Annotated in this window: 97 protein-coding genes and 2 pseudogenes (1 of these 99 running past the window's edge); 43 read left to right on the top strand and 56 right to left on the bottom strand. The window is 69.4% G+C overall.

Annotation, left to right across the window (positions count from 1 at the left end):
* The 3 genes from ACIHAX_RS02660 to ACIHAX_RS02650 all read right to left on the bottom strand — a co-directional run.
* Window positions 1-762 carry the 5' portion of an AAA family ATPase gene (locus ACIHAX_RS02660; RefSeq protein WP_397275447.1) on the bottom strand. Its footprint begins 123 nt before the window's first position, so 762 of the gene's 885 nt are visible here — the first part of the coding sequence; its start codon is at window positions 760-762; its stop codon lies off the left edge, out of view.
* A gap of 31 nt (window positions 763-793) precedes the next feature.
* The gene (locus ACIHAX_RS02655; protein WP_397275722.1) at window positions 794-1,768 is read right to left on the bottom strand and encodes an acyl-CoA thioesterase; all 975 of its coding nucleotides are present in this window, start codon (window positions 1,766-1,768) and stop codon (window positions 794-796) included.
* A gap of 249 nt (window positions 1,769-2,017) precedes the next feature.
* Complete coding sequence (locus ACIHAX_RS02650; protein WP_397275445.1) at window positions 2,018-2,482, bottom strand: nitroreductase family deazaflavin-dependent oxidoreductase; 465 nt, start codon at window positions 2,480-2,482, stop codon at window positions 2,018-2,020.
* 97 nt (window positions 2,483-2,579) lie between these two features.
* Between ACIHAX_RS02650 and ACIHAX_RS02645 the strand changes: the two genes are divergently transcribed.
* Complete coding sequence (locus tag ACIHAX_RS02645) at window positions 2,580-3,194, top strand: TetR/AcrR family transcriptional regulator (RefSeq protein ID WP_397275443.1); 615 nt, start codon at window positions 2,580-2,582, stop codon at window positions 3,192-3,194.
* Between the two features lie 248 nt (window positions 3,195-3,442).
* Complete coding sequence (locus tag ACIHAX_RS02640; protein WP_364429228.1) at window positions 3,443-3,853, top strand: hypothetical protein; 411 nt, start codon at window positions 3,443-3,445, stop codon at window positions 3,851-3,853.
* Window positions 3,854-3,925: 72 nt separating this feature from the next.
* Here ACIHAX_RS02640 and ilvC read toward each other — a convergent pair whose 3' ends face one another.
* The 3 genes from ilvC to ACIHAX_RS02625 form a co-directional block, all read right to left on the bottom strand.
* The gene (gene ilvC, locus ACIHAX_RS02635) at window positions 3,926-4,927 is read right to left on the bottom strand and encodes a ketol-acid reductoisomerase (protein ID WP_174372187.1); all 1,002 of its coding nucleotides are present in this window, start codon (window positions 4,925-4,927) and stop codon (window positions 3,926-3,928) included.
* Between the two features lie 226 nt (window positions 4,928-5,153).
* Window positions 5,154-5,657 (bottom strand): acetolactate synthase small subunit, encoded by a 504-nt coding sequence (gene ilvN, locus ACIHAX_RS02630; protein WP_039799659.1) that lies wholly within the window; start codon window positions 5,655-5,657, stop codon window positions 5,154-5,156.
* Complete coding sequence (locus tag ACIHAX_RS02625) at window positions 5,654-7,588, bottom strand: acetolactate synthase large subunit (RefSeq protein WP_364429231.1); 1,935 nt, start codon at window positions 7,586-7,588, stop codon at window positions 5,654-5,656. The genes ilvN and ACIHAX_RS02625 overlap by 4 nt, the downstream gene beginning before the upstream one ends.
* A gap of 426 nt (window positions 7,589-8,014) precedes the next feature.
* On the opposite strand from ACIHAX_RS02625, the gene ACIHAX_RS02620 reads away from it, so the two are divergent.
* On the top strand, window positions 8,015-8,524 hold the full coding sequence (locus tag ACIHAX_RS02620) for a PH domain-containing protein (RefSeq protein ID WP_355080632.1): 510 nt from the start codon (window positions 8,015-8,017) through the stop codon (window positions 8,522-8,524).
* 336 nt (window positions 8,525-8,860) lie between these two features.
* A complete protein-coding gene (gene ilvD, locus ACIHAX_RS02615) occupies window positions 8,861-10,702 on the top strand; it encodes a dihydroxy-acid dehydratase (RefSeq protein ID WP_397275440.1) in 1,842 nt (613 codons plus the stop codon).
* Window positions 10,703-10,911: 209 nt separating this feature from the next.
* Here the strand turns inward: ilvD and ACIHAX_RS02610 are convergent, their stop codons facing one another.
* The gene (locus ACIHAX_RS02610; RefSeq protein ID WP_355080636.1) at window positions 10,912-11,793 is read right to left on the bottom strand and encodes a DoxX family protein; all 882 of its coding nucleotides are present in this window, start codon (window positions 11,791-11,793) and stop codon (window positions 10,912-10,914) included.
* A 119-nt stretch (window positions 11,794-11,912) separates the two neighbouring features.
* Here ACIHAX_RS02610 and ACIHAX_RS02605 point away from each other — a divergent pair, with 119 nt between their 5' ends.
* The gene (locus ACIHAX_RS02605) at window positions 11,913-13,019 is read left to right on the top strand and encodes a PQQ-dependent sugar dehydrogenase (RefSeq protein WP_356961177.1); all 1,107 of its coding nucleotides are present in this window, start codon (window positions 11,913-11,915) and stop codon (window positions 13,017-13,019) included.
* 546 nt (window positions 13,020-13,565) lie between these two features.
* Here the strand turns inward: ACIHAX_RS02605 and ACIHAX_RS02600 are convergent.
* Window positions 13,566-14,453, bottom strand: a complete 888-nt coding sequence (locus ACIHAX_RS02600) for a LysR substrate-binding domain-containing protein (RefSeq protein WP_364429239.1) — start codon at window positions 14,451-14,453, stop codon at window positions 13,566-13,568.
* A 148-nt stretch (window positions 14,454-14,601) separates the two neighbouring features.
* Here ACIHAX_RS02600 and ACIHAX_RS02595 point away from each other — a divergent pair, with 148 nt between their 5' ends.
* Genes ACIHAX_RS02595 through ACIHAX_RS02585 form a run of 3 tightly spaced genes read left to right on the top strand, consistent with a single transcriptional unit; the run spans window position 14,602 to window position 17,127 of the window.
* The gene (locus ACIHAX_RS02595; RefSeq protein ID WP_397275720.1) at window positions 14,602-15,474 is read left to right on the top strand and encodes an EamA family transporter; all 873 of its coding nucleotides are present in this window, start codon (window positions 14,602-14,604) and stop codon (window positions 15,472-15,474) included.
* Window positions 15,471-16,130, top strand: a complete 660-nt coding sequence (locus ACIHAX_RS02590) for an NAD(P)-dependent oxidoreductase (RefSeq protein ID WP_397275438.1) — start codon at window positions 15,471-15,473, stop codon at window positions 16,128-16,130. Before ACIHAX_RS02595 ends, ACIHAX_RS02590 begins: the two co-directional genes overlap by 4 nt.
* Window positions 16,131-16,185: 55 nt before the next feature.
* On the top strand, window positions 16,186-17,127 hold the full coding sequence (locus tag ACIHAX_RS02585) for an SMP-30/gluconolactonase/LRE family protein (protein WP_397275435.1): 942 nt from the start codon (window positions 16,186-16,188) through the stop codon (window positions 17,125-17,127).
* On the opposite strand, the gene gatB is transcribed toward ACIHAX_RS02585, so the two are convergent.
* The 6 genes from gatB to ACIHAX_RS02555 all read right to left on the bottom strand — a co-directional run bounded on the left by gatB (window position 17,124) and on the right by ACIHAX_RS02555 (window position 22,812).
* Window positions 17,124-18,629, bottom strand: coding sequence for an Asp-tRNA(Asn)/Glu-tRNA(Gln) amidotransferase subunit GatB (gene gatB, locus ACIHAX_RS02580; RefSeq protein ID WP_355078825.1), 1,506 nt, complete (start codon window positions 18,627-18,629; stop codon window positions 17,124-17,126). The two genes, ACIHAX_RS02585 and gatB, sit on opposite strands and share 4 nt — an antisense overlap.
* 64 nt (window positions 18,630-18,693) lie before the next feature.
* On the bottom strand, window positions 18,694-20,070 hold the full coding sequence (locus ACIHAX_RS02575) for an alpha/beta hydrolase family protein (protein WP_397275433.1): 1,377 nt from the start codon (window positions 20,068-20,070) through the stop codon (window positions 18,694-18,696).
* A gap of 37 nt (window positions 20,071-20,107) precedes the next feature.
* Entirely contained in the window at window positions 20,108-20,551 is a 444-nt protein-coding gene (locus tag ACIHAX_RS02570) for a hypothetical protein (RefSeq protein ID WP_355078823.1), read from the bottom strand.
* A gap of 68 nt (window positions 20,552-20,619) precedes the next feature.
* Window positions 20,620-20,796, bottom strand: a complete 177-nt coding sequence (locus ACIHAX_RS02565) for a hypothetical protein (protein ID WP_397275431.1) — start codon at window positions 20,794-20,796, stop codon at window positions 20,620-20,622.
* A gap of 11 nt (window positions 20,797-20,807) precedes the next feature.
* Window positions 20,808-21,842, bottom strand: coding sequence for an ATP-dependent 6-phosphofructokinase (locus ACIHAX_RS02560; RefSeq protein ID WP_355078821.1), 1,035 nt, complete (start codon window positions 21,840-21,842; stop codon window positions 20,808-20,810).
* An 82-nt stretch (window positions 21,843-21,924) separates the two neighbouring features.
* Window positions 21,925-22,812: a hypothetical protein gene (locus ACIHAX_RS02555; protein ID WP_355078820.1), complete on the bottom strand. Its 888-nt coding sequence runs from the start codon at window positions 22,810-22,812 to the stop codon at window positions 21,925-21,927.
* Between the two features lie 124 nt (window positions 22,813-22,936).
* On the opposite strand from ACIHAX_RS02555, the gene ACIHAX_RS02550 reads away from it, so the two are divergent.
* The 7 genes from ACIHAX_RS02550 (at window position 22,937) to ACIHAX_RS02520 (ending at window position 29,347) form a co-directional block, all read left to right on the top strand.
* The gene (locus ACIHAX_RS02550; RefSeq protein WP_355078819.1) at window positions 22,937-23,086 is read left to right on the top strand and encodes a hypothetical protein; all 150 of its coding nucleotides are present in this window, start codon (window positions 22,937-22,939) and stop codon (window positions 23,084-23,086) included.
* A gap of 600 nt (window positions 23,087-23,686) precedes the next feature.
* Entirely contained in the window at window positions 23,687-24,814 is a 1,128-nt protein-coding gene (locus ACIHAX_RS02545) for a Gfo/Idh/MocA family oxidoreductase (RefSeq protein WP_364429255.1), read from the top strand.
* Window positions 24,815-24,869: 55 nt separating this feature from the next.
* Window positions 24,870-25,457 (top strand): TetR/AcrR family transcriptional regulator, encoded by a 588-nt coding sequence (locus ACIHAX_RS02540; RefSeq protein WP_364429258.1) that lies wholly within the window; start codon window positions 24,870-24,872, stop codon window positions 25,455-25,457.
* A gap of 60 nt (window positions 25,458-25,517) precedes the next feature.
* Entirely contained in the window at window positions 25,518-26,732 is a 1,215-nt protein-coding gene (locus tag ACIHAX_RS02535; RefSeq protein ID WP_397275427.1) for an SRPBCC family protein, read from the top strand.
* Between the two features lie 234 nt (window positions 26,733-26,966).
* Complete coding sequence (locus tag ACIHAX_RS02530; RefSeq protein WP_397275425.1) at window positions 26,967-28,238, top strand: cytochrome P450; 1,272 nt, start codon at window positions 26,967-26,969, stop codon at window positions 28,236-28,238.
* 165 nt (window positions 28,239-28,403) lie between these two features.
* Entirely contained in the window at window positions 28,404-28,952 is a 549-nt protein-coding gene (locus ACIHAX_RS02525) for a cysteine dioxygenase family protein (protein WP_356961158.1), read from the top strand.
* Window positions 28,949-29,347: a rhodanese-like domain-containing protein gene (locus ACIHAX_RS02520; RefSeq protein WP_364429266.1), complete on the top strand. Its 399-nt coding sequence runs from the start codon at window positions 28,949-28,951 to the stop codon at window positions 29,345-29,347. The genes ACIHAX_RS02525 and ACIHAX_RS02520 overlap by 4 nt, the downstream gene beginning before the upstream one ends.
* An 18-nt stretch (window positions 29,348-29,365) precedes the next feature.
* Here the strand turns inward: ACIHAX_RS02520 and ACIHAX_RS02515 are convergent, their stop codons facing one another.
* The 3 genes from ACIHAX_RS02515 to ACIHAX_RS02505 all read right to left on the bottom strand — a co-directional run bounded on the left by ACIHAX_RS02515 (window position 29,366) and on the right by ACIHAX_RS02505 (window position 33,699).
* Complete coding sequence (locus ACIHAX_RS02515; protein ID WP_397275423.1) at window positions 29,366-31,480, bottom strand: protein kinase; 2,115 nt, start codon at window positions 31,478-31,480, stop codon at window positions 29,366-29,368.
* Between the two features lie 70 nt (window positions 31,481-31,550).
* Window positions 31,551-32,204 carry a response regulator transcription factor gene (locus tag ACIHAX_RS02510; RefSeq protein ID WP_364429610.1) on the bottom strand — a complete coding sequence of 218 codons (654 nt, stop codon included), beginning with the start codon at window positions 32,202-32,204 and terminating at the stop codon, window positions 31,551-31,553.
* Window positions 32,205-32,385: 181 nt separating this feature from the next.
* Window positions 32,386-33,699 (bottom strand): sensor histidine kinase, encoded by a 1,314-nt coding sequence (locus tag ACIHAX_RS02505; protein WP_397275421.1) that lies wholly within the window; start codon window positions 33,697-33,699, stop codon window positions 32,386-32,388.
* 157 nt (window positions 33,700-33,856) lie between these two features.
* On the opposite strand from ACIHAX_RS02505, the gene ACIHAX_RS02500 reads away from it, so the two are divergent.
* From ACIHAX_RS02500 to ACIHAX_RS02490, 3 genes are read left to right on the top strand one after another with little or no spacing between them, the layout of a single operon-like run.
* The gene (locus tag ACIHAX_RS02500) at window positions 33,857-34,165 is read left to right on the top strand and encodes a hypothetical protein (RefSeq protein WP_397275419.1); all 309 of its coding nucleotides are present in this window, start codon (window positions 33,857-33,859) and stop codon (window positions 34,163-34,165) included.
* A gap of 53 nt (window positions 34,166-34,218) precedes the next feature.
* Window positions 34,219-34,926, top strand: coding sequence for an ABC transporter ATP-binding protein (locus ACIHAX_RS02495; RefSeq protein WP_355078810.1), 708 nt, complete (start codon window positions 34,219-34,221; stop codon window positions 34,924-34,926).
* A 46-nt stretch (window positions 34,927-34,972) separates the two neighbouring features.
* Entirely contained in the window at window positions 34,973-37,465 is a 2,493-nt protein-coding gene (locus ACIHAX_RS02490) for an FtsX-like permease family protein (protein WP_364429273.1), read from the top strand.
* 10 nt (window positions 37,466-37,475) lie between these two features.
* Here ACIHAX_RS02490 and ACIHAX_RS02485 read toward each other — a convergent pair whose 3' ends face one another.
* On the bottom strand, window positions 37,476-39,260 hold the full coding sequence (locus ACIHAX_RS02485; RefSeq protein ID WP_397275416.1) for a protein kinase: 1,785 nt from the start codon (window positions 39,258-39,260) through the stop codon (window positions 37,476-37,478).
* Between the two features lie 240 nt (window positions 39,261-39,500).
* On the opposite strand from ACIHAX_RS02485, the gene ACIHAX_RS02480 reads away from it, so the two are divergent.
* A complete protein-coding gene (locus tag ACIHAX_RS02480) occupies window positions 39,501-40,403 on the top strand; it encodes a hypothetical protein (protein WP_355078807.1) in 903 nt (300 codons plus the stop codon).
* A 6-nt stretch (window positions 40,404-40,409) separates the two neighbouring features.
* Here ACIHAX_RS02480 and ACIHAX_RS02475 read toward each other — a convergent pair whose 3' ends face one another.
* Window positions 40,410-41,075 carry a response regulator transcription factor gene (locus tag ACIHAX_RS02475; protein ID WP_039799687.1) on the bottom strand — a complete coding sequence of 222 codons (666 nt, stop codon included), beginning with the start codon at window positions 41,073-41,075 and terminating at the stop codon, window positions 40,410-40,412.
* A 315-nt stretch (window positions 41,076-41,390) separates the two neighbouring features.
* A complete protein-coding gene (locus ACIHAX_RS02470; RefSeq protein ID WP_397275414.1) occupies window positions 41,391-42,620 on the bottom strand; it encodes a sensor histidine kinase in 1,230 nt (409 codons plus the stop codon).
* Between the two features lie 167 nt (window positions 42,621-42,787).
* Here ACIHAX_RS02470 and ACIHAX_RS02465 point away from each other — a divergent pair, with 167 nt between their 5' ends.
* Genes ACIHAX_RS02465 through ACIHAX_RS02455 form a run of 3 tightly spaced genes read left to right on the top strand, consistent with a single transcriptional unit; the run spans window position 42,788 to window position 45,445 of the window.
* On the top strand, window positions 42,788-43,582 hold the full coding sequence (locus tag ACIHAX_RS02465) for a hypothetical protein (RefSeq protein WP_397275412.1): 795 nt from the start codon (window positions 42,788-42,790) through the stop codon (window positions 43,580-43,582).
* A complete protein-coding gene (locus ACIHAX_RS02460; RefSeq protein ID WP_397275410.1) occupies window positions 43,579-44,943 on the top strand; it encodes an alpha/beta-hydrolase family protein in 1,365 nt (454 codons plus the stop codon). Before ACIHAX_RS02465 ends, ACIHAX_RS02460 begins: the two co-directional genes overlap by 4 nt.
* A gap of 55 nt (window positions 44,944-44,998) precedes the next feature.
* Window positions 44,999-45,445, top strand: coding sequence for an SRPBCC domain-containing protein (locus tag ACIHAX_RS02455; protein ID WP_364429290.1), 447 nt, complete (start codon window positions 44,999-45,001; stop codon window positions 45,443-45,445).
* 109 nt (window positions 45,446-45,554) lie between these two features.
* On the opposite strand, the gene ACIHAX_RS02450 is transcribed toward ACIHAX_RS02455, so the two are convergent.
* Window positions 45,555-46,142, bottom strand: a complete 588-nt coding sequence (locus ACIHAX_RS02450; protein WP_397275407.1) for a TetR/AcrR family transcriptional regulator — start codon at window positions 46,140-46,142, stop codon at window positions 45,555-45,557.
* Between the two features lie 108 nt (window positions 46,143-46,250).
* Between ACIHAX_RS02450 and ACIHAX_RS02445 the strand changes: the two genes are divergently transcribed.
* Window positions 46,251-47,153: an SDR family NAD(P)-dependent oxidoreductase gene (locus ACIHAX_RS02445; protein ID WP_397275405.1), complete on the top strand. Its 903-nt coding sequence runs from the start codon at window positions 46,251-46,253 to the stop codon at window positions 47,151-47,153.
* A gap of 62 nt (window positions 47,154-47,215) precedes the next feature.
* Here ACIHAX_RS02445 and gatA read toward each other — a convergent pair whose 3' ends face one another.
* Together gatA and gatC are read right to left on the bottom strand one after the other, a co-directional pair.
* The gene (gene gatA / locus ACIHAX_RS02440) at window positions 47,216-48,709 is read right to left on the bottom strand and encodes an Asp-tRNA(Asn)/Glu-tRNA(Gln) amidotransferase subunit GatA (protein ID WP_364429299.1); all 1,494 of its coding nucleotides are present in this window, start codon (window positions 48,707-48,709) and stop codon (window positions 47,216-47,218) included.
* Window positions 48,706-49,005 carry an Asp-tRNA(Asn)/Glu-tRNA(Gln) amidotransferase subunit GatC gene (gene gatC, locus ACIHAX_RS02435; RefSeq protein ID WP_067797657.1) on the bottom strand — a complete coding sequence of 100 codons (300 nt, stop codon included), beginning with the start codon at window positions 49,003-49,005 and terminating at the stop codon, window positions 48,706-48,708. The genes gatA and gatC overlap by 4 nt, the downstream gene beginning before the upstream one ends.
* 315 nt (window positions 49,006-49,320) lie before the next feature.
* Between gatC and ACIHAX_RS02430 the strand changes: the two genes are divergently transcribed.
* On the top strand, window positions 49,321-49,971 hold the full coding sequence (locus tag ACIHAX_RS02430) for an amino acid-binding protein (RefSeq protein WP_355078799.1): 651 nt from the start codon (window positions 49,321-49,323) through the stop codon (window positions 49,969-49,971).
* Between the two features lie 41 nt (window positions 49,972-50,012).
* On the opposite strand, the gene ACIHAX_RS02425 is transcribed toward ACIHAX_RS02430, so the two are convergent.
* From ACIHAX_RS02425 to ACIHAX_RS02415, 3 genes are read right to left on the bottom strand one after another with little or no spacing between them, the layout of a single operon-like run.
* On the bottom strand, window positions 50,013-50,537 hold the full coding sequence (locus tag ACIHAX_RS02425) for a GNAT family N-acetyltransferase (RefSeq protein WP_397275403.1): 525 nt from the start codon (window positions 50,535-50,537) through the stop codon (window positions 50,013-50,015).
* 50 nt (window positions 50,538-50,587) lie between these two features.
* Window positions 50,588-50,911, bottom strand: a complete 324-nt coding sequence (locus ACIHAX_RS02420; RefSeq protein ID WP_397275401.1) for a hypothetical protein — start codon at window positions 50,909-50,911, stop codon at window positions 50,588-50,590.
* Between the two features lie 19 nt (window positions 50,912-50,930).
* The gene (locus tag ACIHAX_RS02415) at window positions 50,931-52,175 is read right to left on the bottom strand and encodes an ATP-binding protein (protein WP_355078796.1); all 1,245 of its coding nucleotides are present in this window, start codon (window positions 52,173-52,175) and stop codon (window positions 50,931-50,933) included.
* 223 nt (window positions 52,176-52,398) lie between these two features.
* On the opposite strand from ACIHAX_RS02415, the gene ACIHAX_RS02410 reads away from it, so the two are divergent.
* Together ACIHAX_RS02410 and ACIHAX_RS02405 are read left to right on the top strand one after the other, a co-directional pair.
* Window positions 52,399-52,947 (top strand): Uma2 family endonuclease, encoded by a 549-nt coding sequence (locus tag ACIHAX_RS02410; protein WP_355078795.1) that lies wholly within the window; start codon window positions 52,399-52,401, stop codon window positions 52,945-52,947.
* A 109-nt stretch (window positions 52,948-53,056) separates the two neighbouring features.
* A complete protein-coding gene (locus tag ACIHAX_RS02405) occupies window positions 53,057-53,410 on the top strand; it encodes a hypothetical protein (RefSeq protein ID WP_157170886.1) in 354 nt (117 codons plus the stop codon).
* Here ACIHAX_RS02405 and ACIHAX_RS02400 read toward each other — a convergent pair.
* The 6 genes from ACIHAX_RS02400 to ACIHAX_RS02375 form a co-directional block, all read right to left on the bottom strand.
* Window positions 53,397-54,443 carry an S-adenosylmethionine:tRNA ribosyltransferase-isomerase gene (locus ACIHAX_RS02400; protein ID WP_397275398.1) on the bottom strand — a complete coding sequence of 349 codons (1,047 nt, stop codon included), beginning with the start codon at window positions 54,441-54,443 and terminating at the stop codon, window positions 53,397-53,399. The genes ACIHAX_RS02405 and ACIHAX_RS02400 overlap by 14 nt on opposite strands.
* Window positions 54,440-55,135 carry an SDR family NAD(P)-dependent oxidoreductase gene (locus ACIHAX_RS02395; RefSeq protein WP_364429319.1) on the bottom strand — a complete coding sequence of 232 codons (696 nt, stop codon included), beginning with the start codon at window positions 55,133-55,135 and terminating at the stop codon, window positions 54,440-54,442. The genes ACIHAX_RS02400 and ACIHAX_RS02395 overlap by 4 nt, the downstream gene beginning before the upstream one ends.
* Before the next feature lie 68 nt (window positions 55,136-55,203).
* Complete coding sequence (gene ligA, locus ACIHAX_RS02390; RefSeq protein WP_355078792.1) at window positions 55,204-57,318, bottom strand: NAD-dependent DNA ligase LigA; 2,115 nt, start codon at window positions 57,316-57,318, stop codon at window positions 55,204-55,206.
* Between the two features lie 360 nt (window positions 57,319-57,678).
* Window positions 57,679-58,764 carry a methionine synthase gene (locus ACIHAX_RS02385; protein ID WP_397275395.1) on the bottom strand — a complete coding sequence of 362 codons (1,086 nt, stop codon included), beginning with the start codon at window positions 58,762-58,764 and terminating at the stop codon, window positions 57,679-57,681.
* 104 nt (window positions 58,765-58,868) lie between these two features.
* On the bottom strand, window positions 58,869-59,984 hold the full coding sequence (gene mnmA / locus ACIHAX_RS02380; RefSeq protein ID WP_397275393.1) for a tRNA 2-thiouridine(34) synthase MnmA: 1,116 nt from the start codon (window positions 59,982-59,984) through the stop codon (window positions 58,869-58,871).
* Window positions 59,984-61,213, bottom strand: coding sequence for a cysteine desulfurase family protein (locus ACIHAX_RS02375; protein ID WP_397275391.1), 1,230 nt, complete (start codon window positions 61,211-61,213; stop codon window positions 59,984-59,986). Before ACIHAX_RS02375 ends, mnmA begins: the two co-directional genes overlap by 1 nt.
* A gap of 262 nt (window positions 61,214-61,475) precedes the next feature.
* Between ACIHAX_RS02375 and ACIHAX_RS02370 the strand changes: the two genes are divergently transcribed.
* Window positions 61,476-61,790, top strand: coding sequence for a hypothetical protein (locus tag ACIHAX_RS02370; protein ID WP_397275389.1), 315 nt, complete (start codon window positions 61,476-61,478; stop codon window positions 61,788-61,790).
* 253 nt (window positions 61,791-62,043) lie between these two features.
* Here ACIHAX_RS02370 and ACIHAX_RS02365 read toward each other — a convergent pair whose 3' ends face one another.
* The 3 genes from ACIHAX_RS02365 to ACIHAX_RS02355 all read right to left on the bottom strand — a co-directional run bounded on the left by ACIHAX_RS02365 (window position 62,044) and on the right by ACIHAX_RS02355 (window position 65,455).
* A complete protein-coding gene (locus ACIHAX_RS02365; protein WP_397275387.1) occupies window positions 62,044-63,066 on the bottom strand; it encodes a lysophospholipid acyltransferase family protein in 1,023 nt (340 codons plus the stop codon).
* 5 nt (window positions 63,067-63,071) lie between these two features.
* Window positions 63,072-63,899, bottom strand: coding sequence for a GNAT family N-acetyltransferase (locus tag ACIHAX_RS02360; RefSeq protein WP_397275385.1), 828 nt, complete (start codon window positions 63,897-63,899; stop codon window positions 63,072-63,074).
* A 263-nt stretch (window positions 63,900-64,162) separates the two neighbouring features.
* Window positions 64,163-65,455 carry an NAD(P)/FAD-dependent oxidoreductase gene (locus tag ACIHAX_RS02355; protein ID WP_397275383.1) on the bottom strand — a complete coding sequence of 431 codons (1,293 nt, stop codon included), beginning with the start codon at window positions 65,453-65,455 and terminating at the stop codon, window positions 64,163-64,165.
* A gap of 112 nt (window positions 65,456-65,567) precedes the next feature.
* Between ACIHAX_RS02355 and ACIHAX_RS02350 the strand changes: the two genes are divergently transcribed.
* Window positions 65,568-66,425, top strand: a complete 858-nt coding sequence (locus ACIHAX_RS02350) for a LysR family transcriptional regulator (RefSeq protein ID WP_355078783.1) — start codon at window positions 65,568-65,570, stop codon at window positions 66,423-66,425.
* A gap of 266 nt (window positions 66,426-66,691) precedes the next feature.
* On the opposite strand, the gene ACIHAX_RS02345 is transcribed toward ACIHAX_RS02350, so the two are convergent.
* The 7 genes and pseudogenes from ACIHAX_RS02345 to ACIHAX_RS02315 all read right to left on the bottom strand — a co-directional run bounded on the left by ACIHAX_RS02345 (window position 66,692) and on the right by ACIHAX_RS02315 (window position 71,475).
* A complete protein-coding gene (locus ACIHAX_RS02345; protein WP_397275381.1) occupies window positions 66,692-67,747 on the bottom strand; it encodes a cobalamin-independent methionine synthase II family protein in 1,056 nt (351 codons plus the stop codon).
* Between the two features lie 574 nt (window positions 67,748-68,321).
* Window positions 68,322-68,543: a hypothetical protein gene (locus ACIHAX_RS02340; RefSeq protein WP_356961115.1), complete on the bottom strand. Its 222-nt coding sequence runs from the start codon at window positions 68,541-68,543 to the stop codon at window positions 68,322-68,324.
* A 197-nt stretch (window positions 68,544-68,740) separates the two neighbouring features.
* Window positions 68,741-68,854 (bottom strand): annotated as a pseudogene (locus ACIHAX_RS02335) (electron transfer flavoprotein subunit alpha/FixB family protein); the annotation flags it as partial.
* Between the two features lie 52 nt (window positions 68,855-68,906).
* Window positions 68,907-69,104: a hypothetical protein gene (locus tag ACIHAX_RS02330; protein ID WP_397275379.1), complete on the bottom strand. Its 198-nt coding sequence runs from the start codon at window positions 69,102-69,104 to the stop codon at window positions 68,907-68,909.
* A 98-nt stretch (window positions 69,105-69,202) separates the two neighbouring features.
* Entirely contained in the window at window positions 69,203-69,553 is a 351-nt protein-coding gene (locus tag ACIHAX_RS02325; protein ID WP_397275377.1) for a hypothetical protein, read from the bottom strand.
* Between the two features lie 143 nt (window positions 69,554-69,696).
* Window positions 69,697-70,653 (bottom strand): electron transfer flavoprotein subunit alpha/FixB family protein, encoded by a 957-nt coding sequence (locus ACIHAX_RS02320; protein WP_355078776.1) that lies wholly within the window; start codon window positions 70,651-70,653, stop codon window positions 69,697-69,699.
* Between the two features lie 36 nt (window positions 70,654-70,689).
* Window positions 70,690-71,475 carry an electron transfer flavoprotein subunit beta/FixA family protein gene (locus tag ACIHAX_RS02315; protein ID WP_355078775.1) on the bottom strand — a complete coding sequence of 262 codons (786 nt, stop codon included), beginning with the start codon at window positions 71,473-71,475 and terminating at the stop codon, window positions 70,690-70,692.
* A gap of 262 nt (window positions 71,476-71,737) precedes the next feature.
* Between ACIHAX_RS02315 and ACIHAX_RS02310 the strand changes: the two genes are divergently transcribed.
* From ACIHAX_RS02310 to ACIHAX_RS02300, 3 genes are read left to right on the top strand one after another with little or no spacing between them, the layout of a single operon-like run.
* The gene (locus tag ACIHAX_RS02310) at window positions 71,738-72,556 is read left to right on the top strand and encodes a methyltransferase domain-containing protein (protein ID WP_355078774.1); all 819 of its coding nucleotides are present in this window, start codon (window positions 71,738-71,740) and stop codon (window positions 72,554-72,556) included.
* A complete protein-coding gene (locus ACIHAX_RS02305) occupies window positions 72,553-74,220 on the top strand; it encodes a glycoside hydrolase family 57 protein (protein WP_355078773.1) in 1,668 nt (555 codons plus the stop codon). The genes ACIHAX_RS02310 and ACIHAX_RS02305 overlap by 4 nt, the downstream gene beginning before the upstream one ends.
* Complete coding sequence (locus ACIHAX_RS02300) at window positions 74,217-75,470, top strand: glycosyltransferase family 4 protein (RefSeq protein WP_039795312.1); 1,254 nt, start codon at window positions 74,217-74,219, stop codon at window positions 75,468-75,470. The genes ACIHAX_RS02305 and ACIHAX_RS02300 overlap by 4 nt, the downstream gene beginning before the upstream one ends.
* 4 nt (window positions 75,471-75,474) lie before the next feature.
* On the opposite strand, the gene ACIHAX_RS02295 is transcribed toward ACIHAX_RS02300, so the two are convergent.
* Both ACIHAX_RS02295 and ACIHAX_RS02290 read right to left on the bottom strand, forming a co-directional pair.
* Complete coding sequence (locus tag ACIHAX_RS02295; RefSeq protein WP_355078772.1) at window positions 75,475-76,020, bottom strand: DUF1697 domain-containing protein; 546 nt, start codon at window positions 76,018-76,020, stop codon at window positions 75,475-75,477.
* Between the two features lie 33 nt (window positions 76,021-76,053).
* Window positions 76,054-76,803: an acyltransferase gene (locus tag ACIHAX_RS02290; RefSeq protein WP_355078771.1), complete on the bottom strand. Its 750-nt coding sequence runs from the start codon at window positions 76,801-76,803 to the stop codon at window positions 76,054-76,056.
* Between the two features lie 232 nt (window positions 76,804-77,035).
* Here ACIHAX_RS02290 and ACIHAX_RS02285 point away from each other — a divergent pair, with 232 nt between their 5' ends.
* Window positions 77,036-78,334 carry a PQQ-binding-like beta-propeller repeat protein gene (locus tag ACIHAX_RS02285; RefSeq protein ID WP_364429359.1) on the top strand — a complete coding sequence of 433 codons (1,299 nt, stop codon included), beginning with the start codon at window positions 77,036-77,038 and terminating at the stop codon, window positions 78,332-78,334.
* A gap of 264 nt (window positions 78,335-78,598) precedes the next feature.
* Here the strand turns inward: ACIHAX_RS02285 and ACIHAX_RS02280 are convergent, their stop codons facing one another.
* The 9 genes from ACIHAX_RS02280 to ctaD form a co-directional block, all read right to left on the bottom strand.
* Window positions 78,599-79,762: a class I SAM-dependent methyltransferase gene (locus tag ACIHAX_RS02280; protein WP_397275374.1), complete on the bottom strand. Its 1,164-nt coding sequence runs from the start codon at window positions 79,760-79,762 to the stop codon at window positions 78,599-78,601.
* Between the two features lie 196 nt (window positions 79,763-79,958).
* Entirely contained in the window at window positions 79,959-80,936 is a 978-nt protein-coding gene (locus tag ACIHAX_RS02275) for a class I SAM-dependent methyltransferase (RefSeq protein WP_355078768.1), read from the bottom strand.
* 37 nt (window positions 80,937-80,973) lie between these two features.
* Entirely contained in the window at window positions 80,974-81,750 is a 777-nt protein-coding gene (locus ACIHAX_RS02270; protein ID WP_355078767.1) for an enoyl-CoA hydratase-related protein, read from the bottom strand.
* Window positions 81,751-81,995: 245 nt separating this feature from the next.
* Window positions 81,996-82,766 (bottom strand): NUDIX hydrolase, encoded by a 771-nt coding sequence (locus ACIHAX_RS02265; protein ID WP_364429615.1) that lies wholly within the window; start codon window positions 82,764-82,766, stop codon window positions 81,996-81,998.
* A 457-nt stretch (window positions 82,767-83,223) separates the two neighbouring features.
* Complete coding sequence (locus ACIHAX_RS02260; RefSeq protein ID WP_364429369.1) at window positions 83,224-84,057, bottom strand: ABC transporter ATP-binding protein; 834 nt, start codon at window positions 84,055-84,057, stop codon at window positions 83,224-83,226.
* A gap of 136 nt (window positions 84,058-84,193) precedes the next feature.
* Complete coding sequence (locus tag ACIHAX_RS02255; RefSeq protein ID WP_397275371.1) at window positions 84,194-84,997, bottom strand: aminoacyl-tRNA hydrolase; 804 nt, start codon at window positions 84,995-84,997, stop codon at window positions 84,194-84,196.
* Complete coding sequence (locus ACIHAX_RS02250; RefSeq protein WP_397275369.1) at window positions 84,994-85,305, bottom strand: protease inhibitor I42 family protein; 312 nt, start codon at window positions 85,303-85,305, stop codon at window positions 84,994-84,996. The genes ACIHAX_RS02255 and ACIHAX_RS02250 overlap by 4 nt, the downstream gene beginning before the upstream one ends.
* A 372-nt stretch (window positions 85,306-85,677) precedes the next feature.
* The gene (gene serB / locus ACIHAX_RS02245) at window positions 85,678-86,895 is read right to left on the bottom strand and encodes a phosphoserine phosphatase SerB (protein ID WP_039795339.1); all 1,218 of its coding nucleotides are present in this window, start codon (window positions 86,893-86,895) and stop codon (window positions 85,678-85,680) included.
* Between the two features lie 182 nt (window positions 86,896-87,077).
* Window positions 87,078-88,820, bottom strand: coding sequence for a cytochrome c oxidase subunit I (gene ctaD, locus ACIHAX_RS02240; protein WP_355078763.1), 1,743 nt, complete (start codon window positions 88,818-88,820; stop codon window positions 87,078-87,080).
* A 456-nt stretch (window positions 88,821-89,276) separates the two neighbouring features.
* On the opposite strand from ctaD, the gene ACIHAX_RS02235 reads away from it, so the two are divergent.
* The gene (locus ACIHAX_RS02235; protein ID WP_397275367.1) at window positions 89,277-90,083 is read left to right on the top strand and encodes a VOC family protein; all 807 of its coding nucleotides are present in this window, start codon (window positions 89,277-89,279) and stop codon (window positions 90,081-90,083) included.
* 81 nt (window positions 90,084-90,164) lie between these two features.
* On the opposite strand, the gene ACIHAX_RS02230 is transcribed toward ACIHAX_RS02235, so the two are convergent.
* Window positions 90,165-90,773, bottom strand: coding sequence for a hypothetical protein (locus ACIHAX_RS02230; RefSeq protein ID WP_397275365.1), 609 nt, complete (start codon window positions 90,771-90,773; stop codon window positions 90,165-90,167).
* A gap of 28 nt (window positions 90,774-90,801) precedes the next feature.
* The gene (locus ACIHAX_RS02225) at window positions 90,802-91,284 is read right to left on the bottom strand and encodes a hypothetical protein (protein ID WP_397275363.1); all 483 of its coding nucleotides are present in this window, start codon (window positions 91,282-91,284) and stop codon (window positions 90,802-90,804) included.
* Window positions 91,285-91,472: 188 nt separating this feature from the next.
* Between ACIHAX_RS02225 and ACIHAX_RS02220 the strand changes: the two genes are divergently transcribed.
* The 8 genes from ACIHAX_RS02220 (at window position 91,473) to ACIHAX_RS02185 (ending at window position 111,605) form a co-directional block, all read left to right on the top strand.
* Complete coding sequence (locus ACIHAX_RS02220) at window positions 91,473-92,567, top strand: ABC transporter substrate-binding protein (RefSeq protein WP_397275361.1); 1,095 nt, start codon at window positions 91,473-91,475, stop codon at window positions 92,565-92,567.
* A gap of 136 nt (window positions 92,568-92,703) precedes the next feature.
* Window positions 92,704-93,165 (top strand): AMP-binding protein, encoded by a 462-nt coding sequence (locus ACIHAX_RS02215; RefSeq protein WP_355078758.1) that lies wholly within the window; start codon window positions 92,704-92,706, stop codon window positions 93,163-93,165.
* 198 nt (window positions 93,166-93,363) lie between these two features.
* A complete protein-coding gene (locus ACIHAX_RS02210) occupies window positions 93,364-106,665 on the top strand; it encodes an amino acid adenylation domain-containing protein (RefSeq protein WP_397275359.1) in 13,302 nt (4,433 codons plus the stop codon).
* On the top strand, window positions 106,662-107,648 hold the full coding sequence (locus ACIHAX_RS02205; RefSeq protein ID WP_355078756.1) for an ATP-binding cassette domain-containing protein: 987 nt from the start codon (window positions 106,662-106,664) through the stop codon (window positions 107,646-107,648). Before ACIHAX_RS02210 ends, ACIHAX_RS02205 begins: the two co-directional genes overlap by 4 nt.
* Window positions 107,645-108,466, top strand: a complete 822-nt coding sequence (locus tag ACIHAX_RS02200; protein ID WP_355078755.1) for an ABC transporter permease — start codon at window positions 107,645-107,647, stop codon at window positions 108,464-108,466. The genes ACIHAX_RS02205 and ACIHAX_RS02200 overlap by 4 nt, the downstream gene beginning before the upstream one ends.
* Window positions 108,466-109,284 carry an ABC transporter permease gene (locus ACIHAX_RS02195; protein ID WP_355078754.1) on the top strand — a complete coding sequence of 273 codons (819 nt, stop codon included), beginning with the start codon at window positions 108,466-108,468 and terminating at the stop codon, window positions 109,282-109,284. The genes ACIHAX_RS02200 and ACIHAX_RS02195 overlap by 1 nt, the downstream gene beginning before the upstream one ends.
* Before the next feature lie 268 nt (window positions 109,285-109,552).
* Complete coding sequence (gene nrdF / locus ACIHAX_RS02190) at window positions 109,553-110,515, top strand: class 1b ribonucleoside-diphosphate reductase subunit beta (RefSeq protein ID WP_355078753.1); 963 nt, start codon at window positions 109,553-109,555, stop codon at window positions 110,513-110,515.
* Between the two features lie 130 nt (window positions 110,516-110,645).
* Window positions 110,646-111,605, top strand: coding sequence for a hypothetical protein (locus ACIHAX_RS02185; protein WP_397275355.1), 960 nt, complete (start codon window positions 110,646-110,648; stop codon window positions 111,603-111,605).
* Between the two features lie 25 nt (window positions 111,606-111,630).
* Here ACIHAX_RS02185 and mgtE read toward each other — a convergent pair whose 3' ends face one another.
* The gene (gene mgtE, locus ACIHAX_RS02180) at window positions 111,631-112,995 is read right to left on the bottom strand and encodes a magnesium transporter (RefSeq protein ID WP_355078750.1); all 1,365 of its coding nucleotides are present in this window, start codon (window positions 112,993-112,995) and stop codon (window positions 111,631-111,633) included.
* A 782-nt stretch (window positions 112,996-113,777) separates the two neighbouring features.
* Between mgtE and ACIHAX_RS02175 the strand changes: the two genes are divergently transcribed.
* The gene (locus ACIHAX_RS02175; protein WP_355078749.1) at window positions 113,778-114,860 is read left to right on the top strand and encodes an ABC transporter substrate-binding protein; all 1,083 of its coding nucleotides are present in this window, start codon (window positions 113,778-113,780) and stop codon (window positions 114,858-114,860) included.
* A pseudogene (locus ACIHAX_RS02170) lies at window positions 114,857-115,246 on the top strand (ABC transporter ATP-binding protein); the annotation flags it as partial. The gene ACIHAX_RS02175 and the pseudogene ACIHAX_RS02170, both read left to right, overlap by 4 nt.
* Window positions 115,247-115,343 lie beyond the last annotated feature (97 nt).

Raw genomic sequence — 115,343 nt, 5'->3', positions numbered from 1 at the left:
CGCACCCAGAGCGACCAGCGTCTTCGCCCAATCGACGGTTTCGGCGATCGACGGCGCTTTGCGCAACGAGAGCTGGCGCAACGCACCGACCACGCGGACCACCGGCTCTCCCAGCGCCTCGTCCAGCTCCGGAACCTTCATCCGCACGATCGCCCGCTCCAATTCCGCCGTCGGGTAATCGATGTGCAGGTACAGGCAGCGCCGCTTGAGCGCTTCGGACAGCTCGCGGTTGGCATTGGAGGTCACGAACACGAACGGCTTGCGCACCGCGGTGACGGTGCCGAGTTCGGGGATGCTCACCTGGTAGTCGCCGAGCACCTCGAGCAGCAGGCCTTCCAACTCCACATCGGCTTTGTCGAGTTCATCGATGAGCAGCACCGTGGAGCGCTGGTTACGGATGGCGGCCAGTAGCGGGCGCGCGAGGAGGAACTCTTCGGTGAAGACGTGGTCGCGGGTGCTGTCCCAGCCTTCGTCGTCCGAGGCGGTGATGCGCAGCAGCTGCTTGGCGTGGTTCCACTCGTAGAGGGCGCGGGCCTCGTCGATGCCCTCGTAACACTGCAGCCGCACCAGGTCGGACGTGGTCGCCGCGGCGACGGCCTTGGCCAGCTCGGTCTTGCCGACGCCCGCCGGGCCCTCGATCAGCAGGGGCTTGCCGAGGTGGCCCGCGAGGAACACGGCGGTGGCGATATCGAGGGACGGGAGGTACCCGGCCTCGGTGAGACGCCCGGTCACCTCGTCCACCGACGCGAAGAACTTACTCATCGGTAACTAGTCTAGACCGGGCGCTTGGGCCTCAGCTCGGCGCAGGTATGCGGAAATGGCTCGGCTCGGCGTCGGACGGCACGGCGCTCGCCACAGTGAACGGCTCGACCAGCGAGCGCAGTTCGATGAGGTGCCTGGCGTGCGCGTCCAGCGCGCGATCCTCCTCGGAGACCGGCTCCCACTGCGGCACCGGCCGTGCTTTGCCCTCGCCGTCAAGCGCGACGACCACGGCGAGACCGTGCGCGGCGAGCGCGGGCTCGTCGGAGTGGGCGTCGGTGGAGGTCACGTGCACGCTGACGTGCATGCTGCGCGGGCCGGTGTGGATCAGCCGCGCGGTGACCTCGACGACATGGCCGATGACGATCGGCCGGTAGAAGCGGATGCCGCCGAAGTACGAAGTGATGACCCGCTGCCCGGCCCAGTCCGCACCGCAGACGTAGGCCGCTTCATCGATCCACCGCATCGTGCGGCCGCCGTGCACCTTGCCGCCCCAGTTGATGTCCGACGGCGCGGCCAGGAACCGCAGTGTGGCGCTCGGCGCGGTGCCCGCCGACGTGTACCGCTGCGCGGCCATCGCCTCCTCGATCAGCTTGCGCACCGAGACCCGGGCTCGCGCCTGGCGGTGCCGCTGCAATTCCAGCAGCGTGGCGGGATTCCATTGCGGCACTTCCACGGTGCGCCGGTCGTCGTCCACGGCGACGAAGATCGTCAGGCATTGCGCCGACTGCACCGGCTGCACCCGGGTGGGGTCGGTCGAATAGACGGTGACCAGGATGTGCATGCTGGTGCGCCCGGTGTGGACCAGATTCGCATGCAATTCGACCAGCTCGCCGACCGCGATCGGCCGATCGAGATGGATGTTCCCGACGTAGGCGGTGACGCAGTAGCGGCCGCTCCACTGGGCCGCCGCCGCGTAGGCGACCTTGTCGATCCATTCCAGGAGTTTGCCGCCGTCGACCGATCCGACGATGCCCGCGTCGTCGGGCTTCACGAGAAATCGGTGGATCGCCTCGGGTCGGCGGCCGGCCGAGGTCGGGATGGTCACGGTGCGGTCGAGTTTTATCGAGTGGGCCACGGTGCGGAATCCGTTCGGACAGGGAATCTCCGGATGTACATTTCTCCGACCTCGTTGTCCGGGAGAACCCTAGGCCCCAGCCGCCGTACGAGCGAGTAACCAGACGGTCGCTACACCGCGCGGCGGCGGGAGAGCGATCCGGACGGCGCGAAACGGACCCGGGCGACGACCCGGCCCGCCTCAGACCGGGCTCAGACGAACGATCACGTACCCATTCGCCATGGCTCGCCGCAGATCGTCGCGATCGACCGTCCCGTCCGGCTCCAGTTCGATGCCCGCGTAGCGCCCGTGGATCGGATTCGCCGACACCACCACCGGAGCGAGCGCGGCGAGCCGGGCCTCGTCGGCGATCACTTCGGCTCTGGCACGAATCTCGCTGCCGCGCAGCCGAACACGCACGGCTTCACCGTCGCGGAGATTGCGCCGCCACCCGGCCGTCGTGCCGACGAGCAGCGCTCCGTCATGGTTGGCATATCCGACCGGATTGGTGTACTCGCGCCCCGATTTCCTCCCGAGCACCGTGACCAGCAGCAACCTGCCGCTGAGCACCCGATGCAGCGGAGACCGGAGCAACGACCTGACGACCGCGTCCCCGGTGCGCTGGATACGCGATTGGGACGGTCGCACCGAAGCCTGGCTGGACATATCGGTCACCTCCAAGATATTTACTGAGTATCTACTCAGAAAATACGACCGCGTCGGGCATACTGCAAGGGGGGACGAACGAACGATCGGAGGATTCGTGACGGCATCCGGCCGGGTCGAAGGACGCCGCCGTGGGCGTCCCTCGACGGGCGTCCGCGACGCGGTGATCGCCGCCGCGGAGCGAATCCTCGCCGAGGAGGGTGTGGCGCGGCTGTCCACGAAAGGGGTCGCCGACCGCGCCGGTGTCGCCGAGTCGAGCATCTTCTATCACTTCCGCGACCGGACCGGGCTGTTGCAGGCGGTGGTCCAGCGACACCTGCGACCGGTCAAGGACGTCCTCGGCGACGTCGACGCGCACCGAGACCTGCGGGCCGATCTCGTCGCCCTGATGGAGGCGCTGGAAGATTTCTTCGTCGCCACGATCCCCGTCGCCGCCGCGATCCAATCCGACGCCGAACTACGCGCGCGCTACCTCGACCGCGCCCAGGAGACGGACATCGGTCCGCACCGCGCGGTGGACGCGATGCAGGCGCGGCTCGCGGCCGCGCAGCCCTCTGCCTCGAGCGCCGTAAATCTGCGCGCGGCAGCGCTGCTGCTGGTGGGCGCGGCGCATCAGCGCGCGCTGCAACGCCACCTGAGCCCAGCGAGCGCGTTCACGTCACTGCCGTCGCCTGCGGACATAGTGGACACGGTGCTGCCGCTGTTCGGTTGATCCAGGGTGCGGCGATAGGGGAACTCCCTAATACCGCGGTTCGATTTGCCCCGCAGGGGAGAGAACACCCGTGACCTTCGGCGGCGAGTGCGCAAGAGTGTAGCTATGCAGTCGCTGTGCCGTCGGTAAGCGCGACCGCGAAGCAGTGACCGTAGATCCAAGATCTGTCTGCGGGGGTGGGCCGTGGGCGGACCCCGCAACGGGGGATGGCGGGCGGAGACGCTCGCCGCAGACTGAAAGGATTTACGTTGTTCTCGTCAATCAGCGCACGCCGTATCTTTCGCGTGGCCGTCGCCGGTGCGATCGCCGCGATTCCGTTGACCGCGCTGGCGATGCCCGCCTCCGCCACCCCGAGCACACCCGGGGTCACTCCGGCTTACAACCAGTGCGCCTTCGGCCCGTTCCAGGACTGGAGTTGCAACAACAACGTCTTGGTCGACAAACCGCACTACGGCGCACCACCTTATGGCCGCGGTCCTGGCTGGGGCCAGGGTGGTGGCTGGGGCGGCGGAGGCTGGAACCAGGGCTGGGGCGACGGAGGCTGGAACCAAGGCTGGGGCGGAGGCTGGAACCAGGGCTGGGGCCAGGGCGGGGGCTGGGGCCAAGGCGGCGGCTGGGGTCAGGGTTTCCCGGGCACAGGCTCGTTCGGCAGCAGTTAGAAACTCCGCGAAAGACGCCGGTGGCCCGCTCCGGAACTCCGGAGCGGGCCACCGCGCGAATCGGCCTGGCTATCAGGCGGTCTCGGTGATCGGGCGATCGACCCAGCTCATCAGGCCGCGCAGCTTGGCGCCGGTGACCTCGATCGGGTGCTCGGCGTTCTTCTTGCGCAGCGCCTCGAGCTCTTTGTTGCCGCCCTCGACGTTGGCGACCAGACGCTTGACGAAGCTGCCGTCCTGGATGTCCTTGAGGATGTCCTGCATGCGCTTCTTGGTGTCGGCGTCGATGACCCGCGGGCCCGACAGGTAGCCGCCGAACTCGGCGGTGTCGGAGACCGAGTAGTTCATCCGCGCGATGCCGCCCTCGTACATCAGGTCGACGATCAGTTTCAGCTCGTGCAGCACCTCGAAGTAGGCCATCTCCGGCGCGTAACCGGCCTCGACCATGACCTCGAAACCGGTCTTCACCAGTTCCTCGGTGCCGCCGCACAGCACGGCCTGCTCACCGAACAGGTCGGTCTCGGTCTCTTCCTTGAAGGTGGTCTTGATGACGCCCGCGCGGGTGCCGCCGATGCCCTTGGCGTAGGACAGCGCCAGCGCCTGGCCCTCGCCCTTCGGGTCCTGGTCGATCGCGATCAGCGCGGGAACGCCCTTGCCGTCGACGAACTGACGACGCACCAGGTGGCCCGGGCCCTTCGGGGCGACCATGCCGATGGTGACGTTGGCGGGCGGCTTGATCAGGCCGAAGTGGATGTTGAGGCCGTGGCCGAAGAACAGCGCGTCGCCGTCCTTCAGGTTCGGCTCGATGTCGTTGGTGAAGATCGACGCCTGCGCGGTGTCGGGCGCGAGCACCATGATGACGTCCGCCCACTCCGAGACCTCGGCGGGCGTGCCGACGGTCAGGCCCGCCTCCTCGGCCTTCGGACGCGACTTCGAACCCTCGGCCAGACCGACGCGGACCTCGACGCCCGAGTCGCGCAGGCTCAGCGAGTGCGCGTGCCCCTGGCTGCCGTAGCCGATGACAGCGACCTTGCGGCCCTGGATGATCGACAGGTCGGCATCGTCGTCGTAGAACATCTCGACTGCCACTGTGGTTCCTTCCGGGATCATCCCCGCGCGAGGCGGGGCACACCGGCTTGCGCCGGTGCGGATTTACGTTGTTCTGGATCGGATCACCCCCGCAGCCGCGGGAGGGGATCATTCCCGCGTGAGCGGGGAGGCGGCACGCCAACCGTCGATCGCAGAAAGACTAGCGTGTGGCCGCCGCTGCGCGGTCGGCCCCATCGGTATGCCGCTCGTCAGCTCATCGGGTGGCGGTGATGGACTTCGGTCCGCGCCCCACCGCGACGACACCGGACTGCACGATCTCCCGGATGCCGTACGGTTCGAGCATCCGCAGCAGCGCGTCGAGCTTGGACCGGGTTCCGGTCGCCTCGACGGTGAGCGCGTCCGGCGACACGTCGATGACCTTCGCGCGGAACAGCCCCACGGCCTCGATCACCTGGGTCCGCACGCTGGCGTCGGCGCGCACCTTCACCAGGATCAGTTCGCGGGCCACCGAGCTGTCGGAATCCTGCTCCACGATCTTGATGACGTTCACCAGCTTGTTGAGCTGCTTGGTGACCTGCTCCAGCGGCAGGTCTTCGACGGTGACGACGATGGTCATGCGCGAGATCTCGGGGAGCTCGGTGCCACCGACCGCCAGCGACTCGATGTTGAAGCCGCGGCGGGAGAACAGCGCCGCGACCCGTGCCAGCACGCCCGGTTTGTCCTCGACGAGAACGCTGAGGGTATGCGTGGTACTCATCCGTTGTTCACCTTGTTCTGTTCGTGCGACATCGCCGTGTGGATGACCGCGGGCTCGGAGGCCTGCTCGTCGTCGTCGAACAGCGGGCGGATGCCGCGAGCGGCCATGATCTCGTCGTTGCTGGTGCCCGCGGCGACCATCGGCCACACCTGGGCGTCCTTGCCGACGATGAAGTCGATCACCACGGGACGGTCGTTGATGGACTGCGCCTCGCGGATCGCGGCCTCCACGTCCTCCTCGCGCTCCACCCGGATGCCGTGGCAGCCGAGGGCTTCGGCGAGCTTCACGAAGTCGGGGATGCGCAGGGTGTGCGTGCCCAGGTCGGTGTTGGAGTAACGCTCCTGGTAGAACAGCGTCTGCCACTGGCGCACCATGCCGAGGTTGCCGTTGTTGATCAGCGCGACCTTGATCGGGACGCCCTCGACGGCGCAGGTGGCCAGCTCCTGGTTGGTCATCTGGAAGCAGCCGTCACCGTCGACCGCCCACACCTCTTTGTCCGGCGCGCCCATCTTGGCGCCCATGGCCGCCGGGACGGCGTAGCCCATGGTGCCCAGGCCACCGGAGTTCAGCCAGGTGCGCGGCTTCTCGTACTTGATGAACTGGGCGGCCCACATCTGGTGCTGGCCGACGCCCGCGCAGTAGATCGCGTCGGGTCCGGCCAGGCGGCCGAGCGCCTCGATGACGAACTCCGGCGACAGCGAACCGTCCGCGGGCGGGGTCCAGCCCAGCGGGTAGGCGTCGCGCACGCCGTCGAGGTAGGTCCACCAGTCGGTCAGCGCCAGCGGCAGCGCGTCGCCCGCCGAAGGGTCGGCCTTCAGTGTCTCGATGAGCTCGACGATCACCTCGCGGCAGTCGCCCACGATCGGGACGTCGGCGTGGCGGTTCTTGCCGATCTCGGCCGGGTCGATGTCGGCGTGGATGACCTTGGCGCCGGGCGCGAAGGAGTCCAGCTGACCGGTGACGCGGTCGTCGAACCGCGCGCCCAGGGTGATCAGCAGATCCGACCGCTGCAACGCGGCGACCGCGCCCACGGTGCCGTGCATGCCGGGCATGCCCATGTTCAGGCGGTGGCTGTCGGGGAACGCGCCGCGCGCCATCAGCGTGGTGACCACGGGGATGCCGGTGAGCTCGGCCAGTTGCAGCAGCTCGGCCGAGGCGTCGGCCTTGATCACGCCGCCGCCGACGTAGAGCACGGGAGCCTTGGCTTCCATGATCATCCGCGCGGCCTCGCGCACCTGCTTGCCGTGCGGCTTGGTGACCGGACGGTAGCCGGGCAGCCGCATCTCCGGCGGCCAGGTGAAGGTGGTCTGCGCCTGCAGCACGTCCTTCGGGATGTCGACCAGCACGGCGCCGGGACGGCCCGAGGCGGCGAGGTAGAACGCTTCCGCGATGATGCGCGGGATGTCGACGCCCTCGGTGATCAGGAAGTTGTGCTTGGTGATCGGCATGGTGATGCCGGAGATATCGGCTTCCTGGAACGCGTCGGTGCCGATCAGGCCGCGGCCGACCTGGCCGGTGATGGCGACGATCGGGACGGAGTCCATCTGCGCGTCGGCGATCGGGGTGACCAGGTTGGTCGCGCCGGGGCCGGATGTGGCCATACACACACCGACCTTGCCGGTCGCCTGGGCGTAACCGGTGGCGGCGTGGCCCGCGCCCTGCTCGTGGCGGACGAGCACATGGCGCACCTTGGTGGAATCGAAAAGCGGGTCGTAGACGGGAAGGATCGCGCCGCCCGGAATGCCGAATACGGTGTCGACGCCGAGCTCCTCGAGCGACCGGATGACCGACTGCGCGCCGGTGACCCGCTCGGGCGGGAGCTGGCGGCGGTTGGCCGCGGACGTCGCGTTGGCAGCGGGCGTGGCCTGCTGATTCGCCGAAGGCGCTGGCCTACGGGCCGAAGGCCCGGGCCGTGCGGTAGGTGCGCTCACCGTCTTCGTTCCTTACTGGTTGTGGTTCCGACCCCGGATGTTGTGTCAGCGGTGTCTTGCGCTTCGCCATGCCGGACATTAGTCCGAACATAAAAAAGCCCCCGACAGCGCAGGGCTGATCGAGGGTGGCGCGTCGCAACGCGAGCTGACGTATTCGACTCAGTGTGTCAGGCTCAACGCTGGACGCGCCGGCCGATTACGAGCAACTCGTTTCGATTCACGCGCACGACGTTAAGCGGGTGTGAACCGAAGAGTCAAACAGATGACCCCGTGTGTCCCATTATGTGGGAGAGTGCGGTTGCTTGTGTCCGTTCATCAGGATGCGAGGATGGTGGTGTGTCATCACCGCATCAGTCCGTGCCACCGTCTGAATCGTCCCACACACCCGCGGGGACGACGGATACGGGTGGCGCCTCGGACGCCCATGTGATCCGCATCCCACGGCTGGCGTTCCTGGGCGTATTCATCCTGCTGATGTGCGTGTTCTTCCCCTTCGTCGGCTGGCCCGCCGGACTGTGGTGGCTGCTGCTGATCCCCGTCGCGGTGCTGGCTTGGGTGCTGCGGACGCAGACCGGCGTCTCGGATGCGGGGCTGGATTTGCGGACGCTGTTCGGCTCCCGCCACCTCGACTGGGCACAGGTGAAGGGTGTGCGAATCCCGAAGCGTGGATACGTGCGCGCCGACCTGACCGACGGCAGCGAAGTGAAGTTGCCCGCGGTGAGTTATGACCGGCTGCGCGATCTGGCCGCTTTCTCCGGCGGACGGATTCCGGACCCGTTCGCGGAGCCGAGGGAACCCGCGACGGGAGAGTCCCCCGCCGAACCCTCGGACGCGAGTAGCGGGACCTCGAATACCGAGGGCGATCCGGCGACCAATGGCTTGGCGAAGTCCGGCGAGAACGCCGAAGAAGGCACGCGACGCGACAGCGCGACGTAGCGAGTTCGGTCACACCGACCGACGCTCCAGTTGCCCGGCTCGAGCCCCATCGCGCCGAAGCGGAACATTCGCCGCCGTTGGGAGGTTGCGGTCGAGTGATGGGATGATTTCCCCGGAGCACTGATCCTCCTCGTCCCCACCCCGACGTTCCGGTACCTCCGGCGTCACCGTCGTCGCCCGCGACACCACGCACCGGCGACACACCCGACCCGGCCGACCGCGATGAGACGCCACACCACCCAGCAGGTGGGCACGCCCACCGGGAGTAACGTGGTGCTCCGCCGAGCACGCTCTGCGCCGTCGCACGTCAGCCCCCGCGACCCGAGGACCATCGAAATGCCACCGCTTCGTTCACGAACCACGACCATCGGCCGCAATGCCGCAGGCGCACGCGCACTCTGGCGCGCCACCGGCATGACCGACACCGACTTCGGCAAGCCCATCGTCGCCATCGCGAACTCCTACACCCAGTTCGTCCCCGGCCATGTGCATCTGAAGAACGTCGGCGAGATCGTGGCCGACGCGGTGCGCGCCGCCGGTGGCGTGCCGCGCGAATTCCACACCATCGCCGTCGACGACGGCATCGCGATGGGTCACGGCGGCATGCTCTACTCGCTGCCCTCGCGCGAGATCATCGCCGACTCCGTCGAGTACATGGTCAACGCGCACACCGCCGACGCGCTGGTCTGCATCTCCAACTGCGACAAGATCACCCCGGGCATGCTCAATGCGGCCATGCGGCTGAACATTCCGGCGGTGTTCGTCTCCGGCGGGCCGATGGAAGCGGGCAAGGCCGTCGTCGTCGGCGGGGTCGCGCAGGCGCCGACCGACCTGATCACCGCGATCTCCGCGAGCGCGAATCAGGCGGTGTCGGAGGAAGGTCTGTCCGAGGTCGAGCGCTCCGCGTGCCCGACCTGCGGTTCCTGCTCCGGCATGTTCACCGCGAACTCGATGAACTGCCTCACCGAGGCACTGGGTCTGGCGCTGCCCGGCAACGGCTCCACCCTCGCGACGCACGCCGCGCGCCGGGCGCTGTTCGAGCGGGCGGGCACCGTGGTGGTGGACATCGCCAACCGCTGGTACCGCGAAGACGACGCGTCCGTGCTGCCGCGCAACGTCGCCGACGCCAAGGCTTTCCGCAACGCGATGGCGCTGGACGTGGCGATGGGCGGTTCGACCAACACCGTGCTGCATACGCTCGCCGCCGCGCGGGAAGGCGAGGTCGACTTCGATCTGCACACCATCGAGGAGATCAGCCGCCGGGTGCCCACGCTGTCGAAGGTGTCGCCCAACTCCGACTACCACATGGAGGACGTGCACCGCGCGGGCGGCATCCCCGCGATCCTCGGCGAGCTGCGCCGGGCGGGCCTGCTGGAGACCGACGTCACCACGGTGCACACCGCGAGCCTCGACGAATGGCTCGACACCTGGGACATCCGCTCGGGCAAGGCCTCTCAGGAAGCCATCGAACTCTTCCACGCCGCCCCGGGCGGGGTGCGCACCACCGAGCCGTTCTCCACCGACAACCGCTGGTCGTCGCTGGACACCGACGCCGAGGGCGGCTGCATCCGCGACCTCGAGCACGCCTACACCAAGGAAGGCGGCCTGGTCGTGCTGCGCGGCAACATCGCGCCCGACGGCGCGGTGCTCAAGACCGCGGGCATCGACGAGGAGTTGTTCTCCTTCCAGGGGCCCGCGGTGGTGGTGGACTCGCAGGAGGAGGCCGTGTCGGTCATCCTCGGCAAGAAGATCAAGCCCGGCGACGTGATCGTGGTCCGCTACGAAGGGCCCGCGGGCGGCCCCGGCATGCAGGAGATGCTGCACCCGACCGCCTTCCTGAAAGGCTCCGGCCTCGGCAAGGAGTGCGCGCTGATCACCGACGGCCGCTTCTCCGGCGGCACTTCGGGCCTGTCGATCGGGCACATCTCCCCCGAGGCGGCCAGCGGCGGTGTCATCGGCCTGATCGAGAACGGCGACCAGATCCGCATCGACGTGACCAGCCGCACGCTCGAGGTCCTCGTCGACGATGCGGCGCTCGCCGAGCGCCGCGCGAAGATGGAAGCCTCCGAACGGCCGTGGCAGCCGGTCAACCGCGATCGTCCGGTGACGACCGCGCTGCGGGCGTACGCCGCGATGGCGACCTCGGCCGACAAAGGCGCTGTCCGCCACGTGCCCTAGGCTTCCCGCCTCTCCGAATCTCGAGGCCGTACGAGTTCGGTGCGACAGGACCTGGTCTCAGGTCCTGCGTCAGGTGGGTCACGGTTTTTGGGCGTACCCGGCGAGTTACCCATGTCCATGCGAAATCAGTTGTCACGGGCAGCCTCAGGTGTCGAACGACGGAGGCCCTTCTTCCCGTTGCGGGATGAAGGGCCTCTTGTTCGTCCTGATCAGTCGAAGGGGCCGATGCCCGTCAGTGGGTTGCCGCCGTGCAGGTACCAGTACGCGCCGACCGCGGCCGCCACAGCGAGAAGCAGGATGACGAAGGAGCCGGAGGCGGGGCGGATGGCCCAGCCACGGTTGCGGTCGAAGGACAGGCGACCGGGGCCGGTCAGGATGATGACGGCCGAGACGCCCGCGAGGACGCTCTCGTATTCCACCGCTCCCGGACCGGCTTTGTACTGGAACCCGGGGGCCATGCCCTGCTTCCAGGCCCAGGCGTCCAGGATGACCGCGAGCACCGCACCGGCCGCCAGCGGAGTCAGCAGGCCGAGGATCAGCAGCGCACCGCCGCCGACCTCGCCCGCTGTCACCAGGAGTGCGGACACGCTCGGGTGGTCCCAGCCGCCGCGCTCCATCATGTCGCGGGTGCCGTCCAGGCCGGGGCCATGGAACCAGCCGGTCAGCTTCTGCAGGCCGTGGTAGAGGAAAGTGGCGCCGACGACCAAGCGGAGCAGCAACAGTCCGAGATCGAGCGTGCCGCGGCGGACCTCGCCGTTGCGGCGACGTAGACGCGCGGTGTCGCTCGGCGGGGCCGGGGCGGGTGGGATGCTGGCGTAGTCGTAGGTGGGCGCCGCTGTCGCGCCCGCAGCGGTTCTGTTCGCGCCGGTGGTGGGGACCTCGGGCTCGAGCCCGAGTTCTTCCTCGGTGCGCGGGACGTCCTTGGACAGCTGCGGCCGCTGGGCCGGATCCACCCGCTCGAACTGCTCGGTCGGCGAATCGTACGGGCTGGTCACTCCCCGACCGGTGGACGACACCGCCGCCTGCTCGGCCGTGGAAGGAGCGGCGTTCCCGGCCTCGGATTCGGGCGTGTCTTTCGGCTTGTCGGTCACGGCCAATACCCTATGCCGCACCGCACCGGGGCGGGCAAGTACAGCGCGGCGTGTCAGTGCGCGCGCGACACCCCCACCCGGAAGGGCGCGGGCGACGGAATTTCCGTAACGTCTGGGCTATGAGTTTGGTTGTCGTGGGCCGCGTCGCGGCGAGCTTGGCGCTCGGCTCCGTCCTGCTGGTCGGCTGCGCCCGGTTCGACGATTCGGCGTCCAGTCCGTTCACTCCGGAACCGACCCTGCACGGAGCCAACATCGACCCGAAGAAACCGAGCCAGCCGCCCACCTCGACCACCCGGCCGAGCGGCCCGTGCATCGATCCCGACCCCGCGGTGGTGGCCACCTGCCTGGACACCACCGGCGGCTTGGTCGCGCTTCCCGACGGCGCGCTGGTCGCCGAGCGCAGGACCGGGCGGATCCTGAAGGTGGTGCCCGACCAGCCGCCGGTCGAGATCGCCCGCCTGGACGTGGACGGCTCCGGCGACGGCGGCCTCAGCGACATCGCGCTGTCCCCGACCTACAACGAAGACGGCCTGATGTACGCGTACATCACCACCGGCAGCGACAACCGGGTGGTCCGCATCGCCGAAGGCGGCTCACCGAAGGACGTGCTCACCGGAATCCCGAAGGGCTCCAGCGGAAATCACGGCGCGATCGAATTCGCCTCGTCCGACCAGATGCTCGTGCTGACCGGCGACGCGGGCAATCCCGGCGCGGCCGCCTCGGCCGGCTCCCTCGCGGGCAAGCTGCTGCGCGTGAACTCCCCGGTGCCCGGCCGCACACTCACGCCGGAAGTCGCCGTCTCGGGCATCGGGACCGCCGGGGACGTGTGCCGGGACAGCAAGGACAGCATCTGGATCACCGACCGCACCGCCGCCGAGGACCGGCTGCAGCGACTCGGCGGCGATGGCGTGGTCACCACCATGTGGACCTGGCCGGATCGGCCCGGCGTCGCCGGGTGCGCCGCCGCCTCGGACGGTGTCGCGATCTCGATGACCCGCGCGAAGGCCCTCGCCATCGCCGCCGCCGACCCCACCACCCACGCGGTCACCGCGACGCCGACGCTGACCGCGCAGGACAAGTACGGGCAACTCGGCGGCGCGGCGGTCGGCGCCGACGGAACCATCTGGGTGACCACGGTGAACAAGACCGACGGCCAGCCGGGACCGTTCGACGACCGCGTCGTCCGCATCCCGCCCCCGCAGGCCGGAGGCGGCGGACCGGACTGAGTTGTCGGCCGCGACTTCGTCGCGGCGTGTTCGCGGCCCCCTCTTGGCTCGCGTCCGAGCGACCGCCGCTGGCGACTTCGTCGCGGACGCGGCGGCCGCTCGGACGCGAGCCGGGCCGCGAACGGCGCATGCTCGGTCTCGCTTCGCTCGAAAGACGTGGTCGAGGTGCGCTGGGCGCGGACGGCGGTAACCGCGTGGCCTCAGGCTCCGCCTCGGCAAGGTGTGCTGGGTCCGCGCTGCGGTAACCGTGCGATCTGAGGCTTTGCCTCGGCAAGGTGGGCGGTGGCTGCGGCTCACTCCTTCCGCACGAACGAACAGCCGCCCCCAACTGAGCCGAGCGCGCAACGGCATGCGCGCCGATCTCGCTGTCGGAACCGGCGCCGACCGCCCTGAGAAGCGACTGACGGACCCAGGTTTCGCTCGTGCCACTCGACACCGACACATCCGGCAGAGTCCGATCAGGTCAGGGGGGGCGAAGAAGGTCAGGATGTCACTCCACAGCATCTCTCCCGGTGCGGCGCTCGGGCCGAAATGAGGCGAGATTCTTCAGGAGTCGTCCGAGGTCTGCGCGGCGATGCCGAGAACGGTGAGGAACGCGGTGGCCGCCGGTGTGCGGCTGCGGCTCCAGATGACGTATTCGACTCGGGCGGGGGCGTCGGTGACCTCGATGGTGGTCACGCCCTCTAGTTGGGGCACGTAAGTGGACGGGAGCATGGCGATGGCGAGGCCGGGGCGGACGAGTCGGGCGATGTAGTCCGCGCTGGTCACTTCGAAAGCGACGTCGCGGTCCAGACCGGCGGCAGTGAAGGCTTGGTCGGACTGGAGACGTCCGGCGGTCCCGGCCGGGAGATCCACGAAGACCTCGGCGGACAGCGTGCGCAGGTCGATCGACCGCTCTCCGGCGAGCGGATGGTCCAGCGCGACGACGGCTACGTGCCGGTCGCGGGCGAGTTCGTGCGCGACCACGCCTCGGGGTCGTGCCGTCGTCGGCAATCCGAGGAATGCGACATCGATGGCTCCTTGCTCGACCTTCTCCACCAGCTCCTCGCTCGCACCCACGCGCAGGCTGATGCGCACGTGCGGGTGGCGGCGGCGGAAATCGCGCAGCGCCTCCGGGATGTCCACCGCGGCGACGGTGGGGATCAGCCCGACGGCGAGCCGCCCGCGCACCTCGCCGACCGCCGCGGCCACCTCGGCGGCGGCGCGCTCGGCGGCGTCGAGGCACTGCCGGGCGGCGGGGAGGAACGCCGCGCCGGCCGGTGTGAGGCGCACCCGGCGGCTGGTGCGCTCGAAGAGCCGCGCGCCCAATTCCCGTTCCAGACGTGCGATCTGATGGCTGAGGGCGGACTGCACGACGAGGCATCGTTCGGCGGCCCGGGTGAAGCTGTTCGTCTCGGCCACGGCGATGACGTAGCGCATCTGCTGGAGCTCCATGGATTGATCTTTGAACACGATTGATGAATTGACAAACATGTGTTGGACTCATTGATCACTTCCGCGCGAGACTGCGAAGGTGAAAAGTCCAGCAACACAGGCGGTTTTCGGCGGAACTGCGCCACTGGGAACCCTGCCGCGCACCGTCCTGACGGCGCTCGCTCCCGCGTCATGGGGCACCACCTATGTCGTCACCACCGAGCTGCTCCCACCGGGACACCCGCTGTTCGCCGGTCTCCTGCGGGCCTTGCCCGCGGGTCTGATCGCGCTGGCGATCACGCGGACGCTGCCGCGCGGAGCCTGGTGGGGCAAAGCCGCGGTACTGGGTGTGCTCAACATCGGGCTGCTGTTCCCGATGCTGTTCCTCGCCGCCGAACGCTTACCGGGCGGCGTGGCCGCGACCTTGGCGGCGGCCCAGCCGCTCGTCGTGGCCGTCTTGGCCGTGGTGATCTTGGGCGAAAGCCCCTCCGCTTGGCGCCTCGTCTGGGGAGCGATAGGCCTTGTCGGCGTCGGCTTGGTGGTGATCGGGCCGGACGCGGCCTTCGACCTCACCGGGGTTGTCGCCGGTCTTGCCGCCGCGGCTTCCATGGCGCTCGGCCTGACCCTCACGAAGAAGTGGGGGCGGCCTGCCGAGGCCGGTCCCACGGCGTTCGCGGGCTGGCAACTCACCGCCGGTGGGCTGTTCCTGCTGCCTCTCACGTTCTTCGTCGAAGGGCCGCCTCCCGCAATCGACCCGCCCGCCGTTCTCGGATACCTATGGCTGGGGCTGGTCGGGGGTCTGCTCGCGTATGTCCTGTGGTTCCGCGGCATCGGCTCCTTGCCCGTCACCTCCGTCGCGGTTCTGGTTCTGCTCTCGCCGCTGGTCGCGGCGGTTCTCGGCGCCGTTCTGCTCGGCCAGACACTCGGCCCGGTCCAACTCGCGGGGTTCGGGCTCGCGCTCGCCGCGATCGTCGCGGGACAGCTTCCCGCGCCCACCCGCTTCTCCGCTCCTCTCGCAGCACCCGAAGGGATATCGAAATGAAGATCGCCGTTGTCGGAGCCGCAGGCATGGTCGGCTCGTGCGTCGTCGACGAGGCCGCCGGCCGCGGCCACGAGATCGTCGCCGTCTTCCGGACAGGGCCGCGGATCGCCCTGCCGCCCATGGTGACCGTTGTCGAGGGCGACGCGAACGACAGGGTCCGGATGAGCGAATTGTTCGACGGCGCCGACGCTATCGTGGCCGCGACCCGTGCGGCCGATGGGCAGGAACACACCGTCACGACGACTACAACAGCCCTGCTCGACGCGGCCGCGGCCACCGGGACGCGCATCCTCGTCGTCGGCGGCGCCGCGCCGCTACGGGTTCCGGGACACCCCGAGCAGCTGGTACTCGACAGTCCGGAATACGTACCGGCGTCGATCCGCACCATCGCCGCCGCGAGCGTCGCGCAATGGGAGACCTGCCGGGCGCATCCGGCCGACTCGGTCTATCTCAGCCCACCCGCCCTCCTCGAACCCGGACAACGCACCGGGAAGTACCGGCGGGGCACCACGACGCTCATCACCAGCGCTGACGGCACGTCCCGGATCTCGGCGGAAGACCTTGCCGTAGCCATCCTGGACGAGCTCGAAAATCCCTGCGGGAATGGTTATTTCACGGTCGGTTACGGAGACGTCGAAACGCTCGGCACTCCCTGAACGTCTCGGCCCGATGCCGCAGGCCCCGCGACCACCGAAACAGAGGAGCAATGAGATGAAGCGAGTCCTGGCGATCTCGGCCGCGCTCGGCTGTCTCGGCGTCGCGGCGTCGGCGCCCGGGGACCGGACGGCGGCATACCCTCCGGTCCTCGCCGCCGGGATCGACCTGCCCGCCGGGTTCCAGCCGGAAGGCATCGCCATCGGTTCACGGCCGGTGGCCTACTTCGGTTCGCGAGTCGACGGCTCCATCTACCGCGCCGACCTGGTGACCGGGCAAGGCGAGATCCTGAGCCAGGGGCCGGGGACGCCCGCGCTCGGACTCCAGGTCGACCACCACGGTCGGCTGTTCGTCGCCGGCGGCACCGGAGGCGACGCACGCGTCGTGGACACCGGCACGGGCGCGGTATTGGCGAGCTACCCCCTCGGCATCTCGCCGGACACGTTCGTCAACGATGTCTTGCTCACGCCCACGGGCGCGTGGTTCACCGACTCGCGCACGCCCGTGCTCTACCATCTGCCCGTCGGTGACCAGGACGCTCTGCCCTCACCCACGGCGGTGGTGCGACGCCCGTTGACCGGCGACATCCGCTACGAGCCCGGAGCGATCAACGCCAACGGGATCGTGCGCACACCCGACGGCACCGGCTTGATCATCATGCAGTCGGTGACCGGCCGGTTGTTCCGCGTCGACCCGGCGACGGGCACGACGCGGCGGATCGACCTCGACGCCGAGACGCTGCCCAACGGGGACGGACTGCTGCTGCGCGGCGACACACTTCTGGTCGTGCAGAACCGGTCCAACACGATCGCGGTGGTCGCGCTCGACCACGCGGGCACTACGGGATCGGTCGTAGGGCGCGTCACCGACCCGCGCTTCGACGTACCGACCACCGTCGCGGCGTACGAGGAGCGGCTCTACCTGCCGAACGCGCGCTACACCACGCCACCGACCCCGACCACGTCATACAGCGCGGTCGGGGTCGACCGCCGAACCTAGCTGCAGGCGGCCAGGACCAGTTCGCGGACGCGCGCCGCGTCGGCCTGTCCGCGGGTCGCCTTCATGACGTCGCCGACGATCTTGCCCGCGGCCTGCACCTTGCCGGAGCGGATCTTGTCGGCGATGTCGGGATTCGCGGCCAGGGCCTTCTCCACCTCCGACTGCAAGGCGCTGTCGTCGCTGACCATGCCGAGGCCCTTGGCCTCGACGATCTGCGCCGGGTCGCCCTCGCCTGCCAGCACGTGGTCGACGACCTGCTTGGCCACCTTGTTGTTGATCGTCTTCGCGTCGACCAGCTTGATCACCTCGGCGACCTGGGCCGGGCTGATCGGCAGCTCCTCCAGCGCGACCTCGCGCTCCTTGGCCTTCTCGGTGAGGTAGGCGACCCACCAGGAGCGCGCCTCGTTGGCCGGTGCGCCCGCGTCGACGGTGGCGATGATCAGGTCCAGCGCGCCCGCGTTGACCAGGTCGCGCATCACCTCGTCGGACAGGCCCCAGTCGGACTGGATGCGCGCGCGGCGCAGCCAGGGGTACTCGGGGATCGTGCCGCGCAACTGCTCGACCCACTCCGCCGCGGGCGCGACGGGCTCGAGGTCCGGCTCGGGGAAGTAGCGGTAGTCCTCGGCGGTCTCCTTGCGGCGACCGGGCGAAGTGGTGCCGTCGGCCTCGTGGAAGTGCCTGGTCTCCTGGACTATCGTGCCGCCGCCCGCGAGCACAGCGGCCTGCCTGCGCATCTCGAAGCGCACCGCGACCTCGACGCTGCGCAGCGAGTTGACGTTCTTGGTCTCCGTGCGGGTGCCGAATTCCGTTGCGCCGATGGGCATCAGGGAGACGTTCGCGTCGCAGCGCAGCGAACCCTGCTCCATCTTCACGTCGGACACCCCGAGCGACTTCAGCAGATCCCGCAGCGCTGTCACGTACGCCCGCGCCACCTCGGGGGCGCGCTCCCCCGCGCCGGTGATCGGCTTGGTGACGATCTCGATCAGCGGCACCCCCGCCCGGTTGTAATCGAGCAGGGAGTGGCTCGCGCCGTGGATGCGGCCGGTCGCACCGCCGATGTGCACCGACTTGCCGGTGTCCTCCTCCATGTGCGCGCGCTCGATGTCGACACGGAAGATGCTGCCGTCGTCGAGCACCACGTCCAGGTGCCCGTTCGTGGCGATCGGCTCGTCGTACTGGCTGATCTGGTAGTTCTTCGGCTGATCGGGGTAGAAGTAGTTCTTCCGCGCGAACCGGCCCCACGGCGTGATCGAGCAGTTCAGCGCCAGCCCGATCCGGATGGCCGATTCGACGGCCTTCTGGTTGACCACCGGGAGCGAACCGGGCAAGCCGAGGCACACGGGGCACACCTGGGTGTTCGGCTCGGCGCCGAACTCGGTCGGGCAACCGCAGAACATCTTCGTCGCGGTGTTCAGCTCGACGTGGACCTCCATGCCGAGCACCGGCTCGAACCGGGCGATGACATCCGAGTAATCCATCAGGTCGACCGTGGGTGCGCTCATGGCCATCAGTTTAGGTAAGCGCTCCCGTCGCAGCGCAGCGGCTCTCGCGTCCCGCGGCGCGGTGTTACTTCACCGGGACCCGCTGCCGCAGCCAGCCGGTGACGTAGTCGAGCACCTCGGGAGAAATGGTCGTTTCGATGGCGCCGTACTCGCGGGGAAGGCCGGTCTCGGTGTGCTGCATCAGGTGGTTGAGACCCGGGAAGACGTGGACGGTCGCATCGGGATCGGCGGCGAGGCGGTCGCGCATCGGCTGCTCGCTCTGCGCCGGGGGCACCTGGAGATCCTTGCCGCCGAAGAACGCGAGCACCGGAATCCGCAGGGCGGAGAGCGCGGGCGCCGGATCGTAGGCGACCAGGGCGGCCAGATACGGCGTGATCTGCGCGGCCGCCTGATCGTCGGGCACGCGCTGGTCGGCGGGCAGGGCCTGGTTCTGCCGAACGGCCAGTTGTCTCGCTCCGTCGAGGTCGCCCGCCTTCAGCAGGGCGGACAGTTCGGCCATGTCCCGGACCTGGGTCTCCACCTGGTCGGGAGGTGTTCCGTTCGCGGTGGCGAGCAAGCGGGTCTGTTCGACGAGCACGTCCGAGCCAGGGACGCCGGGTCCGGCCATCAGGACGGCGAACGCGACGCCGCTGTCGGGGCGCGCGGCGACCAGCGGCGCGAGGTAGCCGCCCTCGCTGTGGCCGAAGAGCCCGACCCGCGCCGGGTCGATCTCGGAGCGGGCCCGCAAGAAGCGGACGCCCGCGGCGGCGTCCTCGGCCAGGTCGGTGTAGTTCGCGTCGTCCAGCTTGCCGCCGGTGCCACCGACGCCTCGGTCGTCGGTGCGCAGCACGGCGTAGCCCGCGCGGGTGAAGGTGTCGGCCAGCAGCAGGAACGGCTTGTGCCCCATCAGTTCCTCGTCGCGGTTCTGGGCGCCGCTTCCGGTGATCATGAGGATGGCCGGGAACGGGCCAGGGCCCTGCGGTTCGGTCAACGTGCCCGCGATAGTGATGCCGCCGTTGCCGTAGGTGACATCCTCGGTCTTGTACGGGAACGGTGGCTTCGGTTCCTGCGGATGGGCCGGCGGTACGACCTTGCCCCGGCTCAGCGCCAGCGGGAATTTCTGCCCCGCCTGGGTGAGATCTCCGGTGATCCGGTCGGTTCCGGACTCGTACTTGCCGTGGAACACCGGATCGCCAGGGACGTCGGGGACCGCGAAAGACACACCGTTGCGGTCGGTGCTGACGTCTTTGAGTTGCACGCCGCTCATGCCCTGCGCCGGGATGTCGACGGTGGCCGTGCCGTCGTCGTGGAAACTCACGCCGACCTGCACCGGCTGGCCGGGGACCTCGACGGCGCCGTGCCAGTCACCCGTGGTCGGCTCGGGCGGATTCGACTCCGAGCACCCGGCCGCCACTGCCGTGATCACCAACAGTGCCAACGCGATCAGTCGCCCACTGCGCATGCAACTCACAGTACCGACGACGCGGGCCGGCCCCGGCCTATTCGCCGCGCGCGTACCGCACGGCCGCGGCGATCTCCGCCATGTCGAGTCGCGGACTCGGATCCCGTTCCTGCACCTCGCGGAACTCCAGCAACGCGTCCTCGACGGTGCTGCGCCGCGCCAGCCGCACCAGTTCGCGACGCGCATACTCTCCCAGCGGAACACCCGCGGAGCGAGCGCGGCGACCCAGAACGTCGAGCGCCTCGATCGAAAGGTCGTACCGCCGTACCAGAGCCACCGCGTCATCATCTATTTGCGGGGCCAGGTCGCGTCCTTCGGACTCCAAGAACTCGACGACCGCGTCGTCCGCCGTGCGTCGACCGGCCAGCGCGACCAGCTCGCGCCCGATGTACCGCGACAGCGGCAACCCGGCCGCGCGCGCTCGGCGGCGCAGGACGTCGACGGCGGTATCCGGCAGATCGTGCACAGGGAGTTCGGCCATACCGGCCAGCGTATCCGGACATATGCACATCCGCGTCGAAGCGACCGGCGCGGTCGCCCCGGAGACGATCACCACGCCTCGAGGCCCTCATCGAGCCGATCTCGGCCGAACATCGCGTCCACCTGATCACGTTCCTCAGCGCTGCTACCGGCGCGGGGTAGCCCGGCAAGCCGTCGCTTCAGTTCGACGGTATGGATCCCCGACAGCGGCGGTAACCACAGCTCACCGCTGAGTTCATCTGCCATATGCGACGCCCTTAACCGAAGAACGCCTCCGCCTCGCGGTAGCGCTCCGAAGGCACCCGCTTGAGCTGCTTGGTGGCCTCCGACAGCGGGACCAGGTCGATGGTGGTGCCGTGCAACGCGACCATCTGGCCGAACTTGCCCGCGTGCACCGCCTCGGCCGCGTGCAGGCCGAAGCGCGTGGCCAGCACCCGGTCGTAGGGCGTGGGGCTGCCGCCGCGCTGCACGTGACCGAGCACGGTGGTGCGGACCTCTTTGCCGATGCGCCGCTCGATCTCCACGCCGAGCTGCTGGGCGACGCCGGTGAACCGCTCGTGGCCGAACTCGTCGATGCCGCCCTCGCGCAAGGTGAACCCGGAGTCCGGCGCGGGGTGCGATCCCTCGGCGACGACGCAGATGAAGTGCTTGTCACCGCGCTGGAAACGCCGCTTGATCATGGCGCACACCTCGTCGACCTCGAAGGGGACCTCCGGCACGAGCGTCAGATGGGCGCCCGCCGCCATGCCGGCGCCGACCGCGATCCAGCCCGCGTGGCGGCCCATCACCTCGATGAGCATGACGCGCTGGTGCGATTCGGCGGTGGTGTGCAGCCGGTCGATCGCCTCGGTGGCGATGTTCAAGGCGGTGTCGTGGCCGAAAGTGACGTCGGTGCAATCGATGTCGTTGTCGATGGTCTTCGGGACGCCGACCACCGGTACGCCTTCGTCGGACAACCAGCTCGCGGCGGTGAGCGTGCCCTCGCCGCCGATCGGGATCAGGGCTTCGATGCCGTTGTCGTCCAGGGTCTGCTTGATCCGGCCGAGGCCCGCGCGCAGCACGTCGGGGTTGGTGCGGGCGGTGCCGAGGATGGTGCCGCCCTTGGTGAGGATCCGGTCGGTGCGGTCGTCGTTGCGGATCTGGATCTTTCGGTCCTCCAATAGGCCGCGCCAACCGTCCTCGAAGCCGACGATCGCGTCTCCGTAACGGCCGTTCGCGGTGCGAACGACGGCGCGGATGACCGCGTTCAGTCCTGGGCAGTCTCCGCCTCCGGTCAGAACTCCGATGCGCATGGCCGCTATCTTGCCCCCCATGTCCGATCTCGGCAGCCCCGCCCCCGTGAACGTCGCGTAACACTGACCTGGACAGATGACCTCACGCGGCCGCGCAATGACCCCCGGCCAGCTCGCCGAGATGCTGGGAGACGACGGTGGCCAGTTTGTCCAGAACGTTCATGCCGTCGCTGAGCGATCCCGACTCCGGCTGCACCGCGACCGCGATCGCGATCTGCCCCGAGGGGACGTTGATGATCCCGAACTGCCGCACCAGGTAGTTGCCCGACACGTCCGGCCCCCAGCCGCCCTTGAACTCGGCGCCGCCGAACTCGCCGAGACCCCAGCGCTGGCTGGCGATGACCTGTTCCATCAGCGAAGTAACGCGGTCGGTCTGGGGCAGACACGGCAAATGTGAAGCGAACCGCACCTGGTCGATCAGCGACCACTCCGCCTGACCGAAGGCCGAGTGTTCGGCACGGGCACGGGTGGCGGGCACGACGGTCTTGCTGTCCCCACCTTCGCGCAGCACCGCCTGCACGGCCTGCGCCGCCTCCTGCGGCGTGCCCAGCGACTGCCACAGCACGTCGGCGGCGGCGTTGTCGGATTGCGTGATCGCGGCCGACGCGGCGTAGTTAGAGCTGCTCGGACTGCGCCGCAGCGCGGCGACGGTCAGCGGCACCTTCATCGTCGACCAGGCCGGACCGCTGGTCCATTCGCCGAAGGTGATCGGCTGCTCGCCGCCGACCGGCACGATGGCCATGCCCATCTTCCCGCGCACGCCCGCGGCGAGCTCGGCATAGCTCGCTGCCAAGGTGCCCGGCACGATGATGGACAGGCCCTTCTGGTCGGTGCGGGCCGCGGCCTCGGTGATGGTCGGCTCGCTCGACGAATCCTCGGCGCGATTGGTACTACACCCGGCTACCAGAGCCGCGGCAAGCGCCGCACAACCCAGGACGTTTCGAACTCTGCGGAATCGATCAGTAGACATTTTCGGCACATTCTTCTCGCGAACTCCCCCGGCTCGCCGACCGGCGACCGCGACGGCAGGGGCGCGGCCTCGGGTCGACTGACTCTTGTCTCCCCGCCAGATGACGACGGCGCGGTCAACAAGCATGGACACCTCCACCTACCCGCCCGATGTCGCCGAGCGGCCGGGTTCGGAACCGACGTTCGCCGTCGGCCTCACCCGAGAACTGCTTCTCGTTATCCCGGAGAACGTACTAGATGAATTGATTACGCCCCAGTTCACCGAAAACCTCTGACCGCCACGGCCACTGCCGAACAGGTCTGCGCACCCCGGTCGCGCTCAATAGCATTCGAGTATTACCGCAGGACTTTTTGGGTGCCGGAGGTATGCCCCCGAGGGCAAGGCTTCCCGCGAGCGCGTTTGGCGGGCTTCACCACGAGATGCACCCGCCTTGGCGGAAAGCACATCGAGGCGGTCGACGCAAGCCCTCCTCGTCGCCGTCGAGGGCCGCACCAGCGGCGACATCCGCCGCGCGGCGGGCGAGGCCGCAACGACCACCGCCATGCCGTTCGGCAGCCACGATCGGATCGAGCCCGGCCGACGCTCCCCGCCGCAAGCACGGTCACCGCCGATTCGCCAGAGTGACGCCACTGCCCGGACGTGATCTTCCGATCCGCGGGCATTCCCGCGCCAGACCACCCCGGAGCATCGCCGTTCCGATCCAGCGCAAATGTCTCGCACACTTATTCGCAATCTCTCAGCAATCACCACTGGAGCAGGAGGGGCGCACTCTCCAGTCGGCGGCGAAATTTTTTACCTATCGGTACATTATCGGTTGCCGCGCGGCCGTAGCGCGCCTAGTTTACTACCAAACGGTACAGAACTAGGAGTCCTCATGACCGGTAGCACCACCCCGCTCGGTGTCGGCGTCGTCGGCGCGAATCCCACCGGAAGCTGGGCCGCCGCGACCCACCTGCCCGCGCTGGCCGCACTGCCCGAGTTCCGCGTCGCGGCGGTGGCGACGACCAACCCCGCCTCGGCCGCCGCCGCGGCCGAGGCCACCGGCGCCACGCACGCGTTCACCGACGCGGCCGAGTTGGCCGCGCATCCCGAGGTGGACCTGGTTGTGGCGACAGTGAAGTCACCGGGGCACGCCGCGGTGGTGCGCGCGGCGCTCGCGGCGGGCAAGCACGTCGTCTGCGAGTGGCCGATGGGCGCGAGCGCGGCCGAGAGCGCCGAGCTGACCGCGGCGGCGACAGCGGCGGATGTAGTGCACGCGGTGGTCTTGCAGGGCTACCACTCGCCGTCGGTGAACTTCGTCCGCGATCTGCTCGCGGCGGGCCGGATCGGCGCCGTTTCCGCGGTCACCGTCATCGCCGCCGGAGATCCGTTCGGCGGCGGTTCGATTCGGCCGGAATTGGCTTGGACCACCGATCCGGCCCAGGGCACCGGTCTGCTGACGATCATGGCCGGGCACGTGCTCGCGGTGCTCGAACACCTGGCCGGTGAACTCGCCGAAGTGTCCGCCGTCGTCGCCACACCGCACGACGAATTGACCGTCGTCGGCACCGGCCGGACCGTCCCGAATCGGCAGCCGGAGCAGTTGGTCCTGGCCGGTCGCCTGAAGAGCGGCGCGGTCGCCGCGGTGACCGTGCACGGCGGAAACGCGGACGCTCCGTCCGGATTCGCGCTGCACATTCGCGGTACGGAGGGGGCTCTTGCGATCAGCCCGGTGCAGGCCGGGATGTATCCGCACTGGGCCGACTGGCGCATCGAACTGCGCACCGATCAGGGGTTGATCAGCGAACTCCCGGTCCCGGAGCGCTACCGCCTGGTGCCGTCCACACTGCCCCCAGGTCCCGTCGCCCACGTCGCGGGCGTCTACCGCGAGACCGCGAGCGCCATCGCCGAGGGCAGGACCGCTCGGCCCGACTTCACCGTGGGCCTGCGCCAGCGCCGCCTCGTCGACGCCATCGCCGAAGCCGCGGAAACCGGTGTGCGCAGACCGGTCGGCGACCTGTGAGCGCGCACCGCGGCGGCCTAAGGTACCGATAGGCAAACAGCAGTGGGAGGTGCCCATGCCGGGAGGCAGGCCCCGGAGCTTCGACATCGACAGCGCGCTGGACCGCGCGCTGGAGGTGTTCTGGCGGTACGGCTACGAGGGCGCCGCGTTGTCGGATCTCACCGCGGCGATGGGCATCAACCGTCCCAGCTTGTACGCCGCCTTCGGCAGCAAAGCGGAACTGTTCGACCGAGCGCTCGAACGCTATGTCGACGGACCCGGGCGCTACCTCACCGAAGCCATCGAACTCCCGACCGCCCGCGCGGTCGCGGCCGCGTACCTCGCCGGCGCGATCGAGCTGACCACCGGGCACGACAGCCCCGGCTGCCTATCGGTGCGCAGCGCGCAAGCCTGCGGGCCGGAAGCCGAGCACAGCCGCAAGAGCGCGGTGGCGGTGCGCCTGGCGGGCGAGGCCGCGCTGCGGCGGCGCTTGGAGCGAGCACGCGCCGACGGCGACCTCCCCGAGGACAGCAAACCCGCCGACCTCGCCCGCTACCTCATGACGGTCTCCGACGGGATCGCGGTCCAAGCGGCCTCGGGCGCGAAACCGTCGCACCTGCGCCGGACCGTGGACATCGCACTGCGGTCGTGGCCACAGCCCTGAAACCAGCCTCGACGCCCTGGAACGTCATCTCGACGCCATGCCCGACGAGAAAGGACACCGATGAGCGAGCCCCGAGCACGACTGCGCACCGTCGACGGCGCGCCCACCCTGCGGTTCGAACGCAGGCTGGCCCATCCCCCGGAAGAAGTGTGGCGCGCGATCAGCGATCCGAGCCAGATGTCCGCCTGGTTCCCCGCCGCTGTCACGACCGAACCGCGGCTCGGCGCAGCGATGCGATTCACCTTCGCCGACGCACCGGAGACAGCCGACAGCATGTCCCACGGCGAGGTGCTCGAATTCGACCCACCCAAGGTCTACATGTTCCGATGGAACCGGGACGTGCTGCGCTTCGAGCTGGTGGCCGATGGGGACGCAACGCTGCTGATCTTCACCCATGTCCTCGGCGGCGGGCCCGGCGCGCGGCTCGGCGCCGCGCGGTCAGCGGTCGGCTGGGACCGCTGCCTGGCGGCACTCACGGCCGCGCTCGACGGTGGCCACACCGAACCGGACACCACCTGGCCCGCCGATATCGAGTACTACACAGCGGAATTCGGGCTGGACACGGGCGACTGCGCCGAGGTCGCCGACGGCTATGCGCTGCGCTTCGCTCGCGACCTGGTGTGGCAGCCGCGGGACCGGCTGTGGTCGCTGCTCACCGAGGAGCAGACTCCGACCGTGGGCGGCCCGCCGCCGATCCGGGCGACCAACGCGCACGTCGAGGCGGGTGAGCTCGTCGGTGTCGAGCCGCCTCGGTGGCTGGAGTACGAGTGGCGGCACGACGACGCGGTGGCAGGCACCGTGCGCTGGTCCTTCGAAGCCGATCCCGACCTCGGCGTGCGGGTGGAGCTGACCCAGACCCTGCCGGAAAAACTGGCTAGGCTACGGCCCCAACTGCTGGCCGCCTGGCACGTCCACCTGGAAGTCTTCTTCGCCGCTACCCGAGGAGACCATCCGGTGCTCCTGGCCCGCCGAACGCGTCGCCTCGCTCGCCGAACGGTATGCGGCGGACCTCGGCGAATGATCAGGCCGACCATCGCAGGAACGCCGAACCGCCGGTCGCGCAACGGCGGGGCTCGGTTCAGTCGCCACGACGCTTCCGCTGATACTGAAGAGGCGCTCCGGCGGGGCATCCACGCCCTTCCGAATGAGCGGACGTACGTGACCGAGGCCTCTGCCATCACTGAATCGCCAGTGCGACGGACCACCTTCCCGGATGAATCGCGATGCGGCACTGAGCCGATAAACCCCCTACGGGGACGACGAGGGCGGCCATGACGAAACACGGTCGAGAGGCGCCTGCCGAGCGGCGCGAGCAAGCCCCGGACCGACGCAGCCGCCGCGAACAGCTCCGCGTTCACCGATCGGGCGACTCAAACCGCCCCACCACGGCGCCGGAACTGCTTACGATCCCGTAGCTACATCGGAAAACATGCACCTGACCGGCGCGTAGCCGACCCCGCGTGCCCCGCACGCACCGGCGACGAGCCTCCTCTTCTGGAGTCATGCCCTTTGTCCACGCCACAGTCCCCGCAATCCACTTCTGAGAGCACGAAAAGCTGTCCAGTTCAGCACAATTCGCCACTAGACACCGACCGGCCACGGGTCGCGTTGTACACGGAGGCATTCGCCGCGGACCCGCATCACGCCTACCGTGAGATGCGCCGCCGGTACGGCTCGCTCGTGCCGATCGAACTGGCGCCGAATGTGCCCGCGACGTTGGTGATCGGTTACTACACGGCGCTGCGAATCCTCAACGACCCGGTGCACTTTCCCTCGGACCCACGCACGTGGCAGCAGGGCATTCCCGGTGGCTGCCCGATCCTGCCGATGATGGAGTGGCGGCCGAACGCGCTGCGCAACACCGGATTCGAGCACCAGCGCTACCGGCAGGTGAATGTCGCCGCTATCGACGCGGTCGACCTGCACGCACTGCACGCGACGACCGAACAGATCGCGGGCCCGCTGATCAACGCCTTCTGCCAGGACGGTGCGGCGGATCTGATCAGCCAGTACGCGTTCCCGCTCACATTCGCGGTGCTCAATTCGATGCTCGGCTGCCCGCCGGAGATCGGGCAGCACGTCGCGATCGGCATGGCCGCCATCTTCGAGGGCGTCAACGCGGACAAGGGCAACGCGATGCTCGCCGACGCGCTGTTCGACCTGGTGCAGATGAAACGGCGGAGTCCGGGGGACGACATCACCTCGCGACTGCTGCGGCACCCTGTCGGCCTCGACGACATGGAGATGATCCACCAGTTGGTCACCCTGTACGGGGCGGGGATCGAGCCACAGCAGAACCTGATCGCCAACACCTTGCGGCTGATGCTCACCGACCGCCGATTCGCGGGCGGGATATTCGGCGGCAGCTTGTCCACCCGCGACGCACTCGACGAGGTGCTGTTCGACGACCCGCCCGGCGCCAACTACTGCTTCAGCTACCCGAAACAGCCGATCCTGATCGACGACGTGTGGTTGCCCGCGCGCCAGCCGGTCGTGATCAGCATGGCCGCGTGCAACAACGATCCGGCGATCCACACCGGCCAGCACACCGACAGCCGGGCGCACCTGGCTTGGGGAGCCGGACCGCACTCCTGCCCCGCCAAATCGATGGCGTACCTGATCGCGCAGGACGCCATCGACCAACTACTGGATGCCCTGCCCGAGATGCGACTGGCGGTCGAGCCGGAAGAGCTGTCCTGGCGACCTGGACCGTTCCACCGTGCCCTCGTGTCGTTGCCCGTCGTCTTCTCGGAATCCCCGCCGATGCCCGGGTTCGGGTAGCCGAACGGCGGTGGCGCCGCACGCCGAGGCCCGGTGTGCGGCCGTGACGGCGATCGATGAATTTTATTCGCCCTGATCGTGATTCGTGAAAATCCGGGCGCGATGGCGGAGAATCCACGCGGCAGCCACGAGCCGCTCATCCGATCGATCCCGTCAGGAGCACATGTGACCACATCCGTTCCGGTGAACCTCAAGCACGCGCGCGATATCCATCCCGACATCGACGTGCCGCTGGTTCGAGACGCCATCCACCCGGAGCGGACGCTGTGGTCACCCGCCGAGTTACACCGGTTGACCAGCTTGGTGGCCGCGGAATTGGCCACGCCGCTGCTGGACATCGTGCGCTTCGACGCCGAGCAGCGCTGGTGGACCCGCCTGGCCCTGACCATGGGCGTGGAGTTGTGGCTGCTGTCCTGGGCTCCTGGGCAGGGCACCGAACCGCACGACCACGGCGGCGCGTCCGGCTCGTTCACCATGACCGTGGGGGAACTCAGCGAGGAATATCTGCATCTGGGCGGGACGGTCCAGAAGGCGGAACGACGGGCAGGTGACACGGTCGGATTCGGTCCCGATCGAGCGCATCAGCTGCGCAACGACAAGCCGTGGCCCGCCGCGTCGGTGCACGCGTACTCTCCCCCGCTTCGACCGGTCCGCGAATACCGTACGCTGGCTGACTTCGCAGGGACGTCAGCGAGCGGAGTGGATGCACGATGAGTACAGGCGCCGAGGACATGGTGACCAGGGCCAGAGCGCAGCTGGAACGGGTGACGCCGGAGCAGGCCGCCGCGGTGCAGGCCGAGGGCGGACTGATCGTGGACATCCGGCCGCACTCGAACCGCAGTGCCGAGGGTGAGATACCCGGCGCGGTCGTGGTCGAGCGGATCGTCCTGGAGTGGCGCCTCGACCCGAACGGCGACCACCGGCTGCCCGGCGTCGCCGCCGACACCCCGGTGGTGATCGTGTGCAACGAGGGCTACGCCTCCAGTCTCGCGGCCGCCGACGGGCTGCGTCTGGGACTGCGTCAGGTGACCGACCTCGTCGGAGGGTTCCGAGCCTGGAAGGCGGCGGGCTTGCCGGTGGTCCCGGGCGGAAGCCCGGCCGTGCCGTAGCCGACCTGCGCCGCACCGTCAGTAGACGTACACCACCGCGTTCTCGCCGCCGCTGCACGTGACGACCTGGCCTTCGGGCAGGCAGTTCATGGTGTAGCTGCGGCCGGTGACCGGGCTGGTCGCGACGACCGAGCGCGGCGCGTCACGAGTCGCGTTCTGCGTCTGGCCGAGTGCGGCATAGGCTCTGCGCACCTCCTCGGCGAACGCGCAGCTGGTCACGGCGGTACCCGTCGCCGACTGGGTGAACGTCCCGGCGGCGGCCTGCCCCTGGCCGCACGGCTTCGCGCCCGCGGGCAGCGTGACCTGGGTCGGCTTCGCCGAGGTCGACGTGGCCGACGGGGCCGATGTGCGGCTCGGAGCCCGAGTGGTGGGCCCGGCCACCGGCGCGGACTCCTCGGAGTGCGCGGCGGCGGAGGTCGTCTCGACTTGCCCGCGGCCGAACGACTGCCAGGCGATCGCGCCGCCGACGGTCAACGCGACGATGGCGAAAACGGCCACCATGATGGGGAGCGCTATGGAGCGACTCGGACGAGACTCGGAGTAATAGGGCTCGTCGTACTCGTCAAGGCCGTACTCCGGTTCGTCGCGGCCCAGGGGGCGGCCGGTGCGCGCGGGGTAATCGCCATGCGGCGGATAGTCGGTGCGAGCCGCGTGTGCGTGGTGCTCCGTCGGCGCCAGATACTGGGTCGGGGCCGAGTCCGGTGCGGGAAGGTGGTCGGGCGTGCCGTGCGGTGCGGGTGGCTGTTCTCGATCCGGATACTGCGGGTAGTTCCCGAGCCCCGGATGACTTTCGGTGAAGACGTTTTCGGCGGACTGCGAATAGGGTTGCGGCGGCGTATCGGAATACGCCTGCGCCACAGTCGGTTCCGCGTATACCCGCGTGGAATCAGGATCGGCGTAAGCGGAGTCGTCCGCCTGCCCCGCGTACGCGGAATCGAAAACCCCCGGCGCGGCGGAATCGGCGTAGCCCTGCCGATACACCTGTGTCGGCGGCGCGGCAGGCTCCGGCGCCTGCGGGTATCCCGCCGCCTCCAGATACGCCTGGGTTTCCGGATACAGGTGCGCGTCCGGGAAGGGACGTATCGGAGGCAAGTCCACCTCCGGCGGGAACGGGGCTCGCGGCAGCTCCGGCGCATCAGCCGACGGAAGCGGCGTGAACTGGAACTCCGTCGGCCGGACCACCGTCGGCGCGCTCGGATGGATCACGGGCAGCTCGCCGGTCGATTCCGGCGCGACCGCCGCACCGGCCTGCTGCGACCGGTCGGGCGCGCGCACCACCAGCGTCGGCCCGGTGGCAGGCGCCGAGGTGAGGGCGGCGCGGGCAGCCCTGGCCAGCGCGGTCGCGGTCGGGTAGCGGTCGGCCGGGTCCTTGGCCATACCGCGGTTCACCACCTCGTCCAACGCGGCGGGAATGCCACTGGCCTGCGCGCTCGGCCGCGGCGGCGGATCGGACATGTGCGATTTGATCAGCACGTTCATGCTGGCCGCCGGGAACGGCGTCGCTCCGGTCAGGCACTCGTGCAGCACGCAGGCCAGCGAGTAGACGTCGGCGCGGCCGGTCACCGGGCCGACGTCGAAGCGCTCAGGAGCCATGTAGATGTAGGAGCCGACGGCCATGCCGACCAGCGTCACCGCGCTGTCGCCTTCGGTATGCGCGATACCGAAATCGGCTAGATACGCGAAATCCGCGTCCGTGACAAGGATGTTCGCCGGTTTCACGTCGCGATGCACCAGATTGTTCGCGTGCGCCGCGTCGAGCGCCGAAGCGATCTGCTCGATGATGCCGACGGCGCGAGCGGGGCTCAGCGGACCCTTGCCGCGCAACAGGGTGCGCAGATCGACGCCCCGGACCAACCGCATGTCGATGAACAGCACCCCGTCGATGACGCCCCAGTCGTGGATCGGGATGACGTGCGGTTCGGCCAGCCGTGCCGCGGCCTGCGATTCGCGCCGGAAACGCAACTGGTACATCGGGTCTTTGGCGAGTTCTTCGGAGAGCAGCTTGACCGCGACCACCCGGTCCTTGACCGTGTCGTACGCCTCGTATACCTCCCCCATTCCCCCCTTGCCCAGCAACGACCGCAGTTCGTACGGCCCGAACCGCGTCCCGGTTCTCGGCCCAGGTTCCTGCACCCGTCATCCTCCGCATCCCGGGCCTGGAACGCACACCGAGATCACGCGGTACGCGACCGGAGCCTGCCCGTCATAGATTGGATTCTCCGGGTGTCACCACCCCGTGGTCAAACGCGAACACGATCGCCGCGGCCCGGTCCCGCAGCTCGAGCTTGCCGAAGATATGCCCCACATGACTTTTCACGGTCACTTCCGAGATGCCGAGTTCACGAGCGATTTCCGCGTTCACCCGACCGCGCCCGATCAGTTCGAGCACCTCGTATTCGCGTGCGGTCAGCTCGGACAGGCGTGCATCCGTGTTGGTGCGCACCGGGCGTACGGTGCGGTAGGCCGACAGCACGCGGCCGGTCACCGCGGGGTCGAGCCAGGCGCCGCCGCCCGCGACCATCCGTACCGCGCGAATGAGGTCCTCGGCGGGCGAGTCCTTGAGGATGAATCCGGCCGCGCCCGCGCGCAGCGCTCCGGACAGCAACTGATCGTCGTCGAAAGTGGTGAGCACCAGGACCGGCGGAGCCCCGTCGCGCGCCCGCAGCATCCTGGTCGCGTCGATGCCGCCGACCCGTTTCATCCGCAGGTCCATCAGCACCACGTCGGGGCCGACCTCCGCGACGGCGGCGGGCACCTCGTCGCCGTCGGCGCATTCGGCGACCACGAATCCGTCCCGCCTGCGCAGGATGCGCCGCAGACCGCCGCGCACGAGCTCCTGGTCGTCGACCACCAGCACGGTTACGGCGTCCTCGCCACTGGCGGGTGTCGTCACACTCACGACCGCACCCCGGTGGCGTTCGGTTCCGACCTGCACGACGGCACGCTCCGTTCTCGGTTCACTCGCCGGTGAACGCGCACAACTCCACCTCGTTGCCCGGACCCGGCAACGCCCGATGCTCCGGTTCGCCGACGCTCGCTCACGAAACCTCCCGGCCGGTGGTGGAGCTTCCCGGCAGCACCGAACACGAGAATCCGCCGCGACCGGGCGCGAGCGGGATACCGGCTCGCACCGACCAGCCGCGGCTGGACGGGCCCGCCGTCATGCGCCCGCCGAGCAGTTCGGCGCGCTGCCGCATACCGGACAGACCCATGCCCGCGCCGCGCTGGGCGGGCAGCCCTGCGGGCACCGTGTTGTCCACCGTGAGGGTGACCATCGTCGTGTCCACCGCGACCCGGATCCTGGCGGACGCGCCGTGCGCGTGTTTGACCACGTTCGCCAGCGACTCCTGGCCGATCCGGTACAGCGCGAGCCCGACCGCGGGCGACACCGCGCCGAGATCGCCCTCGCGGTCGTAGCGCACGTCCAGACCGGCCCGCACGAAATCGCCGACCAGATCCTCGATGTCCTCCACACCCGGTTCCGGCGCCTGCTTCCAGGGGCGCGCGTCGAGCAGGCCCACCGTGCGGCGGATGTCGGCCATCGCCTGCCTGCCGAGCCGTTCGGCGTCGGTCAGCGCTTCCACGGCTTCGTCCACGTCGCGGTCGGTCTGCAGCGCGTGCCGGGCGGCGGTGAGATGCAACAGCGTGACGCTCAGCGAGTGCGCGATCACGTCGTGCACTTCTCTGGCGATCCGGCGCCGCTCCTCGTCGGCGGCCTGCGCGGCGCGGATGTCCTGATACCCGCGTTCCTGATAGAGGAAGCGGCGCTGATACTGCAGCATCAACCCGGCCATCCAGCCGAAGGCGACGCCGACCAGATAGGTCGGCAACCCTTCGGTCACATGGCCGATCAGGGCGAAAGCGACCAGTTGCAGCATCATCGCGATGGTGACCGGGATGCTCACCCGTTTCGGCGCGATCGCCGCGATCTCGCCCGCGGCGGCCACCAGGACGAACGGCGCGAAATCGGCCTCGACCGGTTGAGCGAGGAACAGCGCCTCGGCCGTCATCGCCATCGCGCCGAGCAGCAGCGGGCGCGGCAACACGCCGAGCAACGCGTGCAAGGGACCGAAAGCGCAGGTCAGTAGCACCGCCACGATCGGAAGCAGGGTCGGGAAATAGCTGTGCCGCTGGATCGCCGCCGCGACCGCCACGGCGAAGACCGCGATGTCGACGCTGACGATCACCGAGGGCGGGTAGTCGTAGGGCAACTCCTCGACGCTGCGCCGGAAGGCCGCGACCGGATCGCGCGCGAACTCGGCGCACCGCTCCCCGACACGCCGCATCGAGGCCGGCACGCGGCCCGCGCGAGGCGTACCTGGCGGTGCTTCGGATACGCCGGTCGAACCCATTCTGTAAGGCTAGCCGCCGGATCCGGGCCGGTACATCGTCCCGCGAGTGGGCCGCCGCTCCTACCGTGGTCGGAGACGCATTCGGGTCCCTGGCACGACGACAACAACACGGTCGCGTCCGTAGCGTTGGCGGTATTCACAGAGGAAGGCGATGGCCATGTCCTGGACGGATCAGCACGCTCGAACCGACATCGTGCACACCGTACTCACCCGCGCGGCGCCCGACCCGGCCGATCCCGACCTGTTCGCGGGACTCCCCGATCTGGATCGGCTGTTCGGCGGCGAGGACGGGCTCCTGCTCACATTGCGCTACCGGTGGAATCTCCACTTCGCCGCGAAACTCGACCAGGGATCGACGGCGATGGAGGCCTATCTCGAACTGGCGGCCGAGCAGCCGGTGCTGCGCGCGGTGCTCGACGCACAGTATCGTCGCCGCAAACTCGCGTCGGAGGCCATGGCGCGGTAACGCGCGACGAGGAACGAAGAACTTTGATCGACCATACGGAGCGGGGGACGACGATGCCGGAACCGGCGATGCTGGAACTATCGGGCGTGACGAAGGAGTATCGGGTCGGCGGCCAGGCGGTCCGCGCACTCGACGACGTCGCATTGCGAATAGAGACTGGGGAATTCACCTCGATCATCGGGCCATCCGGTTCCGGTAAGAGCACCTTGTTGCATCTGCTCGGCGCGCTGGACAGTCCCGACGCGGGCTCGATCCGGTTCCGGGGCGAGGAGATCGGCGTGCTGGACGAGGAGCAGCAGTCGGAATTCCGGCGTCACCAGGTCGGATTCGTCTTCCAATTCTTCAACCTGCTGCCCACGCTCTCGGCGTGGGAGAACGTGGCGATACCGAAACTGCTGGACGGCACGGGTTTGCGCAAGGCCAAGCCGCGCGCCCTGGAGTTGCTCGACCGGGTGGGCCTCGCGGCGCGGGCCGAACACCGTCCAGCCGAATTGTCCGGCGGGCAGATGCAGCGGGTGGCGGTGGCGCGGGCGTTGATCATGGACCCGCCGCTGATCCTGGCCGACGAGCCCACCGGCAATCTCGACTCCAAGACCGGCGCCGCCATCCTCGAGTTGCTCGGCGAGATCGCCGCATCGGGCAGTTCGGTGGTGATGGTGACCCACGACATGGGCGCGGTGACCTACTGCGACCGTGTGATCACCCTGCGCGACGGCCGGATCGGGTCCAACGACAAGGTCGAGCGGACGGTCAACGCGTGAACGGTCGGCGGCGCGGCGTGGACATGCGGGCGAGAAGGGAAACAGCATGATCGGCGCGGCGTGGGATCGCCTGCGGCTGTTCAACATCGGCGAGCTGCTCGCCCATCGCGGCCGCACCTTCATGTCGCTGATCGTGATGGGCGTGTCGGCGTCGCTGCTGGTGGCGGTGCTGAGCATCTCCGGATCGGTCACCGGCTCGGTGGACAGACTGACCCGCGGCCTGGGCGGGAAGGCGCAGCTGGAGGTCAGCGGGATCACCGACGCGGGATTCGACCAGCAATTGCTGCGGCGGATCGCGACCACACCCGGCGTCGCGGTGGCGGTGCCGATGCTGCGCGCGCAGATCGGCACCGGCGCCGACCGCGCGCTGCTGATCGGCGCCGACTCGAACATCGGCGCGCTGGGCAGCGAATTGACCGCGCCGATGAGCGCTTTCACGGGGAAGCTGCTCTCGGTGCCCAATGGGGTGCTGGTGGGCACCGGGCTCGGCCGCGCCGAGGGCGAGCAGTTCGCGCTCGGCGGCACGACGGTCACGGTCGCAGGTGTCCTCGACGCGGAGACCTCCCGGAAACTCGACGACGGCCACCTCATCGCCGCCCCGCTCGGGCTGGCGCAGAAGATCACCGACCGGGCCGGGCGGCTGGACTCGGTGCAGATCATCCCAGCCCAGGGCGCCGATCTCGGTCAGGTGCGCGCGGCGCTCACCGACGCGGTGGACGGCCGCGCGGTGGTGGCCGAGCCGAGTCTGCGCACCGCGCAGGCGGGCGGCGCGGTGCAGATCGTCCGCTACTCCACCACCATGGCGTCGGCGGCCGCGCTGATCGTCTCGGCGTTCCTCATCTACAACGCGATGAGCATGGCGATCGCCCAGCGCAGGCCGATGCTCTCGCTGCTGCGCGCGATCGGCGGCAAGCGCGGCCCGATGGTGCGCGACCTGCTGGCCGAGGCGGCGTTGCTCGGCGTGCTCGGCGGCGCGGTCGGCGCGGCGCTGGGTGTGTTCATGGGCAGCATCGCGATCGGCACACTGCCCACCGCGATCGTGCAGTCCGTGGAGGCGCGCACCGAATACTCGGTGCCCTGGTACGTGATTCCGTTCGCCGTCGTGGCCTGCGTGTTCACCAGCGTGCTCGCGGCCTCCCTCGCCGCCCGCCAGGTGTACAAGGTCCAGCCCATCGAGGCGCTGGCTCCGGTCGGAGCGGGCCGGACCGACACCGCGAGCCCGCTGCTGCGCTGGCTCGCCGTCATCGCAGGTGGCGGGCTGGCCGGGGCGGCGGTGCTGATCGCGAGCAGCGATCTCGGCCGCTACTCGCTGACCGCGATCTCGATGTCGTTCATCGCCGCGATCCTGATCTGTTTCGCCGCGACCGGCCCGATCGTGCGGGCCGCGGCGGGGATCGCGCGCTGGTTCCGCGCTCCCGGCGCCCTGGGCGCGACCACGCTGGAGCGTTCGCCGCGGCGCGTGTGGGCGACCGCGATGACGGTGATGATCGGTGTCGGGGCCACCGTCGGCATGAGCGGCGCCTCCAGCAACATGATCGACTCGGCCACGGTCACTTTCACCGATCTGGCCCGCAACGACGTCTACGTCAGCCCCGCCTCGATGGCGCAGTTCCCGACCGGGCCGCTGCTGCCCGCGGATCTGGCGGGCAAGCTCGCGGCGGTGCCCGGCGTCGCGCATCTCAGCCCGGCGCAGATGGCCTTCGCCACGCTGGGCGGCAGTCGCGTGATGCTGCAAGGGTTTCCGCCCGACGCCAGGGAAACGCGGATGCGCATGCTCACCGACGAATCGGTCGCCCGGCTGTCGGCCGGGGAAGGCGTGGCCATCTCGCGCGACGTGGCGCGCTCACTCGGCGTCGGCGCGGGCGCGGAACTGACCCTGCCGACCCCTACCGGCCCCCACACCGTGCGTGTGTTGCAGGTGATTCCGTACTTCTCCGCCATCGCCGGCGTGGTGATGATGGACCTGAACCTGATGCGCAGCTGGTACGAACGGCCCGGGGAGACGGTCATCGCGGTCGACATCGCACCGGGCGCCGACCGCGCGGCGGTGTTCGCGGCGATACGGCAAGTGGTGCCGCCGGAGTTGAACGTGGACACCGGCGCGGACACGGTGGTGGCCGCTTCGTCGAGCATCCGGCAGGGTATGGCGATGAGCAACGCCATTCTCTGGATCGTGGTGCTGGTCGCCACGGTCGCGTTGCTCAACACGTTGATGCTCTCGGTGCTGGAGCGCCGCAGGGAACTCGGCGTACTTCGTGCCATGGGCACCGGGCGCAAGTTCCTGATGCGTTCGGTGCTGGCCGAGGCCGCCGGTATCGGGATCGTCGGCGCGGTGCTTGGTCTGGCGCTCGGCGCGTCGGTGCAGTTCCTGGGCACGGTCGCCATCGGACACGCGCTGACCATCGACGTGGCCTACCGGCCGAGCCCGATGCTGCTGGTCTACGCCGTGATCGCGCTGGCGCTGGCGCTGCTCGGGTCGATTCCACCCGCGTTGCGCGCGGCCCGGCTGCCCATCGTGGAGGCGCTGGCCGTCGACTGAGACTCCTGGTTCACAGCGGCAGGTCGGCGAACCAGGCCTTGAATTTCGCCGAGGTGATGCCGAACCCGGAGGTCGGCATGCTGTCGGTGAGGGTCACCGTGGCGAACAGCAGATAGTTCGACCGGGCCGGGTCGTCGGCGAAGTCGACGACGAGATAGCCGTCCGGCAGTCCGCTCGCTTTCTCCTGCCACCGGTAGGTCGAATACGACTCGCCGTTGTTGCGTTCGGTCGTCGCGGTATTCGACGGCAGGTCCCGCACCGCGGCCTGGGCATCGGCGGACGACTTGAAGCCGATGAGGACGTAGTCGGGCTCGTCGATCGGTGTGCCCCAGCAGTTCCAGGCCGTCGCCCAGTTCGGGAAGTCGGGTACGCCGTTGGCGCTGGACACCTTGCCGCCCGGCTTGGCGGTGCCGAGGAAGCAGGTCTTGCCGCGATAGCCCGGTCCGGAGCCGATGTCGTATTTCGTATCGACGCCTTGCGGCAGCAGCTTCGGGAACGCTTCGGCGAGCTTGTCCGCGGCGGACGGGCCCGACGGCGTCTTGGTGGGGAGGTCGAGCGGCGACGCGGAATTCGAGAATCCGACCTTCGCGACGACGATGCCGACGCCGACCAGCAGCGCGACGATCACCAGGACGATGGTCACGATCAGGCCGGTATTGGAGCGGCCCTGCGACGGATAACTCGGCTGGTGGGGCGGATAGGCGATCGGTGCCGGAGCCGAAGGCGGCGGCGCCGCAGGGTAACTCGGCTGCGGAGCCGCCGCGGCATAGCCATTGGACGCCGAGAACTGCTGGCCGCTCATGGGGTTCGGGTTGTACTGCGGTGGAGCGGTATAGCCGGGGGCGGAGGCGGTGGGGACGTAGGTCGGCGGACTCGCCTCCGGCCCGGGATAGGCCGGTTGCGCGAGGACGGTGGGCGCCGGCTGCGGTTGGTACTGCGCGGCCACCACCGTCGGAGCGGGCTCGGTGAGCGCTCGCCGCGCGGCCGAGGCGAATCCGACGCAGGAGACGTATCGGTCGTCGGGTCGCTTCGCCATGGCCTTGGCGATCACCGCGTCCAGCGCGGGCGACAGACCGGCGCGCCGGGCCGCGACGGAGGGCGGCGGCAACTGGAGGTGGCCGCGGATGATGTCGGCGGGGGCGGGCGCGTCGAACGGGGCGACGCCGGTCAGCAACCAATACAGCGCGCACGCCAGCGAGTACTGATCGGAGCGGTGGTCCAGGTGGGCCCCGGTCATCTGCTCGGGCGAGGCGTAGGCCAGCGTCGCGGTGAACATGCCGGTCTGGGTCAGGTGGGTGGAATCCTCACGCAGCCGGGCGATGCCGAAATCGGTGAGGAAGACCCGCTCACCGTGGCCGCCCACCGCGCGGGCCAGCATGATGTTCGCCGGCTTGACGTCGCGGTGCAGCACCCCCATCCCGTGCGCGTAGTCAAGGGCGGAGGCGACGCCTTCGACGATCTGCACGGCACGCTCCGGCGGCAGGTTCTGCGGGTTCACCGTGGCCGCGTCGACGCCGTCGACGTACTGCATGGAGATCCACAGCTGCTCGTCCTCGGTGCCGCGGTCGTACACCGCGACGATGTTCGGATGGTCCAACTGCGCCGCCAGGTCCGCCTCCCGCTCGAAGCGGGCCCGGACCTCCACGTCGGTGAACAGCTCCCGGTTGAGCAGTTTGAGCGCGGTCTGCCGAGGAAGTCTGGGATGACGGGCGAGATACACCGATCCCATGCCGCCCTGACCGAGGAGCTTCTCTATGGTGAACCCGGCGAACACCGCACCGCTGTCGAGCAACACGCCCCCTTCAGGTGACCGCTTTCCTACCGATCCTGGAGCCTACCGGGTGACGCCGTGGCCACGGGGTTTCGAATTCTCCGGGAAGATCGGCAAAACTATGTTCGAGACATCGTGCCGTCGACGCCGCCGCGCGCCGCGGTGATGTCTCTCGTCCGGTCACCGACCGGACGGGCCCGATGAGATATTTTGCACCGCCGTTCTACAGCGCGACGCGTCACCGGTGGTGGGGAGGACTCGGTGGTGAGGTCGACGGGATCCGCTTCGTCGTGTCGTTCGGTGCTGCGCGCCGCAGCGATGGTGGTGCTGCTCACGCTGACTTCGTGCACGCTGCTTCCCGGCAATCGGGCCGACACCGATCCCCCGGCGGTCGTCGTCGACACCGCGGGGGCGTGGCGGCCGCGGCTCGCCATATCCATGCCCGACTCGCTGGCCGCCGATTTCACCCAGTTACAACCCCAGCTCGGCGGACAGGTCGGCATGGCGATCATCCCCGTCGGCGGGGGCCGGATGACCGTCTTCGGCGACTGGGTCAGCGGCATCGCGTGGTCGACGATCAAGGTGCCGCTCGCGATCGCCGCGCTGCGGCACGACCCGCAGGAGGGCATCATCCACGACGTGGAGGCGGCCATCACGTGGTCGGACAACGACGCCGCGGAGGCGCTGTGGCAATCGCTCGGCGACGGGCTGGAAGCGGCCAAGGCGGTGCAGGACGTGATCGACGAGGCGGGCGACGCCACGACCGGGGTGGCGGGCCCGCGCACCACCTTGGACTACACCTCCTTCGGCGGCACCGAATGGACGCTGGCCAATCAAGCCCGCTTCGCCTCCCGGCTGCCGTGCCTGCCCGAGTCGTTCCAGGTCACCGAGCTGATGACGAAGATAACGCCCGAGCAGGCATGGGGTCTTGGCGTCCTGGAGGGCACGGCCTTCAAAGGCGGCTGGGGTCCCGACGACGACACCGGCGTCTACACCGTCCGCCAGTTCGGCCTGGTACCGGTGCGGTCCGGCATGGTCGCCGTCGCGCTGGCGGCGACGGCCGATTCCGGCAGCTTCGACGACTCCACCACCATCCTGAGCCGGATGGCGCGGATGCTCGGCGGTCATCTCGACGAACTGCGCGGCGGGTCCTGCCCGCCGATGTGACCCGGCTCAGCCCGGGGTGACCAAGCCGGTTTCGTAGGCCAGCACCACGGCTTGCGCCCGGTCGCGCAGATTCAGCTTCGAGAACACCTTGGAAACATGGGTTTTCACGGTTTGCTCGGCCACGAACAGGGTTTCGGCGATCTCGGAGTTCGACATGCCTTTCGCGATCAGTTCCAGCACTTCCCGCTCCCGGGGAGTCAGCGCGGACAGCTGCGGCGACGGCTTGGCGCGGGCAGCGCTGCGGCGGCGGGTGACGTCGGCGATGAGTCTGCGGGTGACCGTGGGCGCGAGCAGCGCCTGACCGTCGGCGACCACCCGCACCGCGCGGACCAGTTCCTCGGCGGGCGCGTCCTTGAGCAGGAACCCGCTGGCGCCGAGGCTCAGCGCCTCGTAGACGTAGTCGTCGATGTCGAAGGTGGTGAGCATCAGTACGCGCACCGGCGGGTCGAACCCGGCCGCCAGGATGGCGCGGGCCGCGTCGAGCCCGTTCATCTCCGGCATACGCACATCCATCAGCACGACGTCCGGGCGCAGCCGCTTCGCCTCGGCCACCGCGACCTTGCCGTCCGCCGCGTCGCCCACCACGCTGATATCCGGCTGCGCGGCCAGCAGCGCCCCGAACCCCTGACGGACCATCGCCTGGTCGTCGGCGATCAACACCGTAATTGCCACCAGCTCACCCTAATTGCCCCGTACGACTGCGCGTCGCGCCGACCGGACGCACGAGCATGCCAGGGGCCCACTGTTCCGACTGTGCATCGACGGGCACGCTCGGCCCGTGTCCGAGGCCAGCACATCTGATCGCCGCTCGGGCGCTGCGGCCACGGTCTGCTCTGATGCGATGTCTCGACACCGCTCAACTCCCGATTCGGTGTCGTGCCCGGCAGCCTCGGGTGCTTTGTGCAACGGCGGCACGTGCCTTCCGTCGCTGCCTCCGATCGGCATCCGCAGGAACCCGCAGCGCACTGCGCATCCTCCCGGCGGTGCTCAGCGTCCTGGTTCGCCGTGCAGCGCGCCTGCACCGACAACTGCGGCAGCCGCTTCCGGCACGGTGAGCGGGAAGCGCGCGTGGACCCGGAATCCGCCGTCCGTGCGCGGTGCCGCCGTCACCTCGCCGCCCACGGCCAGCGCTCGTGCCTGCATACCCGCGATGCCGTGGCCGCCGTTGCCGACCGTCCGGGCGGGCGTGGCCCCCGGCTCGTTCTCGACGTCGAGCAGCAGCTCCGCGTCGCGGGCGATGCGCACCTGGACCGGCGCGCCCGGGGCGTGCCGGGAGGCGTTGGACAGTGATTCCTGCACGACGCGGAACAAGGCGAGGCCGGTGGTCTCCGGGATCGTGTCCAGCGCACCCTCGACGGTCCACTCGATGCGGACACCAGCGCGGCGCGCGCCTTCGAACAGGCCGATCACGTCGGCCGCCTTCGGCTGGGGCGCGTGCTCGGGCAACTGGCCGTCGCTGCGCAGCACACCCAGCATGCCGCGGATCTCGTTGAGCGCTTCGCGCGCTGTGGCGCCGATCGACTCGAACTCGGCGCGCGCGGCCGGGGTGACGCCCTCGACCCGGTACGGCGCGGTCTGCGCCTGCACCACCACCAAGGACATGTGGTGGGCCACGACGTCGTGCAGATCGCGGGCGATGCGCGCCTTCTCCTCCAAGATGGCCCGGCGGGCCCGCTCGAGTTCGTTCTCCTCCTCCTGGCGCACCAGCTGCCGCCGCGACAGCGCCAGCCAGCGGACGAGTAGTCCGAACAGCACCAGCGCGCCCAGCGCGATCGGCCAGCCCCACGCGGCGTTCGCGAACGCTTCGCCCTCGCCGGGCATGGTGGTCGCGAACAGCAGGGCGGTCGCCGCCCAGGACACCGCCACGATCTGTCCCGGGGCGCGCAATGCCACCGCGAACAACAGCACCAGCACACAGAGCACGTGCACGACCTGGAACGGCAGGTCGTTGTTCGGCTGATGCGGGATCGCCAGCGCGATCACCAGCGCGGAGCCCGCCGAGATGGCCCAGCCCAGCGCCGGGTTGACCCGGACCAGCAGCACCGGGAACGCGGCGAGCGCGGCGATGAACGGCTGCGCCGCGGCGGGCACCGCGTGGGTCAGGTGCAGGGTCGGCCAGGCCACCGCGTACCAGATCAGCGCGACCAGCACCGTGCCCAGGTCGAACCAGGTCCGCGCGTCCAGCCGTCGCGTCCAGCCGCGACTTTCTCGGTTCATGCCTACGACACTAGGAACTCCCAGTTCACCGCGGCCTCATACCCACGGGTGATTTCCGCCCCGATACCCCGGTGTGAGGCGGCGCGGCGGCTCCCCCGGCGGCACGGCGCGCGAAACCTCCCCGGGCGTGAGGCGGGACCGGAAAGCCGGCCCCTAACGTCGTCGCCATGAGCACACCGACCAGCGCCGGGCGCGAGACCCGGTTCGCTTCGGCCGTAGGAGCCCGAAATCATTCCGCCGCAGCTTCTTCCGTCACCGCGCACACGCGACGCTACGCCGCGCTCACCGCGACCGCGCTGACCACCGTGGCGGCGACGGTCTTCCTCTCCCCCGCCCCGCAGGCCGCCGCGGCGGCCGCGCCGATCGAAAGCCCGCAGGCGAGCGCCGCCGTCGCCGAGTTGGCCGCCGGTGGCCCCGACGCGCTCACCGCGATCCCGGCGGACTTCGTCGCGTCGTTCGGTTACCGGCCCAGCACGGTGGACGGTTTGCTGGTCGATCCGGACGGCGACTGCTCGTCCCCGGTGACGCTGCCCGCCGAGTTCGACACCGCGTGCAAGGCCCATGACCTCGGCTACGACCTGTTGCGCTACGCCGACCAGCGCGGCGAACCGCTGGGCCCGTGGGCGCGGCAGGCCCTCGACGCGTCGCTGGACCGGCAGATGCACCAGGCCTGCGCCACCCGCGTGGACCCGTTCTCCCGCGCCCGCTGCGATGCGATGGCATCGATCGCGAACACCGCGGTCGATCTGAACTCGCGGCGGCAGGATTACGGCGTACCGGTGGTCGAGCCCCTGTTCGACGCCGCCGAGTCCGACTCCGCGTCGAGCTGGAAGCTGCTCGGCGTGCTCGTCGCCGGAATCGCCGGTCTGAGCGCGGCTCTCGTCGTCCACAACCGGCGGCGTGGCTCCGGACTCGCGGATTGCCCGCCACCTGCGTCCGTCGCGGCAACGGTGCGGCGATGACGGCGTTCCCGAACCGCCGTCTCCGACTCCAGGCACGACCGCCGCGGATCGGCACCACACTCGGCATCGGGCTCGGCACACTGGCGTCGTTGGCCCCAGGTCTGCTCCCTCGCACACCGGGCGCGCAAGCCGTGCTGACCGGGCTCCTCGCGGCGCTGACGCTCGGCGTGGCCGGAACGCTGCGAATCATCGTGCGGCGACGCGGTTTCGACTTCGATCGGCACCATGCGTGGCTGCGGCTGCCCCTGCTGATCGCGATATCGGTGCTGGTGGTGGGAGCAGCGGCGAACGCGGGACACTGGCAGAACCGGCTGCGCGCCGCGATGGGCACGCCGCCGATCGGCGCCGACTACTGGGTGCGCTGCGCGCTCGGCGCGGCGCTGATCGTCGGGCTGTTCGCCGCCGCCACCCGCTCGATCGCCTGGTCTCGGCGGAAACTGGGCTGGTCGCGGAGCATCTCGCTGGCCGCCGTCGCGGCGGTGCTGCTGTACCTGGTCGGTGTGCCCGCGGTGGTCGGATGGCGGGAGGCGGCGTACGCGCGGGCCAACGCCGAGCTGGATCCCACTCTGGTGCGACCGGTTTCGCACGCCGGGTCGGGTAGCGCGGAGTCGGCGGTGAGCTGGACGTCGCTGGGCGCCGAGGGGCGCAAATTCGTGAGCGACGCGTCGGTGCGCGCCGTGCGGGTCTACGTCGGGGTGGCCTCCGCACCCGACCTGGACAGCCGCGTCGCGCTGGCGATCCGGGAACTGGAACGGTCGGGCGGCTTCGCGCGCTCGCACCTGGTCGTCACGGTGCCCACCGGATCGGGCTGGATCGACGCGAACGCCGTGGCGGGGTTCGATCGGCGCTTCGGCGGTGACGTGGCGCTGGTCGGGCTGCAATACTCCTATCTCCCGAGCTGGGCGACGTTCGTGTTCGGCCGGGAATCGGCGGTGACGGCCGCTCGCGCCTTGTTCACCGCCGTCGAGCGCCACATCCAAAGCCTGGCGCACAAGCCGAAGCTGTACCTGTACGGGCAGAGCCTGGGCGCTCTGGGCGGCAACGCCGTCTTCGCCGACGACGCCGAGCAGGACGACCGAACCTGCGCGGTTCTTTGGGCGGGCCCACCGGCCGACAATGTCCACCGCTCCGGCGCGACCGTGCTGGCCAATAGCTCGGATCCGGTGATCCACTGGTCGCTTTCCCAGCTGTGGCGCGCGCCCGACCTGACCGGCGCCCGCGTCGACGCTCCGGTTCCGCAATGGCTTCCGGTGCTCAGCTTCGCGCAGACCACCGCCGATCTGCTCGCCGCGCTGCACGCTCCGCCGGGCCACGGCCACCGGTACGGCCAGGATCAAGGGACGGCGATGGGCTCGTGCTGAGCTGTTCGGCGCGCCACTCGCCCGCGACCGCCATAGAACATGTTCTAATTTCTTCATGGCCTTCGTCATCGACCTCGCCGCCGACATCGACGCCCCAGCCGACCTGGTGTGGCAGGTGATCACCGACTTCCCGCGCTACGGCGAATGGAATCCCTTCGTCACGGAGTGCCGCAGTTCGCTGGTGCCCGGCGAGCCGATCGACATGCTCGTCCAGGTCTCCGGCTCGAAGCCGCGCAAGCAGCGGGAATGGATCCGCTCGCACACCCGGGGCCGCGAGCTGAGTTACGCGATGAAACCCGTACCCCTGGGCGCGCTGCACAGCCTGCGCTCCCACATCGTGACGCCGCTTCCGGACAACCGCACTCGCTACGAATCCCATTTCGAACTCGGCGGATGGCTGCATCCCGTGGTCGTCGCATCGCTGGGCAAGAATCTGCGCCGGGGTTTCGAGGGCATGACCGACGGCATCCAGAAGCAGGCCGAATCGCTGCGCGCTTCCTGACGATGGAAACCCTCGGGCGCCGAACGACTTCCTTGTTGCCGAACCGGCCTGCTGGAGTCGGACGGCGTCGGAGTCCAGGCGACTGGAAACCGAGTCGGACCGGACGGATTCACGCGCGCAGATAGGCCAGCGCGGCGTCGAGCGCGGCGTCGGCGTAGGCCTGGGTGAGGCCACCGAGCCCGAGAGACCACCGCATCTGCGCCGGACCGAGCAGCAGATCGACGGCGAGCTCGAGATCGAGGTCCGCACGCAGTTCACCGGCGGCGACCGCGGCGGCCAAACGGTCGGCGACGGCGGTGCGCTGAGGCAGCAACAGGCGCTCACGGTAGGCGGCGCCCAACTCGGCGTCCTGCTGGATCTCGATGTACATCGCGCGGAGGAAGGATTCGAACCCGGGATCGGTCAGCGCGACGATCGAACCGCGCAGCAACTGGCGCAGATCGGCGGCGATGTCGCCGGTGTCCGGTAGCGCCGGACCCTCCGGCCCCGAATCGGCTTCGAGCATGGCATCGAACACCACCGCCCCCTTCGACGGCCACCAGCGGTAGATCGTCTGCTTGCCGACACCCGCACGGGCCGCGATGGCCTCGATGCCCAGCTTCGCGTAGGACACCTCGCGGATCAGCTCGGCGGTCGCGGCGAGTATCGCCGCACGGGAGCGCTCGCTGCGGCGCGCGGCGGTGGGAGTCTCGGGCATGCCGTCACGGTAGCAGATGACGAGACGAAACGTCTCGTCTTGACAAGGCGCGAGCGAATTGGCACGGTATCCGACGAGACGGAGCGTCTCGCGACGAAAGGATCACCCATGACCAGAACGTGGTTCATCACCGGGGCAGGCCGCGGACTCGGCCGCGCCTTCACGACGGCCGCGCTCGCCGAGGGGGATCGCGTCGTCGCGACCGCCAGAAACCCGGAGGCCCTCGCGGGCATTGCCGACGACCGTCTCACCGTGTTGCCCTTGGAGGTTCGCGACCGCGCCGGCGTGATCGCCACCGTGGACAAGGCGTTCGCGCTGACGGGCACGATCGATGTGCTGGTGAACAACGCGGGTTACGGCTTGGTCGGCGCCGTGGAGGAACTGACCGAGACGCAGATCCGCGACCAGATGGACACCAACTTCTTCGGCGCCCTCTGGGTTTCCCAAGCGGCGGCGCCCCATCTGCGCACGCAGGGTTCGGGGCACATCGTGCAGATCTCCACGGTCGGGGCCGTGGGCAGTCTGCCCCTGTTCGGGCTGTACAACGCGAGCAAGTGGGCACTGGAGGGATTCAGCGCCTCGCTCGCGGACGAACTGCGCCCCTTCGGCATCCGGGTCACGCTCGCGCAGATGGGCGGCTTCGACACCGACTGGGCCAAGTCGAGCATGCGATTCGCCAGCGGCATTCCCGCCTATGCGCCGGTACGTAACGCCATCCTGGGCATGCCGGACTACCCGGCCGAGGCGACCGGAACGGAGTCGACCGAAGCCGAGCCGGCGAACACACCGAACGAGCCCGCCGCCCCGGTCGAATCGGGCGCCGACACCGAGTCCGAGTGGATCGAAGCGCCTCCGGAGGTCGGCGCCGCGGGTCTGATCGAGTTGGTGAACATGCGGAACCCGCCGCTACGCAAGATCATCGGGCCTGGCGCGCACCAGATGGTCGCGCTCGCGTTGGATCAACGCCGCGCCGACTACGCCGGCGACCCCGAATTCACCTGGCCCGCCTGATTGTTCACCGAGCCGCTCGGCACCGCGGGTGCGGTGAGCCGAGCGGCTCGGGGTGCGAAATATCAGGCGACGGGACCGCGGGCGGCCTCGTAGGCCGCGCCCACCCGGTAGAGGCGATCGTCGGCGAGGGCGGGGGCCATGATCTGGAGGCCGACGGGCATGCCGTCGTCCTTGCTCAGCCCGGAGGGGACCGACATGGCGGGGTGACCGGCCAGATTGGTCGGGAGGGTGCACAGGTCAGACAGGTACATGGCCAGCGGATCGTCGACCTTCTCGCCCAGCTTCCACGGCGTGAACGGGCTGGTCGGCGAGACGAGCACGTCGACCTGCTCGTAGGCCTTGTCGAAGTCGCGGGCGATCAGCGTGCGCACCTTCAGCGCCTGGCCGTAGTAGGCGTCGTAGTAACCCGCCGACAGCGCGTAGGTGCCGATCATGATGCGCCGCTTGACCTCGGGGCCGAACCCGGCCGCGCGCGTGGCCGCCATGACCTGCTCGGCGCTGTGCTGACCGTCGTCGGCGACGCGCAGGCCGTAGCGCATCGCGTCGAACCGCGCGAGGTTCGACGACACCTCCGACGGCATCACCAAGTAGTAGGACGACAGCGCGTATTCGAAGTGCGGACAGGACACTTCGATCACTTCGGCGCCGAGATCCTTCAGCACCGCCACGGCGGCGTCGAAGGAGGCGAGCACGCCGGGCTGGTAGCTGTCGGAGTGCAGTTCCTTCACCACGCCGATCTTGACGCCGCGCAGATCGCCCTGCGCCCCGGCGCGCGCGGCGGCCACCACCGGCGGCACCGGCACGTCGCGCGAGGTGGAGTCGCGCGGGTCGTATCCGGCGATCACCTCGTGCAGCAGCGCCGTGTCCAGCACCGTTCGACCGCACGGACCGCCCTGGTCCAGCGACGACGCGCACGCGACCAGGCCGAAGCGCGACACCGTGCCATAGGTGGGTTTGGTGCCGACGGTGGCGGTGACGGCCGCGGGCTGGCGGATCGATCCGCCGGTGTCGGTGCCGATGGCCAGCGGGGCCTGGTGCGAGGCCAGCGCCGCCGCGGAGCCGCCGCCCGAACCGCCCGGGATGCGGGTGGTGTCCCACGGGTTGCGGGTGGGACCGTAGGCGGAGTTCTCGGTGGAGGAGCCCATGGCGAACTCGTCCATGTTGGTCTTGCCGAGGATCGGGATGCCCGCCGCGCGCAACCGCGTGGTGAGGGTCGCGTCGTACGGCGACACCCAACCCTCGAGGATCTTCGACGCACAGGTGGTGGGCATGTCCGTGGTGGTGAACACGTCCTTGAGCGCCAACGGAACTCCGGCCAGCGGCGAGGCGGGCTCGGCGCCGGAGGCGATCGCGGCGTCCACCGCGGCCGCGGCCTCTAGCGCCTGCTCTCCCGCGACGTGCAGGAAGGCGTGGTACTCGCCGTCGACCGCGGCGATCCGGTCCAGGTGCGCCTGGGTGACCTCGACCGAGGACAGCTCGCGGCCGTGGATCTTGTCGGCAAGCTCGGCCGCCGACAGCGTCGTCAAGACGGAATCGTGATGCGATGCCGCGCTCATTCGCCCTCCCCCAGAATCTGCGGCACCATGAACCGCTGCTCGTCCACGGCGGGCGCGCCCGACAGCGCCTCCCGCGGGGTCAGGCCCGGCACCACCTCGTCGGGACGGGTCACATTGGTCGCCGGGTTCGGCGACGCCGTAGCCGGGACGTCGGCGGCGGCTACCTCGGAAATGGTCCGCACGTGGCTCAGGATCGAATCCAGCTGTCCGGCGAACTGATCCAGTTCCGCGTCGGACAGCGCGAGCCGGGACAGCCGGGCGAGGTGTGCGACCTCGTCGCGGGAGATGGCGGGCACCGCGGGACCCCTTTCGGCTTCGTTATCAACAGTGCTCAACCCACACAGCCTAGCCACCGGGGACCGGGTCACCACCCGGCACCCGGGCTTCGTCGGCGCGGCGGAGGAACCATCGCCCAGCAGGCCCCCGGCAACCCCCTCCGGCGCGCGACACGGCCGCTCGGACTAGCCCGACACGCCGGTTTCGCGCGAATTCATCGAGTGGCGCGCGTCACTCGCCGGTCTTCGACTCGATAACCGGCCGTAAGGGGTGTAAGTATTGCGTCACCCGGGTATCCGTTCAGAGCCTCGGCCGCCCTAAGAAAGGAAACGCACGTGTCGTATCTGCTCCGCGTGCAACTTCCGGATCGACCGGGAAGCCTCGGTGCGCTCGCCCTCGCACTCGGCTCCGTCGGTGCCGACATCCTCTCGCTGGACGTGGTCGAGCGCGGCGCGGGCTACGCCGTCGACGATCTGGTCGTCGAGGTGCCCTCCGGCGCACTCCCCGACACCCTCATCACCGCCGCCGAATCGATCGGCGACGTGCACGTGGACTCGATCCGCCCGTACTCCGGCGTGCTCGACACCCATCGCGAACTCGAACTCATCGACCATGTGGCCAGCGCTCGCGACGACCGGATGCAGGTGCTGGTGGACGGTGTGCCGCGGGTGCTGCGGGTCGGCTGGAGCACGATCATCGACATCGGGCCGCACGGCGCCTACCGGGTGGTCGGCAGCCCGAGTGCGCCACAGACACAAGCGGGTTCGGCACCGTGGATGCCGCTCGAGAAGCCGACGGTGCTCGACCCCGAAGCCGACTGGGTGCCCGAGATCTGGCGGGACATGGACACCAAACTCGCCGCCGCTCCGCTCGGCAACACCGGCAAGGTGCTGCTGCTCGGCAGGCCGGGCGGCCCCGACTTCCGCCCCTCCGAGGTGGCCCGGCTCGGCTACCTCGCCGGGATAGTCGCCACCGTCCTCGGCTGATTCACGAGCGGCGCAGCGGATTCCGCGCCGTGGACGATTACCTAGGCGGAATCGCCAGAAGGGCCGAGCGGTAGCCGGAGCACATGCAGCAGCTCCCCCGCGGGAGTACGCCAGTCCCGGCTCGGTACGGGGAGGAAGCCGAAGCGGTCGTATATCCGCCGGGCGTCGACCATGGCGGCCATGGTGGTGAGGGCGACCGCCGCGCAACCTTCCGCGCGGGCGAGATCGAGCACGGCGCGCACCAGTGCCGTCCCGGCGCCGAGTCCGCGCGCGGTCTTCGCGACGGCGAGCATGCGGAACTCAAGTTCACCCGGCAGCGCGATCTCCGCGTACGGATTGCCCGCGGGTGCGACCGTCAGCGAGCCGACGATCCGGCCCGCGTGCGTGGCGACCAGGACCCGGGCCGAGGCGGCGCGGCGGGCGGTGTCGGCCAGCTCGCCCGCGTACCAGCTGCCCATTGCCACGTAGCCTTCGCCGACGTAGACCTCCACCGTCAACTCGCCGATCGTCGCGTACTCCTCGGGCCGCGCCGCCCGGACGACGACACTCGCGTCCCGCTCATCCATACCCGGCATGATGCCATCGACCATAGTGTGGGCTACGGCACGGCGACCGCTCAGCCGGGACGAGAAATCTGCCAGCGGTCGGGCTTGCCCGCCGGATAGACGACGGTGAGCAGGTCGCCGATCGACGGCCAGGAACTCGTGTCCCAGGCGAAACGGCCGTAGACGACCTTGCCGGAGACGGAAGGACCGCTCAGATTCCCGGTGATGGTCACGTACTGGTCGCCCGTCGCGTCGGGGCGCGGGCTCACACCGGTGACGTACAGCGTCCCCTCCTCCGGGTTCGCCGGGCGGTAGCCCCGCTTGCCGCGGATGGTGAACACGATCAGCGACACCAGCACCGCGGTCAGGGTTACCAGCGCGACGAACTCCAACATGCCCCCATGCTAAGTCGCGTCACACCGGCGTGAGCTCGCTGGCGCCCTGAGCCGTGCGCCGTACCTGCCAGACCGATGTGCGGGTGCGTTGCGATCGTCCGTTGCCCCGATCGATCAGCGTCCGATTGTTCGTGGTGAAGATCAACTGCGCCCCGCGCGCATTCGTCTCCGGGTTCTGGAACAGCTGGATCAACCGATCGGTCTCCTCCGCGGGCAGGCACGCGCCGATGTCGTCGACGGCGAGTACACGGCCCTCGTCCAGCGCGTCGAGCATGGCGGGCAGGACCCGCAGCAACGACAGCGTGGCGGAGGATTCGTCGCCGATCCCGAACGGGGCGTCGATGCCGTCGTGCACCAGGCTCAGGCCGACACCGCGCCGGGCCACCATGCGCGTGTACAAGGCGTCACGCGCGGCCTTCAGATTGGTCAGCTCACGTTCGAGCAGCACCGGGGTCAGGCCGTTGTCACGCAGCAACTGGTCAGCGTGGCCGGGCGAGGAGGCGCACAGATCGATCTGCTTGCCGAGACCGGCGATGTCGGCGTCCAGATCACGCAGGTAGTCGGCGTACAACGGGTCGTGTTCGGCGACGAGCAGGTCGGTGATGCCCAACTCGGCCGTACGCAGCAGCATCAGCAGCCGCGCCGCGTTGTCCGGGGATCGGGAGATGTGACTGCCCAGCCGATGGGCGATGGCGTCGGGTTCGGCGGGACCGCGCTGCACTTCGAGCATGGAATCGAACCAGCGGTAGGCGGGCACGAGCGCGTCGGAATACATCTGACCGGCGAGGCTGAGCAGCAACGCGTTCGGACGAACCAGCGGAGCCAGCGCGGTGATACCGTAGCGCGCGGCCTCGAACATCGGGCCGATCTTGATCTGTTCCCCGTTGCGCTCGAACACGATTCGCTTGCGCGAGCGCGGATGGGTGTGCAGCCATTCCGCCGTCACGTCGGCGTTGTCCAGCCGGAACCCGTAGGTATACGGCACGCCCTCGGCGACGAACGCCGCCACGAACTCCGAAGGCCGGTCCGGGAATCCGAGATGCGGCGCCCGCACCGGGCCCGCGTACGGGTCCCACCCGGTCACCGAGTGCAACACCGCGTCACGCATCTGCCCGAGCGCATCGATCAGGTTCGTCTTGCCCGCAGCGGCGCCGCCGTGCACGGCGGTCACCGGCACCGCCACCGGCCCGCTTCCTCTGGTGAGCCGCAACTCCTGCTCGTCGGCCAGCGATCTGTGATTGGTCACCTGAAAACTGCGCAGCATGCCGCCATACTTCCGTCTGTGGCATGGGTAGGCGACATCAGGCCGGTAGCGTCCGCGATCCGCGCCTGATCTCGCCCCACGTCGGCGACACGCGCACCGAGCCCACACACAGTTCGCCGAAGGCTCGAACGTCCTCCCTCTCTTTGTTCGATCACGAGCATTACCTGGGGGAACAGGTCTGCGACCGATGGCTGCGCGATCGGCGGCACGGTACCCTGATCGCATGACCGAGGCTTCGATCGCCTACCGCTGGACGCGCAGCGAGTTCCTGCGCGCGTGGGAGGCGGGCGCGTTCGACCATCGTGTCGAACTCGTCGAGGGGGAGGTATGGCCGGTGGTTATCGGGTCGTGGCACGGCCGAGCGGTGTTTCGCATCGCGCGGGAGCTTCCGACCAAGGGGGTCGAGGTGACCAGCGAGACGCTGCCCACCGCCCAGTCGCTACCCGATCCCGACTGCTGGGTACTGCGGGCAGACGCGGATCAGGTCGATTTGATCGGTTCGAAAATCGCTGTGTGGGATCCGGCTGATGTGCTCCTGGTCATCGAAATCTCCGACGAAACGGTGATGCAAGACCTCGGAGTCAAAGCGAAACTGTATGGCCGCGCCGGGTATTCGACCTACTGGGTAGTCACGAGAACCGTGATCTACGAGCACACCGAACCGATACCCACGGGTTACCGGACTCGCAAAGAGTACCGGCCCGGCGACCACATCCCGGTCCGCTATGCGGACACCACCATCGCCGTCGACAACCTGCTGTTTCCGGAGTAGCTCGACAGCAGTCGCCAGGACAGCAGGCGTGATAGCGGGTTAGCATGCCTGCACGCTGCGGTCTTGCCGCGGCGTACTGCCGAAGTTGTTCGATGGGATGAGGGTAACGATGGGATCGACGGTTCGTCGCGTAGTGGTCGGAGGCTCCGCCGTCGCCGCGCTCGCGCTGGGCTCGCTGACCGTGGCGCCGGAGGCGGTGGCGGACGCGCCGTGTCCGGAGGGCACCGCACGCGTGTTCCTGGCCAACAGCACGAACACCTGCCAGGGCGGAGGGACGGTCAGCTACGACCCGCCCGGCGTGGTGTCGAAGGTGTGCTCGACGGCGAGCGCCGACGTGTCCGCCGAGGCGACGTTCAAGAATCGCCGCGGCAAGATCATCACCCAGAAGCTCGACCTGAGCGACGGCCGTTGCGGGCGATTCGACATCGCGGGCCAGCTGGGCGCCACGGTCACGGTCCACTGAGCGGGCCACGCCCGAACAGCAGAGCGCTGTCGCCGAACTCGTGCCACAGGTAGCCGGTGTCCACGGCGGCGGCATACGCGGCGGCGACGGTTTCCTCCCCCGCCACTGCTACCAGGAGATCCAGGTGTGACGCGCCGGGCGCGTGCCAACCGGTGATCAGACCATCCACTACACGAGCCGGTCGCCGTGCGCCGAGCACCAGGTCGGTCCACCCGCGCGACGCGTGGACCAGTCCCGCCGGGTCGGCGGCGGTCTCCAACGCCCGCGTCACCGTCGTGCCCACCGCGACGACCCGCCCACCGGCGGCTTTCGTGTCGTTCACCAGCCGCGCCGTCGAGGCGGCAACGGCGAACCGTTCCGGGCTCGGCGGTTCCCCGGCCTCGGGCGAGGAGACGCCGGTATGCAGGGTGATCGGCGCGAGAGCGACCCCTGCGGTGATCAGATCCAACACCACACGCTCGGTGAACGGCCGTGCCGCGCTTGGCATTTCCGCGCTGCCCGGAACCCTGCCGAAGACCGTCGTGTAATAGGCCGCCGACCACCGCTGCGGCACATAGGCATACGTGATGGGGCGGCCGTGTGCGGCGAGCAACCCGAACACGTCGCCGGTGACGTCCGCACTCCAGAGACGACGTCCGCCGGGAAGCCAGGGCGCCCGCAGTGTGGCCGTCGCACCCGGCAATCGCAACACGGTCCCGGCCGAGAGCCGCTCGGGCGGATAGGGAGTGCGCTCGGTGGTCCGGACCTCGACCACCCAGCGGCCGTCGTCCAGCCAGGTGGAGAAATGCAGCACGACCGGCTCGCCGTCCATCGTGGCGTCGACCGCCGACGACATGGTCGCCGAGTTGTTCACCAACAAAAGGTCGCCCGGGCGCAGGCGGTCGGGCAGCTCTCGGAATCGGGCGTGCGTCAGACCGTCCTCGACGACGAGCAAACGGACCTCGTCGCGCGCCATCCCTCTCGCCTCGGGCGGGAGGGTGGCGTTGCGATCCGGGGACAGATCGAAGAACGGCAGTTCGGTCCGCACCGTCATGACGCCCGCCCGGCCACGAAATCCGCGGCGGCATAACGCCCGCTCTTCGGCTTCTCGGCGAGCAACCGCAGCAGCGCGGGCACTACTGTCGCGGGCTCGGGCCGGTCGGAGATGTCGACGCCGGGAAACGCGGCCTGATGCATCTCGGTACGCATGTCGCCGGGATCGAACGCGTAGATGGACAGGCCCGGATGTTCCGCACCGAGGATCGCCGTGAGCTGGTCGAGCGCTGCCTTCGACGAACCGTATCCACCCCACGTGGGATACGGCTCAACCGCGGCGTCGGAGCTGATGTTCACCACAACGCCGTCCGGCCGCAGCAGCGGCAGCACGATGCGCAGAATCGCCAGTGGCGCGACCACATTCGTGCGCAAGACGCGCTCGAACTCGTCGAGTGGATAGTCCGCGAGGCCCAGCAACGGACTCGGCCCGAGACGGCTGGCGTTGTTCACCACCAGGGCGAGTTCCCCCGCACCGCGCGCGGCGTCCGCCAACCTGGCGCGATCCGCCGGCTCCGTGACGTCGCCGGGGACCGCCTGGAACGACGGCCCGAGTTCGGCGGCCACCCGCGTCAACCGGTCGGCTCGACGCCCGGTCCCCAGCACCCGCCACCCTTGTTCGATCAGCGCCCGCGCGAGCGCAGCGCCGAATCCTGCCGATGCGCCGGTGATCAGTGCGGTAGGACGAGACATGATGACCTCCTGGTAGTCGCCTACCAGTCGATCCTCATACCTCAACGTATCTTCAGGTCAAGCGCCGATCACTCCTCGGCTTCGGCGTCCTCCGCGGCCGTCTCCGGCGTGACCGCCTCGGGACCACCGGCCAGCAGCCGCTGGAACCCCTCCTCGTCGAGAATCGGCACACCGAGTTCCTCCGCTTTGGCGGCCTTGGACCCCGGCGCGTCACCGATCACCACGAACGCGGTCTTCTTCGAAACCGAACTGGCCGCCTTGCCGCCGCGCACCAGGATCGCCTCCTTGGCGCCGTCGCGGGTGAAGCCTTGCAGCGAACCGGTCACCACGATGGACAGACCCTCCAAGTTGCGCTCGATGGATTCGTCCCGCTCGTCTTCCATCCGCACACCCGCGGCCCGCCACTTCGCCACCACGGCGCGGTGCCAGTCGACGGTGAACCACTCCGCCACCGCGGCCGCGATGGTAGGGCCCACGCCGTCGGCGGCGGCCAATTCCTCGACCGACGCCGCCTCGACGCGGTCCAAGCTGCCGAACTCGGCGGCGAGCGCCCGCGCCGCGGTGGGGCCGACGTGCCGGATGGACAGGCCGACCAGCACCCGCCACAGCGGCCGGTTCTTGACCGCGGCCAGGTTCTCCAGCAGCCGCTTGCCGTTGGCGGAGAGGCTGCCGTTCTTGTTGGCGTAGAGGGACGTGGTGAGCAGCGTCGCCTCGTCCAAGTCGAACAAGTCGCCCTCGTCGGTGATGGCGCCGGACTTCAGCAGATCGATCGCGCCTTCGTAACCGAGGGCCTCGATGTCGAAAGCGCCGCGGCCTGCCACGTGGTAGACGCGCTCGCGCAATTGGGCCGGGCAGAACTGCTGGTTCGGGCAGCGGATGTCGGCGTCGCCCTCCTTCTCGGGGCGCAGTTCGGTGCCGCATTCGGGACAGTGCGTCGGCATGACGAACTCGCGCGCGTCTTCGGGGCGCGCGTCCACCACCGGCCCCAGCACCTCGGGGATCACGTCACCCGCCTTGCGGATGGTGACCGTGTCGCCGATCAGCACGCCTTTGCGCTTGACCTCGGCCGCGTTGTGCAAGGTGGCCATCGCGACCGTCGACCCCGCGACCGACACCGGCTCCATCACCGCGAACGGCGTCACCCGCCCGGTGCGGCCGACGTTCACCTGGATGTTCAGCAGCTTGGTCGTCGCCTCCTCGGGCGGGTACTTGTAGGCGATCGCCCAGCGCGGAGCCCGCGAGGTGGAGCCGAGGCGGCGTTGCAGCGCGGTCTCGTCGACCTTGATCACCTGGCCGTCGATCTCGTGCTCGATGTCGTGCCGGTGCTCGCCCCAATACGCGACCCGCTCGATCACCGCGTCGATGCCCTGCACCCGTCTGGTGTGCTCGGACACCGGCAGGCCCCACGCGGCGAGCGCGCGGTACGCCTCGTATTGCGAGGTCGGCGTGTAGCCCTCGATCCGGCCGAAGCCGTGACAGATCATGCGCAGCCTGCGCCGCGCGGTGACCGACGGATCCTTCTGCCGCAGCGAACCGGCCGCGGTGTTGCGCGGGTTGGCGTAGGGCGGTTTGCCCTCGGCCACGATGGCGGCGTTGAGCGTCTCGAAATCCTCCAGCCGGAAGTACACCTCGCCGCGGACCTCCAGTAGTCGCGGGATCGGGAACTCGTCGCTGGGGTTCAGCTCGCCGGGGATGTCATCGATGGTGCGCGCGTTGAGCGTCACGTCTTCACCCGTGCGTCCGTCGCCTCGGGTGGCGCCACGGACCAGCCTGCCGTTCTCGTAGACCAGGTTCAGCGCGACGCCGTCGATCTTGACCTCGCACAGATAGTGCAGGTCCGGCCCGGTCTCCGCCTCCACCCGGGCGGCCCAGGCGCGTAGCTCGTCGACGTCGAACACGTTGTCCAGCGACAGCATCCGCTCGAGATGGTCGACGGCGGTGAAATCGGTCGCGAACCCACCGCCGACCAGCTGGGTCGGCGAGTCCGGCGTGCGCAGGTCCGGATGCTCGTCCTCCATGGCCTGCAACCGCCGCAACAGCGCGTCGAACTCGCCGTCGGAGATGATCGGCGCGTCCCGGACGTAGTAGCGGAACTGATGCTCACGCACCTCGTCCGCGAGTTGCTGCCAGTCCACCCGCTGCTCTGGCGTCGCCGGGGCCGCCGCGCTCTCGCTGTCACTCACCCATCGCACATTAGCGGAGGCCACCGACAGGGAGCCGCCGTGTTCGCGCACGTCGCCGCCCTGGCGGACACGAATTCCGGCCGGTCCGTTTCTCGGCGCGAGCACCGGCGTTCCGGCGGCCTTGCCCCCAGCTCGCCGTTGCGGCGCCCACACCACGGCGTGATGCCCGCGCCGGTCATTTGGAAGCCTTGTGCCGCTCTGAACGACCGGGCGTTCCGGGGGCTGCACCATGCGCAGCGTAGTTCTCTCTCGGCGCTGACGATCCCATGAGCGGGGCTCCCCCCGACTGCCCACAACCGAGCTGGTTCTGGCGCGAAGGCGGTCGGTCCGGGCGGGGATTCGCGTTCTCACACGACGACGTCAGGAGAACGAAAGCTCCTCCGGCTCCTCGGCATACGCCCGCGCGACGTCCGCGGCCAAGCGCAGCGCTCGTCTGCTCCACTCCAGCGGCGCGCCCGCCAGTCCGCATGCCGGGCTGACCGCGACCCGCTCCGCCAGCGTGCGGCGGCCGAAGCCGAGCCGATCGATCAGCCGCACGCCCGGTTCGGCGAAGGTCCGCCAGGTGACCGTCGTGGCAGGCGCCTCGGTGGGGACGACACCGAGCACCAGCTGCTTGCCCGCTTCCATGGCCTCCCCGATCTCGTCGAGTTGCCCGGTGCCGATGATGCTCAGATCGAACCCGATCCCCGCGGCGGCGCTACGGCGCAGCGCACCGAGCGCGGGCGGCTCGGCGCAACTGTGCACCAGCACCGGCGCGGACTGTGCGGTGATCACCGCGTCCAGCACGGCCAGCGCTTCCGGTTCGGGCAACGCGCGCACGGTGTTCAGCACGCTCACCCCGCGCAGGGAACCGTCCAGCACGGCGGTCAGCGACGGTTCGTCCAGCTGCACGACGACCTGCGCGCCGAGCCGCTTGCGCACCTCCGCCACGTGCTGCGCCAGCCCCTCGGCCAGGGACTCCGAGAGGTCGCGCACCGCGCCGGCGTCGGTGAGCACGCGATGACCGCCGGGCAACTCGACCTGCGCGGCCAGCGTCAGCGGGCCCGCCGACTGCACCTTCACCGTCCGGCCGCGACCGGACAGGCCTGCGTTCTCCCACGCTTCCTCGAGTGCGTCCAGATCGGTCCGCAGCAGGTCATGGGCGCGCCGCGAGACCGAACCCGGGCGCGGCGCCAGTCGATAGCCCCTGGAGGTGGTGTCGAAACGCAGATCGACCAGCAACGCGGAGGCGCGGCCGATCAGGTCCGCGCCCGCGCCCCGACCGGGCAGCTCCACCAGGTGCGGTAACTCACCGAGTTCGCCGACGATGGTCGCGGCGGCCTCGCGCGGGTCGGTGCCCGGCCAAGAGCCGACGCCGGTGGCGACGCCGCCTCGCAAGCGCACCGGCTCGGCGGTCACGTCCGGCCCGCCATCTCGCGTCACGTCATCCGTGCCGGTCTCGTACACCGTTACCGCACTCCATCCGATCGATTCCGCCATTACGAGGCCCGCCGTCCTCGACGGTCACAGCCCAGTTTCCGCACCGGACGACACCGGAGGATGGTGCGGGATCACCGCGCCGCCTCGGCCCCCGTTTCACTCGTGACAGACTCTTGCGCGGTGCCGGAGATGGTCCCGCTGCCGATCACCTCGTCACCCTCGGGATCCGGACGGTAGACGACCACGGCTTGGCCGCGCGCGACGCCGGTCAGCGGCTCGCGCAGCCGCACGAGCAGTCCGTCGCCCACCGCCTCGGCCACCGCGGGCGCGGTGCCGCCGTGCGCGCGCACCTGCGCCACGCACTCGATCGGGCCCGCGGGCGCGGAGCCGGACGTCCAGATCGCGCGCTCCGCCTCGATCGTCCAGACCTGCAAGTCCTCGGCCGACCCCACGCGGACCGTGCCGGACTCGGGATCGATGCCGGTGACGTACCGGGGCTTGCCGTCGGCGGCGGGACCCGGCAACCCCAGGCCCTTGCGCTGGCCGATGGTGAATCCGTGCACGCCCTCGTGCCGCGCGAGCTCCCGGCCGTCGGCGTCGACGACCGCGCCGGGCCGGATGCCGATCTTCGCGCCAAGGAAGGCGCGCGTATCGCCGGAGGGGATGAAGCAGATGTCGTGGCTGTCGGGCTTGTTCGCGACGGCGAGCCCGCGCTCGGCGGCCTCGGCGCGGATCTGCGGCTTGGGGGTGTCGCCCACCGGGAACATCGCGCGCGAGAGCTGCTTCGCGGTCAGCACAGCCAGCACATAGGACTGGTCCTTGTCTGCGTCGACGGCGCGCCGCAGCACACCGTCCTCGAGCCGCGCGTAGTGCCCGGTGACCACGGCGTCGAAGCCGAGCGCCACCGCGCGGTCGGCCAGGGCGGAGAACTTGATCTTCTCGTTGCAGCGCAGGCACGGGTTCGGCGTCTCGCCCGCCGCGTAGGCCGCGACGAAGTCGTCGATGACGTCTTCCTTGAAGCGGTCGGCGAAATCCCAGACGTAGAACGGAATGCCGAGCACGTCGGCGGCGCGCCGGGCGTCACCCGCGTCCTCCTTCGAGCAGCAACCGCGCGATCCGGTGCGCAGCGTGCCCGGTGTCGCCGACAGCGCCAGATGCACCCCGACTACCTCGTGACCGGCGTCGACGGCACGCGCCGCCGCCACGGCCGAATCCACACCACCGCTCATCGCGGCGAGTACCCGCATCAAACACCTCCTTTCGCACCGGCCAGGCCCGCGGCCTTGGCCCGCTCCACCACTTGCGGCAAGACTTTCAGTACTGCGTCGACGTCGGCACGCGTCGAGGTGTGCCCCAGCGAGAAGCGCAGCGATCCGCGCGCCTGCCAGGGTTCGACACCCATCGCGATCAGCACGTGACTGGGCGTGGCGACGCCCGCGGTGCACGCCGAACCGGTCGAGCATTCGATCCCCGCCGCGTCCAGCAGCATCAGTAGCGAATCCCCTTCGCAGCCGGGAAAAGTGACGTGCGCGTTGCCGGGTAGCCGCCGTTCGCCGGTCGGACCGTTGAGCACCGCGTCGGGCGCCGTCGCGCGGATGCCGTCGATCAACGCGTCCCGCAACGCGACCAGCTCGGCGGTCCGGGCGTGTAGTTCGATCGAAGTCTGGCGCAGCGCGGCGGCCAGCCCGATCGCGGCCGCCGTGTCCGAGGTGCCCGACCGCAGGTCGCGCTCGTGCCCGCCGCCGTGCAGCAGCGGCACGCACGGCACCTGCCTGCCGAGCAGTAGCACCCCGATACCGTGCGGGCCGCCGACCTTGTGCCCGGCGAAGCTGGCCGCGGACAGGCCGCTCGCGGCGAAGTCGATGGGCAGCTGCGCCGCCGCCTGCACCGCGTCGCTGTGCATCGGCACGCCGAATTCGGCTGCGACGGAGGCGAGTTCGACGATCGGCTGGATCGTGCCGACCTCGTTGTTCGCCCACATGACGGTGACCAGCGCGACCTCGTCGGGATGGGCGGCGAGCGCGGCGCGCAGCGCTCCGGCCGCGACCACGCCCTCGGCGTCGACCGGCAGCCAGGTGACTTCCGCGCCCTCGTGCCGCTCCAGCCACTCCACCGCGTCGATCACCGCGTGGTGCTCGACCGAGCTGGCGATGATCCGGTTCCGGCGCGGATCGGCGTCGCGGCGCGCCCAGAAGATGCCCTTCACCGCCAGGTTGTCGCTCTCGGTGCCGCCGGAGGTGAAGATGACCTCCGAGGGCCGGGCGCCCAGGTCGGCCGCGATCGACTCGCGCGCCTCCTCCAGCAGCCGACGGGCGGCGCGCCCGGAGCCGTGCAACGAGGACGCGTTGCCTGTGCTGCGCAAGGCAGCCGTCATCGCCTCGATGGCCGCGGGCAGCATCGGTGTGGTGGCCGCGTGATCGAGGTAGACCGTCTGGGGCGCAGCACCGTTGACCGGACCCGAAAAAGCCGACTTCATGACCAGTTAAGGATAGCCGTCACCCTCCGCCGGTTATTCCCCCCTGCTCGCCCGCTCGCGCGGGGTCCGTTCACGGACCCGGTTCAGGCTTGAACGCCCTGCGACCGGCGGAATCTCAGGGTTTTCACCTATTGAATGTACCGCTATTTAGCGGTACGTTATTCAGCGTGTTGATCGCCGATCCGTTCCGTTCCGGGAGTGGATCCGGGGCCGGGACGCCGAGCGGTCGACGCCCGGACGAATCGATAGTGAGGAAGTTCCGATGGACCATCACACCCATGGACGCACGCGACGCGTGCTGGCACGCGCCGCGGTCGCGTCCGCACTCGCCCTGATGCCGGTCGCCGCGGTCGCGGTGCCCGCGCTCGCCGACCCGATCGTGCTCGAGCAGGCCGACCAGCTCGATGCGACCCACGGCCGCCACGGCCACGACGACTGGAATCGCGGCAGGCACAACGACTGGGATCGCGGCCGCAACGACGACTGGTTCCGCGGCCGCAACCGCCACGACGACTGGGATCACGGCAGGCCCGGCTGGGACCACGGGTGGCGGCCGCCGACGGGAAGCGGTTTCTGAGTTCTTTCCCTATATCCGGGGCGGGCCGACATCGGCTCGCCCCGGACTCGGTGCAGCCCTGCCGCATTCGACGCCGGTGATCACGATCACGGCGTGGACGGGAGCGAGCCAGGCCCACACCGATGCGCCACGAGGCACCCGCAGCCATGATGCCGAACACCGTGCGTACGGCGAAACGTCTGCGAGTGGCACATGGCTGTGGCAAACCGCGAGTGGACCTTTCGATGGTGTGCCACTCGCGAAACCTGTCGAGTTACCGCGCGACCGCAGCACTCCGGCGCCCGCGCAGCATCGGGCGGCGGCGCGGGCGGCGCACTTCTGGTGCGTCGGTCGCGAGCGACGGGTCCTGGACTCGGGTGTGCCCCGCCTCGATCCACTCCGTGGTTTCCGCACCGTGGCGGGGCGACGCGGTGCCGCGGACCGCGGCCTCGCAGCGGCGGGCCAGTTCGCGCCGGTCGGGGCCGGGTTCCAGCACCGGCTCCAGCACCACTTCGGCGACCATTCCGCGCGAACGCAGCACCCGCCCGGCGGAGGAGCCGAAGGTGTCGACGCCGACGAAAGCGGGCACCGTGCACGGCACGCCGTGCCGGTCCAGGTACCGCAATCGCACCGGCTGCACGGGGGTGCCGGTGTCCACCGCCGCCTGGAGCAACGCGGGACGCATGCTGCCGTAGGCGCGGCCACACCACGTGGTGCCCTCGGGGAAGACGCCGATCCGCTCACCGGCGGCCAGCCGCGCTCCGACCGCGGCCACTACGCCCGGCAACTGCCGTAGGCTCTCGCGTTCGATCGGGATCACCCGCATCAACTCGGCGAGTTTGCCGATCATCGGCCAGTCCAGCATGTCGGCGCGAGCCACGAAGCCGAGCGGCTGCACCGAGGCCAAGGCGACGATGTCGGTCCAGCTGATGTGCCCGGTGACGATCAGCACGCCCCGGCCTGCGGCGCCGAAACCGGCGGGTGCGAGCGTGGCGTCGCCCTCATCGACGACACCGCACTCTTCCGCGGTCACCCGGTTGTCGACGACGCGCAACCGCAGGCCGATGGAACCGAGCAGCAGGCGCGCGTAGCCGCGCTGCAACGGCGCACGCTTGCCGCGCGGGGTCACCGCGTGCGCGATCGGGTAGCTGAGCAGCAGGCCGGCGACTCCGGCCAGCCGGGCGGCCACCCGCGCCGGGCCGACTTGGTCGATCGAATCGATGCAGCCTGAACCACAGGGGCTCGACGGCATCCATGCGTGCGCGGCGGACTTGGCAGGTGGCGCGTCGAAGACCACGGTCCTCACCGTCCCCCGTCGAACGACGCGGCGGCGTCTTGTAGGCGATTGAGGTAGCGGGTGTTGATGGTGTTCAGCCCGAGCAGCACGACGAAGTCGGCGACCGCGAAGGCGGGATCGTGGGCGGGCTCGCCGCAGATCTCCGCGCCCAGCCGCAGGTAGCCGCGCACCAGCGGGGGCAGCTTCGGCCGCGACGGCGGGGTCAGTTCGTCGAGGGTCTTGCCGTCGACGATCACCGGGTTGTAGGGGTGCACCCGGCGCTCCGGGTCGGAGGCGTGCCGACCGAGCAGCATGTCGCGCACGCCGCGCACGTTCACTCCGGGCGGGTCGGCCGGGCTGTCCTGCATCGGCACCGACACGCAGCCCATCACCCACTCGTAGCCGGTGAGCTGGATGTAGTGCAAAATCCCCGCCCACATGAGGGTGAGCACCGAGCCGTTGCGGTGGTCGGGGACCACGCACGCGCGGCCCATCTCGACGATCCGCATGCCTTCCGGATCCAGTTGAGCGAGATCGAATTCCGTCGCAGTGTAGTACCCGCCCGCCGCGGCGACCTTGCCCGGCGGCAGCATCCGGTAGCAGCCGACGAATTCCCCGCTGGCGTCGTCGCGCACCAGCATGTGGTCGCAGTGCTCGTCGAAATGGTCGGCGTCCAAACCGCTGCCGTCGTCCGGAATCCGGAAACCCGGCTCGTTGGCGAACACGTTGTAGCGCAGGCGCTGCGCGGCGACGCGGTGATCGAGGTCGGAGGAGACCACCAGCGAGTAACGCGACCGTCCCTCCCCGGAGTCCGTCGGTCGAGCCGGGGCTGTCAGCACGGACGAAATAGTCATATCCACGATGAAGCCAGCCCGACAATGCGCCCCAGCAACCTCGAAGTGTCGCCACGATGCCGGTTGGGTGAACGAGACGGCTGTCACACCGAGCGTTCACCGAAAGGTTCCACCGCGTTCGCACTCCCGCACCGAAACCGCTTCCGACATGCGGTTTACCACGCGAATCGCGGTTCGTTCCTGGGCAGCGTGAATGCCGCGCGCACCGTGAATCGCGCCGCCTTTCGATCGTGTGCGACGCGATTCTCAGGTGCGAGAAGCCATTAAGCGGCTCGGCTCTCCGCGGCGAGTACCTTCGGCGCGGTCGCCTCCTCCTCGGCGAAACCGGGGCGCCCGGTGAAGATGAACGCGACCAGCCAGGACGCGACCGCGGCGAAGCGGTTGCGGAAACCGACCAGGTAGAACAGGTGCACCGCGAGCCACATGAACCAGGCGATCACACCGCGGAAGGTGATGCGGTCGTTCAGCTTCGTCACGGCGCTGAACCGGCTGATCACCGCCATGCTGCCCTTGTCCCAGTAGGTGAAGGGCGTGCCGGGCTGCTTCTTGCGGCGGATGATGTCGGCGGCGTGCCTGCCTTCCTGCATGGCCACCGGCGATTGCCCGGGGTAGCCGTTGAGCGAGGTCATGTCGCCGATGGCGTAGATGTCGGCGTAGCCGCCGACTGTGAGATCGGGGTTGATCAGCAGCCGGCCGGCCCGGTCGGTCGCCACGCCCGTGGCCTCGGCCAGGATCTTCGCGAACCCGCCCGCCTGCACGCCCGCCGACCACACCACGGTCTCGGCCGCGATGGCGTGCTCGACCCCGTCGGCGCTCTTGACGGTGACCTTGCCGTGCTCGATGTCGGTGACGAAGGTGCCGAGCAGCACCTCCACGCCGCTGCCGGTCAGCGACTTCTTCGCGTACTCCGACAGCCCGCCGCCGAACGGCGGGAGCACCTCGCCCGCGCCCTCCACGAGCGTGACCGAAACCTCCTGGTGGTAATACCGTTTCGCCAGCTCCTTCAGCTGACCGGCCACCTCGACGCCGGTCGCGCCCGCGCCGACCACGACGAAGCTCAGCAGCTTGCGCCTGGTCTGCTCGTCGGCCTGCGCGGCTTCGGCGAAGACGCGCGCGATCTGGGCGCGCAGCCGCCGCGCGTCATCGATGGTCTTGAGCGAATAGGTCTTCTCCGCGAAGTCGTCGCGGCCGAAGTAGGACTGGCTCGCGCCGGTGGCCGCGATCAGCGAGCCGTAGCGGATGCGGTGCGAAACGCCCTCGTGTTCGTAGGTGACGATGGCGCGGTCGGGATCGATGCCGACCACGGTGCCGAGGCGAACGTCGGCCTCGCGATGGCGGCGCAGGATGCCCGCGATCGGCGGCGCGATCTCCTCCGATGTGAGCACACCGGTCGCTACCTGGTACAACAGCGGTTGGAACAGATGCTCGGGCGTGCTGGAGATCAGCACATAGTCCACCCCCGACTTGGCCAGTTGCTTGGCGGCGGCGAGCCCGCCGAACCCCGATCCGACAATGACGACACCCGCGGTTTCGATTCCCGCGTCCACGTACTGCATGACAGCCTCCTTCTCTCATTACGAACCGCGATCCGGAGGGCGGATATTTCAGGTGTGTGGGCGCATAATTAAGATGACTCTTATCTCGATTCGTAATTAATCAGGAGGCGCCGTGGAACTTCGGCAGCTCACCTACTTCGTCGCGGTGTGCGAGGAGCTCAGCTTCAGCGGCGCCGCGGCGCGCTGCTTCATCTCGCAGTCGGCGATCAGCCACCAGATCTCCCGGCTCGAACGCGACCTCGGCGTGCAACTGTTCGAGCGCTCGACCCGCTCGGTCGTGCCCACCGACGCCACCGCACGGCTACTTCCCCTTGCGAAACAAATGCTGAGTCTGGAGTCGGCGATCCGCGCCGCCGTGCGGACGGTCGGCCCGCGCATCCGGCTGGCCGCGAACATGTCCTTCGCCACCCGCTCGCTGTCGGCCATCGCGGGAGCGCGCGCCGCGCATCCGGAGGCGGAGATCGAGTTCGTCATCAAACCCTTCCGTCAGCGCATCACCGCGGTGACCGACGGCGACTGCGATCTGGCCCTGATCCGCGGCCGCGTCGACCAGCCCGGCCTCGTGGTCGAGCAGCTGTGGGTCGAGGATCTGGTGATCGCCACCTCCAGCGCGCATCCGCTGGCCACGAAGGACACGGTGACCCTGGCGGATCTGGCCTCCTACCCCCTGTTACTCCCCCCGGAGCAGGAACAGGTGTTGCTACACACGGTGATCCGCAACGCGTTCGCCGAACTGCCTACCGGCCCCACCTTCGGCCCGCCCATCCCGCCGGACCACACCGCGACGATGGAGCTGATCAACCGGCCCGAGGCGTGGACGGTGCTCTACGCGGAGAGCACGACCGAGGGTCTGGTGGTGCTGCGGCTGGCCGAATCCAAGCTGCGCATCCCCGTGTCGGCGGTCCTGCGCGCCGACGCCCGGCGCTCACCGATCCTCGACACCCTGCTCACCGCACTGCACCGCTGCTGATTCGAGCATCGGGGTGGCCGCCGCCTCTCCCCTCCGTGTCCGGATCAGCGTACAAGACAGAGAATTCACCGCCTGACGGGAACTCGCACACGTAACCGGAACGACCGGCCGCACCGTCCGGAGCGGGGCCGCTCCACATGCGTCTATCGAATTCCACTACAACGCAACGACCCTGCTGCGTGTCTGGGCTGAACCAGCTTGCAACCGCAATCCGACCCTGCGCGAGAGGACCGGCCCCGGCCTGAACCGGGGCGAGTCACCGCAATTCAGACGCCCAATTCCGTCGCCGCCAGCGCCGTGCCCTCGATACGCGCACGGATCTTGGCGAACGCGGTCTCCCGCGAGGTGGAGGTGTCGTCGGCGAACGGCGAGAAGCCGCAGTCGTCGCAGGTGCCCAACCGATCGACGGGCAGGTAGCGGGCGGCGAGCAGCACCCGGTCGCGGACCTGTTCGGGTGTCTCGACCTGCGGGTCGATCGGGTCGGTGACACCGATGAACACCCGCGCCTCGGCGGGCAGGTGTTCGGCGACCACGGCGAGCACCTTCTCCGGATCCGGCTCGCTCGCGAACTGGAGGTAGAACGCGCCCACTCGCAGTTGCAGCAGCTTCGGCAGCAATTCGACGTAGTCCACGTCCAGGCTGTGCGTGGAGTCCTGGTCGCCGCCCGGGCAGGTGTGCACGCCGATCCTGGCTCGCTCCTCGTCCGAGAATCGGTCGAGCACTGTGTTGTTCAGCTCGATGAACTGGTCGAGCACACCGCCGCTCGGATCCAGCTTGAGCGACAGTCGCCCTTCGGTGAAGTCGAGTTGCACCAGGTGCGCGCCCGCCTCCAGGCAGGCGCGGATATCGGCCTCCGCCGCGTCGGCGAGGTCGGCGAGGAACTGCTCGCGGGGGTAACCCTCGATCCCGTCGGCCGGATACAGCAGGCTCAGCGCCGATGGCGCGATGACGGCCTGCTTCACCGGAACGGTGGCGTGCTGCTGCGCGTCGCGCAGATAGTCCGCCGCGTGCGCGGCATAGCGGAACGGACCGGAGGCCAGCCGGGGCAGCTGTCTCTGGTGTCCGTCGGCGAACGGGATGATCGCCCCGTCCGGGGCCAGATTATCCAGCCCGGCAATCGGATAGGTGGCGAAGCTCGGCTTGGACTGCTCGCCGTCGGTGACGACGGGAGAGCCGAGTTCTTCCAGCTTGCGGACGGTCTCGGCGACCGCGCTGCGCTGGAGTTCGGCGAGCGCGGCGGCGTCGCCGGATTCGTCGGCCATGGCGGCCAACAGATCGTGAGGTCGAGGGATGCTACCGATCGGTTCCGTTGGGATGCTCACCGGCCGAGTGTAAGTCCGCCACCCGCATCGCCGACGCGAAATCGCCTGCACCGTAATTTCTTTCGCAGCGGTCACGATTTTCGCTCACCTGGCCTCGAGAGTTCGCACCAATTTCGCGCCGATTTTTCCCGACCGAGCACAACGAACCAAGCGCTCGACGATCAGCGCCTCTACATCCTCATTGGCCACAACGGTTCGAGCCGACCAGCGCCTCGGCGGAGTCGCTCGCACCCGGTGTCAGTTCTCTCGTTTCCTCGCGAGGCGCACGAACAACATGTCGGCCGCGCGGCGGCTATTCGCTCGACCAGTTGGATCAGGTCACAGTCGCAAGTGGTGGATCGCGAGACTCGAATTGCCAGTCGGCCGCCGCCGAACCGGCCTCCCTCGCAGCCTCTCGACAGGCCATCATCGGTCTCACACGAGAGTTCCGGTGGCCGTAGGCAAATATTTTCGGCGGTGGTCGAAAACGGGACAGGACCACCGCGCAGCAATCGACGCGGTGGTCCTGGGGTTGTGCGACAGATCGTCCGGCGAGGGTGGTGCGGATCAGGTCAGCCCGCCCTCACCACTCCGATCAGCGGAAGATGCCCACTCGCCAGCCGTTTCCTACGGCCTTGCAGCTGTAATGGGGGACGTTGATGTCACCCTCGGAAACGCGCCGCGCCTCCTCTCGCTTCGCGGCGGCCAGGCATTCCTTTTCGTTCGGATACACCTCTGCTTGCGCCGCAGGCGCCAAGGCGATCAGTGCCCCCGTGGCCAGCGCGCCCATCAGCAGTCCCGTAACCGTCTTCTTCACTTCTGAATCCCCTAGTGTCGATGACTCCCCCCCTTCGGGGGACTTGACGCCGATGAAACTAGCAAGCAACGCGTGAGATCGGCGAATCGGGTCATCAACCGTGCCGACCACGAGCAGTCTCGGGCCATCTGGTAATCCCAAGGGCGCGTTGGGGATCGCGCACCAGAACCGCAGGCTGACCAAATCAGCGAAAGGCGTCAGCCCTTGTGCGTCTTGACCGCTTCGGTCAGCTGCGGCGCGACGTTGAACAGGTCGCCCACGATGCCGAAGTCGGCGATCTCGAAGATCGGCACCTCTTCGTCCTTGTTGACGGGCGACTTTCGCATCGACCAGATCCCGGGCAGAGTTTCTCGCACGCCGACGTCAGCTCTCCCGGTGTAGATAACTCGAGTCCAGGCTGATCATCCCGGTCAGGCGCCAAGCACCGCGTTCGAACACGAGATCGCCGGACACGACAATCGGCTGCTTGCTCTGGTGTGCGCGGATCGCCCACTGATAGTCGTCACCGACGAGCGGTACGTGCACTTTTCGCAGACGTCCGTCCACGTGTGTCGACAGCACGATGCTCGTGGCTTCTCGAGTTCCCAGTACATGCGGCTGGATGTTCTGAGCCCGTCCTCGGAAAGGTCTAGCAGTTCATCCGGCTCATCCGGTATGAGCTACACGCCGAGCACTGCCGGGACGAACCGCTTGGGATTCACCAGCTCGAGAAACCCGTCTCGCTTCATCGACCACGTCATGTCCTGTGGTCTGAGCAAGTGCTGCTGCGTCGTGCACTTGAGCTGCATTTCGAATTCAGGGCAGTAGTATCTCGCATAATCCGCGGAAGCCACGATGGTGATGTCAACCCCGTCGTAGTCGGTCTCGTGACTCTTGACCGAACAGCCCGCAGCGGCGGCGACCATGCGCACGAAACCGAGGCTGAATTGTTCCTGCCGCGCGGTGATCGGCAGACCGCCGTCCACGCCGGTCACCGTCTGAGAACTGCCGCTGTCCACGACGCCGCTCATCGCCCCCCTTGTCCCCATCCTGCAGTGCAGCAACGCACGCCAACAGTAGCTCAAAAGCGTTGCAAGCACTGCTATTTGGATGTGCGAAGAAAAAGTGGCCCCGACCGTCCGGTCGGGGCCACTTCTCGATCGCTCCGAGGGTGTCAGCCCTTGTGCGTCTTGACCGCTTCGGTCAGCTGCGGCGCGACGTTGAACAGGTCGCCCACGATGCCGTAGTCGGCGATCTCGAAGATCGGCGCCTCTTCGTCCTTGTTGACGGCAACGATGGTCTTCGAGGTCTGCATGCCCGCGCGGTGCTGGATCGCGCCCGAGATGCCGAGGGCGATGTACAGCTGCGGGGAGACCGTCTTACCGGTCTGGCCGACCTGGAACTGGCCCGGGTAGTAGCCCGAGTCGACGGCGGCGCGTGAAGCGCCCACGGCCGCGCCGAGCGAGTCGGCCAGGGCCTCGACCACCGAGAAGTTGTCGGCGGAACCGACGCCGCGGCCACCGGAGACCACGATGCTCGCCTCGGTGAGTTCCGGGCGGTCACCGCCGACGACCGGCTCGCGCGAGGTCACCTTGACCACGCCCTCTTCCTGCGCGGGCACCTCGACGGTCACCTTCTCGCCTGCGCCGGCCTGCGCGGAGGCCTCGACGGCGCCCGGGCGGACCGAGATCACCGGGACATCGCCGGTGACCTTGGCGTCGACGGTGAACGCGCCACCGAAGATGGAGTGCACGGCGGTGCCGTCGGACTTCACGTCGATGACGTCGACCAGCAGGCCGGAGCCGATGCGGGCGGCCAGGCGACCCGACACCTCCTTGCCCTCGGCGCTGGCGGCGACGATGACGGCGGCGGGCGAGACCGACTCGGTGAGCGCGGCCAGCACGTCGACCTTCGGGGTCACCAGGTAGTTCTCCACATCGTCGGACTCGGCGATGTAGATCTTCTCGGCGCCCGCGGCGGCCAGCGCGTCGGCCAGCTTCTCGCCGGTGCCCGCCGTGCCGAGCACGACGGCGGCGGGCTCGCCAAGGGCGCGAGCGGCGGTGAGCAGTTCGGTGCTGACCTTCTTGATCGCACCCTCGGCGTGCTCGACGAGCACGAGTACTTCAGCCATGTGTTCTCTCCTAGGAAGTCTGCAGCGCTACCGAGATCAGATGATCTTCTGGCCGATCAGGTACTGGGCGATCTTGGTGCCGCCGTCGCCTTCGTCGGCGATCTTCTCGCCCGCGGTGCGCGGAGGCTTCGGTGTGGCGGCGGTGACGGCGGAACCCGCGTTCGCGACGCCAACGGTCGAGGGGTCGACGCCCAGGTCGGCCAGCGTGAAGGTCTGCACTTCCTTCTTCTTCGCGGCCATGATGCCCTTGAAGGACGGGAAACGCGGCTCGTTGATCTTCTCGGTGACGCTGACGATGGCGGGCAGCGAGGCCTCCAGCTTGAACACGCCCTCGTCGGTCTCGCGCTCACCGGTGATCTTGTCGCCGTCGACGACCAGCTTGCGCAGGTGCGTCAGCTGCGGCAGGCCGAGGTACTCGGCGATGATCGCGGGCACCGCGCCCGCGCGGCCGTCGGTGGCCTCGTTGCCCGCGATGACCAGCTCGACACCCTCGACCTGACCGAGCGCACTCGCCAGCACCCACGCCGTCTGCACGGCGTCGGAGCCGTGGATGGCCGGGTCGTTGATGTGGATGGCCTTGTCGGCGCCCATGGACAGCGCCTTGCGGATGGCCTCGGTGGCGCGGTCGGGACCGGCGGCCAGCACGGTGACCTCACCGCCCTGGGCCTCCTTGATCAGCAGCGCCTCTTCGACGGCGCGCTCGTTGATCTCGTCGAGGACGGCGTCGGCGGCCTCGCGATCGAGCGTGAAGTCACCATCGGTGAGCTTGCGCTCGGACCAGGTGTCGGGAACCTGCTTGATGAGTACGACGATGTTCGGCATCGGTCTTCGTCGACCTCCTGTTCTGGTTACACGTATGTGGTGGTCGCACGAACTGCGCCGTACGCCCGGGTGGGTGGCTCAGGCCGTGACATTACCTTACGTTAAGTTACCCGCGGGTAACTTAGTGGCTTCTCTCTCACAATTGGTTACCACGCACTACAGTGCGCGGTTCCGGCGACCCCTTTCCCGGCGAGCGAAGCCGCCCTCCGGGGCAGCCGGGTGGGGTATGCCCCGCGGATGCCGTGCCAGTAACGTCGGAGTGATGAGCGAGGCTGTGATCCCTGCCGCAGTGGACGACCCGTCCGGCATCACCGTGGCATCCGAGACGAGCACCGGCGCCGTCGAACCACTGCCGCTGACCGGCGAGCGCACCGTTCCGGGCATCGCCGAGGAGAACTACTGGTTCCGCAGGCACGAGATCGCCTACGCCCGTCTGCTTGACCGTTGCGCCGGAAAGACGGTGCTGGAGGCGGGTTCCGGTGAGGGCTACGGCGCCGACATGATCGCCGGCGTGGCCACCAAGGTGATCGGCGTCGACTACGACACCGGCGCCGTCGAACACGTGCGCGTGCGCTACCCCCGCGTGGAGATGCTCCACGGCAACCTCGCCGAGCTGCCGCTGGAGGACGCCTCGGTCGACGTCGTGGTGAACTTCCAAGTGATCGAGCACCTTTGGGATCAGGCCCAGTTCCTGCGCGAATGCCTGCGCGTGCTTCGTCCCGGCGGTGAGCTGCTGATCAGCACCCCCAACCGGATCACCTTCTCGCCCGGTCGCGACACTCCGCTCAACCCGTTCCACACGAGGGAACTCAACGCGGCCGAGCTGACCGAATTGCTGGTCGAGGCCGGATTCGAGGTGTCGGAGATGATCGGCGTGCACCACGGGCCCGGCCTGAAAGCATTGGACGCCAAGCACGGCGGGTCGTTCATCGACGCGCAGATCGAACGCGCGCTGGCCGGGGAACCCTGGCCCGCGGAACTCACCGCGGACGTCGCGAGCGTCGCGGTGGACGATTTCGAATTGCTGGCCGCGAACATCGACGCGAGCCTGGATCTGATCGCCATCGCGGTGAAGCCTTGACCGATCGCGGTACCGTGCCCGGCGGGCACGCGGCAAGTCCCGTGCCGGGCCAGTTCACCTTGGTCCTGCACTCCCACCTGCCCTGGCTGGCACATCACGGTCGCTGGCCGGTCGGCGAGGAATGGCTCTACCAGTCCTGGGCCGCCTCCTACCTGCCCGTCGTCGAAGTGTTGCGAACCCTTGCGGCCGAAGGCCGTTCGCATCTGCTCAGCCTCGGTATCACACCGGTACTCGCGGCCCAGCTGGACGACCCGCACTGCCTGGCGGGCATGCACCACTGGCTGGGCAACTGGCAGCTGCGCGCCGACGAAGCCGCCATGGCGGGCAATGTCGCGCTGGGCAGGCACGAACACCGCCTGGCCGCCGCCGCCCTGGCCGAGTTCGAGCAGTACTGGCGGCACGGCGCCGCGCCGGTCTGGCGCGCGCTCGTCGACGCGGAGGCCATCGAACTGCTCGGCGGCCCGCTGGCCCACCCGTTCCAGCCGCTGCTGGACCCACGGCTGCGCCAGTTCCAGCTCACCGAGGGCCTGGCCGACGCGCGACACCGCTGGGGCCACACACCGACCGGCATCTGGGCGCCGGAATGCGGCTACACCCCCGGCATGGAGGTCGGCTACGCCGCCGCGGGTGTGACGCATTTCATGGTCGACGGCCCCGCGCTGCGCGGCGATACCACGCTCGGCCGACCGGTCCGGGATTCCGACGTGGTCGCGTTCGGGCGCGATTTGCAGGTGAGTTACCGCGTGTGGTCACCGAAATCCGGCTATCCCGGCCACGGTGCCTACCGTGACTTTCATCACTATGACCACGCCACAGGTCTCAAACCCGCGCGGGTCACCGGCAAGACCGTCGCGGGCCCGGACAAGGCTCCCTACGATCCGGAACTCGCCGCCGCGGCCGTCGTCCGGGATGTGGACGACTTCGTGCGGACGGTGCGCGAGCGGTTGATCTCCGAGTCCGAGCGGATCGGCAGGCCCGCCCTGGTCGTCGCCGCGTTCGACACCGAACTGTTCGGCCACTGGTGGCACGAGGGCCCGCAGTGGCTGGCGCAGGTACTGCGGGCGCTGCCGGAGGCGGGCGTCACCGTGGGCACCCTCGCCGACGCCCGAGCGCGCGGCTACCTGGGCGAACCGGTGCCACTGGCCGACTCGTCCTGGGGTTCGGGCAAGGACTGGCGGGTGTGGGCGGGCGAACAAGTGCGCGACCTGGTCGAGCTCAACGACGACATCGTGCGGCTGACCCTGGACACCGTCGACAAGATGCGCGCCGCCCAGGGCGGCGCACCCGGACTCCGCGATCACGTCGCCGATCAGCTGCTGCGCGAAGCGATCCTGACCGTCTCCAGCGACTGGGCGTTCATGGTCAGCAAGGACTCCGCCGCGGGGTACGCGCGCGACCGCGCGCACCGCCACGCCCACGCCGTCCGGGAAATCGCCGCGGCCGTCGGGGCGGGCCAACTCGCGAAAGCACGGCAGTTGGCGGCAGGATGGGGGGCAGCTGACGGACTCTTCCCCGGCGTGGACGCGCGACGACTCACGTCCGCGGGGTCCGTACCCAGCGCCACCGGGGCAGTATCCGCCGCCGAGCCAGGCCCGGACTCCGCCACCGCGGACCACGGACCGGTTCCGGCGGACCCGGGCTCGGCCGCAGAAGGACTTGCATGAAGATTTTGATGGTGTCGTGGGAGTACCCACCCGTCGTGGTCGGCGGGCTGGGTAGGCACGTGCATCACCTCGCCGTCGAACTCGCCGCGGCCGGCCACGAGGTGGTCGTCCTGTCCCGGCGCCCCTCCGGCACCGACGCCTCCACCCATCCCACGCACTCCTACATCGCCGAAGGCGTGCTGGTGGTCGCGGTCGCCGAGGACCCGCCGGTGTTCGACTTCGGCGAGGACATGCTCGCCTGGACGCTGGCCATGGGACACGCCATGGTGCGCGCGGGCGTCGCGCTCGGGAAGCCCGGCATCGGCGACGGCTGGACGCCGGACGTGGTGCACGCGCACGACTGGCTGGTCGCCCACCCCGGCATCGCCCTGGCCGAGTACTACGACGTGCCGCTGGTGTCGACCATCCACGCCACCGAGGCCGGGCGGCACAGCGGCTGGGTCGCGGGCAAGGTCAACAAGCAGGTGCACTCGGTGGAGTGGTGGCTCGCCAACGAGTCCGACGCGCTGATCACCTGCTCGTCGTCCATGCAGGACGAAGTCGAGCGGCTCTACGGTCCGGAGCGGATCCCGATGACGGTGATCCGCAACGGCATCGACGTGGGCGCGTGGACTTTCCGCCCGCGCGCGCCGCGCAGCGGTCCGCCCCGGCTGCTGTACGTGGGCAGGCTCGAGTACGAGAAGGGCGTGCAGGACGCGATCGCCGCGCTGCCGCGCATCCGCCGCGCCCACCCCGGCACCACCCTGACCGTCGCGGGCGTCGGCACCCAGTTCGAGTGGTTGCGCGAGCGCGCCCGGGTGCACCGCGTCGCCCGCGCGGTGAACTTCGCCGGTCAGCTCGACCACGCGGAACTGCTCGGCTGGCTGCACGGCGCCGACGCGATCGTGCTGCCGAGCCGATACGAACCGTTCGGCATCGTCGCGCTGGAGGCGGCCGCGGCGGGCACCCCGCTGATCACCTCGACGGCGGGCGGCCTGGGCGAGGCCGTGATCGACGGCGTCACCGGCGCCTCCTTCGCGCCCGCCGACGTCGACGGATTGGTCGAGGCGGTCCGCGCCACCCTCGACGATCCCGCCGCCGCGCAGCAGCGCGCCTACGCCGCCCGGGAACGGCTCACCGCCGACTTCGCCTGGGATGTGGTGGCCGCCGAGACCGCTCAGGTGTACCACTCGGCCAAGCGGCGGGTGCGCAACCCGTTGGGCCGCCCGTCCATCGTGGAACGCCCGCTGCCGGAACGCGATCCGAAGTAGCCCGCTAAGCCGCCAGTTTCTTGACTACGCGCTCGATCGTGAGCCAGGTGCGGGTGGTGATGTCCTTGCCGTATGTCTTCTCCAGCCAGGCCATGAAGTCGGGCGTCTTGCCCGGCTGACTGTTGTCGATGACCGCGAGGAAGGCACGGGCCGCCTCGTCGTAGCCCACGACCCGGGTGAGCGGGTCCGGCCGCTCGGGCAGGGTTGCCGGAGGCTCGGCCGTGTCCTTGAGGAACGTGGCGATCAGATACGTGCCGCGTCCGTGGGTCAGGCCGTGGAAAGGGTCGGTGTCCAGCAACGCGCGCAGTTCGTCGTGGCTGCGGATGATCGTGCCGCCGCCGATGCCCAATTCCTGGACCAGCGCCTGCTGGATACGCTCCTCGAGCGCGGGCACGTCGGTCTCCGCGCTGCGGAACACGATGTTGCCGCTGGTCAGCACCGAACCGACGCCCTCGAATCCGAGCGATTCGAACACCGCGCGCAACTTCGCGTTGCTCATGTTCGGATTGCTCGGCATGATCCCGCGCAACAGGGCGGCGTAGGCAGTCATAGCGCGAACCTACCCGCCCGCACCGACGAACTCTCAGGCGTTCTGCGCGGCACCGTTCTTCTTGCGCGCGATGTCCTCCAGCGCGGCAAGGTATTCGGCGCGCTGCTCGGCGCCCGCCTCCCAGGCCGCCTTGCGGTTCTTGACCACCTTGGCCGGCGCGCCGACGGCGATGCTGAAGTCCGGGATCTCGCCCTTGACCACGGCGTGCGCGCCGAGCACGCAGCCGCGCCCGACGCGGGTGTCGCGCAGCACGGTCACCTTGGCCGCGATCCAGGTGTCGGGGCCGATGCGCACCGGGCTCTTCACGATGCCTTGGTCTTTGATCGGCACGTTGATGTCGTCCATCTTGTGGTCGAAGTCGCAGATGTAGCACCAGTCGGCGACCAGGGTCGATTCCCCGATCTCGATGTCGAGGTAGGTGTTGACCACGTTGTCCTTGCCGAACACCACCTTGTCGCCGATGCGCAGCGAACCCTCGTGGCAGCGGATCGCGTTGCCGTCGCCGATGTGCACCCAGCGGCCGATCTCCATGCGGCTCAGTTCCGGCGTGGCGTGGATCTCGACGCGGCGGCCGAGGAAGACCATGCCGCGCAGCACGATGTGCGGGTTGGCCAGGCGGAACTTGAACAGCCGGTAGTAACGCACCAGATACCAGGGCGTGTACGCCCGGTTCGCGAGCACCCAGCGCAGCGACGCCCGCGTCAGAAAACGCGCCTGCTGCGGATCCCGGCGGCGCGATCCCCGCCAGCGCGAGCGCAACGGTGCGCCCCACATGCTCGTCACGAACGGTTCTCCTGTCGTGGTCCTACCGGCCGTCGCCCGCCTCGGCGGCGACGGATAGAGCCTATCGCCCGTGGCGAGCATCGCGACGAGCACCCGCTACGACAACGCCGGGACTCGTTCACCCGCGCAAAGGCCTCCCGTACAGTGACTCCTGCGCCGGACAGGGCGCGGGTGCGAGCCAACGACGACAGGAGTACGGCAGGTGCGAAGCGGCGGCGTACTGGCTACTTCCATGTGGCGACCGTCCCGGAAACGCGCCGCGGTCGTGCTGGCCGCGGTCGGCGCGCTGACGCTGGCCGGTTGCGGCACCGACTACGACGACATCACCGTCGGCACCGGCAAGGGCTGGACCGCCGCCTACCACGACGGCCGCAACAGCGGCACCGCTCCGGTCACCGGGTCGCGGAAGCTCGGACTGAGCTGGCAGCGGCCGGTCGGCGGACCGATCGCCCAGCCGATCACGCTGGGGCCCGACGGCCAGCTGTTCGTCACCACGCGTCTGGCGAACTGCTCGATCTTCTCCTTCCAGATGGCCACCGGCCGCAAGCGGTTCTGCAACGCCCTCGGCCCGAGCGCGATCTCCTCGCCGTCGGCGGTCGACTGGATGTCCAATGTCTACATCGGCGACGACAGCAGGGTGATCTCCTTCAACTACCTGGGCCAGCCGCGGTGGGCGACGCCCGTGGCCGGAACGCCGGTCTCGGTGCAGTTCACCGGGGACGGCAAACTGCTGACGATCAGCCAGTCCGGTCAGGTCGACGTGCTGTCCAGGCAGACCGGGGACCGGGCGGTTCCGAGCGTGCAGTTGCTCGGCGAACCGGATTTCCTCGCGCACGCGGGCCTCGGCTGGCCGGACGCGGGCCAGGGACTGGACGACTGCGCCACCGGAGGGCCGCATTGCCCGGTCGCGAACATCTCCCCCATCGACGCCGCCAGTGGCCGTTTCTACGTGACGTTGTGGCAGCCGGGGCGGCCTGCCGCGTCCCTCGTCGCGCTGCGCTACACCGGCGCGAAGGTCGCGCGGGAGTGGAGCGCCGAGTTGTTGCTCGGTGGCAGCGCGACCAGTCCGGCCCTGTCCGCCGACGGCGGCACCGTCTACGTCGGCGACAACAACAACCGCCTGATCGCGCTCGACACCGTTGACGGGCGGACCAAGTGGGTGCACCGGCTGGATTGGACGCCGCGCGGCGGCATCTCGGTGTCCGACGACGGCCTGATCATCCCGTCGGGCGAGGAAGGCTACCTGCTCGCACTGCGGGACAACGGCGACAGTGTCGAGACGGTTTGGGAACGTAAGGATCTGGCGCTGCGCGGCCCTGCGGCGCAGACGGCGGGCGACACCGGCTACGTCACCGCGGCGATCGGCGACGGCCTGAACCTCGTCACCTTCGACACGCGGACCGGAACCACCATCGATTCCGACGTCCTCCCGGGCGCGAAGGGTACGACCACCGGTACGTCGGTCGGCGCGAAGGGTGAAGTCGTGGTCGCCACCCGCATCGGCGAGATCTTCGCGTTCACACCGGAATAGCGCCCGGTCGCGAGGTCCGGGTGCGGAGCCCGCTGGAGCGGCCCGCGCGCGGATACCAGCCGGGCAGACTCGTTTCGGATACCGGGCCCGCAGTGCAGACGCGGGGTTGATCCGCGCGGGCGACGCGGACGGTCGGCGCGGCCGGTAGAGTCGCCGATCTTCGGCAGCGATCTGCCCGCACAGCCGACGGACCAACGGTGTGCCGACGCCGCACGGCTCGTCGTCGCGGGACTTCCGGCGTAGGGCACGATTCGCCCCGGATGGTCACGGGGTGACACAGAGGAAGACCGTCGCGCTACGGCCTATGCGAGTGATCACCAGCGTATGCGGTTGACTGCCACGGAGCTTGAGGCGCGAACGGAGGGCATCGGGGTCGATGTCGACACCCCGGGCGAGGATTTCGAGGGGTCCGCAGTCACGGCGATGCAGTTCGGCGCGGAGCGCCTTCTCGCGGAAGTCCATACGGTCGAGGACGCGGAAGCCACGTACTCCCTCGGGCACGGTGTCGCCGGTGAGATAGGCGATGCGGGGATCGAGTTGCCACAAGCCGTGTTTCGCGGCGTAGTGGCGGACGAGACCGGCGCGCACGACCGCGCCGTCCGGGTCGACGATCCACTGCCCCGGCGGGCGCTCGTCGATGATGTCGGGTTCGGCGTCGGTGATAGTCCAGGCGGTGGCCTTGGAGGAGAGCACCGTGGCACGACGGGTGACGCCGGGCTCGGTGAGTCCCGACGACCAGAGGCACGCCTCGCGCACGGAGCCGTCGAGCGACACCACCTCCACCTCGCCGGGCCAGCCGAGACGGTCGAAATCCAAACCGGGAGCGCACTTCACAGCGAGATCGCGCCCACGATAGGCGTCGAGCAGATCCGGCAGTGGCGGTTGCAGTTTGGCCGGGTCGTGGGTGCGGCGGCCGTCGGCGCGCCGGGCCGGGTCGGCGGTCACGACGGTGTCGACGCTGCACGGCGTCAGCGCATCCGCCTTGGCCAGCAAGACATTCCGATGACCGGACAGATTGCGGGACGCCATCGCCAACCGTACGTCGTCCAGATCGCTGCCGAGCACGGCGGGACAGTGCGGCGCCAGGGCCGCCAGCTCCGCGCCGATCGAGCAGGTCACGTCGTGCACCGCCCGCCCGGCCAGGCGCGTGGCCCGGTGCCTGGCGACAGCGGTCGGGGTCGCCTGCTGCAAGGCGTCGTCGGTGAACAACCACTCCCCCGCGTCGGCCAGTTTGGCCGTGGCGCGGCGGCGCAACCGGACCGTCTCGACCAGCGCCGCGGCGCGGTCACCATAGGCGCCGCGCACCTGCTCGAGATCCTTCAGCAGGGACACGGACGTCAGCGCCAGGCGATCCACTTCGGCCAGTGCGGCCCGACCGGTCGCGCTACCCAGGTACCCGACGTCGTCGCGGGTGAAGAGATAGCCCACTATCGGCCCCGCATAGGGATCGAGTCGACCCGCCTGATTCCGGCGATCGTGATCGTGCCGGTTCGGATCATGAAAGACCGAGCCCGGTCACGGCATTCGAACCGGCGCGGCGACATGGGCTCGGGTACACCCACCGCGGCAGCCCCGATGGTGCTGCCGCGATGAGCGATGCGGTCGCGACAGATATCGCGCGCCACTACTTTCCGGCGGAGGTGGGCTTCACGCCGGTGATCATGGCGTTGTAGAAGAACTGGCGCGGGACGACTCGGCGCATGACGTTCTCGTCCACCCAGCTCAGGCCCAGCCAGGCGCGGTACATCGCCATCCGGTAGCGCCAGGTGAGCTTCTCGGCGGGGACCGCGGCCTCGAAGGTGCGCACGGGCCAGCCCCACAGGGCGGCCGCGAACTCCTCGGTCTTGGCCGCCACTTCGACGGCGCCCGCCGAGCGAGCCATCGACTCCAGTGCGCGCGGATCGAAGGTGTGCAGGTCGACGACGGCCTCGAGGGCCGCCGCGCGCGAGGACTCGTCCAGCTCCTCCTGCGGACGCCGCCAGTCGCTGAGCATCGGCAGCTTGGTCACCGTGGTGGTGGCCTTCCACGTGATGCGGCCCAGCCAGCGGGCGTAGAAGTTGCCGACCGTGGTCGGCTCACCGGCGAACACGAAGCGGCCGCCCGGCTTCAGCACGCGCAGGCACTCCTTGAGCGCCAGCTCGACGTCGGGGATGTGGTGCAGCACCGCGTGGCCGACCACCAGATCGAAGGTGTCGTCGTCGTAGGGGATGGTCTCCGCGTCGGCGACCCGGCCGTCCACGTCCAGTCCGAGGTTCTGCGCGTTTCGCAGCGCCACCTTCACCATGCCCGGCGACAGGTCGGTGACCGAGCCCGATTTCGCCACGCCCGCCTGCATCAGGTTCAGCAGGAAGAATCCGGTACCGCAGCCCAGTTCGAGCGCCTTGCCGTAAGGCAGCGGCGCGGGGCCGACGGCCAAGTCGAACCGGCCGCGCGCGTATTCGATACAGCGCTCGTCATAGGAAATGGACCATTTGTCGTCATAGGTCTCGGCTTCCCAGTCGTGGTAGAGCACCTGGGCCAGCTTCGTATCCTTGAGCGCTGCTTCGACCTCTGCCTCGGTGGCGTGCGGGTTCGGCGCGGGGTCGTCGGGACGTACCGTCATGGTCGGCAAGCCTACCCAAATCCGCAGTTGACGCCTGCTATCGGCCCACGAATTCGGCCGACCCTGGACCGTTGGCCAGATAAGAACCTGTTCCTATCAGGCGATCTTCCGTCGTGAACAGGGCCGACCACTCGCCGCGGGCGCGATCGAGGCCGTGCGGACCGGCTTCGAAAACCGCTTTCGCGGCGGCCAGCGCGCGGGCGGGACCGTCGGCGAACTGGCGCGCCCACCGCATCGCGGCGGTGTACACGTCGTCCGGCGCGACGACTTCGTCGACGAGGCCGAGCGCCTTCGCCTCGTCCGGTTCGACGAAACGACCGGTGTAGACGAGGTCCTTGGCCGCTCCCGGCCCGATCAGCAGGGACAGGCGCCGGATGCCCGCGAGCGGGATCAATCCCGTCTCGATCTGCGGCAGGCCCAATTTGACGTTGTCACCGATGATGCGGCGGTCCGCTCCCAGAGCCAACTCCAGCCCGCCGCCGAGGCAGTAACCGCTGATCGCCGCGACGGTGGGTTGCGGGATCCGGGCCAGACAGCCAAGGGCGTGCTGCAGGTCGGCCGCCATGGCGGCGGCCTGGGCGCTGCCGAGCCCGAACAGTTCGGCCACGTCGTCGCCCGCCGAGAACACTCGTTCGTCGCCGTACACCACCACCGCGGCGACACCCTGGTCCGCCGCGACGGCGTCCGCCGCCTCGGCCAGTTCGCGCGCCAGCTGCAGGTTCAGCAGGTTCATCGGCGGGCGGGCGATCCGGAGGACGGCCACGCGCCGCGCGGCATCGCCTTCGGTCAGCTCCAGGGTCACGAATTCGGCCATGGGACGCACGCTACCGGGTGCTGAGCGGCGTGAGCGGTGGGCCCTCAGAACCGCGGCACGATGTCAGCGCGAGCGTCCTCCGATGCGGACAGGAGGCACAGCGCGGGCGGTCGGACCCGGCAGGCGGCACACCCCTCGCCGGTGCCCTACCACTACCGGGCAAGCCCGCACGGCAGACCTGTGCACGGCCGGCAGACACCGCAGCATGGCCGGAAAGCCCGCTCAGGCGGGGAGCGCCCGAACGGTCACGGGCGCGCCGAGCCCTTGAGCCGCCCGGCATCGGGGAGATCGGCGAAATAGCGTCGGTTGTCCGGGAAGGACAGCAGCTGTTTGCCGTCCAGATCGGCCAGCACCGGCATGATCGGATCGATAGTCCGCCGCGCGGCGAGGATGTCGGCGGTGGAGGCGAATTCGCCGAGCGCGATCAGCTGCGACCAAGTCGGTGGCAGCAGGACGTCTGCTCCCGAGCGCCACCGTGCCAGCGCCTCGGCAGGGGTGCGCCACTGCACCTCCGCCGCCTCGGAGGTGGCACCGTCGGCGAGCTGCCCCTGCGGCAGCACCGCGACGAAGAAGCGAGTGTCGTAGCGACGCGGCTCGATGACCGGCGTGATCCAGTTCGCCCACGGCCGCAGCAGGTCGGCGCGCAGCACCAGCTTCTCCTCCGCGAGGAAGGACGCCAGCGACAGTTCCCTGCGCTCGAGCCTTGCGCGGGCCTCGTGGTAATCGGTGGTGTCGGAGACGACGCTGTCGGCGGTCGGCCCGGCCAATAGCACGCCGCACTCCTCGAACGTCTCCCGGACGGCAGCGCAGACCAGCGCCTTCGCCCTGGTTTCGCTGGTCGCGAATTGTTCGGCCCACCATGCGGGTTCGGGACCGGCCCAGGCGATGTCGGCGGTTCCGTCGGACGGGTCGACGCCGCCGCCGGGGAACACGGTCATGCCCGCGGCGAACGCCATCGCGCCGACCCTGCGCTGCAGGAAGATCTCGGGCCCGTCGGCTCCGTCGCGCACCAGCATCACGGTGGACGCGTCTTTGAGCGGCGGTTCGGGTTGCTGAGAGTCTGCCTGCGCTACTGTCTCACTCACCCTTGCACCTTAATAGGTGCAGTCGGAAGTCCGTCCTCAGCCCGCGCACGGCCGGAGCGAACGCGAAAGTACGCACAACAGGCGCAGTCGGACGTCGTCCAACCGCAGCCCGCCCACGCCCGGAGCGAACGCGTACGCACAACACGCGAAGTCGGACGTCGTCCAACCGCAGCCCGCCCACGCCCGGAGCGAAGGCGGAGGTACGCACAACGCGCACGGCCGGAGCGAAGGCGGAGGTACGCACAACGCGCACGGCCGGAGCGAAGGCGGAGGTACGCACAACGCGCACGGCCGGAGCGAAGGCGGAGGTACGCACAACGCGCATGGCCGGAGCGAAGGCGGAGGTACGCCTGACGCACCCAAACTGCGCGATCGCACGCCGTCCGAGTCAGCGGGTGCGGTGACTGCCCGCCCGCCGCGAACGCCGCGCGAAGTAGCGGCCGTCGACTCGATCCAGGGCGATCGACTGGCGGAAGGCGTCGCTGAGGTTCTCGGCGGTGAGCACGTCGGAGAGCAGGCCCTGCGCGACCACTTCGCCCTCGTTGAGCAGCAGGCCGTGGGTGAATCCGGGTGGGATCTCCTCCACGTGGTGGGTGACCAGCACGATCGCGGGCGAGTCCGGATCGGCGGCGAGATCGCCGAGCCGCTCCACCAGTTCCTCGCGGCCGCCCAGGTCCAAGCCCGCGGCGGGCTCGTCGAGCAGCAGCAGCTCGGGATCGGTCATCAGCGCGCGGGCGATGAGCACGCGTTTGCGTTCGCCCTCCGACAGCGTTCCGTAGGTGCGGTCGGAGAGATGTTCGGCTCCGAGGCTTTCCAGCATGTCGATGGCGCGATCGGTGTCCACGTCGTCGTAGCGCTCCCGCCAGCGGCCGAGCACCGCGTAACCCGCGGACACCACCAGATCGCTGACCTTCTCGTCGGTCGGAACCCGGCTGGCCACCGCCGCCGACGACAGCCCGATGCGCGGGCGCAGCTCGCTGATGTCCACCTTTCCGATGCGCTCCCCGAGCAGATGGGCGATGCCCGCGGTGGGATGCAGTTCGGCGGCGGCCATACGCAGCAGCGAGGTCTTGCCCGCGCCGTTGGGGCCGAGGACCACCCAGCGTTCGTCGAGCTCGACCTGCCAGGTGACCGGCCCGACGAGAGTACGGCCGGAGCGGCGGACGGTCACGTCGGTGAAATCGATGAGCAGATCGGGATCCGGTTGCGGCACGCGCTCCATCTTGGCCCACCCCGGGGGGCACTTGCCAACGCAGGGAGGGAAAACCGGCCCGGTCGGTCGATCTGTGCTGGAACGCCGCCGTCCCGGCCGGATCGGCCGCACCGACCGACACGCGCGCCGCGCCGTAGCGGAGGGTTCACCAGGACCGGGCGGGCACCGCGATCACCGTCATGGAGCCCGGCGCCACTTCGGTGTATCCCGCGTCGCGCACCGCGATCGCCGCGCCCTCCACCACGTGCTCGGCCAGCGACGCCCAGCGCCGTGGGTCGGCCTCGCGGACCGCGCAGCGGAAGCCGAGTTCCGCCCAGCGCAGCGCGTGCTCCACCGGCAGCGCACCGGCCAGCAGCATGCTCGCGTGACCCACCTGCGCGGCGGCCTTGCCCAACGTCATCCCGAGCCCGGCGTTCACCCACAGCACCGGCAGTTCGGGATCGGGCGGGCCGGGCTCATCGTGCGTGAGGTCGGTGCCGCCGATCTGCAGACGCTTGATTCGCGGGTCGACCTGCCCCACCGGCCCCGGGACCAGCGCCCGCGCCTGCGCGCCGTCGATCTCCACCGTGACGCCCGCGACAGCGCAAGTCGCCTGCCACTGTGCGCCGCGAGCGCGCCGAGCCACCTTGCGGATCCGGGAGCGCTTCCAGGCCAGATAGCGTTCTTCCCACTCGCCGCCCGGCCCGACTCGCTCGTCCAGGCACAGTGCCACCGCGGCCGACGCGGCGGCGGCGAGCAGCGCACTGCGCGGCGGCGGGTCGCTCTTCGGCAGATGCAGGACCATCTGCATCGCCTGCACCATGGCCGGGTCGTCCGGATCGCCCGCGCCGTAGCCGCCGGCCAGCTCCGCGTGCCGGGCCCGGAACCCGTCGACGTCCGACGCCGTTGCCACGCCGCGGATCTCGCCGTTCGCACGCACTTCGGCGCCGCATTCCGGAATGCTCGTCATCGCTCCACCTCGATCGTCGACGAAAACGTCCGGGCCGGTTCGGAACCCGGCTCCCACGGACGCGCGTACTCCATCGTCAGCGGCGACGCACGGGACGCCACGCCGACGAAACTCAACACCCACGTCCTGCCCGCGCCCGGCGCGGGTGGGTCGGGTTCGAGATCCGCCGCTCCGTCCTGCTTCGCCACGGCCGCACCGGCTTTCGCGATACTCCCCGAGTAGGCGGTGGACGGATTCGCGGGGTGCGCGATCACCAGCCGCCGCCCCATGCGCGGTGGTCGCTGTTGTCGACCCCCCGCTTCGCTCATGCGGACAACGGAATTCGCGGACTCTGTCGTCAGATCCGGCACGCCGCACCCCGCCGCCGATCCGGCGGGCAGCACAAGCAGGGACTTGCGCACCCGTCCTCCGATCGCCGCATGATCAACAGCAGCGAGCCTACCGATGCGGGCGTACCTCCGCCTTCGCTCCGGCCATGCGCGGAGTCATCGACCGACTACGTCCGACAGCACCCATCCAGCCGTACCTCCGCCCTTCACTCCCGCCATGCGCGGAGTCACCGACCGACTACGTCCGACAGCACCCATCCAGGCGTACCTCCGCCCTTCACTCCCGCCCTGCGCGAAGCTATCGACCGACTACGTCCGACAGCGTTTACCGAGGCGGAACCGGGCGGATGTTCAGCCCAGCGGGACGCGGCGCAGCAGGCCGTCCCTGGCGTCGGCGGCCTCCACCTCGTGCCGGGTGACCCCGAGGATGAACAGGACCGCGTCCAGATACGGATGGGAGAGCGCGGCGTCGGCGACCTCGCGCAGCGCCGGTTTGGCGTTGAAGGCCACGCCGAGCCCAGCGGCGTTGAGCATGTCGATGTCGTTGGCGCCGTCACCCACCGCGACGGTCTGTTCCATCGGCACCCCGGCGTCGGCGGCGAACTTGCGCAGGGCGGTCGCCTTGGCCGCGCGGTCGACGATCTCGCCGACGACGCGGCCGGTCAGCTTGCCGTCCACGACTTCCAGGGTGTTCGCCTGCACGAAGTCCAGTTCCAGCTCGTGTGCCAGCGGTTCGATCACCTGCCGGAAACCGCCCGACACCACGCCGCAGCGGAAACCGATCCGGCGCAGCGTGCGGATGGTGGTGCGGGCGCCGGGGGTCAGCTCGATCCGGTCGGCGACCTCCTCGATCACCGACTCGTCCAGCCCGGCCAGCGTCGCTACCCGCTGCCGCAGCGATTCGGCGAAATCGATCTCGCCGCGCATGGCGGCCTCGGTCACCTTGCGGACCTCGTCCTCCACGCCCGCGTGCGCGGCGAGCATCTCGATGACCTCACCCTGGATCAAGGTGGAATCGACGTCGAAGACGATCAACCGCTTGCCCCGGCGCGCCAGCCCGGCACGTTCCACGGCGACGTCCACCTGCTCGGCCACCGCGACCTCGGCCAGCGCCGTGCGCAGCCGCGAATCGGTGTCCGGGCCGGAGTCGGTCGCGGTGACCATCAACTCCATGCCGGTCACCGGGTAGTCGGCGATACCGCGGATGGTGTCGATGTTGGCTCCCAGCGCGGCCAGTTGCCGCGACACCGCGCTGAACGCGCGCGCGGTGACCGGGCTGCCGAGAATGACCACCGCGTGGGTGGACATCGGCTGCCTGCCGATCGCCGCGTCCACCTCCACGTCGACGTTCATGCCGACGGTGTTCATGGCCTCTTCGAGCTCGTCCTGCAACGCCTCGGCGTCGGTCGGGCAGGTCACCAGGACACCGAGGGTCAGCCTGCCCCGGATCACGACCTGCTCCACGTCCAGCAGGCTCACTCGGTGCCGGGACATGGCCGCGAGCAGCACGGACGTCACACCGGGGCGGTCCGGCCCGGTGACGGTGACGAGGACGGTGGTGTCGGCCAACTGATGCGCTCCATGTTCGATGTTCGCCGTCGCTGTGCTGGACGTCGTTGTCGCAACGCACGGTGCGTACTGATCTCCACAAACGAGTGTGCACCCGCTGGTGACCAGCGGGTGCACACTCGTCGCGATGAATCCTACGGCGCGGCCGGACATCGCCCGTCCGGCGCCGCCGGGCAAGCGCCCTACTGCGCGAGGACGTTCGGCTCGTGCAGGTCGGTGGCGTGCTTACCCGCGCCCCAGCCGACGTGCGCCTCGGCGCGCATGCGCTCGACCATGTGCGGATAGTGCAGCTCGAACGCGGGACGCTCCGAGCGGATGCGCGGCAGCTCGTAGAAGTTGTGCCGCGGCGGCGGGCAGGTGGTGGCCCACTCCAGCGAGTTGCCGTAGCCCCACGGGTCGTCCACGGTGACCACCTCGCCGTAGCGGTAGCTCTTGAAGACGTTCCACAGGAACGGCAGCATCGACGCGCCGAGCACGAAGGCGCCGATCGTGGAGATCGTGTTCAGCGTGGTGAAGCCGTCGCTGGGCAGGTAGTCGGCGTAGCGGCGCGGCATGCCCTCGGCGCCCAGCCAGTGCTGGACCAGGAAGGTGGTGTGGAAGCCGATGAACGTCGTCCAGAAGTGCCACTTGCCCAGGCGCTCGTCCAGCATCCGGCCGGTCATCTTCGGGAACCAGAAGTAGATGCCCGCGTAGGTGGCGAACACGATGGTGCCGAAGAGCACGTAGTGGAAGTGCGCCACGACGAAGTACGAGTCGGTGACGTGGAAGTCCAGCGGCGGGCTGGCCAGGATGACGCCGGACAGACCACCGAAGAGGAAGGTGACGATGAAGCCGATGGAGAACAGCATCGGCGATTCGAAGGTCAGCTGACCGCGCCACATGGTGCCGATCCAGTTGAAGAACTTCACACCGGTCGGGACCGCGATGAGGAAGGTCATGAACGAGAAGTACGGCAGCAGCACGGCGCCGGTGGCGTACATGTGGTGCGCCCACACCGCGATCGACAGCGCGGCGATGCCCAGGGTGGCGTAGACCAGCGTGGTGTAACCGAAGATCGGCTTACGCGAGAAGACCGGGAAGATCTCCGAGACGATGCCGAAGAACGGCAGCGCGATGATGTACACCTCGGGGTGGCCGAAGAACCAGAACAGGTGCTGGTAGAGCAGGATGCCGCCGGTCGCGGGGTCGTAGATGTGGCCGCCCAGGTGACGGTCGTAGGCCAGGCCGAACAGCGCGGCGGTCAGCAGCGGGAAGGCCAGCAGCACCAGGACGCTGGTCACGGCGATGTTCCAGGTGAAGATCGGCATCCGGAACATGGTCATACCGGGAGCACGCAGGCAGACCACCGTGGTCAGCATGTTCACGCCACCGAGGATGGTGCCCAGACCGGACACCGCCAGGCCCAGGATCCACAGGTCGGTGCCGACGCCCGGGGAGTGCAGGATGTCGGTCAGCGGCACGTACGCCGTCCAGCCGAAGTCCGCGGCGCCGCCCGGGGTGATGAAGCCCGCGGTCGCCATGCTGGCGCCGAACGCGTACAGCCAGTAGCTGAAGGCGTTCAGGCGCGGGAAGGCGACGTCGGGGGCGCCGATCTGCAGCGGGAGGATGATGTTCGCGAAGCCGAACACGATCGCGGTCGCGTAGAACAGCAGCATGATCGTGCCGTGCATGGTGAACAGCTGGTTGAACTGCTCGGTCGAGAGGAACTGCAGGCCCGGCCGGGCCAGCTCACCGCGCATCAGCAGGGCCATCAGGCCACCGATGAGGAAGAAGCCCATCGACGTGGTCAGGTACATGACACCCAGGACCTTCGGGTCCGTGGTGGTGACCATCTTGTAGATGAACGAGCCCTTCGGCCCGGTCCGAGCCGGATAAGGCCGAGTCGCTTCCAACTGAGGGACTGGCTGGGGCTCTACGGCAGTCACTGATCCTCCTGAAAGGTGCCTTTAGGTCGCTCCGCAGGCTCCGCTGATCGCATCCATCCCGATGTCGGAACAGACGACAGTTCGCTTGCGCTCTCCGAATCGTAAACCCGTGAAGATGCGCCCGACCGAACGGGTCCTACTCTCTGTCGTATTTGTTTGGCCGCGACTTCGTCGCGGCGTGTTCGCGGCCCCCTCATGGCTCGCGTCCGAGCGACCGCCGCTGGCGACTTCGTCGCGGACGCGGCGGCCGCTCGGACGCGAGCCGGGCCGCGAACGGCGCATGCTCGGTCTCGCTTCGCTCGAAAGACGTGGTCGGGGTGCGCTGGGCGCGTCGTTATCCGGACTCCGGACACACAGCGCGCGGTTCCATATTCGTGCCGCCGGGACCGATGAGTTCTGTAGGTGGCGGGCGTCTGTAGAGGTGACACGAGTTCACCTCAGGCCAGGAGAGCAGCGATGACCGGAACCAACCGCACGAAGATCGGCGATCCCTGTTGGGTCGATTTGTACAGCTCCGACCTCGATCGGAGTATCGCGTTCTACCGCGAACTGTTCGACTGGACCGCCGAGAGCGCGGGCGAGGAGTTCGGCGGGTACGTCACCTTCCGCAAGGACGGGCGCGCGGTGGCGGGCGCGATGGCCAGGATGCCCGGCGACACCGACAGCCCGGAACAGTGGACGGTGTATCTGGCCAGTTCCGGCGCACAGGCCACCGCCGACGCGGCGACGGCGGCGGGGGCGTCGCTGGTCGTGCCACCCATGGCGGTGGGCGAGCTGGGCACGATGGCCGTGCTCGGCGACGTCGGGGGTGCGGGCGTCGGCATCTGGCAGGCCGGGACGTTCCCCGGCTTCGAGACCATGGGTCTGGTCTCCGGCGGGCAGTGGCGTGAGCACGCGGGCGCGCCGTCCTGGTTCGAGCTGCACACCCGCGCCTACGACGCCTCGTTGACCTTCTACCGGGAGGTCTTCGGCTGGTCGGACGTCTTCACCGTCTCCGACGCCCCGGAGTTCCGCTACTCCACCATCCACGCCGAGAGCCCGATGCTCGGCGGCGTCATGGACGCGTCGGCCTTCCTGCCCGAGGGCGCACCCGCGGGCTGGATCGTCTACTTCGGCGCCGACGACGTGGACAAGACCGTCGAGCGGCTCACCGAACTGGGCGGGACGGTGCTCTCGCCGCCCCAGGACACGCCCTACGGCCGGATGGCCGCGGTTACCGACGCCACCGGCGCCCGCTTCAGCATCGGGGGCAATCGGCTTTGAGCCCGGCGGGCCCGCACGAAGAGTTCCTGGACCGGCGAACATTTTCGGACGGGCCGCTTGTCGCCTCGGCGTACGGCACGCTCACACCGGATTCGCGCGCGTGTACGCCGCCATAAGGTCCTCGATCCGCGCGACCACTTCCGGGTTGTCGCCGGCGGATTCTTCGAATCGGGCCGCCAATTCGTCGCACGACGCGACGAACGGCTCGTCTTCGGAATCGGTGAACAACCTCATCTCGGCGATGTTCCTCGCCCCGAGATAGGGATCCCGATATCCTCCGGCGACAGCGTACGCCTCGTTCAGACAGATCAGGAAAATCCCTGTCATCGCGCGTTCCGTCACTTTTTTCTGTCGGAAGAACCGCGTGACCCCGTCTGCCAACCGGTCCGCGTTCGCCAAGTCGACAGTATCGGCGTCCAAACCTTCGATCTCACCGGAAACGCTTTCCAACGCCGCCAGCCGCAGGCGATCGAACTCGGTCAATGCCTCCATCGAATCGACAAACCCTATGGCGTCGCGTGCACGAATGGCATGGACCGCTAGAGCGTGGCTGGAGGATTCGCCGCAGTATACCCGCCCACAGAAACGGACCATCTCCGTGAGGTGTATCCGCAAACGCGCCAGCGGTTCCTCGATCTCGTCCTCATCACGCCTGGCAGCGGCGACCAGCTCACGTCGGCGTATGCCCATCTGCGTTCAGCACCCCCGTTCGAGTGAATTACATGGTCGCGCAGGCGAGCCACTCGTTGTCCCGCGGCTCAGTATAGACAGTCAGGATGTCGTTGCCGCGGTTCGTGTCGTAGGCGAGCTTCGCTCGACTGCTGGTGCCGTTGTACTGCAAAATATGCTGTTTATGACCCGGCTTGTTCCCATCCCGGGGAAATCCGAAGCTCACCAAACGATCCATGCAGTCCAGAAAGGCCTTCGGGTTGACGAACGGATCGTGCCCACCGTCGACCATGTGGCGCAACGCGTAGCATCGGAACTGCATTTTGGATCCGTTCGGATGAACGGCGCCGTACAGGACCTGGTTCTCGTTCATCGTGCTGCCGTCCGCATCACAAGCCGCCATATCGGCCGCGAATTTCTGATAGTCGAAATTCGACCCCGGCGGAGGCGTCGCGGATGCCGTCGCGCCCGCAGCGAATGTACAGACGACCATGAACAAGAACAGCGCGAACCGACCGAAATACAATCTCATGATTCCCCCTTGCGATGTCGCGCAACTCCCCGTTCGCGACCTTGCCGAGACAGTAACATAACGGTCGGCGTCCGGAAAGCACGATCGGAGCCGCCGAAACAGCGGAACCCGTTGCACCAGCACGCCTGCCGCCAACCGCCGCGACCTCTGCCAGGGACCCGCCACCGCCGACATGTACCCTCACTCGCATGCCGGTGAGCGACGTGATGCAGGTACGCACCCGAATTCGCGCGATTCGTCATCGGAACGGCGCGGCCGGTCATCGGTTCCGGGCGGTCGTGGCCGGGTGTGCCGCGCTCGTGCTCGCGGGCTGCGGCGGCGCCACCGACGACTCCGCCTCCATCGTGCGCACCACCACCAACATCGCGGGCGCGGGTGTGGTGGGGCTGGAGCGCGACACCACCAAGGCGTGCGCGCTGCCGAGCGCGCCCGACCCGGCGGGCGGGGACACCCGCAGCGTCACCCATGCGGCGGGCGTGTCCGAGGTCCCCGCCGACCCGCAGCGCATCGTCGTGCTCAACACCTCCGCGTTGGACGCCGTCTGCGCGGTCGGCCTGTGGGAGCGGGTCGTAGGGACGGTGACCCTCGACGGCCCGAGCCCGCAACCGGCCTATCTGGGCACCGGCGTACTGAAGATCCCCGGCGTAGGCACCGCCGCGCAGCCGGACCCGGCCCGGATCGCAGCCCTGCATCCCGATCTGATTCTGGGCGAGAACCCCACCGGCACAGCGAGTTTCAGCGCGTTGCAAGCCATCGCACCGACCGTGCTGGTCGGTTCGAACAACAGCTGGCAAGCCGAGTTCGCTGCGTTCGCGGCAGGCATGGGACGGCGCGACGCGGCGGAGACCGCACTGCAGAACTACCGCACCGAGGCGCGCGACACCGGCACCACGCTGGCGGCGGGCCAGACCCAGGCATCGATCCTCCGGTTCACCGGCGACGCCCAGCGGGTACAGGGCGGTGACAGCTTCTCCGGCCAGGTGCTCGCCGACGCGGGCGTGCAGCGTCCTGCCGCGCAGCGCGGCGCCTCGTTCGACGTGCGCGAGAGCGAGTTCGCCACCAAGGCGGAGGGCGATCTGATCTACGTGATCCTCGCGGGCCAGGAGGGCAAGAAACACGGTGAAGCGGTGCTGCGCACCGACGAGTGGAAGGAACTCGGCGCCGCCACCGATCGCCGGGTGTTCGCTGTGGAGGACAGCGTCTGGCACGGCGACGGCCTCACCGCCGCCCGCGCCCTGCTCACCGATCTGCGCAACACGCTCAACGGTTACGTGACCGACTGACCGCCCACCCCTTGGGTGAGGTTTCCCGCACCCTTGGAGTGCGCGGACCAGCGCTGGGGTTGCTGTCGAAAAGTCCGCTCGAGGACGAGATTCAGAGGTACGCCGAGAACCTCTCAATCGACCCCGAGGACACGACATGCACACGCTGACCGATTCGCTCGCCGACAACCTGTACTCCCTGCCGGTGGCACAGCCCGTCGCCGAGGTCGATCCGCACGCGGTCGTGGCATCCACCGCCGGTTGCGACCTGACCTACGCCGAGCTGGACCGCTGGTCCAATCGCCTGGCCCGGCTGCTGCTGCGCCTCGGCGCCGGACCCGGCACCCGGATCGCGGTCGCGATCGACCAGGCGATCGAGTCCGTCGTGGCCGAGCGGGCCGCCACCAAGATCGGCGCCATCGCCGTGCCGGTGACCGACGACGGCTCCTACGCGCTCGGCACCTCGGTGGGCGTCACCACCAAGGACCAGCAGCCCGAGTCCGCGGAAGCGATCACCTGGCTGGTGCTGGACGAGCGCTCCACTCTGCAGCGCTACCTGACCAGCTCCGCCGCCCCGCTGGGCGCGGCCGACCTGGATCTTCTCCCGAAAGCCGCCTGACCGGACACAACCCCTCCCCCGCGACCCGAACAGCGATGTTCGGGTCGCGCAGTGTGCCCAATACCCCCGCAGCGTCGACCGCGCCGGTTCAGAATTGAGTTGCCGCGTGCTGTGCGGCGGCAGGTACTACCGCTACCGCGGTGGCTACGGGCGGTCACTGCCGATCGGCCGGATCGCGGTCAGAACGTAGGACACGTCATGCAACAGCCTTCCCTTTCGGCGAAAGATTCCGACACAGTTCTTCCCGATGGGGCTTTCGCCCTATCGGCGGCACAGCGCGGCATCTGGTTCGCCCAGCACGTCGCCGGTGATACTCCGATCTCGATCGCCCAGTACGTCGAACTGAACGGTCCGATCGACCTCGACCTGCTCGCGCGGTCGGCGCGGCAGGCCGGGCGCGAGTTCGGCACCGGCTACCTGCGCCTGGTCGAGGTGGAGGGACACCCGTTCCAATTCGTCGACCCCACGCTCGACGACAGTCTGGAAACGCTGGACTTCCGTTCCGAACCCGATCCCGAGGCGGCCGCGCACGCGTGGATGCGCGCGGAGTACGAGGCCCCGCTGGAGCTGACCCGCGACCGGCTGGTGCGCATCGCCATGCTGCGCGTCGGCGCGGACCGCTGGTTCTGGTACTCGCGCATCCACCACATCGTGCTCGACGGCATGGGCGCGCTGACCATGGTGCAGCGCACCGGAGAGCTGTACAACGCCGCCGTCGAGGGCCGCGAAGCGTCGCCCGCGAAGGCCGAGGACCTGCGCAAGATCGTCGAGGCCGATCTGGCCTACCGCAGTTCCGAGCGGTTCGGCGCGGACCGGGAGCACTGGCAGGCGCATCTGGACGGCATGGCCGATCCGGTGAGCCTGGCCGGCCGCACCGCGGGCGTGGACGGGCATCCGCGGCGGGTCACCGGCGCGCTGCCCGCCGACACCGGCACCCTGCTGGACGCCGTCGCCGAGCAGGTGTCCTCCGGTGTCGCGCCGACCGTGGTCGCCGCCTTCGGCGCGTATCTGTCCGCGATGACCGGCGCGCCCGAAGTCGTGCTGAGCCTGCCGGTGTCCGCGCGCACCACCGCGACGCTGCGGCGTTCCGGCGGCATGATCGCCAACGTGGTCCCGCTGCGGCTGCGGCTGACGCCCGCCACGACCGTCGGCGAGGTGATCCGGGCGGCCCAGGGCGAGCTGACCGGGGCGCTGCGGCGCCAGCGCTACCGGCAGGAGGACATCTTCCGCGATCTGGGCTGGCCGATGGACGAAGCCGGGTCGTTCGGCCCGTCGGTGAACCTGATGATGGTCGACACCAGAATCCAGCTCGGCCCGGTGACCGGGCGGCTGCACGTGCTGACCTCCGGGTTGATCGACGACCTGTTCGTCAACCTGTATCCGGGCGTCGGCGGCGAGAGCACGCACATCGACTTCCAGGCCAACGGCAACCTCTACACCGAGGCCGAGCTGACCGGCCAGCATCGCCGCTTCCTGTCGTTCCTGCACCGTTTCCTGGCCGCCGGGCCGGACGCGCCGCTGGCGAGTGTGCCGGTGCTGTCGGACGACGAGCGCACCGGCTTCGCGCCCGCCCGGGGACCCGCTGGCGTCGCGGCGCGGACGCTGCCCGCCCTCCTCGCCGAAGGCGCGGCCCGCGATCCGCTGGCGACCGCGCTGGTGGAGGGCGAGACCGCGCTGACCTACCGTCAGGTCGACGACTACACCAACCGGCTGGCCCGGGTGCTGATCGCCGCGGGCGCCGGGCCCGAGCGCACCGTGGCGATCTCCATCCCGCGGTCCATCGGGTCGGTGCTGGCGACGATCGCGGTGGCCAAGACCGGCGCGGCGTTCGTGCCGATCGACCCGACCTACCCCGCCGACCGGATCGAGCACATGGTCGGCGACAGCGGCGTCGTCGCGGGCATCACGACGGCGGCCGCGCGAAAGTCGTTGCCGCGCCGGGTGTCCTGGCTGTCGCTCGACGACGAGGGCACCGAACGGGCGATGGCCGAGCAGGATGCCGCGCCGCTGACCGACGCCGACCGCACCGCGGCGACGCACCCTGACCAGGCCGCGTACATCATCTACACCTCCGGTTCCACCGGGCTCCCGAAAGGCGTGCTCGTCCCGCACCGAGGGCTGGCCAACCTGGTGGCGAGCTCCGGCGCCGGATTCTGCATCGACGCCGAGTCCGTCGTCGCCCACGCCGTGTCGCCGAGTTTCGACATCTCGGTCGAGGAGATCCTGGTCACCCTGGCCACGGGCGCGACGCTGGCCGTGGTGCCGCCGTCGGCGTACGCGGGCGAGGAGCTGGCCCAGGTACTGCGCGCCCACCGCGTCACCCACCTCAACGTGACCCCGGCCGTCGTGGGTTCGCTGGACCCGGCGAGCCTGCCCGAGCTGCGCACCGTGATCGTGGGCGGCGACGCCTGCCCGCCCGAGCTGGTGACCAAATGGGCGGGCCGGACCCTGTTGAACGGCTATGGGCCCACCGAGACCACCATCACCGTCACCCTCAGCGCCCCGCTGACGCCGGACGGTCCGGTCACCATCGGCAGTCTGGCCCGCGACGTGTCGGCGGTGGTCCTCGATCCGTGGCTGCGTCCGCTGCCGCCGGGCACCGTCGGCGAGCTCTACCTCGCCGGTCCCGGCGTCGCGCGCGGTTACCACCGGCGCAACGGGCTGACCGCCGACCGTTTCGTCGCCGACCCGTACGGCACGGGCGAGCGGATGTACCGCACCGGCGATCTCGTGCGCTGGGTGCACAACGACGGCCGCGTCGAACTGGAGTACCAGGGACGCAGCGACTTCCAGGTGAAGGTGCGCGGCTTCCGCATCGAGCTCGGCGAGATCGATGCCGCCTTGCAGCGGCAGCCCGACGTCGACTTCGCACTCACCCTCGGTGTCGAAACCGGTTCGGGCGCCACCGCGCTCGTGTCGTACGTGCTGCCGGAGCCGGGTGCGCAGATCCACCCCGAGGCGCTGAAAGCCGCGGTAGGAGAGTCGCTTCCGGCCTACATGGTGCCCGCCGTGATCATGGTGCTCGACCGTCTTCCACTCACGCCGCTCGGCAAGGTGGACCGCAAGGCGCTGCCCGCACCGGAATTCGGCGCGCGCACCACCGCGAGCAGGCCGCCGTCCACACCGCGCGAGGAGACGCTCGCCGCGCTGTTCGCGGAGGTGCTCGGTCTGGAATCGGTGGGAGTGGACGAGAGTTTCTTCGCGCTCGGCGGCGACAGCATCGTCTCGATCCAGCTGGTGTCGCGGGCGAAGGCGGCCGGGCTCGGGTTCGGCGCACGGGATGTCTTCGAGCGCAAGACCGTCGCCGCGCTGGCCGCGGTGGCCACCGATGTGCCGACCGGAGTGGTGCACGAGCTGCCCGGCGGCGGAGTCGGCGACGTTGAGCTGACGCCGATCGTGCGCGCGATGCTCGAGACCGGTGACACCTGGCGGCGGTTCGCCCAAGCGGTGCTGATCGAGTTGCCGTCGGGCATGGAACGCACGGATCTCGTCGCCGCGCTCGCAGCGCTGTTCGACCGGCACGACCTGCTGCGTTCGACGCTGCGCCGCACCGGCGACGGCTGGAACTGGGTGGTCGCCGAGCCCGGTGCGGTGAACGCGGGCGCCCTGCTGGAAGTCGTGCCCGCGGACGCTGATCTCGACGCGACCTGCGAGCGTGCGTTGCAGCGCGCCGCCGACCTGCTCGACCCGGAGGCCGGCGTGGTCGCGCGATTCGTGTGGATCGAGCGTGCCGACGCCGCGCCGCTGCTGTGGCTTGTGCTGCACCACCTCGTCACCGACGGCGTTTCCTGGCGGATCCTGCTGCCGGACCTCGCCACCGCCGCGCTGGGCGCCGAGCTCGCTCCGGTCGGCACCTCGTTCCGGCGCTGGGCGCACGGCCAGCGCGAGCACGCGGCCTCGCGCACCGGCGAACTGCCGTTGTGGCAACGCGTCCTGGCGACACCCGACCCCGCGCTCGGCTCGGCGCCGATGGACCCGGCCGTCGATGTGGTGGGCTCCATGGCGCACCTGGCGACCGTCGTACCGCCGGACATCGCGCAGTCCGTGCTCACCACCGCGCCGGATCGTTTCCACTGCGGGGCCGACGACGTGCTGCTGGCAGCCCTCGCGCTGGCGGTGGCACGGTGGCGCGAGCGCAGCTCCACGCTGTTCACGCTGGAGGGCCACGGCCGCGCGGAAACCGTCCTGCCGGGCGCCGACGTGGCGCGCACGGTGGGCTGGTTCACCAGCGTCTACCCCGTCGCGGTCGATCTGACCGGCATCGACGTGGCGGACGCGTTCGCGGGCGGGGCCGCGGCAGGCGCCGCGATCAAGGCGACCAAGGAACAGCTGCGCGCGCTGCCGGACAAAGGCATCGGATTCGGGATGCTCCGCTACCTGGTCCCGAGCACCGCGGCGGCGCTCGCGGACGCGCCCACCCCGCAGATCAGCTTCAACTACCTCGGGCGGGCGTCCACCGGCGGCGAAGCGGAACCGTGGCTGCCGCGCCGGTTCGCCGCGACCCAGGACGACCGCGCGCCGCTGGCCGCCGCGGTCGACATCAACGCCGTGCTCACCGATGCCGGACTCGAGGTGACCTGGGCCTACGCGGGACGGCTTTTCGAGGAGGCTGATCTCGGCGAACTCGCCGCGCTGTGGGAGCAGGCGCTCGGCGCGCTGGCTCGGCACGTCGCGTCCGCGAGCGCGGGCGGACGCACACCGTCGGACTTCGATCTGGTCACCGTCACACAGGCGCAGATCGACGACTGGGAGCGCGCCTACCCGAACCTCGCCGACGTGTGGCCGCTCTCGCCACTGCAGTACGGCCTGCTCTTCCACGCGCTCTACGATTCCGACACCGCCGACGGCTACACGGTGCAGTCGCTGCTCACCTTGGCAGGCACCGTCGACGCGGCCCGGTTGCGTCGTGCCGCACAGGCTTTGGTGACCCGCCACGAGAACCTGCGCGTCGCCTTCGTCGAGACCGAGGACGGTCCGCGCCAGCTCGTCCTGGCCGACGCCGAGATCGACTGGCGGGAAGCGGATCTCACCGGCATCGCCGACGAGGCCGAGCGCGCCGGGGAAGTCGACCGGTTGATCGCGGTGGACGCCCGCACCCGGTTCGAGCTCACCCGGCCCCCGCTGCTGCGCTGCACGCTCATCCGGATCGCCCCGGACACCTACCGTTTCGTGCTGACCAACCACCACCTGGTGCTGGACGGCTGGTCGACCCCGCTGCTGGTACGCGAACTGCTCACCCTTTACGTCACCGACGGTGACGCCGCGGCCCTGCCGCCCGCGCATTCCTATCGTGAGTTCCTTACCTGGCTGGAGACCAACGACGACGCGGAATCCCTCGCCGCATGGACCGAGTCGCTGGCCGGTATCGACACCCCGACCCGCGCGGTGCCCACCCTCGCCGGGATCGAATCGACCGAAACCGGCATGACCTCCGTCGACCTGACCCGCGACACCGTCGCCGGGCTGGAGGCCGCGGGCCGGGAAGCGGGCGCGACGGTGAACACCCTGGTGCAGGCCGCGTGGGCGATGCTGCTGGCCATGCTCACCGGACGCACCGACGTGGTGTTCGGCGGCACGGTCTCGGGACGGCCGCCGGAGCTGGCCGGGGTCGAGGAGATGGTCGGCCTGTTCATCAACACGCTGCCGGTGCGGGTGCGGCTGGATCCGGCGGAAAAGGTCGCCGACCTGCTCGCGCGCGTGCAGGCCGAGCAGGCGCGGCTGATGGACCATCAGCACGTCGGATTGGCCGCCATCCACCAGGCGGTCGGCCTCGCCGAATTGTTCGACACGCTGACCGTATTCGAGTCCTATCCCATCGACCGCGAAGCGCTGTCGCAGGCGCTGGACATCGCGGGCATGCGGGTGCTCGACGTGGAGGGCACCGACGCGACGCCGTACCCGCTCAACCTCATGGTGATCCCGCTGCGCGGCGACGACGGCCGGGACACGCTGCGGATCACGCTGAAGTACATGGCCGACCAGCTTCCGGCGGAGGAGGCCCGGCCACTGCTGGATCGCTTCGTCCGGCTGCTGACCCAACTCGCGGACAACCCGCACGCGCTGGTCTCCCAGTTGCAATACTGCGACGACGCCGAGCGCGCCGCGCTGGCGCCGGTACGCGGCCCGGAGTCCGTGCCGCCTGCCACGCTGCCCGAGCTGCTCACCGCGGGCGCGCGCATCGATCCGGACGCGATCGCGATCACCGCGGGCGAACTCACCATGTCCTACGCCGAACTCGACGCCTGGTCCAACCGCTTCGCCCGGGTACTGCTGCGCCGCGGCGTCGGGCGGGAGGTGTTCGTCGTGCTGGCGCTCACCCGTTCGCTGGAGTCGGTGGTCGCCGTGTGGGCGCTGGCCAAGACCGGCGCGGCGTTCGCTCCGCTGGACCCGAACTACCCGGTGGAACGCATCGAGCACATGCTCACCGACTCCAAGGCCCCGATCGGCGTGACGGTCACCGCGACCGGCGAGACGCTTCCCGGCACGATCGACTGGCTGCTGCTCGACGACCTGAACACCATCCGCCGGGTGATGACGGTGTCCGAAGCGCCGATCACCGACGAGGAGCGCGGCGGGCCGATCGACCTCGATCAGACGGCGTACCTGATCTACACCTCCGGCTCCACCGGCAAGCCCAAGGCCGTGCTGCTCAGCCACCGCGGCATCGCGAATCTGGTGACCGCGCAACGGGAGACGCTCGCGCTCGACCACACCACCAGCGCGCTGCAAGTGGCCTCGCCGAGTTTCGACGCCTCGGTGTTCGAACTGCTCATCGCGCACGGCGCGGGTGGCAGGCTAGTGGTGTCGCCGCCGGATGTCTACGGCGGGACGGAATTGGAGACGCTGCTGCGCACCCAGCGCGTCACCCACGCCGTGATCACGCCGTCGGCGCTGGCCACCATGGAACCCGCCGGGCTGGAACACTTGCGCGTCCTCGCGGTCGCGGGCGAAGCGGCGACGCCGGAGCTGATCGAGCGGTGGGCGCCGGGCAGGCGGATGGTGAACCTGTACGGCCCCACCGAGTTCAGCATCTGGGCGACCGGGCCGGGCGAACTCGTCAGCGGCGAGCCGATCACGATCGGCGGCCCCATCCGCGGCGCGGACACCGTGGTGCTGGACGCCTGGCTGCGTCCCGTGCCGATGGGAGTGCCCGGTGAGCTGTACCTCGCGGGTCCCGCGCTCGCGCGCGGCTATTTCAACCGGTTCGAGATGACCGCGAGCAGGTTCGTCGCCGACCCCTTCGGCGAACCCGGCGAGCGGATGTACCGCACCGGCGACATGGTGCGCTGGGTCGACAACGGCGCCGGTCCCGAGCTGGAGTACCTGGGCCGCAGCGATTTCCAGGTGAAGATCCGCGGCCTGCGGATCGAGCTGGGCGAGATCGACGCGGTGCTCTCCCGCGACGACGAGGTCGAATACGCGGTGACCATCGGGCGCACCGGCCCCGCCGGGACGACCGTGCTGGTCTCCTACGTGCTGCCCGTCGAAGGCGCGCGGCTCGACGTCGAGCGGCTGCGCGCGCAGGTGGCCGCCGAACTGCCCGGCTACATGGTGCCCGGTTACCTCGTCGTGCTGGAGACTATCCCGCTCACCCCGGTCGGCAAGCTGGATCGCAAAGCCCTTCCGGTGCCGGACTTCTCCGACAGCCACCGGCCCTACCTCGCGCCCCGCGGGCCCGTCGAGGAGGCGGTGGCCGCCGTGTTCGGCGAGGTGCTCGAACGGGACCGCGTCGGCGTCGACCAGTCGTTCTTCGAACTCGGCGGCAACTCGCTGAGCGCGACCAAGGTGGTGGCGCGAGTGAACGCGGCGCTCGGCTCGCGGATCGCGCTGCGTGATCTGTTCGACGCGCCGACCGTGGCCCAGCTGTCGGCCCGGGTGGTGCCCGCCACCGGCGCCGCGCCGGGCGGGTTCGGCCTCGCGCCCCGCATCCGGCCGGACCGGGTTCCGCTGTCTCCCGCGCAACAGCGCATGTGGGTGCTCAACCGGATGGATCCGGCTTCCGCCGCCTACAACATCGCGGTGGCACTGCGGCTCACCGGAGAGCTGGACGTCCAGGCGCTGCGCGCGGCGCTCGTCGACGTGGTGGACCGGCACGAGAGCCTGCGCACGCTCTACCCCGCCGACGCGGAAGGGCCGCGTCAAGTAGTGGTCGACGCCGACGTGGCCGTGCCCGCGATGCCGGTGAGCGACACCGAGGACGGCGCGGAACTGCGGGAACGGATCACCGAATTGGCGGGAACAGGCTTCGATCTCGCCACCCAGCCGCCGCTGCGGGTCGGCCTGTTCCGGATCCACGGCGACGTCGAGCCCTCCGCGAGTGCGGGACCGGTGTCGTCGGCCCCTTCCACCGGCGAAGCGCCGATCTCGTCCGGGCCCGTGAGCGCGACCGCACCGGTCTCATCGAGTTACACCGCGAGTTCCGCCGAGGTCGCCGCCGCCACGCCGCCGGTGCACGTCGTCGTGCTGGTAGTGCACCACATCAGCGCCGACGGCGCGTCGATGGCGCCGCTGGCCGCCGACCTGGTCGCCGCCTACTCCGAACGGTCCGCGGGCGGGCACGCCGTCCGTGTCCCGCTGCCGGTGCAGTACGCCGATTTCGCGCTGTGGCATCGCGAGGTGCTCGGCGACGAGGCGAATCCGGACTCTTTGGCGGCACGGCAGATCGAGTTCTGGCGCGCGACCCTGGCCGGCGCGCCCGACGTGCTGGAACTGCCCTCCGATCGGCCACGCCCCGCGGTGCAGACCATGCACAGCGCCGACTTCGGCTTCACCGTCGACGCCGAGACGCACCGAGCGCTGGTGGATTTCGCCACCGCGCACCATGTCAGCCCGTTCATGGTCGTGCACGCGGCGCTCGCGGTGCTGCTCGCGCGCCTCGCCACCACCGACGACGTGCTGATCGGCACCCCGGTCGCCGGACGCGGCGAGGAAGCGCTTGACCAGCTCGTCGGCATGTTCGTCAACACCCTGGCACTGCGCACCCCGGTCGATCCGGGCGCGGGCTTCGCCGCGTTCCTGGACACCGTCCGGTCCACGGACCTGGACGCCTTCGCCAACGCGGACGTGCCGTTCGAGCGGCTGGTCCAGGTGCTGGATCCGGCTCGTTCGACCGCGCACCACCCGCTGTTCCAGGTCTCGCTGTCGCTGCAGAACTTCGTCGAACCCGTGCTGGAACTGCCCGGCCTGCGGTTCGAGGTGGAGGACTTCGAGCGCGACGCCTCCCAGTTCGACCTGACCTTGGATCTGCGCGAGCGCTTCGCCGCCGGCGGTCCGGCGGGCATCGAGGCCGTGCTGACCTACGCCACGGATCTGTTCGACGAGGCGACGGTGGCCGCGTTCGCCTCCCGGTGGCGGCGCGTGCTCGCGGCGGTGCTGGCGCGGCCCGAGGTACGCATCGCCGATATCGACATTCTCGACGACACCGAACGGGCGACGTTGGTACCCGTGCGTGGCCCCGCCGCGGCGGCGACCACGATCCTGCCGGACCTGCTGGCCGACACCGTGCGGCGGTACCCGGACCGCATCGCCTTGGTGTCCGACGGGCAGACCACCACCTATGCCGAGATCGACGCGCACGCCGATCGCCTGGCCCGAGTGTTGCTCGAGTCGGGCGGCGGCCCGGAAACCGTGGTCGCGCTGGGGCTGCCGCGTTCGCCGGAACTGCTCATCGGCATGTGGGCCGCGGCGAAAGCGGGCGCGGCGTTCCTTCCGGTCGATCCGAAGCACCCGGTCGAGCGCATCGATCACATGCTCACCGACTCCGGTGCGACGCTCGGTCTGACCCTCGCCGCGTTCCGGCCAATGCTGCCCGACAGCACGAACTGGCTGGTGCTCGACGACCTCGCGCTCGTCGAGCGGTGGAGCGCCGCGAGCAGCCGGCCGCTGGGCGAGCGTGAGCTGCCGGGCCCCATCCGGCCGGACAACGCGGCGTGGATGATCTACACCTCCGGCTCAACCGGCACACCGAAGGGCGTCTCGGTATCCCATCGCGGTATCGCCGATCTAGTTGCGGCGCAACGGGATTCACTCGGCCTGGACGAGCGATCCCGGGTGCTGCAGGTGGCGTCACCGAGCTTCGACGCGTCGGTGTTCGAGGCGATCATGGCGTTCGGTTCCGGCGGCGCGTCGGTCGTGGCACCGCCGGAGGTGTTCGGCGGCGGCGCGCTGGCGGAGCTGATCGACACCGAACAGGTCAGCCACATGGTGATCACGCCATCCGCGCTGGCGACCCTCGACCCCGCGGAGGTGACCAGCGTCCGGGTGCTCGCGGTGGCAGGCGAGGCGGTCGGCGCGGAACTGGTCGAGCGCTGGGCCACCGGACGCACCATGGTCAACCTGTACGGACCCACCGAATCGACCATCTGGGCAACAGGTTCCGCGCCGCTGGCGGTGGGCGCCCCGGTAACCATCGGCACGCCGGTGCAGGGCGCGCAGGTGCTGGTCCTCGACGACCGGTTGCGCCCGGTCCCGTTCGGCGTGGCGGGCGAGCTGTATCTCGCCGGGCCGTCGCTGGCGCGCGGGTACCACGCGCGGCCGAGTCTGACCGCTGCCCGCTTCGTCGCCGGTCCCTTCGGCACGGCGGGTGAACGGATGTATCGCACCGGCGATCTGGTGCGCTGGATCCGCGGCGACTCCGGACCCGAACTGGAGTACCTGGGCCGCACCGACTTCCAGGTCAAAGTGCGCGGACAGCGGATCGAGCTGGGCGAGATCGACGCGGTGCTCGGCCGCGCCGACGGCGTGGACTTCGCGGTGACGCTCGGCGTACCCGGCCCCACCGGGGCCACCGCGCTGGCCGCCTACCTGGTCCGCACGCCCGGCTCCGAGCTGGACGTGGCGAAGGTGCGCGCCTTCGCCGCCGACATCCTGCCCGGCTATATGGTGCCCTCGGCGTTCGTCGTGCTGGACGAGATCCCGCTCAACGCGGTCGGCAAGCTGGACCGCAAGGCGCTGCCCGCGCCGGAGTTCCGCGCCGACCGCACCGAGTACCGCGCGCCCGAAACGCCGACCGAACAGCAGCTGGCCGCGATCTTCGGCGAGTTGCTAGGGGTGGCGCGGGTGGGCGCCGACGACTCTTTCTTCGCGCTGGGCGGCGACAGCATCCTGGCGATCCAGCTGGTGTCGCGCGCCAAGCAGCAGGGCATCACCTGCACCCCGCTGCAGGTGTTCGAGCACCGCACGGTGGCGGCGCTGGCCGCGGCCGTCGACGCGGCGGGCGCCGCGGTGACGTTGGACGAGCTGCCCGGCGGCGGCGTCGGCGAACTGCCGCTCACGCCGATCGCGCACTACATGCTGGAGCGCGGCGGAAACCACGACCGCTTCGCCCAGACGGCGGTCCTGGAGCTACCGGTCGGCATCGAGCGGTCCCAGATCGTCACCGTGCTCGCCGCCGCGGTGGACCGGCACGACATGCTGCGCGCCCGGCTGGTGACCGACGGCGCGGACGGCCCGCGCATACTGGTCGGCTCCACCGGATCGGTCGACGTGGACGCGCTGGTGCACCGCGTCGAGTTCACCGCCGTCGACCCGATCGAACTGCACGAGTTCGCCATGACGGAGCTGGACGCCGCCGCCGACCGGCTCGACCCGGCCAACGGCACGGTGCTGCAATTCATCTGGCTCGACCCGGTCGGCGACGCGGGCTCGCGCACCCGATCGGGCCGGTTGATCGTGCTGGCGCACCACTTGGTGATCGACGGGGTGTCCTGGCGCATCCTGATCCCGGACCTGGTGGCCGCGTGGGCCCAGGTGTCGGCGGGCGCCACCCCGGTGCTGGCGGAGACCGGAACCTCGATGCGCCGGTGGGCCCACGCGCTGACCGAGGAGGCGCACTCCGAACAGCGGGTCGCCGAATTGGCGTACTGGCACGACGTGCTCGCCGGACCCGACCCGCTGATCGGGGGCCGGGAACTCGATCCCGCCGTCGACCGGACCGGCACGCTGCGCATGGTCGAGCGAGAGGTGTCCGCCGAGGTCACCACCGCGCTGCTCACCACCCTGCCCGGCTTGTTCCAGGGCAGCGTCAACGACACGCTGCTGGCCACCTTGGCGCTGGCCCTGGTGCGCTGGCGCGCCGGTGACCCGTCGGCGCTGCTGCGCCTGGAAGGTCACGGCCGTCAGGAAGAAGTGGTGCCCGGCGCCGATCTGTCCCGCACCGTCGGCTGGTTCACCAGCATCTACCCGGTGCGCCTCGATCTGGCACAGATCGACATCGACGACGCGCTGGCCGGTGGACCCGCGTTGGGCGCCGCGATCCGCGCCGTGAAGCACCAGTTGCTCGCGGTGCCCGACAAAGGCATCGGCTTCGGCCTGCTGCGCTATCTCAACGCCGAGACCGCGCGCCAGTTGCCGCGGCGGCTGCCGGGCCGGGTCGGCTTCAACTACCTGGGCCGCTACTCCACCGGGGACATCCCGGCCGGACTCGAGGGCCTGGGCTGGCTGCCGACCGACGAACTGGGCGACGTGCACGTCGCCGAAGACCCCGGCGTGCCGCTGCAATCGGCGATCGACGTGAACGCGGTCGTGATCGGCGACCGGTTGCGGGCGAGCTTCGGCTTCCCGTCCACGCTGCTCGACCAGGACGAGGTCGCCGAACTGGCCGATCTGTGGATCGACGCCCTGAGCGCCGCGGCCCGGTTCGCCCATACCCCGGCGGCGCGGACCGCCGCCGAGGAAGAAGCGGCGGCCACGGCGTCTCCGGCCGTGCCCGCGGCGGGCGGCCTCGGGCTGGACGTGGTGCTGCCGATCCGGCTCGGGGGCGAGCAACCCGCGCTGTTCTGCATCCACCCGTCGTCCGGGATGTCGTGGACCTACCTGGGATTCGCCGACGCGCTCGCACCCGGCCGCCCGATCTACGGGCTGCAAGCGCCCGACCTCGGCGGCCACGAACCGCCCGCGCGCTCCATCGACGAGTTCGCCGAGCGGTACGTGCGGGAGATCCGGACCCTGCAACCCGAGGGGCCGTACCACCTGCTCGGCTGGTCGTTCGGCGGTCTCATCGCCCACGCGGCGGCGGCGAAGCTGAAGGCCGAAGGCGCCGAGGTGGGCGTGGTCGCGCTGCTGGACGCCGACACCGCCGACATCGACGGCGACAGTATCGAACGGCTCACCGCGGGCTCGTTCGTGAACACCTTCGGCGCGGTGTTCGGCATCCACGACGTCCCCGCGGACGCGACCGCGCAGCAGGCGGCCGATCTGATCCGCGAACGGCTCGGCGTGTCGCTGATCGACGCCGCGACGCTGGAGCGCATGGCCGCGTCCTACAACGCCGCCGCGCGGACCAGAACCGGTTACCGCCGCCCGGTGTTCGACGGCGACATCGTGTACTTCAGCGCGATCGTCGACACCTCCGACATCTTCGGTCCGGACGGCTGGGGGCCGTACGTGACCGGCGAGATCATCAACCACGACATCGAGGCGACCCACGACGAACTGACCGCGCCGCACGTGCTGCCGGTCGTCGCGCGCGTGCTCGATGCACATCTGGGAGGCCGAGGATGAATTCCGACCAAGGAGTCGTAGTCGAAGGGATCGAGAAATCCTTCGGCGCGGTCAAGGCATTGCGCGGAGTCGACTTCGCGGCCGAGCCGGGCGAGGTGCTCGGCATTCTGGGACCGAACGGCGCGGGCAAGACCACCATGGTGAACGTGCTGTCCACACTGGTCCGGCCGGATCGCGGCCGGGCGACGGTCGCCGGGTACGACGTGCTGGCCGATCCCGCGGCTGTCCGCCGCAGCATCATGCTGACCGGCCAGTACGCCGCGCTGGACGACATGCTCAGCGGCTACGAGAACCTGGTGATGTTCGGCAGGCTGATGGGCCTGCGCAAGCGGACCGCCCGCGCCCGCGCGGACGAACTGCTCGCCGAGTTCGACCTCGAACGCGCGGCGGGCCGCCGGGTCGGCACCTACTCCGGCGGCATGCGCAGGCGCATCGACATCGCCTGCGGTCTGGTCGTGCGGCCCGACGTGGTGTTCCTGGACGAGCCGACCACCGGCCTGGATCCGCGCAGCAGGCAGGGGGTGTGGGATCTGGTCGCCGGCTTCAAGAAGGCGGGCATCACCACCCTGCTCACCACCCAGTACCTGGAGGAGGCCGACGCGCTCAGCGACCGGATCATCGTCATCGATCACGGCGTGGTGATCGCCCAGGGCACCGCCGACGAGCTGAAGGCGCGCACCGGCGGCAGCTACTGCGAGGTGGTGCCACTGAATCTGCGGGACCTGCCCGCTATCGCCGCCGCGCTGGGCCACCTGTTGCCGCAGGAGAATCGGGACGCGCTCGGTCCCGATTCCGATCGGATCGCCATACCGGCCCCGGACGGGGCGAAGACACTGCTGGAGGCGCTGCGCAGGCTGGACAGCGCGGGCTTCGATCTCGTGGACGTCGCACTGCGTCGGCCCTCGCTCGACGACGTATTCCTCCAGCTGACCGGGCATCTGGCGACGACGGAAGAGATCGCACGGCGGGAGGCCGCGTCGTGACGGCGGCGGCGACCTGGCTCAGCCAGACCCGTGCGACGCCGCTGCGGCCGCAGCAGTGGTGGGTGCTGACCACCCGGTTGATCGCACCGTCGATGCGAACCGGCGAGGTGCTCACCTCGGTGCTCGCGCCCGTGACGTTCACCGCCAGCTTCTTCATCCCGCTGAAGACCATCATGACCGTCATCGGCACGGGATTCAGCAGCTACGCGCAGTACATGATGCCGCTGGTCATCCTGCAGGCCGCCGCGTTCACCGCGGTCTCGGCGGCCTTCCGCGCCGCCACCGATTCGGTGGCCGGGCTGAACCGGCGTTTCGGCTCGATGCCGATCGGCCCGCTGGTCCCGGTCACCGCGCGCCTGGCCGGCAGCGTCTTCCGCCTGATCATCGCCTTGATCAGCGGATTGATCTGCGGATACGTCATCGGGTTCCGCTTCTACCTCAGCCCCGCCCACACAGTCGGCTTCGTGTTGTTCTCGGTGCTCGTCGGGATCGCGCTGATCTGGGGCGGGGATGTGATCGGCACCTTGTCGCACAACCCGGAGGCGACGGCACAGGCGCTGGTGTTGCCGCCGCTGATCCTGGGCATGCTGTCCACCGGCATCGCGCCTGCCGATCAGTTCCCGGAATGGGTGCAGCCGTTCGTGCGCAATCAGCCGGTGTCGCAGTGGGCCATCGCCTTGCGGGCGTTGGCCGGGGACAAGGGACCGAACGCGGGTGAGGTGACCTGGTCGCTGATGGGTCCGCCGTTGGTCTGGGCGCTGGGCTATCTGGCCACCTCCGTCCTGCTGTCGATGCGACTGAGCTCGAGGAGGGCGTGATGGCACTGTTGACCGAACACTCGGACGAGTTGCTCACCGGCTCGGAGATATCGGGGTCGGCACTGGTGCGGCACACGCTGATCCAGACCCATCGACTGCTGCTGCGCTGGGCGCGCAACCCGGTCACGCTGTTGGAGACGCTGATCATCCCGTGCCTACTGCTGATCATGCTGAACACCGTCATCGGCGGGCAGATCCGGAAGTTCACCGGCGAGAGCGCGCTGTACGGCTCGGTGCCCTTGGTCGCTCTGGTCGGCGCGCTCTCCGGTGCGGTCGCTGGAGGTGTCCTGCTCGGCCGCGAACGTGACGCGGGCCTGCTGGCCCGCTTCTGGGTGCTGCCCGTCCACCGTGCCTCCGGACTCGCCTCGCGGGTGCTCGCCGAGGGCTGCCGCATCTTCGCGTGCACCGTCTCCGTCGTGCTGGTGGGCTTCGTGCTCGGGTTCCGCTTCCACGAGGGTGTCGCGGCGACGATCGTCTTCCTGGTCCTCCCGACGTTCTTCGGCGTGGCATTCGCCACCATCGTCACCTCGGTCGCCGTGTTCACCGCGAAATCGACTCTGGTGGAGAGCATCACGATCCTCACCTCACTGATGATGTTCTTCAGCACCGGCTTCGTGCCGCTGGTCGCGTTCCCGAAATGGATCCAGCCGGTGGTGCACAACCAGCCCATGTCGGTGGGAGTCGACGCCATGCGCGCGCTCGCCTACGGGGGACCGCTCGCCCGCCCGCTCACCCTGACCGCCGTGTGGTCGCTCGGCGCGATCGTCGTGTTCGCGGTGCCCGCGAGCATCGGCTATCGCAGGGCCAGCAGGCGCTGAGCCGCGCAGCGCACCCGGCGGTCGCCCGCCGCGGTGACCGGCGGCCCCCGTGCCCGACCGCCACGGGCCAGGGGCCGAGCCACGGCGGCTCACCGCTTGCCGCACAATAGGGGGCCGCGCGCGGCGCGTCACAGCGTTCTTCCCGACGTAGACGCCTGCCGCGGCGACACAAGGTGTTGTGCTGAGCGGACATGTCGGCCACAAGGAGTAGTGTCCCGAGGGTAGACATTCCGTGACGACAGGTGCTCGGGAAAGGCGTGGAGGCAGGATGAAACTGATCGATCGGGTGTCGGCCATCAACTGGAATCGGGTGCCCGACGAAAAGGACGCCGAGGTCTGGGACCGGCTGACCGGCAACTTCTGGCTGCCGGAGAAGGTCCCGGTCTCCAACGACATTCCGTCGTGGAACACCCTGACCGCCGACGAGAAGCAACTGACCATGCGGGTCTTCACCGGCCTGACCTTGCTGGACACCATCCAGGGCACGGTCGGCGCGGTGAGCCTGATCCCGGACGCGCTCACCCCGCACGAAGAGGCGGTGCTCACCAACATCGCGTTCATGGAGTCGGTGCACGCCAAGAGCTACAGCTCGATCTTCTCCACGCTGTGCTCCACGCGCGAGATCGACGAGGCGTTCCGCTGGTCGGAGGAGAACCGCAACCTCCAGCGCAAGGCCGAGATCGTGCTGGAGTACTACCGGGGCGACGATCCGCTCAAGCGCAAGGTCGCCTCCACGCTGCTGGAGAGCTTCCTGTTCTACTCCGGCTTCTACCTGCCCATGCACTGGTCGTCGCGGGCCAAGCTCACCAACACCGCCGACATGATCCGGCTGATCATCCGGGACGAAGCGGTCCACGGTTACTACATCGGCTACAAGTACCAGAAGGGCCTGGAGCAGGTCACCCAGGCCGAGCGCGACGAGCTCAAGAACTACACCTTCGAGCTGCTGTTCGAGCTCTACGACAACGAGGTCGACTACACCCAGGATCTCTACGACGAGGTCGGCCTCACCGAGGATGTGAAGAAGTTCCTGCGCTACAACGCCAACAAGGCGCTGATGAACCTCGGCTACGAGGGCCTGTTCCCCAAGGACGAAACCGAGGTGAACCCGGCCATCCTCTCGGCGCTGTCGCCCAACGCCGACGAGAACCACGACTTCTTCTCCGGCTCCGGCTCGAGTTACGTCATCGGCAAGGCCGTCAACACCGAGGACGAAGACTGGGAGTTCTGAACCATCAGTTATGGTGTGGGACAACGGGGCCCGGCAGCGATGCCGGGCCCTCGCCTTGTCTCCGATCGCCGACCCGGCGGCGAAGACTCCGCGCCACAACTGTATTTCGATCCGAAGAGGGGGGTTCTCGATGTACCGACGACTGGCTCTGATCGCGGCGGTGCTGTTGACCGCTGCCGCGTGTCAGGACGACGGTCCGGCGGCGACTCCGCAGACCGGTGACGGATCCTTCTGGTCGACCGTGCCGCAGACCGACGACCAGCGTCTGGAAGTGCTGCGCCGCATGCGCGCGATGGACACCTGCGCGTTGCTGCCTCGAGCCGAACTGGCCGAAGTCGGGCAATTGCGCACCGTCGGCACCGACGGGCTGAACTCGTGCAGGGCCGAACTCGACAGCTCGGAACGCTACAAGGGAAAATCCGTCCGCTGGGCCATGGGGGGACCGGCGCCGGAAGTGAAGAACGATCGGGGTACCACCGAGCGACTCGGCGACGTGACCATCACCTTGCTGGCGGACAAGGACACACTGAGCGCCGAACAGGCCGGGCAACTCGTCCAGCGCTCCTGTTCGGCCACCGCACGCTTCCCCTCCTTCGCCGCGATCGGCCTGTGGGTGGACACGCCCTTGGGGGTCGAGCCGTGCCCGATCGCCAAGTCACTGATCACCACGGCGGTATCCGAATGGAAGCGGGAGCCACGTCAGGCCAGCGCGGCGGAAACGATCACCACCGTGCTGACCGGCGCCGACCCCTGCGCGGTGCTGCCGCGGCTCGGCGTCACGGCGGACCCCGCGCAACAGCGGGTCTCCAGCTGTACGTTCTCGTATCACGGCGACGAGATTCGCCTCGCGTACGAATACAGCGCGGAGTCGCTGGCCACCGCGGGCAGTCCGGCTTTCACCGTCGGCGACCGCACCGTCTACCGAGATGCCGCCGACGAATTGCGGTTCTACAACGTCGCGGTCGGACCGCCGCTCGCATCGGAGAACCGCGGTTCGCTCGGGCCGCGCCTACCCGCCATCTCGCTCACCGGCAAGGCTGACGCGGCCCTCGAAGATGTTGTGCGCCAAGTACTCACGCTCTTTCCGTAGGGCGATCGTCGAGCACACCGCGCCCTCAGATACCGAGGACCAGTTTGGCCGTGGTGAAGTAGATGATCAGACCGGTGGCGTCGACCAGGGTGGTGACCATCGGGGCGGAGACGACCGCGGGGTCGATGCGCAGTTTCTTGGCCAGCAGGGGCATGGTGCCGCCGATGGTGGCGGCCCAGCCGCAGATCAGGACCAGTGTGATCCCGACGACCAGTGCGATGCGCGGACCGACGAACAAGGCCCCGATGGCCAGGCCGACGGACGCCAGCAGTGATCCCAGCACCAGACCTACACGGCATTCCCGCCAGATCACCCGGAACAGATCCGACACCCGGACCTCGCCGACCGCCACCGCGCGCACGCAGGCGGTGGCGGCCTGCGCGCCCGCGTTGCCGCCCGCGCCGATCAGCAGCGGGATGAACAGCGCCAGATGCGCCGCCTGCTGCAAGGTGCCCTCGAAGAAGTCCGTCACGCTCACCGTGAGGGTCGCCGCGAACAGCAACAGCAGCAGCCACAGCGCGCGGTAGCGTGCCAGCTGGAACACCCCGGCGGCCATGTAGTGGCCTTCCCACGGCGCGGATCCCGCCTGCAACGCGACGTCCTCGCTGTCGGCAGCCTCGATCACCTCGACCGCGTCATCGATGGTCAGCAGGCCGACCAGCCGGTCCTCGCTGTCCACCACCGGCAGGTTGATGTCGTTGGTCTCGCGCATCAAGCGGGCCGCCTTCTCCGCGGCGTCGGTGGCGCGCGCGAAGGCGGGTTCGGTGACGACCAGCTCCGACACCATCGTCTCCGGCTTGCTGAGCACCAGTTCGCGCAGCTCGACGATGCCGGTCAGCCGCCTGCCCGCGTCGACGACGGGCAGCGTGTACACCGTCTCGGCGTTGCCGCCCTTGGCCCGCACCATGCCGAGCGCTTCGGCCACCGTGAGGTCACGCGGCAGCGCCACCACCTCCGGCGTCATGTACTGCCCCGCGGACCCCTCCGGGTAGCCGAGCAGGCTCGCGGTCATCCGCCGCTCGCGCGGGCTCAGCCCGGCCAGCGCCTTCTTGGCGACCTTGGCGGGCGCCTCGCGCAGCATTCGGGCGCGGTCGTCGGGCGCCATGCCCTCGACCAGGTCGCGGAAGCTCTGATCGCGCAGCCCCTGCAGGATCTGCTGCTGGTCCACCGGCTCGAGTTCCTCGAAGACGGCCAGCGCCAGGTCTTTGTCGAGCAGGCGGAACGCCATCCCGGCCCGCACGGCATCCATCCGGGCGAGTTGATCGGCGATGACGTGCGGCGGGTGGTTGCCGAGCCAGTCCAGCGCGGCGTCCACGCGGCGGGTTTCGACGATGTCCTGGAGGGATTCGGACAGCGTCGGACGTACTTCGATGATGTCGGTCTGCGACATGAGAGGACCTCAGCACATGCGTGAGTGAACGGAGAGCTCGAAATTCACACCGCGGGCGCCGGCCCCTGCCGTCGCGACCTGACTAGGAATGCGAAGGGGCGGCGCCGCGCGGCCTTCGACTGGGAGGTTCGCTGCGCATCGCTACCCCACCTCCCTCTCGTCGCCGCCGCGGAACTCGGATATCCGCACCGTTCGGATCAACATCTCACGGACACGAAAATGTCCTCGTGCAGCTTACATCGCTTCGTAGACGATGATCACCTTACGACAGGGTGTTGTGACCGAAGCCGCTCCACACCGGGGTCCGCGCGTCATACGAGACCTCCGCACCGGGAAACCGCGACGCGACTCGTCCGCAGCGCAAGCGACGACCGCCGGGACGACCGGAACCGGGCGATGCGTTACCGCGCGTCAGCCTGACCCCTTCGTAGTCCATCGGCCGCCGTAAAACAGGGTTATACGCAGTCGGCGTCGAACTGTTGCTCCCACGCTTGGGAACCGGGACAGTGTTTGCCAGGCAAGTGCCGAAACAACATCGGCGCACGCAGGCACCAGTACAGCTCACGAAAGTTTCGAAGTGTCGACAGCCACCGCCCTGATCCGCCGTCGCGCGGTCGACTTCATGCGCGTTCCGCACGGAATCTGTTGCCGCTGAGGCAACGCGGCCCTCGTTTCCGACCGGATCCCGCACGGTCGTCCACCGCCGCATCGCTCCCGCTGTGGTGTCTCCGGACGCCGAGCGTCGAATCGCACGGCGTCTTCTCGTCTTCGAAAGAACAACAATGCCTTTCCCCACCTCGTCCCGGCGCGTCGCCCGCGCTCTCTCCGCCGCCGTAGCGGTGCTCACCGGGCTGTCCGTGCTCACCGGCTGCGGCGAGTCCGCACCCGCCAAGACCGCGGACGGCAAGACCGTGCTGCGCTACCAAGGCTCCACCGGGCAGGTGAGCGCCTTCGAATTGGCCGACGACCTAGGCTATTTCAGCAAGGTCAGCCTGCATTGGGAGGGCGACACCACCAGTGGCCCCGCCAATATCCAGGCCGCGGCGACGAACCAAGTCGAGTTCGGCAGCGCGTTCAACGGCGCGGTGGTCAAGCTGATCGCGGGCGGCGCGAAGGTCACCTCCGTGCTCAGTTCCTATGGCGCGGACGAGCAGTCGTTCACCGGTTACTACGTGCGTGACGATTCCGGCATCAACTCGCCGCGCGATCTGATCGGCAAGAAGGTCGCGGTCAATACCCTCGGCGCGCACCACGAATTCATCACCAGGGAGTGGCTGCATCAGCAAGGCCTGACCGAAGACGAGATCAAGCAGGTGCAACTGATCGTCGTGCCGCCGGCCAACACCGAGGAGGCGCTGCGCAAGGGACAGGTCGACGTCGCGGCCTTGGGTAGCGTCTTCCGGGACACCGCCCTCCAGCGCGGCGGCATCCACCCGCTCTACACCGACAAAGCCATCTTCGGCACGTTCGACTACGGCACCTATGTCTTCCGCAACGACTACATCGCCAAGAATCCCGAAGCGGTGGAGGACTTCGTGCAGGGCACCGCACGCGCTATCCGCTGGCTCCAGGTGACGCCCCGCGAGCAGGTGCGCGAGCGGTTCACCCAGATCATCAACAAGCGCGGCCGCAACGAGAACACCAACTTGGTGCCGTACTGGCTCAGCTCCGGAATCCCGGTGCCGGGTGCGGTGGTCGCGGACAAGGAACTGCAGATCTGGATCGACTGGCTGGTGCGCAACGGCGAACTGCCGAACGGCAAGTTGAAGGCAGCGGATCTGTTCACCAACAAGTTCAACCCCTACGCCAACGGCAAGTACAAGCCGGAGGCCGGGCCGACCGGAGAGGTGGTGGCCGCGAAATGACCACGACGGCGACGAAACTGTCGCTCACCGGAGTGAGCAAGCAGTTCGCGGTGCGCGGCTCGCACGAGCGATTCACCGCGCTCGACGACATCTCGCTGGAGCTGCGCGAGGGCGAATTCCTGGTGCTGGTCGGCCCGAGTGGTTCGGGCAAGTCCACGCTGCTGGACCTGCTGGGCGGGCTGAGCAAGCCCAGCTCCGGTGAGATCCTGCTGGACGGCAAGCCGATCACCGGCCCCGGCCTGGATCGCGGCGTCGTCTTCCAGCAGTACGCGCTGCTGCCATGGCGGACGGCCCGGTCCAACATCGAATTCGGGCTGGAGGCCAAGGGTTTACGACGCAAGGCGCGCCGCGAACTCGCCGAGCACTATCTGGAGCTGGTCGGGCTAGCTGTGATGTCCGGGGAGGTTGGTCAGTCGGGTGACCGGTGGGCGACCGCCGATGGCGGAGTGGGCTCGGTGGTGATTGTAGAAGTGGAGCCAGTCG

Origin of the sequence: Nocardia sp. NPDC051929, from assembly GCF_044548645.1 — a bacterium.
GTDB lineage: Bacteria > Actinomycetota > Actinomycetes > Mycobacteriales > Mycobacteriaceae > Nocardia > Nocardia sichangensis.
The sequence above is the reverse complement of the archived record's forward strand: the minus strand, read 5'-3'. Positions and strand labels throughout refer to the sequence as shown.

What these genes read in the sequence shown, in the direction of transcription:
- ACIHAX_RS02650 (WP_397275445.1), bottom strand. Translation starts at nt 2,482, where the DNA reads ATGTCCAGCCAGGCTTCGGTGCGACCGTCCCAATCGCGTATCCAGCGC.
- ilvC (WP_174372187.1), bottom strand. Translation starts at nt 4,927, where the DNA reads ATGTTCTACGACGACGATGCCGACCTGTCGATCATCCAGGGCCGCAAG.
- ilvN (WP_039799659.1), bottom strand. Translation starts at nt 5,657, where the DNA reads ATGAGTACCACGCATACCCTCAGCGTTCTCGTCGAGGACAAACCGGGC.
- ilvD (WP_397275440.1), top strand. Translation starts at nt 8,861, where the DNA reads ATGCCACCGCTTCGTTCACGAACCACGACCATCGGCCGCAATGCCGCA.
- ACIHAX_RS02605 (WP_356961177.1), top strand. Translation starts at nt 11,913, where the DNA reads ATGAGTTTGGTTGTCGTGGGCCGCGTCGCGGCGAGCTTGGCGCTCGGC.
- ACIHAX_RS02600 (WP_364429239.1), bottom strand. Translation starts at nt 14,453, where the DNA reads ATGGAGCTCCAGCAGATGCGCTACGTCATCGCCGTGGCCGAGACGAAC.
- ACIHAX_RS02590 (WP_397275438.1), top strand. Translation starts at nt 15,471, where the DNA reads ATGAAGATCGCCGTTGTCGGAGCCGCAGGCATGGTCGGCTCGTGCGTC.
- ACIHAX_RS02585 (WP_397275435.1), top strand. Translation starts at nt 16,186, where the DNA reads ATGAAGCGAGTCCTGGCGATCTCGGCCGCGCTCGGCTGTCTCGGCGTC.
- gatB (WP_355078825.1), bottom strand. Translation starts at nt 18,629, where the DNA reads ATGAGCGCACCCACGGTCGACCTGATGGATTACTCGGATGTCATCGCC.
- ACIHAX_RS02575 (WP_397275433.1), bottom strand. Translation starts at nt 20,070, where the DNA reads ATGCGCAGTGGGCGACTGATCGCGTTGGCACTGTTGGTGATCACGGCA.
- ACIHAX_RS02570 (WP_355078823.1), bottom strand. Translation starts at nt 20,551, where the DNA reads ATGGCCGAACTCCCTGTGCACGATCTGCCGGATACCGCCGTCGACGTC.
- ACIHAX_RS02565 (WP_397275431.1), bottom strand. Translation starts at nt 20,796, where the DNA reads ATGGCAGATGAACTCAGCGGTGAGCTGTGGTTACCGCCGCTGTCGGGG.
- ACIHAX_RS02560 (WP_355078821.1), bottom strand. Translation starts at nt 21,842, where the DNA reads ATGCGCATCGGAGTTCTGACCGGAGGCGGAGACTGCCCAGGACTGAAC.
- ACIHAX_RS02555 (WP_355078820.1), bottom strand. Translation starts at nt 22,812, where the DNA reads ATGTCTACTGATCGATTCCGCAGAGTTCGAAACGTCCTGGGTTGTGCG.
- ACIHAX_RS02550 (WP_355078819.1), top strand. Translation starts at nt 22,937, where the DNA reads ATGGACACCTCCACCTACCCGCCCGATGTCGCCGAGCGGCCGGGTTCG.
- ACIHAX_RS02545 (WP_364429255.1), top strand. Translation starts at nt 23,687, where the DNA reads ATGACCGGTAGCACCACCCCGCTCGGTGTCGGCGTCGTCGGCGCGAAT.
- ACIHAX_RS02540 (WP_364429258.1), top strand. Translation starts at nt 24,870, where the DNA reads ATGCCGGGAGGCAGGCCCCGGAGCTTCGACATCGACAGCGCGCTGGAC.
- ACIHAX_RS02535 (WP_397275427.1), top strand. Translation starts at nt 25,518, where the DNA reads ATGAGCGAGCCCCGAGCACGACTGCGCACCGTCGACGGCGCGCCCACC.
- ACIHAX_RS02520 (WP_364429266.1), top strand. Translation starts at nt 28,949, where the DNA reads ATGAGTACAGGCGCCGAGGACATGGTGACCAGGGCCAGAGCGCAGCTG.
- ACIHAX_RS02505 (WP_397275421.1), bottom strand. Translation starts at nt 33,699, where the DNA reads ATGGGTTCGACCGGCGTATCCGAAGCACCGCCAGGTACGCCTCGCGCG.
- ACIHAX_RS02500 (WP_397275419.1), top strand. Translation starts at nt 33,857, where the DNA reads ATGTCCTGGACGGATCAGCACGCTCGAACCGACATCGTGCACACCGTA.
- ACIHAX_RS02495 (WP_355078810.1), top strand. Translation starts at nt 34,219, where the DNA reads ATGCCGGAACCGGCGATGCTGGAACTATCGGGCGTGACGAAGGAGTAT.
- ACIHAX_RS02490 (WP_364429273.1), top strand. Translation starts at nt 34,973, where the DNA reads ATGATCGGCGCGGCGTGGGATCGCCTGCGGCTGTTCAACATCGGCGAG.
- ACIHAX_RS02470 (WP_397275414.1), bottom strand. Translation starts at nt 42,620, where the DNA reads ATGAACCGAGAAAGTCGCGGCTGGACGCGACGGCTGGACGCGCGGACC.
- ACIHAX_RS02465 (WP_397275412.1), top strand. Translation starts at nt 42,788, where the DNA reads ATGAGCACACCGACCAGCGCCGGGCGCGAGACCCGGTTCGCTTCGGCC.
- ACIHAX_RS02460 (WP_397275410.1), top strand. Translation starts at nt 43,579, where the DNA reads ATGACGGCGTTCCCGAACCGCCGTCTCCGACTCCAGGCACGACCGCCG.
- ACIHAX_RS02455 (WP_364429290.1), top strand. Translation starts at nt 44,999, where the DNA reads ATGGCCTTCGTCATCGACCTCGCCGCCGACATCGACGCCCCAGCCGAC.
- ACIHAX_RS02450 (WP_397275407.1), bottom strand. Translation starts at nt 46,142, where the DNA reads ATGCCCGAGACTCCCACCGCCGCGCGCCGCAGCGAGCGCTCCCGTGCG.
- ACIHAX_RS02445 (WP_397275405.1), top strand. Translation starts at nt 46,251, where the DNA reads ATGACCAGAACGTGGTTCATCACCGGGGCAGGCCGCGGACTCGGCCGC.
- gatA (WP_364429299.1), bottom strand. Translation starts at nt 48,709, where the DNA reads ATGAGCGCGGCATCGCATCACGATTCCGTCTTGACGACGCTGTCGGCG.
- ACIHAX_RS02425 (WP_397275403.1), bottom strand. Translation starts at nt 50,537, where the DNA reads ATGGATGAGCGGGACGCGAGTGTCGTCGTCCGGGCGGCGCGGCCCGAG.
- ACIHAX_RS02420 (WP_397275401.1), bottom strand. Translation starts at nt 50,911, where the DNA reads ATGTTGGAGTTCGTCGCGCTGGTAACCCTGACCGCGGTGCTGGTGTCG.
- ACIHAX_RS02415 (WP_355078796.1), bottom strand. Translation starts at nt 52,175, where the DNA reads ATGCTGCGCAGTTTTCAGGTGACCAATCACAGATCGCTGGCCGACGAG.
- ACIHAX_RS02410 (WP_355078795.1), top strand. Translation starts at nt 52,399, where the DNA reads ATGACCGAGGCTTCGATCGCCTACCGCTGGACGCGCAGCGAGTTCCTG.
- ACIHAX_RS02405 (WP_157170886.1), top strand. Translation starts at nt 53,057, where the DNA reads ATGGGATCGACGGTTCGTCGCGTAGTGGTCGGAGGCTCCGCCGTCGCC.
- ACIHAX_RS02400 (WP_397275398.1), bottom strand. Translation starts at nt 54,443, where the DNA reads ATGACGGTGCGGACCGAACTGCCGTTCTTCGATCTGTCCCCGGATCGC.
- ACIHAX_RS02395 (WP_364429319.1), bottom strand. Translation starts at nt 55,135, where the DNA reads ATGTCTCGTCCTACCGCACTGATCACCGGCGCATCGGCAGGATTCGGC.
- mnmA (WP_397275393.1), bottom strand. Translation starts at nt 59,984, where the DNA reads ATGCGGGTACTCGCCGCGATGAGCGGTGGTGTGGATTCGGCCGTGGCG.
- ACIHAX_RS02375 (WP_397275391.1), bottom strand. Translation starts at nt 61,213, where the DNA reads ATGAAGTCGGCTTTTTCGGGTCCGGTCAACGGTGCTGCGCCCCAGACG.
- ACIHAX_RS02370 (WP_397275389.1), top strand. Translation starts at nt 61,476, where the DNA reads ATGGACCATCACACCCATGGACGCACGCGACGCGTGCTGGCACGCGCC.
- ACIHAX_RS02360 (WP_397275385.1), bottom strand. Translation starts at nt 63,899, where the DNA reads ATGACTATTTCGTCCGTGCTGACAGCCCCGGCTCGACCGACGGACTCC.
- ACIHAX_RS02355 (WP_397275383.1), bottom strand. Translation starts at nt 65,455, where the DNA reads ATGCAGTACGTGGACGCGGGAATCGAAACCGCGGGTGTCGTCATTGTC.
- ACIHAX_RS02325 (WP_397275377.1), bottom strand. Translation starts at nt 69,553, where the DNA reads ATGAGCGGCGTCGTGGACAGCGGCAGTTCTCAGACGGTGACCGGCGTG.
- ACIHAX_RS02320 (WP_355078776.1), bottom strand. Translation starts at nt 70,653, where the DNA reads ATGGCTGAAGTACTCGTGCTCGTCGAGCACGCCGAGGGTGCGATCAAG.
- ACIHAX_RS02315 (WP_355078775.1), bottom strand. Translation starts at nt 71,475, where the DNA reads ATGCCGAACATCGTCGTACTCATCAAGCAGGTTCCCGACACCTGGTCC.
- ACIHAX_RS02310 (WP_355078774.1), top strand. Translation starts at nt 71,738, where the DNA reads ATGAGCGAGGCTGTGATCCCTGCCGCAGTGGACGACCCGTCCGGCATC.
- ACIHAX_RS02300 (WP_039795312.1), top strand. Translation starts at nt 74,217, where the DNA reads ATGAAGATTTTGATGGTGTCGTGGGAGTACCCACCCGTCGTGGTCGGC.
- ACIHAX_RS02295 (WP_355078772.1), bottom strand. Translation starts at nt 76,020, where the DNA reads ATGACTGCCTACGCCGCCCTGTTGCGCGGGATCATGCCGAGCAATCCG.
- ACIHAX_RS02285 (WP_364429359.1), top strand. Translation starts at nt 77,036, where the DNA reads ATGTGGCGACCGTCCCGGAAACGCGCCGCGGTCGTGCTGGCCGCGGTC.
- ACIHAX_RS02275 (WP_355078768.1), bottom strand. Translation starts at nt 80,936, where the DNA reads ATGACGGTACGTCCCGACGACCCCGCGCCGAACCCGCACGCCACCGAG.
- ACIHAX_RS02270 (WP_355078767.1), bottom strand. Translation starts at nt 81,750, where the DNA reads ATGGCCGAATTCGTGACCCTGGAGCTGACCGAAGGCGATGCCGCGCGG.
- ACIHAX_RS02265 (WP_364429615.1), bottom strand. Translation starts at nt 82,766, where the DNA reads ATGCTGGTGCGCGACGGAGCCGACGGGCCCGAGATCTTCCTGCAGCGC.
- ACIHAX_RS02260 (WP_364429369.1), bottom strand. Translation starts at nt 84,057, where the DNA reads ATGGAGCGCGTGCCGCAACCGGATCCCGATCTGCTCATCGATTTCACC.
- ACIHAX_RS02255 (WP_397275371.1), bottom strand. Translation starts at nt 84,997, where the DNA reads ATGACGAGCATTCCGGAATGCGGCGCCGAAGTGCGTGCGAACGGCGAG.
- ACIHAX_RS02250 (WP_397275369.1), bottom strand. Translation starts at nt 85,305, where the DNA reads ATGAGCGAAGCGGGGGGTCGACAACAGCGACCACCGCGCATGGGGCGG.
- ACIHAX_RS02235 (WP_397275367.1), top strand. Translation starts at nt 89,277, where the DNA reads ATGACCGGAACCAACCGCACGAAGATCGGCGATCCCTGTTGGGTCGAT.
- ACIHAX_RS02230 (WP_397275365.1), bottom strand. Translation starts at nt 90,773, where the DNA reads ATGGGCATACGCCGACGTGAGCTGGTCGCCGCTGCCAGGCGTGATGAG.
- ACIHAX_RS02225 (WP_397275363.1), bottom strand. Translation starts at nt 91,284, where the DNA reads ATGAGATTGTATTTCGGTCGGTTCGCGCTGTTCTTGTTCATGGTCGTC.
- ACIHAX_RS02220 (WP_397275361.1), top strand. Translation starts at nt 91,473, where the DNA reads ATGCCGGTGAGCGACGTGATGCAGGTACGCACCCGAATTCGCGCGATT.
- ACIHAX_RS02215 (WP_355078758.1), top strand. Translation starts at nt 92,704, where the DNA reads ATGCACACGCTGACCGATTCGCTCGCCGACAACCTGTACTCCCTGCCG.
- ACIHAX_RS02210 (WP_397275359.1), top strand. Translation starts at nt 93,364, where the DNA reads ATGCAACAGCCTTCCCTTTCGGCGAAAGATTCCGACACAGTTCTTCCC.
- ACIHAX_RS02205 (WP_355078756.1), top strand. Translation starts at nt 106,662, where the DNA reads ATGAATTCCGACCAAGGAGTCGTAGTCGAAGGGATCGAGAAATCCTTC.
- ACIHAX_RS02195 (WP_355078754.1), top strand. Translation starts at nt 108,466, where the DNA reads ATGGCACTGTTGACCGAACACTCGGACGAGTTGCTCACCGGCTCGGAG.
- nrdF (WP_355078753.1), top strand. Translation starts at nt 109,553, where the DNA reads ATGAAACTGATCGATCGGGTGTCGGCCATCAACTGGAATCGGGTGCCC.
- ACIHAX_RS02185 (WP_397275355.1), top strand. Translation starts at nt 110,646, where the DNA reads ATGTACCGACGACTGGCTCTGATCGCGGCGGTGCTGTTGACCGCTGCC.
- mgtE (WP_355078750.1), bottom strand. Translation starts at nt 112,995, where the DNA reads ATGTCGCAGACCGACATCATCGAAGTACGTCCGACGCTGTCCGAATCC.
- ACIHAX_RS02175 (WP_355078749.1), top strand. Translation starts at nt 113,778, where the DNA reads ATGCCTTTCCCCACCTCGTCCCGGCGCGTCGCCCGCGCTCTCTCCGCC.